This is a genomic window from Kosakonia sp. BYX6, assembly GCF_038449125.1.
GTDB classification, from domain to species: domain Bacteria; phylum Pseudomonadota; class Gammaproteobacteria; order Enterobacterales; family Enterobacteriaceae; genus Kosakonia; species Kosakonia calanthes.
The window spans coordinates 1,944,638-2,057,863 of sequence record NZ_CP151800.1; the positions used below are offsets into that span (position 1 = coordinate 1,944,638).

Consider the following 113,226-nt stretch of genomic DNA (forward strand, 5'->3'; position numbering starts at 1 on the left):
GCGGAAAGTAATGCTGTGGATGGTAAAGCGCGCCATATTCGCCTTCACACGCGCTAATGCGCTGGTTCAGATACGCGAGCAGGGTGGCTTTCGACCTCTCGTCGCCAAGCTGGTCATACAGCGCGGTCAGCGCCTGTTGATGTTCTTCGCACCAGCCAAAAGTGAAATACGCTTTGGTATTCACGCCGACAAAGGCGCAATCGTAGAACAGCATTTCGCTGGCGCTTTGGCGCAAACTCGTGAGCAGCGCCTCATCGGCAAACTGCATGGCGATGATGTAGTTAAACGTTTTGCCTGAGGCCGCCAGCGCCTCAAACGATTCCAGCGCGAAACCGTTAAATTCACTGCCGGGGCGCAGGTAGCTCCCGCCGATGGCGACCTTATCGACGCGCATGTGTTCGCGCTGCATAAATTCCCAGGTCACTTGCGCGGCGTAACCGGCACCGCACAACACAATGGGGTCGCCATTGGTTTGCATACGCGCCACGGTATCAACGAAATGGTTGCGCGTGGCAGAAATCAAATTGACGATTGAGGTCATTGCCGTCTCCGGGGAATGAAAAATAAAAGGTCGCAGGGCGCATCACAGCGTGTTTGCAACGTTTCGCGTTAACAGGGCGACCAAATCGTAGCCATCCCATTGCAGGGTAAAATCGAGCGTTTGCCCAAACGCCACGACGCGATCAATGCCTTTCGGGCGGCGTGCGGCAAGCCAGGCGTCGATCGTCGTTTTCTCAATACCGAACGTCGCGAGCGTTTGGCAGCGCGCATCGCAAAGCGGCGTCATGTCATTGAGCGAGTCGGCAACATACTCCATAAAGAAGCCGCAATTACCGCGTAGCGCCATCACGCCCGGCGTTAACGCTGCCAGTTCGACACGCACCACTAAATTGTCATCGTCAGAGACTTTCTTCACGCCGGGATACTGCGCGGCCAACTGGTACAAACGGGTCAGCTTATTGACCGCCGCCACCGGCTCAAGCGGATAATGGCGAGCGGCGAAGGCCTGAAAGTGCTGCCAGAATTGCTCGCGTGCCGCCTGTGTTTCAACGCCCAGCCAGACCAGCAACGACGGCGACGAGCAGGCGTTTTGGTCGTTTAACAGCGTGTCGTTAAAAAAGGCCTGCGCGAGTTTTCCTTTATCCGCATGCGCCAAATAGCGGTCGGCATCGATAGCGGCAAGGGAGTAACGATCGGCGAAGGCGATATCCAGCGCGCGCGGTTTCAGCGGCGAGCGGCGAATCTGCGCAATTGTCTCATCGCCGCCCCAAATAATGCGTGTATCACACAAGGCAGACAGCGCGTCATTGATCCCTTGCTGGCGATCGTAGCGCAGCAGGCAAATATAAGGCGCCAGCGCCGGGTGTTCGTGCAGCGCGGCGCATAACAGGCGAACGATAATCGGCACTTGCAGATGATCGCGCCCCGGCAGCCGCACAATATTGGCGTTACCGGTGAGCAAACCGCTGAACAGCGAATAGGCAAAGTTGGCGGCGACGTTGCCAGGCGCAATATGCAGCGCCACGCCGCGACCGTAGCGATGGGCTAAATCGCCATAGGCGGCGCGCATCTGGTTCAGCGAGGCGGCACGGCACCAGAAACCGAGGCTGATCACATCCGGCCAGGCTTTGGCTTCGTCGTCGCGCAATGTCAGGCGCGAAAAGGTCTGTAACAACGCCAGCATTTCTGCGGCGAACGGCGGGAACGGCGCCAGATCAGGCATCGCCTGCAACTGCGCTTCATCACCGATGACAAACGTCAGACCGTCAAAATGTTGCTGCATACGTGTCGCTGCACCCTCGTAATTCTGCTTTTTTTAGTCTGCCGATAACGTGGAAATATTTGCCTTTGCGCCCGCACGGGCAGTCATCTTCGCCGAGCAACACGCCTTCATCTTCGGTCAACAGCGAATGGCCCGGATAGGATTCGGGGAGCAGGGAGAGCACCTGAATAATCCCCGGTTTGCCAACGGGCGCGCAGGCGAAATCCGCCGGATCGCGAATGATAATGTCCGAGAAAATCGAGGTGTGCAGATGCCCGTGCTCGCACTGCATCGAGATACAGCCGGTTTGTTCCACCATGCCGTAATAATCATGCACCGCAGGCAAGTTGCAGACATCGTGCAGGCAACGGGCGAACGCCTGCGGGGAAACGGCTTCATTTTGCAGCTTTTTCCAGCCGCCGCCGTGAATCAACAACGCGTTGTCGAGCGCCAGTTTTTTACCGCTGGCGGCCAGCGCTTTATAAAAGTGCTGCCACACCATAAAGGTGAAGCCGAACAGCAAAATGCGTTTTCCCTGGTGCTTTTCGAGGAAGGCTTCAATGACCGGCAGATTCAACGTCATCTGCTCATCCAGCGCCCATGCGCGATCGGCGCCGAACAGCGAAAAACCTAAAATGCCTGCGCCGCGCGCTGAAAATTGCTGCCGGTCTTTCAGCACATCCGGCGAGTCGATCACTAACATTGGCAAACGGCCCGCGCCGGTAAATTGATTAACGATTTTCACCAGCGTTTTTTGCTGATACGCGGCGGTGGCTTTATCGAGAAAAATCCGCGACACCTGCTGCCCGGTGGTGCCGGAAGAGGTCATGGTTTTGACGATCTCATCATCCGCGATGCTTTTTAGCGTCAGCGTTTTAAACAGCGAAACGGGCAGAAAGGGCAGATCTTCCACCGCCTGAATGGATTGCGGTGTGATGTTTTGCGCATCCAGCATATGCCGGTAGTCTGCGCAATGGGCGTAGTGGTGCGCGGTCAGCGCCTTCAGGCGCGCCAACTGAAGCGCACGCTTATCCTCGCGCGCCAGCGAATAGGGGGCAATGCCCAGCATTTCATCAAGCGACAGGGACATACTCTTTCAGCCTGTGATAAAGGGTTTTACCCGCCGGGTTCTTGGGGATCTCACTCAGTGCGATCACGCGAAAGGCCGACGCATGCAATTTGCTGATCCCGGCGGCGTACTGCTTCACGTCGCCGGCGAGGGATTCGTCGGTAATAAAAATACACAGCAGATCGTCGCGGCCATCGCAGGCGACGGCGGTATCCGCAAACGCGGTTTTCAGCAGCGATTCCATCTCATCCAGCCCGACACGGTTGCCGAAGATTTTCAAAAAGCGTTTTTTGCGCCCGACGATACGGTAAAAACCGTCACTGTCGACGGTGGCGATATCGCCGGTGTGTAGCGTGCCGGCGAAGGTGTCGCCGAGCGCCAGATCTTCACCGCACTCGGCGTAACCGAGCGCCACATTTGCCCCGCGATAGATCAATTCACCTTGCGTATCCGGCGTGGTGATCGGGTGGTTATCATCGCCGAGTAGCAAAAATTCCCCGCCGGGGATCGGCTTGCCGATAAAACCATAGCGACTCGCGGCGTGCTCCGGCGCAAGCCAGGCCATGCGCGAGGTGGCTTCGGCGGCACCGTACATCACGATAAAGCGCTTGCCGTTTTGCATCGCGTACTCGGTGTACTCCTGCTGCAACGCGGCGGCGAGTTTACCGCCTGCCTGCGTTAGCGTGCGCAAATCCGGCAGATCCATACGCATGAAGCGCAATTTGCGCAGCATCTCCCAGGTGTAAGGAACGCCCGCGAACGAACTTGCACGCTCGGTGCGCACAAACTCCCACAGTTCGCGCTGCATCACGCTGTACCCGGTCAGTAACAGGCTGGCGCCAGCGTGCAAATGGCTGTTGATGATCGACAAACCATAGACATAGTTGATTGGCAGGCTCACCAGCCCGCGTTCACGCGCATCAATGTCGAGATAGTGCGCAATGCTCTCCGCATTGCTTTGCAGATTGCGTTTGCTGAGGCGCACCAATTTCGGGCTACCGGTTGAGCCAGAGGTGGTCATCAGCAAGGCCAGCTCATCGTGCAGTGGCCACGGCGTTAACCCGGTGGCGTGTAATTGATAACCGCCGTCACCCGACAAAACGCCTGATGGCGCTTCGCTTATCAGGCCTACGGTACCCGGGCCGGAAGTTTGTAGGTCGGATAAGGCGCAGCCGCCATCCGACAAAACGCCTGATGGCGCTTCGCTTATCAGGCCTACGGTACCCGGGCCGGAAGTTTGTAGGTCGGATAAGGCGCAGCCGCCATCCGACAAAACGCCTGATGGCGCTTCGCTTATCAGGTCTACGGTACCCGGGCTGGAAGTTTGTAGGTCGGATAAGGCGCAGCCGCCATCCGACAAAACGCCTGATGGCGCTTCGCTTATCAGGCCTACGGTACCCGGGCCGGAAGTTTGTAGGCCGGATAAGGCGCAGCCGCCATCCGACAAAACGCCTGATGGCGCTTCGCTTATCAGGCCTACGGTACCCGAGTCGGAAGTTTGTAGGCCGGATAAGGCGCAGCCGCCATCCGGCGAAACGGTTGGTGTCGGCTGCCAGATCAGCGAAGGCTTGTAGGTATCGATCAACTGCTGCGCCAGCGTGTTGTCGAGCGCGTTGTCCAACAGCAATGCCACCGCATCGCTTTGCAGGCAGGCGAGATAGCCGACAACGGCTTCGACCTGATTCTGGCAAAAGACAAACACTAATGAACGGGCTGGGATGTGGCTTGCCAGCGCGTCAACGCGGGCGGTCAGTTCGCCATAGCTCAGGCTTGCGCCACGATCATCTTTCAGCGCAAGTTGCGCGGTGTCATGCTGTTGCGTCTGCCAGAAAGTGTTCATTGCAGGGCGTCCATAATGCGGGCGGTCGTTTGTTCTGCCGTCAGGCCGCTCTGTTCTAGCATCCAGCCGTAATCCCCCGCGTGCGGGTAACCTTGCGGAATACCGATGGTTAACTGTTTCGGGCGCTGCGCCTGGCCGCCAACGTATTCGGCAACGGCGCTGCCCAAACCGCCAATCATGCTGTGCTCTTCCATCGTCACCAGCAGCTTTTTCCCTAACTGCGCGGCGATAACGGCTTCATCCAACGGTTTGAGGGTGTGCATATCAATCACCGCCGCGTCGATGCCGCGATCGGCCAGGTGACCCGCGGTGGTGAGCGCAACATGCACCATACTGCCGGTGGCAATAATCGCCACATCGTTGCCGTCGCGAAGCGTAATCGCTTTGCCGGGGATCAGCTCAAAATCTTCTTTATAGACGATCGGCGCGCGCATGCCGCCGGTCAGGCGTAAATAGACCGGGCCATCGTAAGCCAGTGCCGCCTGGGTCATTTTCACCGTTGCCGTGCAGTCCGCCGGGGAAAAAATGGCGATATTGGACACCGAACGCAGCATCGCCAGCTCTTCGATACCGTGGTGCGTGGCGCCAAACATGCCGGTTGCCAGCCCGGAAGCCAGCCCGACCAGCTTGACGTTTTCCTGCATGTAACCGAGGTTCAGGCGCACTTGTTCCGCCGCGCGCAGCGTCAAAAAGTTGGGAAACGAGGTGGCAAACGGCACAAAACCGCTGGCTGCCAGACCGGCGGCCACGCCGACCAGGTTTTGTTCGGCGATGCCGGTATTAATAAAACGATCCGGGTAGGTGGTGCTAAAGCGATCCAATCCTGAGGATTTGCACAGATCGCCGGAGAGAGCGACGATGCGGGCATCGTCATGCGCCAATTCAAGCAATGTCATCCCGAAGGTGCCGCGGGAACCGAGCATCGACCAGGAACGGATAGTGGCGGGCTTGAACTCAATCATGCTGGCCTCCGTTCAGTTCAGCCAGCGCGTCGGTAAGCTGTTGGGCGGAGACCCGGTTACGGTGGAATTCTTTATTATTTTCCATAAACGAGACCCCTTTGCCTTTCACCGTATTGGCGATGATGACCTTCGGTTTGCCGTGATGCGGGGCGCTAAACGCCGCTTGTAAAGCCTCGATGTCGTGACCATCGCAAACGAGGGTTTCCCACTGGCAGGCGCGCCACAGGGCGTCGAGATCCATTTGCATCACGTCCTGGGTAAAGCCGTCGGATTGCAGGCCGTTACGATCGACAATCAGCGTCAGGTTATCCACCTTGTGATGGGCGGCCATAAATGCGCATTCCCAAATGGCGCCTTCGTTGCACTCGCCGTCGCCGACCAGCACATAGGTTTGCCAGCGTTCGCCTTTCAGACGACGGCCAAGCGCCAGCCCGGTAGCGAAAGAAAGCCCTTGCGCCAGGCTGCCGCCGGAAAAATCGATACCGTATTCAGGATGTTTGGTCGGGTGAACCTGCAACACCGAGCCGTTGATTTCAAATTCATTCAACTGCGCTTCGCTGATAATGCCGAACTCGCACAGCGTGGCGTACAGACCGAGCGCTGCGTGGCCTTTGCTCAGAATGAACACGTCACGATCGTGACAGGTGATGTTCTGCGCATCGTACTGCATGACGACGCCATAAAGCGTACTCAGAATGTCGGTCATCGACAGTGCAGGGGAGACGTGCACGCCATCGCTGGGCGCGTGGTGCGCCACGCTGATAATACGGTTACGAATGCGTCGTGCCGCATCCTGAATTTTTTGTGTCATTTGAGACCACCATCCACGCGAATTGTCTGGCCAGTGATGTAGCTTGAGAGATCGCTGGCGAGGAATAACGCCACCTGCGCGATTTCCGCCGGTTCGCCCGCGCGTCGCAGGTCGGCGTTTTTCTTCGCCTCTTCGACCACCTGCGCGGGCATGGTAAGCAGCATTTCCGTTTCGGTTACCCCAGGCGCGATACAGTTGGCGCGAATGCCTTTCTCGCCCAGTTCCGCCGCGATGGATTGCGTCATGGCAATCAGCGCCGCTTTCGACGCGCCATAGGCGGATTTACCTGGGTTGCCATCTTCACCCGCTGTCGAGGCGATATTAATGATGCTGCCACGCTGCTGGCGGGCCATCAGCTTGGAGATGTATTGGGTGAAGAAATAGACAGAGAAGAAGTTCACTTCAAACTGGCTGCGCAACTGCGCTTCGCTGGTCATCTGGAACAGGCTGTTCATGGCGATACCGGCGTTGTTGATGACCGCGTCGATCGGGCGTTTGTCAGCCATGACGCGCTTAACGGCCTCTTTCATCGCCGCCGTATCGGTGATGTCAAAACCGAGCGGCCAGATCTGCACCTGGTGCCGTTCGGCTATTTGCGCCATCTGGCTGACAAAGGCATCATCGGCTTGCCGGGCATGGGCGTAAATGTTCGCGCCGTTTGCCGCGAACACATTAACCATTGCCAGCCCCATGCCACGGCGACAGCCGGTGATTATGACGTTTTTACCTTGCATCAACATAAGGTCATCACACTAGCTTTGCAGCGCAACATCGTATTTTTTCAGGATCTCTTTGCCCTTTTCCCATGACGCGAATTCGATGATGTCATCGGTATCCATCATGATGTCGAAGGCGTCTTCCAGCGAGGCGATCAGCGTCATATGACCAACAGAGTCCCAGGACGGCGTGTCCTGATATTTATAGCCCGCGAGGGTCTCTTCCGGGACTTCGAAGGTTTCGACAAAAATACGGTTGTATGTTTCCAGGTTGGACATCACGTTCTCCAGATAGCAGCAAACTGAGTTTCAGGCATTACCTGAACACTTTTTTATTCTCATTCGGGCGCATCACGCGCGCCGGGTTGCCCAGCGCAATCACCGACGGGCCAATATCGTTAAACACGATGGCGCCCATACTAATAATGGTGTCTTCACCAATGGTGGTGGTTTCGCGGATGGCGGCGTTCAAACCGATATACACACGGGGGCCAATCTGGCAGGTTCCGCCGAGGTTGGCGTAAGCAGAAATCACGCTGTCGTCGCCGATCACACAATCATGGCCGACATTGCAATTGGGTTGCAGATAGACGTTGTTGCCGATGGTGCAATCGCATGAGACATAGGCGCGGTCACACACAATGCAGCCTTCGCCGAAGGTCACATCATCGCTAATGCGCGCCAGAGGGTGAATTAATGTCGCCAGGCGAAAACCGGCGTCGCGCGCTTTTTGCGCCATCATCTGGCGAACAGCGGGTTCACCGACGCCAACTGCGACTTCATATTCATCGGCGGAAAGGTCGTTGAGCGTCACGACCGGGTGGCCCTTTAACTCACGGCCAGGATGGATATCATCGATAAAACAGAAGCCGCTCCAGCGTGACTCGATTGCGTTGATCTGCTTGACCAGCTCATAGACTTCTTTGCCAAGCCCGCCTGCGCCATAGATTGCCAGTTTCATCATATCCTCGAAATGCGGTGTCGCCGGGCATTACAGCCACGCGCGAAGAGAGGTTGCGCTCGCGCGTGTGAAAAAGGCGATAGCCCGGATCAGGGCTTTAATGTAAATGAGCAAGGGGGGGATTCAGGCAGAGAATAACCGTCATTTTGTCTCGCTTATTAACGGATAGAGTAAGTAAAGAAAATCCGCGTTATAGAAAAATTTCAGTTAAGTCAATGAGATTGAGTAGATGTGTTAATAAATGAAGTGCTGCTGCATTAATATTTCAGCAGCAAAAAACGAAAAAGTGCATGGCGTTACCCCCATGGGCTTAGCGCCTTGATTGTTAGGGATTTCCGGGGTTTTTGACGTCTCAAAATCCGCCGATTTTGTTTATTAACGGAAATAAACCCCCATTTCACCCACTATTCATCCGATTAAAACCCCTATAGAAAAGGATAATCACGCCGATAACTCAATTAACGCAGGGCTGTTTATCGTGAATTCACTCTATACCGCTGAAGGTGTAATGGATAAACACTCGCTGTGGCAGCGTTATGTACCTCTTGTGCGTCACGAAGCATTGCGCTTGCAGGTGCGCTTGCCGGCGAGTGTGGAACTGGACGACCTGCTACAGGCGGGCGGCATCGGTCTATTAAATGCAGTAGATCGCTATGACGCTCTGCAAGGAACGGCATTTACGACTTACGCAGTACAGCGTATTCGTGGGGCAATGCTGGACGAATTGCGCAGCCGAGATTGGGTACCGCGCAGCGTTCGGCGAAATGCCCGCGAAGTGGCGCAGGCAATGGGGCAGCTAGAGCAAGAACTGGGGCGTAACGCGACGGAAACAGAAGTGTCGCAGCGTCTTGGGATTCCTGTCGAGGAGTACCGTCAGATGTTGCTCGATACCAATAACAGCCAGCTTTTCTCCTATGACGAATGGCGAGAAGAGCACGGCGACAGTATCGAGCTGGTGACGGACGATCATCAACAGGAAAACCCGTTATTCCAGCTGATGGAAAGTAATTTACGTCACCGGGTGATGGAAGCGATTGAGTCGCTGCCGGAACGTGAACAACTTGTCCTGACGCTTTACTACCAGGAAGAGCTGAATCTCAAAGAGATTGGCGCGGTTCTGGAAGTAGGGGAGTCTCGGGTTAGCCAGCTTCATAGCCAGGCCATTAAGCGCTTACGTACTAAACTGGGTAAGTTATAGGTTGGTGATGTGACTGCATCGCTCCTGGTAAATGCCGTACAACGCATTGACAACCAGGAGTTATCATGACGGTGCAGCAATTAAAAAGACGGCCATTAAGCCGCTACCTGAAAGACTTTAAACACAGCCAGACGCATTGCGCTCACTGCCACAAGCTGCTTGATCGCATTACGTTGGTACGCCGGGGCGAAATCGTGAATAAGATTGCGATTTCGCGTCTGGATATGCTGTTGGATGAAGCGGCCTGGCAACAAGAGCAAAAAGAGTGGGTTGCACTCTGTCGTTTTTGCGGCGATCTGCATTGTAAAGAGCAGAGCGACTTTTTCGATATCATTGGCTTTAAGCAATATCTCTTCGAACAAACCGAGATGAGTCACGGTACGGTGCGCGAATATGTTGTGCGTCTTCGCCGTCTGGGCAACCATCTCAGCGAGTTAAATATCTCCCGTCAATTGCTGGACGAGGGTTTTCTTGATGAAAATCTGGAACCCTGGTTACCTGTGACCAGCACGAATAATTATCGGATTGCTTTACGTAAATACGCGCAGTTTAAGACCCAGACGCGTTTTGCCGGCGTGCAAAAAATCGCCGTCGGCGCGACATCTGATATTTATTAAAAAGAGAGAGATTGGGTGTGCATGTATTGCATTCAATCTCCGAAATCCCCCGGAAAGCCCGCTAACGAGCGGGCTTTTTTACTATCTTGCGGTCGCACTCAATTGCATTACATCGTGCAAGTCCGGCTGGCGCGTCCAGGCGCCGGTGGCAAACACGCTTAGCACGCAGGGCGAACATAAAACGCGTACACAAAATTTAAACCTCGATTAATGATTGCCCGTAAAACGGTCGCCTTATAGCAATGTAATTGCATGGGTTATTGTTTATTGGTTGATTAATTGAGGGTTACTATGAGTGTTCGTCGTTTTTCTTTTATATTGTTTGCCGCTTTGATAGTCCTGTTCCTTGCCAGTTCCGCATCAAATATATGGATGTTAACCAAGTCCAACCGCTCTTTAGAAAATATGAATAACGAGCGTGATGTGATGTTGTTCGTGATTGACCCTATCTACCATTCGCGCACTTTCCGTGTGCGTGCCCGTGAGATTGTCCTCCACGCGCAGCGGGGGAATGATAAGAACTTTTTAGCCGCACTAGAAGGCGCAAATCAGGGATTACAAAAAGCCAGCGCAGCAGAGGAAAACCTCATCAAAGCTAATCACTTTCCCGGTGAGGATGATTATTTATCTGCGTATAAAACGAGCTGGGAACACTATCTTAACGATGGGCTTAAACCGCTTTTAGCCGCGGCTCAGGCGAAAGATTATGCGCGCTTTGATGATCTGGCCAGCGATGTAGTGCCTAAGCTTGACCGGGCGTTTGAGATTGATCTCAATAAGCTGTTAGCGTTTCGAAATGCGTACGCAGATAAACGCACCAAACAGGTGCACGCAGATTTTTATAGCGGCGTTAACACAGCGATAGTGTTCGCGATAGTGTTCGTGCTCATTATCATCGGGGTGTTAATTATTATCAGCCGTCGATTACTCACACCGTTGCACCGTGCACAGAAAGAGTGTGAGCGCATCGCCTCCGGTGATTTAAGCAACCCGATCACCGTAAACGGAAACGACGAAATCAGCGACATGTTGCGCGCGCTGGAAAAAATGCGCGGTTCCCTGATGGGGATCATCCGTAAGGTGAAACATTCCAGTGATAGCGTGTCACACAGCGCGGGTAGTATCGAATCTGGTAACGTTGATCTCTCATCGCGCACAGAACAGCAAGCCGCATCGCTGGGCGAGACTGCCGCCAGCCTTGAGCAAATCACCTCAACGGTTAAAACCACGTCTGATAACTCAAACCAGGCGACCAGGCTTGCGGAGCAAATGCGCGAAGCTGCCATTGATAGTGACGCCACAATGCAACAGGCAGTGAGTACTATGCGTGATATCGAAGCCAGTTCCGTCAAGGTGAGTGAGATCATCTCCGTTATTGAAAGTATTGCGTTTCAGACGAATATCCTCGCGCTTAACGCAGCTGTGGAAGCGGCGCGCGCTGGCGAGCAGGGAAGAGGGTTTGCGGTTGTCGCGAGCGAGGTGCGCAATCTGGCGCAGCGTTGTGGCACGGCTGCAAAAGAGATTGCCGCGTTACTGGAAAAATCAGCGCAGGAAGTCGCCACCGGCGGCGAGCACGTGGCACATGCAGGTGAGAGCCTGAAACAAATCATGAACACGATTAACGGTGTGACTACGCTGATGAGAGAGATCGCCACGGCAACAAATGAACAGAGCGTAGGGATTGAACAGATTAACCAGGCTATTGCGCAGATTGATACGGTAACGCAGCAGAATGCATCACTGGTGCAAGAATCATCAAGCGAGGCGAGAGTACTTAGCGGTGAGTCCGGCGCGCTTTCTGATGCCGTCGCTGTGTTTAAGTTCGCATAAGCTGAAGTGAGTAAGGGAATCGTGATGCAGACCATAAACAGCCGTACAGCTCGTCAGCATTTCAGCGCTACGCTTAACGCGGCAACGGCTGCACCGATTGAGATTACGCGCAGTGGGGGAGTTGAGTCGGTTGTGTGGATCAGTAAGCGAGAATATGAAACGTTGAAACATGCTGCGGGATGGCTGGTGGATACGCCAGTGAAAGAGCCCGCCGCCGTGTGACAGTAAACGCCGATAAGAAACGTCCATAAAAAACCCCAGCCAAAACGCTGGGGTTTTCTTGGTTCAGATTTTTACGTGCATAATAAAACCTATACATTACGTTATCCGGCACCCGGAGGTTTTATGCCATTGCACAATTTGACCCGCTTTCCCCGCCTGGAGTTTATTGGCGCCCCGACGCCACTCGAGTATCTGCCGCGCTTTTCTGACTACCTGGGCCGCGAAATCTATATCAAACGCGATGATGTCACGCCGATGGCGATGGGCGGCAACAAGCTGCGCAAACTGGAGTTTCTGGCCGCTGATGCGCTGCGTGAAGGGGCGGATACACTGGTAACTGCTGGTGCTATTCAGTCAAACCATGTGCGCCAGACGGCGGCAGTGGCGGCGAAACTCGGTTTACATTGCGTAGCGCTGCTGGAAAACCCGATTGGCACAACCGCGGAAAACTACCTCACCAACGGCAACCGCCTGCTGCTGGATTTGTTCAATGCACAGATCGAAATGTGCGATGCGCTACATGACCCGGTGGCACAACTCGACGCGCTGGCCACGCGCATTGAAGCGCAGGGCTTTCGCCCGTATGTCATTCCGGTTGGCGGCTCGAACGCGCTCGGCGCGCTGGGCTATGTCGAAAGCGTGCTGGAGATTTCCCAGCAGTGCGAAGGCGCGGTTTCGCTCTCCTCTGTTGTGGTGGCCTCCGGCAGCGCCGGAACCCATGCCGGGCTGGCGGTCGGTCTTGAACAACTGATGCCAGACGTGGAACTGATTGGTGTCACAGTCTCGCGCAGTGTCGCAGATCAAAAACCGAAAGTGGTCACGCTGCAACAAGCCATCGCGCAAGAACTGGACGTGCCGGCGCAGGCGGATATTTTGCTGTGGGATGACTATTTCGCGCCGGGTTACGGCACGCCGAATGACGAGGGGATGGAAGCAGTGAAACTGTTGGCTCGCCTGGAAGGGATTTTGCTTGACCCGGTCTACACCGGCAAAGCAATGGCTGGCTTGCTTGATGGTATTGAACAAAAGCGTTTCAAAGATAATGGCCCCATCTTGTTTATCCATACAGGCGGCGCGCCAGCACTGTTTGCCTACCATCCGCACGTGTAACTGTTGTTCGGATTCGATTTTGGTTGATGAACGGCACCGGCGCGTATCCGCCAATTTCTGGAAACGTTTCTGTTGCAATAAACACACCGCGATTCAGCAACGCTTATTGCCTGAATCGCGGTAATTTGCCTTAAATCAGGCTGGAGAGGGAATTATTAGCGCACATATTATCGGGCGCTATTTTTCCCTTCTGACAATGTGCCTTAAACGCCTGCCGCTATTTCCTTCCTTTCTTTGTCGTTAAATCCGGCAATTAATCCGACTTATTTCCAAATGTTCCGATATTTTATATTTATAATTAAGTTTTATGTGTTAGGTTATTGTATACAAAATAATGATTATTAAAAGCAGGGGTATTACCGGTCGGTATGCAGGAGAAAGATTTCTTTACCTGGCGGCGTGAAATGATCGCGCGATTCCAGGAGATGACAGCGGCACAGGACGTTTATACGGAGATTCAGCGGCAGACTCAGTTGCTGGAATTTGATTATTTTTCGCTTTGCGTGCGCCATCCGGTTCCTTTTACCCGGCCAAAGCTGAGCGTTGAAACTTCTTATCCGGCAGAGTGGATGCTGCACTACCAGGCAGAGAATTACTTTGCCATCGATCCTGTGCTCAAAGCAGAGAACTTCATTCAGGGGCACTTGCCGTGGAATGACAAGCTCTTTCATGACGCGATGACCTTGTGGGATGCCGCGCGGGATCACGGCTTGCGCAAAGGTATCTCGCAATGCCTGATGCTGCCTAACCACTCGCTGGGCTTTTTGTCCGTTTCACGCACCAGCCTGTTTGGCAAAATGATGGCGGATGATGAAATTGAGTTGCGGCTGCAAACGCTGGTGCAACAAAGTTTGATGGCGCTGACGCGACTGGAAGATCACACCGTGATGACGCCGGAAATGAAATTCAGCAAACGCGAACGCGAAATCCTGAAATGGACGGCGGAAGGGAAAACCTCGGCGGAAATAGCGATGATTTTGTCTATTTCGGAAAATACCGTCAATTTCCACCAGAAGAACATGCAGAAGAAATTCAACGCGCCGAACAAAACGCAGATTGCTTGCTATGCGGCAGCAACGGGAATGATTTGAGAAATAAGCGCGCGGCGCATGCCAAACAAATCCGGCTGACAGAAGACTCTGACAGCCGGATGTTATTTATTGGCGGTAAGCTTGTTTAATTTGCTTAACAGTGACGGAATATACGCTGGCCTGAGCTTCATCTTCCATTTGTGCAATTTGCTTTTCCATTTTGATGATGACGCGGCCCGCGTCCGCCTGGCCCATCGCTTGCAGCATCAGTGTAATCATTGATTTCAGGCAAGAGACTTCCTGCGCCAGTTCCGTTGCATTATCAGCAGTGGAAAAATCAGGTGTGCTCAATTTATTTTCCTCGTTACGGTGTCGCGAACTTACGCGACGATCACTGTCAAAGCGGCGGAGTATACCACAAGGACCGCAAAAAAAAGCAGTGGTTGTTTTTTGATCATTGTGTCCGTTTATTGAATTAAACTCGTACGGCAATAAATCTCGGCACACTTTATTGCACTGAGAATATATGTTTAACCAACGTTTAAGCGGGGTTAATTGTTGTTACATATAGCGCGCAGTAATTTGTACCAGTAAAAAACGGCTTTTTTGGTAACTTTCTGAAAACACGCATTTTTAAAAAACTCGCACCGCATTTAAAAAGCTGACAAAAGTTTCCACTTCATGTACAACTTAATTTCCAAAAGCGAGAACAAAATCCGACTGTAGTTGTTTTTTGACCTTTCATTGTTACGCAAAAAAAAGCTAATATATGCCGAATTAGGTTTTCGCAGCGTTATCCCTATTCCGGAGATACTCCATTGATCAACGTACTACTTGTTGATGACCATGAACTGGTGCGCGCAGGGATACGACGCATTCTCGAAGATATTAAGGGCATAAAAGTCACGGGCGAAGTCAACTGTGGTGAAGACGCTATCAAATGGTGTCGCGCCAATTCCGTTGATGTCGTATTGATGGATATGAACATGCCCGGCATCGGTGGCCTTGAAGCGACGCGTAAAATCGCGCGCGGCACTGCCGACACCAAAGTCATTATGCTTACCGTTCACACTGAAAATCCCCTACCGGCAAAAGTTATGCAGGCCGGAGCCGCGGGATATCTCAGCAAAGGCGCCGCGCCGCAGGATGTGGTGAATGCCATTCGTTCTGTGCATTCTGGCCAGCGCTACATCGCTTCTGATATTGCTCAACAAATGGCGCTTAGCCAAATCGAACCGGAAAAAACGGACTCGCCGTTCGACAGTTTGTCTGAACGTGAATTGCAGATTATGCTGATGATCACTAAAGGCCAGAAGGTCAATGAGATCTCAGAGCAACTGCATCTGAGCCCGAAAACGGTGAACAGCTATCGCTATCGGATGTTCAGTAAATTGAACATTCACGGTGACGTCGAATTGACGCACCTCGCCATTCGCCATGGTTTGTGCAATGCGGAGACGTTAATAAGTCAGTGACTGAAGTTTTTGATTCCAAAGCATTTCTCAAAACGGTAACCAGTAAGCCCGGTGTCTATCGTATGTATGATACCGGCGGTACCGTTATCTATGTCGGTAAAGCGAAAGACCTCAAAAAACGTCTTTCCAGTTACTTTCGCAGCAATCTTGCCTCACGCAAAACCGAAGCGCTGGTCGCACAGATCCAACAGATCGATGTGACGGTGACCCACACCGAAACCGAAGCGTTGCTGCTGGAACACAACTATATCAAGCTGTATCAGCCGCGTTATAACGTGCTGTTGCGCGATGACAAATCTTACCCCTTTATTTTTCTCAGCGGCGATACTCACCCGCGCCTGGCAATGCACCGCGGTGCGAAGCATGCGAAAGGTGAATATTTCGGGCCTTTCCCGAATGGTTACGCGGTGCGTGAAACCCTGGCGCTGTTGCAGAAAATCTTCCCGGTTCGCCAGTGCGAAAACAGCGTTTATCGCAACCGCTCCCGTCCGTGCCTGCAATACCAGATTGGTCGCTGCCTCGGGCCGTGCGTTGCGGGGCTGGTGAGCGAAGAAGAGTATGCGCAGCAAGTTGATTATGTGCGTTTGTTTCTCGCCGGCAAAGACGACCAGGTATTGACGCAGCTTATCGCGCGGATGGAAAAAGCCAGCCAGTCACTGGAGTTTGAAGAAGCCGCGCGCGTTCGCGATCAAATCCAGGCCGTACGTCGAGTAACGGAAAAACAATTCGTGTCAAACACAGGCGACGATCTTGATGTGATCGGCGTGGCGTTTGATGCCGGGATGGCCTGCGTGCATGTGCTGTTTATTCGCCAGGGTAAAGTGCTGGGTAGCCGCAGTTATTTCCCAAAAGTGCCGGGTGGCACAGAGCTTGGCGAAGTCGTGGAAACGTTTGTTGGTCAGTTTTATTTGCAGGGTAGCCAGATGCGCACGCTGCCAGGCGAAATCTTGCTTGATTTCAATCTCAGCGACAAAACGTTGCTCAGCGATTCGTTATCCGAACTGGCAGGGCGTAGAGTAAATGTGCAGACCAAACCGCGCGGCGATCGTGCGCGTTATTTAAAACTGGCGCGCACCAATGCCGCCACGGCGCTCAGCACCAAACTTTCGCAGCAATCCACCGTACATCAACGCCTCGCCGCATTGGCGAGCGTCCTGGAGTTGCCAGAGGTTAAACGGATGGAGTGCTTTGATATCAGCCACACAATGGGCGAGCAAACCGTAGCTTCCTGCGTGGTGTTTGACGCGAATGGCCCGCTGCGCGCCGAATATCGGCGTTACAACATTACCGGCATTACACCGGGTGATGATTACGCGGCGATGAACCAGGTATTGCGCCGTCGGTATGGCAAAGCGATTGAAGAGAATAAAATTCCAGATGTGATCCTCATCGATGGTGGCAAAGGGCAACTGGGTCAGGCGAAAGCGGTTTTTGCCGAGCTGGATGTTCCCTGGGATAAGCACAAACCGCTGTTGTTAGGCGTCGCGAAAGGGGCGGATCGTAAAGCGGGCCTCGAAACGTTGTTTTTCGAACCGGAAGGTGAGGGCTTTAGCCTGCCGCCGGATTCCCCGGCATTGCATGTGATTCAGCATATTCGCGATGAGTCCCACGATCACGCCATTAGCGGGCATCGTAAAAAACGCGCCAAAGTGAAAAATACCAGTTCGCTGGAGACCATCGAAGGTGTAGGCCCAAAACGTCGCCAGATGTTGTTGAAATATATGGGCGGGCTGCAGGGTTTACTCAACGCCAGCATCGAAGAAATATCAAAAGTGCCGGGTATCTCGCAAGGTCTGGCAGAAAAGATCTACTACTCGTTGAAACATTAAGGGCTCTGTAGCAACATAGAGCGAATATTTACGGACAACAGACAGTTAACGCCGCTATGCGATTCAATATTCCTACGTTGCTCACCCTTTTTCGCGTCATCCTGATTCCGTTTTTCGTGCTGGCGTTTTATCTGCCGTTTCAGTGGGCTCCGTTTGTTTGTGCGCTGATCTTCTGCTGCGCGGCGATCACTGACTGGTTTGATGGTTTTCTGGCGCGCCGCTGGAACCAAAGCACGCGTTTTGGTGCGTTTCTCGACCCGGTTGCCGATAAGGTGCTGGTGGGGATTGCGATGGTGCTGGTCGCCGAGCATTACCACAGCTGGTGGGTAACGCTGCCGGCCGCGACGATGATTGCCCGTGAGATTATTATCTCCGCGCTGCGCGAGTGGATGGCCGAAATGGGTAAACGCAGCCGCGTGGCGGTGTCGTGGATTGGTAAAGTCAAAACCACATCGCAAATGGTGGCGCTGGTCTGGCTGCTATGGCGGCCAAATCTGTGGGTTGAGTACGCGGGAATTGCGCTATTCTTCGTGGCCGCCGTGTTAACGCTGTGGTCCATGTTGCAATATTTAAATGCCGCGCGCGGCGATCTGCTTGAACCGTGATCGTTTCGTCGCAATTTTCAGCAAACGATCCGGCTTTTGAAAAATATCGTTGACTCAGTGCGTCAGGTAAGTAGAATGCAACGCATCGGAAGGCAGCATAGCTCGTCAGAAGATAGTAAAATCAAGCGATTACATCAATCTTGATTATGCGGGAATAGCTCAGTTGGTAGAGCACGACCTTGCCAAGGTCGGGGTCGCGAGTTCGAGTCTCGTTTCCCGCTCCAGTTTTATGCATCGGCTTCTATAGCGGATGCGGGCTGAAAAGCCTCAGGAATTCTGGCGCGTTAGCAAAGCGGTTATGTAGCGGATTGCAAATCCGTCTAGTCCGGTTCGACTCCGGAACGCGCCTCCAATTTCCTCCCGAGCCCGGATGGTGGAATCGGTAGACACAAGGGATTTAAAATCCCTCGGCGTTCGCGCTGTGCGGGTTCAAGTCCCGCTCCGGGTACCATGGGAAAAGCAGAATAATCAAAGCAATAAGCAGTGTCGTGAAACCACCGAAAGGTGGTTTTTTTGTGCCGGCAAAACACCTTTCGCCATATTTTTCGTTATTCAATTCAACAAAAAACCGCACGCAAGTTACCTCACGTGCGGTGTGTATTCTTCCTGATTTACCCTACCTCTGGCAGCCATCCTGCAACTATCAGGAACTGAATCGCGATAATCCCAATCCCGCAGACGAAAATCAGGCACAACACCGGTTTGCCGCCGAGTACGCGATAACCGTTTTGCGGATGGTGTTTACGGCTCTGCCACGCCAACATCGATGGCAGCAGCAGCGCCAGCACGGAAAGCGCGACACCGGCATAACCCAGCGCCATCACAAACCCGCGCGGGTAGAACAGCGCGAACGCCAACGGTGGCAGGAAGGTGATCACTCCAGTTTGCAAACGCCCGGCGGCGTTATTACCGCGCTGGAACAGATCGGCGAGGTAATCAAATAGCCCCAGCGAAACGCCAAGAAACGAGGTTGCTAGCGCCAGGTCAGCAAACAGATGCACCGCCAGTTCAACATGCGGCGACGCCACCACTTCACGCAGTGCCTGCAACAAACCATTCAGTCCCGCCTGGCTGGCGAGTAATCCCATAAAGGTCGTTGAATCAATGCTGCCAAGCGTCGCCAGTTGCCAGAAAATGTACGCCACTAAAGGAATTGCACTGCCAGTGATAAATATTCCGCGCAGTTTACGAATGTTGCCGCCCATATAGCTGACAATGCTCGGCACACTGCCATGAAAACCAAATGAGGTGAAAATCACCGGCAGGGCAGAGAGTGCGAGGCCTTTTTCCAACGGCAGGGTCAGCAAGTTGGCCTGATGGATATGCGGCATCAACAACACCAGCATGATCACAAGGAAAAGAATTTTCGCGCTGAACAGGAATCGGTTAAACAGATCGACCAGCGACGTTCCGGCACAGACCACGCCACCGGCAACGATTGTGAACAGCAGAACCCCCGCCACCGGAGTAAGTTGCACGTTAAACCACGCACTGATGCCCGATGCCAGCAATTCGCCTGCGCCGCTGATATACGCAGCAGTCAATGCATACATCAGAAACATCATGCTGAAACCGGTGATCCATTGGCCGTAACGGCCCAAATAGCGCCGCGCGAGCGAGCCGAGACCGGTATCTGCCGGAACATGCTGGTAAACCTCCAGCAACAGCAGGGCGGTGTAACACATCACAGCCCACAGGGCGAAAAGTAATACTAAAGTGGTGGCAAAGCCGACGCCCGCAGCTGCCAGCGGCATTGCCAGCATCCCCGCGCCAATGGTTGTTCCGGCAACAATAAAGACGCTGCCAAGTGTCCGATTTTTCACGTTTTTCCTCTGTCCTGGAACATACTGCATATGCAATTCGCGGCGCAGAGTAAGTGAATTCATTCATTTCGTCAAACGACCGTTACAATCGCTGTATATATAAGTTTACAGCTTCATTTGGCCGGTCATCTGCCCAACAGAATCAGGCAATTTGCCTACTTCATCAGGGGAATATTTTTGCGCGACAATCAGGCGTACCTTAAAAAAGAATTATAAATTATCAAAAAAATGAGGAAGACGATGCCGGGTGCAAACCCCTTCACAGCGAAATGGTCGCGCAACGGAAACCTGCTTTGCCACGGGCACTGGATCATTAGCTGGCAGGGTCAGACCATCATCCTGCCGGAGTCTCGCCAGGAGAAAGACATGGGAACCTGGGCTATCTATTCGATAATCGACCCGGACGATGAAACCTTTGCACAAGGATTACAGGAAGATGAGTGGATTATCGAAAACGTCGAGTGGCTAACGGATTTGTTCTTTGATTACGGTATTGCGCTGGAAACGGAAAATTATCGCTATTTCTACCAGGCGGTGAATAAGCAAGACTGGCGTTGCACAAGTTGTGCGGGATGCATGTAAAAATAAAGCGGTTAAGATTTACCTTAACCGCAATTATATTAATTTTGCGCGTCAAGCGTCGCCAGTTCTTTATCGATGAAATAAAGACCTTCGCCACTTTTACCGGCCAGCGTTAATTTATCAATGACCGATTTGAATAATTTCTCTTCTTCGTGTTGTTCTGCCACATACCATTGTAGGAAATTAAAGGTCGGATAATCTTGTGACATCATGGCGACGTGCGCCAGTTCGTTAATTTTTTGTGTGATCAGTTGTTCGTGTTCGTAAGTGGCGCGGAACAGATCGTCAAGAGAAGTGTATTCCGCAACCGGCGACGCGATGGTATTGATGCGGGGCAGGCTGCCGGTGTCGGCCAGGTAGTCGAACAGGCGCTGCATGTGGGTCATCTCTTCCTGCGCGTGGCGACGCAGGAACGCGGCGGCACCCTCAAAACTGTGGTAACTGCACCAGGCGCTCATTTGCTGATAAAGCAGGGAAGAAAAGAGTTCCAGATTCATTTGTTCATTGAGTTTTTCAATCATCTCTGCTTTTAACATGGTACCGCTCCAGAAATAGAATAAGGGAAAAATCTGCGGCCACTATAATTTGTTATTTAATTATTTGCAAAAGGTAAAATAAAAAACTCATTTATTAAAAAAGAGAATGAGAATAACACGCATTGCCCGCGCACATAATTAAATGAATGAGAATTGTTTTAATTATTAATAGAAGAATAAGCCAGCAACGCTATGCTGGCTTAAAATATTACCAGGCGGACTGGGTTTGATTCACTGCCACACCGCGGCACTGATATTGAATCGTGATTTTGGTATTCATGCAGGCCGTTCCGCTGATCAAGCTACAGGTCTGCACTGGCTGGCCATATGGCACGGCAGTGGCATAGCCCATTTGCTGGCACTGCTTATTTGCCGTACCCTGCGCGGTATATTCGTCATAACGCGCGGTCTGCATCATTGACTGGTTAAAGCTAAGACGCACCAGACCACTGGTGGTATCCACGCTGCTGACTTCCGCTTCCTTGGTGATGGTGCACCCGGCAAGCAGCAGCAACGAGACGGCAACACATATTCTCTTCATGAAATCGCTCTGATTCATTTGGCATGATCTCATCTTATCGCGGTGATTGGGCGCCAATCGGTGGAATAACCCGTTGAATAGCCCCTACTAATCGCGACGGCGATGCTCAGTCGGCGAGATTGTCATAAATCACGCGAAAACGTTCATGATGCTGGCGAAACACCGCGATTAGCCGGGGATCAAAGTGTTTGCCCGCACCGTCGATAATGGTCTGCCGGGTGAGTTCATGGCGAAAGCCCGGCTTGTAAACGCGCTTCTGGCGTAACGCGTCGTACACATCGGGCAGCGCCAAAATGCGGGCTTCCAGTGGGATTTGCTCCCCCTTTAGCCCCTCCGGTTAACCGCTGCCATCCCATTTTCCATGGTGGAAATGGATGATATTTTCCGCCACCTGTCCCAGCCCCAGTCTCTGAATAATGCGCCAGCCTTTAATAGTATGGAGCCTCATCTCACTAAATTCCTCCGGGGTGAGCGGCCCTTGTTTACGCAAGATATGGTCCGGCACGGCAATTTTACCGACATCATGCAGTGACGCGTAATTTTCAATCGATAACTGGAAAGCCGGTGTACCTGGGTCAGCAAATTGTGCAGCGGGTGACCCCTTTGTGCCACGGGCCAATCATGCCGCCGTGCGCCGGGGTTTGTGAAACGTCGAGGATTTCCACCAACCGCACCGGCCACTGGGTTTTGCGCATTTCGGCGTAGTCGTTATCGATATAATGCACCTCGATTTTCGGTACGCAACACCCCGGCATACAACCCGTAGCTGTCTTCATTGAAACGCGTGAGGATTTCCGCGTCGTAAAGCCAGACCGGAATAGCGGTGCGAGGCGGGGGATCGGCGAAAACTGTGAACCTGCTTTTGATTTTTAAAACCATTTTTCACTAAATTTGAAAGTACGTTTGTCAGGTAGTAAGGTTTAAGCAACCTTTGCTATCTGAAGCATGTCCACAGGAGATCGAAAATGAAAATTGCACTGATGATGGAAAACAGCCAGGCGGCGAAAAACGCCATCATCCTGAAAGAGCTGAAAACGGTTGCCGATGAGAAAGATTTCCCGGTGTATAACGTCGGCATGAGCGACGAAAACGACCATCATCTGACTTACATCCACTTAGGGATTATGGCCAGTATTTTGCTCAACGCCAAAGCGGTGGATTTTGTGGTTACCGGCTGCGGCACCGGTCAGGGTGCATTGATGTCGCTGAACATTCATCCGGGCGTGGTGTGCGGCTACTGCATCGATCCGGCGGATGCCTTCCTGTTCGCGCAAATCAATAACGGTAATGCGCTGGCGCTGCCGTTCGCGAAAGGCTTTGGCTGGGGCGCGGAACTGAACGTGCGCTTTATCTTTGAGAAAGCCTTTACTGGCCGTAACGGGGAAGGTTATCCACCGGAACGTAAAGAGCCGCAGGTGCGTAACGCGGGCATTCTGAATCAGGTGAAAGCGGCGGTCGTAAAAGAAAACTATCTTGATACGCTGCGCGCCATTGACCGTGAACTGGTGAAAACCGCCGTTTCCGGTGAGCGTTTCCAGAAGTGCTTCTTTGAAAATTGCCAGAGCAAAGAGATCGAAGCGTTCGTTCGCGAAGTGCTGGCCTGATAGCCATATTGTGCCTGATAGCGCTTCGCTTATCAGACCTACAGACCCGGTGAGCGTTCGCGCCACCGGGCATTTCAACATTAGGTATTTTTCTGCGACACCGCGCTACCGGCATCTTTTGTCAGGCGAAGCGTATCAAACATGCCCACCAGGCAAATCAGCGCGATAAATACAAACGCCAGCCGGAAACTGATCCCTTCAATATTTGTAATGTGCAGCCAACTGCTCACGTGCTCGCCAATGCGAATGCCAATTGCGCCCAGCGTAATCCCCAAACCGACCGCCAGTTGTGTCGCTGTACTAAACAGCGTGTTGGCGTAGCTCATTTGCGGTGACGGCACATCGGAAAAGGCGAGGGTGCTGACACCGGTAAACTGCACCGAACGGAAAACCCCGCCAAGATAAAGAATCACAAAGGTCAGCCAGGCCGGTGTATGCGACGTCAGCAACGCGCAGGCCACCAATGCCAGCACGTTAAGCGCGCCATTAATCAGCAGCAATTTTTTGAAGCCTAGCCAGCGGATCAGCGGCGTGGTGGCGGGTTTGATGCTGAGGTTTCCGGCAAACACCGCCAGCACCAACAGCCCGGCATGAAACGGATCCATGCCAAAACCCACCTGAAACAGCAGCGGCAACAGAAAAGGCACGGCGCTAATCGACGCGCGAAACAGCGAACCGCCGTACATAGTCACGCGAAACGTCGGTACCTGCATGGCATCAAGGCGGATCATCGGCCATTTTGCCCGCAGGAAATGACGCAACGTAAAGACCATTGTCACCGCGCCCAGCGCCAGCAGGCCGAAGGTTAACAGGCCTTGCGGATGCTCCGAACCGAGCGCTTCCATGGCATACACCAGGCTGACCATCGCCACGGCGGTGGAAATAAACCCGGCCAGGTCGAACGGCCGGCGCTCCTCTTCGCGAATATTGGGAATAATGCGTAGCGCCAGCGCAATCGCCAAAATGCCGAGCGGCACATTAATAAAGAAGATCCAGCGCCAGTCGGCATAGTGGGTGATAAAACCGCCGAGCGGCGGGCCGATAATCGGCGCGACCAGCGCTGGCCAGGTGAGCGTGGCGATGGCGGTAATCAACTGATGTTTCGGCGTGGTACGCAGCACAGCAAGGCGACCAACCGGCACCATCAACGCGCCGCCGACGCCTTGCAAAATACGCATCGACACGAACATATCAACGTTGGTGGAAAGCCCGCACAGCACGGACGCGATGGTAAAAATCGCCAGCGCAATTGAGAACACATTGCGTGCGCCGAAGCGGTCGGCAATCCAGCCGCTGGCGGGGATCAATACCGCAAGGGTAATAAGATACGCGCTGATACCGATATTCAACGCCACGGCTTCCACGCCAAAGGTTTTTGCCATATCCGGCAGCGCGGTGGCGATCACCGTGCCGTCGATAAACTCCATAAAGAACGCGCCGGCTACCAGTAACGCAGCGGGAGAAAGACCTCCAGTCTTCCGCGAAAGGGTGCTTTCACTCATTGTGGATCTGCCATTTGCCAAAAAAAGTTGAGAATGCTAAAAAAAATTTTAGCGCCCTAAATGCAGGATTTATAATCGAATTTTTAACAAAGTTACGGCATTTCTGATTTTTGAAACGTGATTTCTATCACAGGTGAGTTGATTTTTGTGACTAAGGTCATATTATGTACGCACTTAGGCTTAACACCTGCATAACAAATCGCCGGAGCAACACATGAAACTGCGTAAAATCCTGAAGCATATGTTTGAAACTTATTGCAAGACTTTCAAAGACGTACCGCCAGGCGCTATGTTCTGATAATAAAAAAACCTGCTGAGGCAGGTTTTTTTATGCCCGCAATTTACCGCCAAAGCGCAAAACTACTCTTGCCCGCCGTTTCCCGCTACTATGGCGCCCTTTACGAAAGGAGCTTCCCATGTCGCAAAACACCCCCGTCGACCAGGAACTGGTATCCGACGTCGTCGCCTGCCAGTTGGTCATCAAACAAATCCTCGATGTGATTGATGTTATCGCGCCCGTTGAAGTGCGTGAAAAAATGGCCAACCAATTAAAAAGCATCGATTTTTCTACTCATCCCGCCGCTGCCGATCCCGTCACGCGCCGCGCCATTCAAAAAGCCATCGCCTTAATTGAACTGAAGTTCACTCCGCAGGGCGAAGCGCACTAACGGATCCTCACCGAAACACAGCGCCCGGTCTGTGACGCAGCGGGGATTTTGAAACGCTGTTTTGATCAACAATACCGCCACTTTAGTCAACCAACCTTAAACACAAGGAGTCGGGAATGAAAAAAGTGGCGATGTTGTTAGCGCCCGGTTTTGAAGAAGCGGAAGCGATTATCACCATTGATATTTTGCGCCGCTTGCAAATCGATGTGGAAACGCTGGCCTGCGCGGAATCGCGCGCGGTGGTGAGTTATCACAATATTCCGATGGTGGCGGACGCCACGCTGGCAGAACGGCAAAACACGCTGTACGACGCGGTGGTGTTGCCCGGCGGGCCGCAGGGCAGCGTCAATCTGGCCGCCAGCGAAGCCGTGGTGCAATTTGTTAAACACCATGACGATGCGGGCAAGTTTATCTGCCCGATTTGCTCGGCTGCCGCGCGCGTGCTGGGCGGGAATGGCCTGCTAAAAGGCCGCCGTTATGTCTGTTCCGGCGATCTCTACGAAACGGTGCGTGATGGCGAATATGTCGATGCGCCTGTGGTGGAAGACGGCAACCTGATCAGCGGCAAAGGCCTCGGGCTGGCCTTCGATTTCGCCTTGACCGTGGCCGCTCGCTTGCAAGGAGACGAAACGGCGGCGCGAGATCACGCCGATCATATCTACTATAGCTGGTGATGTTTTCGCCCGGCTGCGCACCTCAGTCGGGCACAAGGATAAGCTGGCTGATGTTATGGATTATCCTGCTTTTACCCTTCCGATTTGTCCGACAATAGCGGTTAACTTTATGTGAAAAATCGCTGAATTTATGTACGTAATTACTGTAATTCTGCCGTGTGATGCCGCTCTCCTATGGAGAATCAATTTCCCGCTACAACTACTCCCAGCACAGATGTCCATGGGGCGCGTGGACTCTAATGCCTTGTTTTATGTCCTTTTAAATGAACCGATAGTTTGTTTTCCCTACATAAAAGAACGTTAAAGCTGGAGTTTACCATGCACAAATTCACTAAAGCGTTGGCGGCCATCGGTCTGGCTGCCGTTATGTCACAATCCGCTATCGCTGAAACCATGAAGCTCGGGTTCCTGGTCAAGCAACCGGAGGAACCCTGGTTTCAAACTGAATGGAAATTTGCCGACAAGGCCGGCAAAGATTTAGGTTTTGAAGTGATTAAAATCGCCGTTCCCGACGGTGAAAAAACGCTGAACGCCATTGATAGCCTGGCCGCCAGCGGCGCGAAAGGGTTTGTTATCTGTACCCCAGACCCGAAACTCGGCTCGGCGATTGCCGCCAAAGCGCGCGGTTACGACATGAAAGTGATTGCGGTCGATGATCAGTTCGTCAACGCCAAAGGCGAACCGATGACCTCCGTTCCGCTGGTGATGATGGCGGCCAGCGAAATCGGCGCGCGTCAGGGCCAGGAGCTATACAAAGAGATGCAAAAACGCGGCTGGAACGTGAAAGAAACCGGTGTGATGGCGATTACCGCTAACGAACTGGATACCGCGCGTCGCCGTACCACCGGTTCAATGGACGCGCTGAAAAAAGCCGGTTTCCCGGAAAAACAGATTTATCAGGTGCCGACCAAATCTAACGATATCCCCGGCGCATTCGATGCCGGTAACTCCCTGCTGGTTCAGCACCCTGAAGTGAAACACTGGCTGGTGCTCGGCATGAACGATAACACCGTGCTGGGCGGCGTGCGTGCGACAGAAGGTCAGGGCTTTAAAGCTCCGGACGTGATTGGTATTGGTATTAACGGCGTGGACGCGGTGAGCGAGTTGTCCAAAGCGCAAGCGACGGGCTTCTATGGATCGCTGCTGCCAAGCCCGGATGTGCATGGGTATAAAACCAGCGAGCTGCTCTACAACTGGGTGACCAAAGGAACTGAACCGCCGAAATTCACTGCGGTCACCGATGTTGTGCTGATCACTCGCGATAACTTCAAAGAAGAGCTGGCGAAAAAAGGACTGTAATTCTCCAGGTTGCGCTCCCCGGTAACTCGGGGAGCCAGACGTACAATCAACTGCTTTACGGAGACGTTATGCAACAGTCTACCCCTTATCTTTCGTTTCGCGGCATCAGCAAAACCTTCCCCGGTGTGAAGGCGCTCAGCGACATCAGTTTTGATTGTCATGCCGGGCAAGTTCACGCGTTGATGGGCGAAAATGGCGCGGGTAAATCGACACTATTAAAAATCCTCAGCGGTAACTATGCGCCAACCAGCGGCACGCTGGCGATCAAAGGCGAAGAAGTGGCGTTTGCCGACACCACCGCCGCGTTGAACGCGGGCGTGGCCATCATTTACCAGGAGTTGCATCTGGTGCCGGAAATGACCGTCGCCGAGAACATCTATCTGGGGCAGCTGCCGCATAAAAGCGGCATTGTGAACCGCTCATTACTCAATTACGAAGCGGGTTTACAGCTTGAACATCTGGGGTTGGATATCGACCCGCAAACACCGTTGAAGTATCTCTCCATTGGTCAATGGCAGATGGTTGAAATCGCCAAAGCGCTGGCGCGTAACGCCAAAATTATCGCTTTCGATGAACCGACCAGTTCCCTCTCCGCGCGTGAAATCGACAACCTGTTTCGCGTGATCCGCGAGCTGCGCAAAGAAGGGCGCGTCATTCTGTATGTTTCTCATCGTATGGAAGAGATTTTCGCCCTCAGCGATGCGATTACGGTGTTTAAAGATGGTCACTATGTGCGCACCTTTACGGATATGGAACAAGTCAACCATGACCAACTGGTGCAGGCGATGGTCGGGCGTGAATTAGGCGATATCTATGGCTGGCAGCCGCGGGAATATGGCGAGCAGCGTTTGCGGCTGGAACAGGTGAAAGCGCCCGGTGTGCGCACGCCGATTAGCCTGAGCGTGCGCAGCGGTGAAATTGTCGGTCTGTTCGGGCTGGTGGGTGCCGGACGCAGCGAATTGATGAAAGGGCTGTTCGGCGGCACGCAGATCACCGAAGGGCAGGTATTTATCGACGGGGAAGCCGTCTCAATCCAGAAACCGGCGCAGGCGATTCGCGCGGGCATGATGTTATGCCCGGAAGACCGCAAAGCGGAAGGCATTATCCCGGTGCATTCGGTGCAGGAGAACATCAATATCAGTGCGCGGCGCAAATACATTCATGCCGGTTGTCTGATTAACAACAGTTGGGAGAGTGATAACGCGGAGCATCATATTCGTGCGCTCAATATCAAAACCCCGGGCGCCGATCAGCTCATTATGAATCTCTCCGGCGGGAACCAGCAGAAAGCCATTCTCGGGCGCTGGCTGTCGGAAGAGATGAAAGTCATTTTGCTCGACGAGCCGACGCGCGGCATTGATGTCGGGGCGAAGCATGAAATCTACAACGTCATTTACGCGCTGGCCGCCCGCGGTGTTGCGGTGCTGTTTGCCTCAAGCGACTTACCAGAAGTGATTGGCGTGGCCGATCGCATTGTGGTGATGCGTGAAGGGGAGATTGCCGGTGAGTTGCTGCACGGTCAGGGCGATGAACAGCAGGTGCTAAGCCTTGCGATGCCTAAAGTTAGCCAGGCTGTCGCCTGAGTGAGGAGAATACGATGTCATCTTTAACTACGTCCCGCGCGCCAAAGTCGAAGTCGCCGTTCAGCTTCGGGCGCATCTGGGATCAGTTCGGCATGCTGGTGGTGTTCGCCGTGCTGTTCCTCGGCTGCGCGATTTTTGTGCCGAACTTCGCCTCCTTCGTCAATATGAAAGGGCTGGGGTTGGCGATTTCCATGTCCGGCATGGTGGCCTGCGGCATGCTTTTTTGCCTGGCATCAGGGGATTTTGACCTCTCTGTCGCCTCGGTGATTGCCTGCGCCGGTGTCACCACCGCTGTGGTTATTAACCTCAGCGAAAGCTTGTGGATTGGCGTCTTCGCCGGTTTGTTGCTCGGCGTGGTCAGCGGTTTTATTAACGGCTTTGTGATTGCTCGCCTGAAGATCAACGCCCTGATTACCACCCTTGCCACCATGCAAATTGTGCGCGGGCTGGCGTATATCATTTCCGACGGGAAAGCGGTGGGCATTGAAGACGAGCGCTTCTTTACGCTCGGCTATGCCAATTGGTTTGGTTTGCCAGCGCCGATCTGGCTGACGGTCGGCTGCCTGATTATTTTTGGCTTCCTGCTTAACAAAACCACCTTTGGCCGCAATACGCTGGCGATTGGCGGGAATGAAGAAGCCGCGCGGCTGGCGGGTGTGCCGGTGGTCAGAACCAAAATCATCATCTTTGTGCTGTCGGGGTTAGTGTCGGCAGCGGCGGGGATTATTCTCGCTTCGCGTATGACCAGCGGCCAACCGATGACCTCAATTGGCTATGAGCTGATTGTGATTTCCGCCTGTGTGCTCGGCGGCGTATCGCTGAAAGGCGGCATCGGCAAAATCTCTTACGTGGTGGCAGGGATTTTGATTCTTGGCACAGTGGAAAATGCCATGAACCTGTTAAACATCTCACCGTTCTCGCAATATGTGGTGCGCGGTTTGATCCTACTGGCGGCGGTGATTTTTGACCGCTACAAACAAAAAGCCAAACGCACCGTCTAGCGCTATTTACTTGTATTTTAGAGACAACCTTTCAGTTTACTTCCCTTGCTTACCAGCCGCTAACCCGGCTGGTAACGCATTCTTAAAATGGCGAGCGCCGTCACACTGTCTATACTTACATGGCTAATGATAATGAGACGTTAGTGATAAACGGCTCTCATGATAACTGTAAGGAGGAAACCAGGGTGGAAGACGCGTTATCTATACCGCCTCTCTTTTCCGGTAATTTTGCCTTTTTTTTCGATTTGGATGGCACCCTCGCCGACATCAAACCACGCCCGGAAGATGTCTTTGTTCCAGATGATGTGCTGGCGAGACTTTCATTGCTTGCAAAGATGAACAGCGGGGCGCTGGCGTTGATTTCAGGGCGTTCAATTAACGAGCTTGAACAGCTTGTTAAACCTTATCGCTTCCCCCTTGCCGGGGTGCATGGGGCCGAGCGCCGCGATATCAATGGTCAAACCGAGCGAGTCACACTACCGAAAGAGGTGTTAATACCACTGGAGCAGGCGCTCCAGCAGGGGCTGTCGTCTCTTGACGGCGTCAAACTTGAAGCCAAAGGCATGGCGTTTGCTTTGCATTACCGTCAGGCGCCGCAACATGAAGAGGCGGTTTTTGCGCTGGCGAAAAAAATGGTTGAGCACTTCCCGCAACTGGCGATGCAGCCGGGCAAATGCGTGGTTGAACTCAAACCGTCCGGCATTCATAAGGGCGCAGCCATAGAGGCTTTTTTACGTACTCCGCCATTCGCCGGCAGGACACCGGTGTTTCTGGGTGACGATCTGACCGATGAGCATGGTTTTAAAGCCGTCAATAAACTGGGCGGCGTCTCGATAAAAGTCGGCAGCGGCGCGACGCAAGCGCAGTGGCGGCTGGCCGATGTCGGGGATGTTTATCAGTGGCTGGAACGTATAACCGACCATCAACAACAACAAGAAAAGGCGCTAACAAACAGGAGAGATGGCTATGAGTCGCTTAGTCGTAGTATCTAATCGTATTGCACCGCCTGATGATAAAAAGTCCAGCGCTGGCGGGCTGGCTGTAGGGATTCTGGGCGCATTGAAAGCGACCGGTGGGCTATGGTTTGGCTGGAGCGGTGAAATTGGCGATGAGGATAAACCGCTAAAAAAGGTGACAAAGGGCAACATTACCTGGGCCTCTTTTAACCTCAGTGAAGAGCATTACGATCAGTATTATTCGCAGTTTTCCAACGCCGTGTTATGGCCCGCTTTCCACTACCGTCTGGATTTAGTCAAATATCAGCGCGAAGCCTGGGATGGCTATCAGGAAGTCAATGCGTTGCTGGCGGACAAACTGCTGCCGCTGTTGAAAGAGGACGATATTCTGTGGGTCCATGATTATCACTTGTTGCCGTTCGCCAGTGAGCTGCGCCAACGCGGTGTGAACAACCAAATCGGCTTCTTCCTGCATATCCCTTTCCCGACACCGGAGATCTTCAACGCGTTACCGCCACATGCGGAATTGCTGGAACAACTGTGTGATTACGATCTGCTGGGCTTCCAGACGGAAAGTGACCGCCTGGCGTTCCTTGACAGCTTGTCGATGCAAACGCGGCTGACTACGCGTCACGGGAAAGAGCATGTGGCGTGGGGCAAAAGCTTCCGCACCGAGGTCTACCCGATTGGTATCGAGCCGAAAGAGATTGCCCAGCAGGCCGCTGGTCCGTTGCCACCAAAGCTGGCGCAACTGAAGAACGAACTGAAGAATGTGAAGAACATCTTCTCGGTTGAGCGTTTGGATTACTCCAAAGGTTTGCCGGAGCGCTTCCTTGCCTATGAAACCCTGCTGGAGAAGTTCCCGCAGCATCACGGCAAAATCCGTTATACGCAGATTGCGCCGACTTCCCGTGGCGAAGTGCAGGCGTATCAAGACATTCGGCATCAACTGGAGACGGAAGCAGGGCGCATTAACGGTAAATACGGCCAGCTTGGTTGGACGCCGCTTTATTACCTCAACCAGCATTTTGATCGCAAAGTGCTGATGAAAGTGTTCCGTTACGCGGAAGTCGGGTTGGTGACGCCGCTACGCGATGGCATGAACCTGGTGGCGAAAGAGTATGTTGCCGCGCAGGATCCGGCAGACCCTGGCGTATTGGTGTTATCGCAATTCGCCGGTGCGGCCAACGAGTTAACTTCCGCGCTGCTGGTTAACCCTTACGATCGCGATGATGTGGCGGCGGCAATGGATCGCGCTTTGCGCATGCCGCTGGCGGAACGTATTTCCCGTCACGCCGAAATGCTGAAAGTCATCAAAGAAAACGATATTGAACACTGGCAGCAGAGGTTTCTCAGCGATCTAAAGCAGATCACGCCACGTAGCGCGCAGAGTCAGCTACAAAGTAAAGTGGCGACGTTCCCCAAACTAGCCTGATCTAAAAACGCTCCCGCTTCGGTGGGAGCGTTTCGTTTACTCCCGCAACGGTACCAGCAGCACATCCACTTCACTGGCATGCACAATGCTTTTCGCCGAACAGGCGGCACGCGAAAAAAACGTCTGGTTATGATTCCCGCACACCACTAAATCGACCCCTTCATTGCGACAGGTATGCAGGATATGTTCACTCAGTTCGCCGGAAGCAATCAGCGCGCGTTCGATAGGATAATTTGCGTTTTTGATGAGTTCGTCGAGAAACTGCTGCGTCTCTTCCTGCAACACTTCACGTACATTTTCCATCATCGGCGCGGCCAGGTGGTTATACAGCTCTGGGTCTGAAGCCAGGGTAATCAGGCTAATGCGGGCATTAAAAGGGCGGGCAATATCAATGGCTTTCGCCAGTAATTGTTGGCTTTCTGGCGTGACGGCTACAGCGACCAGAAGATGAGCATAATTCATTCCTCACTCCCCGTGGCAATCAAGATTTTCTCACCATTACTCCGTTTGTCGAGCCAGTGCAACCCACGAATATGACAGGTCTGTGAAGGTAATCATAAATATTCATTAATTATTCTTAATAAATGACCTGGTCGCGCTTTAACCGTGTTAATCGAATTTAGAGTCTTAACCTAAATTCAAAGAATTTACGGTTAGATTGTTAAATTATCAATCGTACCGATTAACAAATTTGAAATGGTCACTTTGGTTAATTAATTAGCGATGCTTAAATCTTAATCTATTGTTTTATATGTATTTTTATTTTTGTCTCTGAGTTAGATACGGTTTGTTAAATGTTAACTGATTGGTATCGAACACCTCAGACCAGTTGATGCATTCCCGCTGTGTTTTGCATGAGTATTCGGATAATTGGAATAGAAAAGAGGGTTAATAGAACAAAAAACAATCAACTCACAAGCGGGACTGATAGATTTCTTGTCCATAATCACTTAAATTATGTGACGTGGATCACAAAAATTTCAAATTTTCACACTAGTCAGATTGTATGTGTCAGCACCTACGAGTACAGTTGCGTCGAATTAGGAAAAATCTTAGTTCTTTGTAAGAAATGATTAAGAGCGTAGCAAGGTATTAACATTTGAGCGAAGCGCCTTGCTCGCGAGATCCTAAGTCAGTTATGCATTTGGCCTTTCTTTTTTATACCGGGTTTTTTCCCGGCGACATCACGGGGTGCGGTTCCACCGCATAAGTACAAGTTGGTTATTCGGGATGGGAAAAATGCATACATCCGAGTTGCTGAAACACGTTTATGACATCAATCTGTCGTATTTACTTCTTGCTCAGCGTCTGATCAGCCAGGACAAAGCGTCCGCCATGTTCCGTCTCGGTATTAATGAAGAGATGGCGACTACACTGGGTGAGTTAACCCTGCCACAAATGGTTAAATTAGCTGAAACTAATCAGCTGATCTGCCAGTTCCGTTTTGACAGTCATCAGACTATTACTCGTCTGACCCAAGAATCTCGCGTGGATGATTTGCAGCAAGTCCACACCGGTATTTTACTTTCAACGCGCCTGCTCAACGAATCAACTCAAACCGGCGACGCGGCCAGGAAGAAAAGGGCTTAACCATGAGCGAGAAGAGCATTGTTCAGGAAGCACGCGATATTCAGTTAGCAATGGAACTGATTACGCTGGGTGCGCGTTTACAAATGCTGGAGAGTGAGACGCAGCTTAGCCGTGGTCGTCTTATCAAACTTTATAAAGAGTTGCGTGGTAGCCCACCGCCAAAAGGCATGCTGCCATTCTCCACCGACTGGTTTATGACCTGGGAACAAAATATCCACGCGTCGATGTTCTGTAACGCCTGGCAGTTTTTGTTAAAGACCGGTCTTTGCAGCGGCGTTGACGCAGTCATCAAAGCCTACCGACTTTATCTCGAACAATGCCCTCAAGCTGAGGAAGGACCACTGCTGGCGCTGACTCGCGCCTGGACATTGGTTCGTTTCGTGGAGAGCGGATTGCTGGAGTTGTCACGCTGTAATTGCTGCGGTGGTAATTTTATTACTCATGCGCATCAGCCTGTTGGGAGTTTCGCCTGCAGTTTATGCCAGCCGCCGTCTCGCGCGGTAAAAAGACGTAAACTTTCCGGTGATGCTGCCGATATTATTCCACAACTGCTGGATGAACAGATCGCAAAGGCTGTTTAACCGAACCAGGTGGAAAAACACTCCAGCAGCGGTGCATTTATGCCGCTGCTTTTTTTTTACCTGTTATTCGTTAAACCCCTCCGAAATGTTTATCCCGAGCCTTAGTCATTAGCAGAAGGATGATGTCGTGCTTATCGTTTTAGGTTACCTGGTTGTTCTTGGTGCAGTCTTCGGCGGTTATATTATGACCGGCGGGGAACTTGGCGCACTTTATCAACCGTCTGAACTGCTCATCATCGGTGGCGCGGGGGTAGGTGCATTTATCGTAGGCAACAACGGGAAAGCCATCAGAGGAACGCTGAAAGCGATGCCTTTGCTGTTTCGCCGTTCGAAATATACAAAAAGTATGTATATGGACTTGCTGGCACTGCTCTATCGCCTGATGGCGAAGTCGCGCCAACAAGGGATGTTCTCTTTAGAGCGGGATATTGAAAACCCGAAAGAGAGCGAAATTTTCGCCAGCTATCCGCGCATTTTAGCGGACGCAACGATGCTGGAATTTATTGTCGATTACCTGCGTCTGATCATCAGCGGCAACATGAACACCTTCGAAATCGAAGCACTGATGGATGAAGAGATCGAAACCCACGAAAGTGAAGCGGAAGTCCCGGCTAACGCCCTGTCGGCGGTGGGCGACTCGCTTCCGGCGTTCGGTATCGTCGCGGCAGTCATGGGCGTGGTTCACGCGCTGGCTTCGGCAGATCGTCCGGCCGCTGAACTGGGCGCGTTGATTGCGCACGCCATGGTCGGAACATTCCTCGGCATTTTGTTGGCATACGGTTTTATCTCTCCACTGGCCAGCGTTTTGCGCCAGAAGAGTGCCGAAACCGCCAAAATGATGCAGTGTGTGAAAATCACACTGCTGTCGAACCTGAATGGTTATGCGCCGCCAATCGCCGTCGAATTTGGTCGTAAAACGCTGTACTCCAGCGAGCGTCCGTCGTTTATCGAACTGGATGAACACGTGCGTGCGGTCCGCAATCCTAACCAACAGACGACCACTGAGGACGCATGAAAAACCAGTCCCATCCGATCGTCGTAGTCAGACGAAAAAAACATAAAGGCCATGGCGGCGGCGGACATGGCTCCTGGAAGATTGCCTATGCCGACTTTATGACGGCGATGATGGCGTTCTTCCTGGTGATGTGGCTGATCTCTATCTCCAGCCCAAAAGAGCTTATCCAGATTGCGGAATATTTCCGTACGCCGCTGGCGACCGCGGTCACGGGTGGGCCGAGAATTTCCAATAGCGACAGCCCGATTCCGGGCGGTGGCGATGACTACACACAGCAACACGGCGAAGTGCAAAAACAGCCGAACATTGATGACTTAAAACGACGCATGGAGCAATCGCGCTTAAGTAAATTGCGCGGTGATTTAGACCAGTTAATTGAGGCCGATCCGAAACTGCGCGCGTTACGCCCGCATTTGAAAATCGACCTCGTGCAGGAAGGCTTGCGCATTCAGATTATCGACAGCCAAAACCGGCCGATGTTTAAAACCGGTAGCGCAGAAGTCGAACCTTATATGCGCGATATTTTACGGGCGATTGCCCCGGTGCTGAACGGCATTCCGAACAAAGTGAGCCTCTCCGGCCACACCGATGATTACCCCTACGCCAATGGCGATAAAGGGTACAGCAACTGGGAGCTGTCTGCCGATCGCGCTAACGCGTCGCGCCGCGAGCTGGTTGCCGGTGGGCTTGATGATGGCAAGGTTCTCCGCGTGGTCGGCATGGCAGCGACAATGCGCCTTGCTGACCGAGGACCGAATGATGCAATTAACCGCCGAATTAGTCTTTTGGTGCTCAACAAACAGGCAGAAGCGGCCATTTTGCATGAGAACGCCGAAAGTCAGAGTGCGCCGATAAGCGCGATTACACAGCCAGAGCCTGCACTCGCCCCCGCGCCAGCGGCTCCGGTAGCAGTTCCTACATCGCCACAAGCCAATCCGAGGTGATAGCGTGAGCATGGATATTAGTGATTTTTACCAAACATTTTTTGATGAGGCTGACGAACTGTTGGCCGATATGGAACAACATTTGTTGGATTTGGTGCCGGAAGCGCCAGATTCAGAACAGCTCAACGCCATCTTCCGTGCCGCACACTCCATTAAAGGTGGTGCGGGAACGTTTGGCTTTACCGTCTTGCAGGAAACCACGCATCTGATGGAAAACCTGCTGGATGAAGCCCGGCGCGGCGAAATGCAGCTTAACACCGACATCATCAACCTGTTTTTGGAAACCAAAGATATTATGCAGGAACAGCTCGACGCCTATAAAAGCTCTCAAGAGCCAGATGCTGCCAGCTTTGAATATATCTGCAATGCCCTGCGCCAGCTGGCGCTGGAAGCGAAAGGAGAAGGTGTTCCTGCGGCCACCAGTGGCGCAAAACTCTCCGTTGTAGAAAGTGCTGCGCTGGCCGCTGACACCACTACCGCACCGCAAGCTGAAAGCGACGGAAAATTGCGCATTGTCCTGACGCGTCTGAAAGAGAACGAAGTCGGGCTGCTGGAAGAAGAACTCGGTAACCTCGGTACCCTGAGCGATGTCGTGAAAGGTGCCGATAGCCTGAGCGCGACCCTCGATGGCGGCATCAGCGAAGACGATATTATCGCCGTGCTGTGCTTTGTTATCGAAGCCGACCAGATTGCGTTTGAAAAAGCCGCCGCCCCGGTCGCCGCTGAAGCGGTGGCTGAAGGTGTTGCTGAAGTCGCAGAAGCACCGGTTGAAGCCGCCGTTCCAGCAACAACACCGGCCACTGCGCCGGTGCTGAAAGCCGTGCCAAAAGAACAACCGGCAGGCCGCGAAAAACCGGCGCGCGGCAGCGAATCCACCAGCATCCGTGTGGCGGTCGAAAAAGTGGATCAGTTGATCAATCTGGTGGGCGAACTGGTGATCACCCAGTCGATGCTGGCCCAGCGCTCAAATGAGCTGGATCCGGTAACGCACGGTGATTTGATCACCAGCATGACCCAGTTGCAGCGCAACGCCCGTGACTTGCAAGAGTCGGTCATGTCCATCCGTATGATGCCGATGGAATATGTCTTCAGCCGCTTCCCGCGTCTGGTGCGCGACCTGGCAAGCAAACTCGACAAACAGGTCGAACTGACGCTGCAAGGTAGCTCGACCGAACTGGATAAGAGCCTGATCGAACGCATTATCGACCCGTTAACGCACCTCGTGCGTAACAGCCTCGACCACGGTATTGAAACGCCGCAAAAACGTGTCGAAGCCGGTAAGTCGCCGACTGGTAACCTGATTCTTTCTGCGGAACACCAGGGCGGCAATATCTGCATCGAAGTGACCGACGATGGCGCAGGTCTTAACCGCGAGCGAATCCTTGCGAAAGCCATTTCGCAAGGGATGGCGGTTAACGAAAACATGACCGATGAAGAAGTCGGGATGCTGATTTTCGCGCCGGGCTTCTCGACTGCAGAACAAGTGACGGACGTTTCTGGCCGTGGTGTCGGGATGGACGTCGTAAAACGTAACATCCAGGAAATGGGTGGCCACGTTGAAATCAAATCGAAGCAAGGCACCGGTACGACCATCCGTATCCTGCTGCCGCTGACGCTGGCGATCCTCGACGGCATGTCAGTGAAAGTGAATAACGAAGTCTTTATTCTGCCGCTCAACGCTGTCATGGAATCCTTGCAGCCGCGCGAAGAAGATCTGCACCCGCTGGCCGGCGGCGAGCGCGTACTGGAAGTGCGCGGCGAATACCTGCCGCTGGTGGAACTGTGGAAAGTGTTTGACGTCATGGGCGCGAAAACCGAAGCCACGCAGGGGATTGTCGTTATTCTGCAAAGCGCAGGTCGTCGCTACGCGTTGTTGGTCGACCAACTGATTGGTCAGCACCAGGTGGTAGTGAAAAACCTGGAAAGTAACTATCGCAAAGTGCCGGGGATTTCTGCCGCCACCATCCTCGGTGATGGTAGTGTCGCGCTGATCGTTGATGTATCAGCGTTGCAGGGGTTGAATCGTGAACATCGTATGGCGCACACAGCCGCCTGATTTAGTTAAAAAGGTATAAAACATGACCGGTATGAGTAATGTAGCAAAACTGGCGGGCGAGCCATCAGGTCAGGAATTCCTGGTATTCACGCTGGGCGATGAAGAGTACGGCATCGATATTCTCAAAGTGCAGGAAATTCGTGGCTATGATCAGGTGACCCGCATCGCCAATACCCCAGACTTTATTAAAGGTGTGACCAACTTGCGCGGCGTGATCGTGCCGATTGTCGACCTGCGCGTGAAGTTCAGCCAGGGCGACGTCGAATACAACGAAAACACGGTGGTCATCGTGCTGAACCTCGGTCAGCGCGTGGTCGGTATCGTGGTGGATGGCGTGTCTGACGTGCTGTCGCTGGCGGCGGACCAGATTCGCCCGGCGCCGGAATTCGCTGTCACCCTGTCGACTGAATACCTGACCGGCCTCGGCGCGCTCGGCGACCGTATGCTGATTCTGGTGAACATCGAAAAACTGCTCAACAGCGACGAAATGGCGCTGCTGGACATCGCGGCGACCCACGTAGCGTAATTTAACGGGCGGGTGAAATAATCATCCGCCCATTTATTTCCCACCCGCCAAACCCCGCTTTACCCTTCAGCAACGCTTAAGCACGATTTACCCTTTCTAATATCTTCTTTTTACACATTTAAATATATTGAGATAATTGTCACATTTTCATGCATATATCGTTTGCAATTGCTGACATTTTTTGCAAAAAGTGCACTTAACCTTCTGAATCTATTCATTAAAAATGTTAACGAGCGCGTTACATTTTCGCGCTTCGTCAAAGTGGTTGAACCCTCCGACGTAAACTAAATTTCAGTTATTCCTGCGTTTTTTTACTTTGTTTCTTTTTTTGCGTTTTTCCCGGGTGACTCATTGATTGGGTAATGAATGGCACACGGCATCTTCGGAGGCGACAACATGAACAGAAAACTTCTTTATGTGCTGGCAAGTGGCGCGCTGGTGATGGTTGGGCAGAATGCTCAGGCGGTCACCAGTAGCGGTACCATTGGTGCAACATTAACGCTGACGAATGGTTGTCTGATTAACGGTTCGCCGAGCCAGAACGGGATCAACTTCGGTACGCTGGATTTTGGTACGCACCCGGCGACCTTCTCGCAGCTCACCACGCAGTTAACCGGCGCCAGCGGCGGTAACAGCTTCGGTATTCAATGTACCACCACCGATTACACCGTGCAGATCACCGGTAACACCAACTCCACCGCGCCGGGTACGGTTATCGGCACGCCGGGCACACCGGCGCGTTATTTGGTTAACGCGGCGAACACCACCCAGGGCGTGGCGTACAGCCTCTACAGCGATAGCGGTTTCAGTAACGTTATCGCCAACAACACCAACATTCCTCGCGCCTCCACCACAGGCGGCGTCGACAACTACACACTCTACGGGCGAATCACCGGAGGCGGGAACAGCGTGACCGTCGTACCAGGGACTTACACCGATACGATTAACGTGAGTGTGACGTACTAAACCTCTTCCTATGAGAAAGGGCAGCGTGCGTGTTTCCCTGCGGGGGAACCGGGGAGTTCTGCGCGCAATTTCAGGGCTGATTCTGCTGGGAATGCTGGCGCGACAAGAAGCGCTCGCGGTGACGACGCAAACATTCACCGTGGGCGCAACAATAACGCCGGGGTGCTCAGTGGTGAGCGGCAGTGGCGGGGCGCTCGGTGCGCTCAATTTTGGCACCCGAACGGGTGTACAAAGCGGGCAGGTGACCACCTCTTTTGTCCCCAACGCCTCACTCTCTTTGGGGTGCACGCCGGGCGTGGCGCTCAGTATGAGCATCAACGGCGGGCAGAATTATTCCACCGTGCGCAATATGCAGCGCAGCGGCGGGACTGAGCGTGTGCCGTACCGCATTTACAGCAGCAGTACGCTGGCGGCGAATACGGAAATTGGCGTCAATCAGGCCGTCTCCGTGGCGTATACCGATGGCAATAACATTTCGCTGGCGATTTTTGGCGCGGCGCAACTCACCGGGTTTAGCCCGGCAGGAAACTATACAGATCAACTGACCGTGACATTGTCATGGTGAAAAGGGAGAAGTGCATGAACGTCACCTCGTCTGCCCGCGCGGCAGGCTTATTGCTGGCGGGCGCGCTGACACTGACGGCGGGAAAAGCGCAAGCAGCGGCAACCATCTTACTCTGGCCCATCGACCCCTGGCTCGGCGCGACAACGAATGCCACCGAATTGTGGATTCAAAATCAGGGCGAAACCCCAGCCACCATGCAGGTGCGCATCGTGCGCTGGACCCAAGAGGGCGGCCTTGAGCGTTACCAGCAACAAAACGATGTGGTCGCCAGCCCGCCTATCGTGCGCATCGACAAAGAGGGAAAACAGCTCATTCGCCTGATCAAACAGGTGCACATCCCCACCGGCAAAGAACAGGCCTACCGAATTATTGTCGATGAGATCCCGCAGCCGGAAGACACCGCAAACCCGCAAATCGGCCTGAAACTGCAAATGCGTTACTCCATTCCACTCTTTGCTTACGGGCAGGGCATCCAAACCAACACCGAAGGCGCACACCATGCGGTGGCCGATCCGGCCAAATTGAGCTGGCGGGTGGTGCGTGACGGTGGTCGTCCGGCGCTCGAAGTCCGTAACGACGGCGATGTTCACGTCCGGTTAAGTAAAGTGCGGGTACGCCAGGGCGGCCAGATGCGGCAAATCGCCGATGGCTTACTCGGTTACGTTCTTCCGCACAGCGCGCGCAGCTGGCCATTGCCGGCCAGTGTTACCAATCCATCGGAGCTGAACGCGACGATTAACGCGCGGGAAGGCCAATGGCAGTCGTCCGCGGGCAACTGATCCTGCCGGTGACAATCATGCTGCTGGGAAGTTCGGCCTGGGCGCAGCAAGGCGACGATGGGTTACCGCCGCCGCCGGATGCGCGGGCGATCAACGAACAGGCTGTTTTTCACTTAGGTCTGGTAATCAACCATTACGACACGCAACAAGTCGTGCCGGTGACCCGGCGGCAGAATGATTTTTACATCTCGAACGCGGATCTGCTGCACGCGGGGATCCCCGCGGAGCATCTGCCGCAGGGCGAAGTCAATCTCTCGACCTTGCCAAATGTGCGCGCCGAATACGACAGCGAAGGCCAGCGCTTATTGCTGACGGTGCCCAAAGAGTGGGTGCCGGAACGCGACACCGCCTTTTCCGGCAATGCAAAACGCAGCGAACCGAAATACGGGCAGGGCGCACTGCTCAACTACGACGTCTATACCAGCACCACGGAACATGCGGGCGGGCAGGCGGCGTTATGGCATGAGTTTCGTTACTTCAACGGCAATGGCACGTTCTCTTCCACCGGTTCGCTGCGCAAAACGATCACTGGCGATATGGAGCAGCAAGAGGGCTATGTGCGTTATGACTCCACCCTCACTTTCCTCGATGAAGATGACGCCACGCAATGGGATGTCGGGGATGTGATAACCGACGCGTTAACCTGGAGCAGCAGCGTGCGCGTGGGGGGCTTGCGTTACGGGCGGGATTTCTCGCTGCGCCCGGATCTGGTGACCTGGCCGATTCCGGCGTTTTCCGGTGAAGCGGCGGTTCCCACTTCGGTCGACGTCTTCATTAATGGTTACCGCGCCGGGAACACACAGATTCAGCCCGGCCCCTTCACACTGACCAACATGCCTTATATCAACGGCGCCGGTGACGCGGTGCTGGTCACGACTGATGCGCTCGGGCGGCAGGTCAGTACCACGTTACCTTTCTATGTCGCCAGCGATCTTCTCAAACCGGGTCTCAGCGATGGCGCGATTACGGTCGGTTCGCTGCGGCGAAATTACGGGGTGGACAATTTTGATTACGGGCCGCTGGTAGGAAGCGGCTCGTATCGTTATGGCGTCAACGATTATTTAACTCTGGAAGCCCACGGCGAAGGGGCCGAGTCGCTGGCGCTTGGCGGCGCGGGCGCGGTGGTAAAACTGGGCCGCTTAGGCGTGGTGAACAGCGCGTGGACGCAAAGCCATATGTACGGCGAAGACGGCAACCAGTTCACCTGGGGTTACCAGTACAACACCAGCCTGTTTAGCGTGAACACGCAACATAGCCGCCGCACGGCGGCGTTCGGCAACCTGGCGCTGTATGACCAAATCGGTAATTACAACGATATGCGTCAGGGCGGGGAGCGAACGCCGATTGCCAGCCTGAGCCGCAATACTGACCAATATTCGCTGACTTTTAATATGGGCAATTACGGTAACGTTGGCGCGGCGTGGATCGGCGTGCGCAGCTTCGACAACGACAAAACCGAACTGCTGAACCTCTCCTGGAGCCGCAACCTGTGGGGCAGCAGCAGTATTTACCTCGCCGCCAGCCGCGATAACCAACAAGGCGACTGGACCTTTGCCATGTCATTGCAAATTCCGATCGGCGAAACCGACAGCGCCGCCATCACCATGGAGAAAACGCCGGATGCAGGCAGTACGCAGCGGATCAACTACAACCACGTGATGCCGACAGACGGCGGCTTTAGCTGGAACATGGCGCTGGCACGTCAGGCGGATAATAAAACGTACCAGCAAGGCACACTTGGCTGGCGCAATAATAAAGTCGAATTGCAGGGCGGCGCATATGGTGAGCGCGACATGATGACCTGGTGGGGCGAAGCGCTCGGTTCCGTGGTGCTGATGGACGGCCAGGTGTTTGCTGCCAACCGCATCAACGACGCCTTTGCGGTGATCAGCACCGGCGGGCACGCCAACGTGCCGGTGAATTATGAAAACCAGCCGGTCGGCGTAACCGACGACAATGGTTATCTGCTGGTCAGCGGCGTGTCGGCCTATTACCCGGCCAGTTACAGCATCGACACGCTCAATCTCCCGGCGGATACTCGCCTGAAAGACACCGAACGGAAAATCTCCCTGCGCCGCCACAGTGGTTACCTGGTGGAATTCCCGATGGTGCAGGAGCGCGTCGCCAGCGTGATTTTGCATGACGAAAACGGCGAGGCGATTCCGGTTGCCAGCCTGGTGGATCGCACAGGTAAAGCCACCGCCATCGTTGGCTATGACGGCATCGCCTGGCTGGAAACGCTTGACGATGTTAACCCGCTGCATGTCCGCTTGCCGGAAGGGGGAAGCTGCGATGCGAGTTTCACGGTCGCTCCCAATCCCGAACATAAATTGCAGACCTACGGGCCGCTTACCTGCCGGAGGAATCCATAATGCGTCGGCTTCTCTTTTTCATTTTACTGTTCTGTACCGGCCAGGCCTGGTCGGCGTGCACCGTCAGCACCACCAACGGCGCATTCGGCACCGTCACCTCGTTTGTGCTCAACGCTACCGCGCAGAGCACCACCGCTAACTTGATTTTGCAATGCGATGCGACGCTCAACCTGCTCACCAACGACTCGGCGACGCTGACATTAATTGGCGCATCGGCCACCGCGACCAACCGTGGGGTGATGAAACGCACCGATGACGCGACCGTCGCGGATACCATCCCGATTCGCGTCTGCGGGCAGGCGAACTGTGCCAATAACAGCGAGGCGGTGATCGGCGGTACGGGCTACACCTGGAGTGGCCCGACGCTGCTGGCGCTGCTCGGTTCGAAAACCTATACGTTGCCACTCTATTTTATGACCGTGCCGGGGCAGAATGTCTCTGCCGGGCCGTACCGGGTGACGCTTAACTTCAGCGTCGCTTATAACATCTGTGCTGTTGGTCTGCTGGGGCTGTGTTCCACGGCGCAAGTCGGTACCGCCTCGACCAGCACACAAATAACCGGCACCATCACCAACGACTGCACCACCATCAGCGCGCCGAACGTCAATTTTGGTAGCGCGCCGCTGGTGCGCTCTTTCCCGACCATTTCGCAATCCATCGCCATTACCTGTACCAAAGGCAGCACCTATACGGTCGGTATCAATAACGGTCTTTATGCCAACGGCAGCGTGCGCAATATGGCGAGCGGCAGCAATCGCCTGAGTTATGAGATTTACAAAGCGGGAACCACCAGCCGCTGGGGAAGTGTCGGCGCCGATCGCTGGTCGAGCGGCGTGTCATCGCAAGTCAGTACCGACGGCTTGTTACGTACCTACAATTACACCGCGCAGGTGCTGACGTCGCAGACCACACCGCCGGGAGGAACCTACAGCGATACGTTGACTGTCGATATCACTTTTTAAGCGACAATTTAATTCCCTTTCGCAAATGTAAAGTTCCCTGGCCGGATGCCGATAACACCGTTAATCACTTATGAAGAAGGTGTTGCATGTTGAACCGTATCCGCGTCGTTACTCTGCTTATGAGCGTGCTGGTGGTCTTCGCACTGTTGCAGCTCGTTTCCGGGGGACTTTTTTTCTCGTCGCTTAAGCAAAACCAGCAAAGTTTTGCGGTCTCCAATGACTTGCGCATGCAGCAAACGGAATTGGGTAAAGCCTGGGAGTTGATGCTGCAAACCCGTATCAACCTGAGCCGTTCTTCTGCGCGTATGTTGCTCGACCCGAGCAACCAACAAAGCAGCGCCAAAACCGACTTGCTGAACAGCGCGAAAGCCTCGCTGGCCGATGCGGCGAAACATTACGACGCTTACCGCGCGCTGCCAACGCGCCCGGAAATGGACGCCGCCCGCCAAACGCTGGATGAGAAATACCAGACTTATCACGCCGCGCTCAGCGAACTGGTGCAGTTCCTCGAAAGCGGCAATATCAACAGCTTCATGGCGCAGCCGACGCAGGGCATGCAAAACGCCCTCGGCGACGCAATGGCGAAATACGCCAGCCTGAGCGACAGCCTCTATCGCAACGCCTGGGATCAGAGCGTCAGTGATTACACCTTCGCCAAATGGCAGATGGCGGTGCTCGCATTGGCGCTGGTGATTGTGCTGGCGGGCGTTTGGTACGGCATCCGTCGCATTCTGCTCTCGCCGTTGTCGGCGGTGATCGCCCACATCCGCGAAATCGCCAGCGGCAACCTGACGCACTCGCTGCGCGTTGCTGGCCGCAGTGAAATGACTGAACTGGCGCAGAGCGTGGATCATATGCAAAACGCCTTGATTGAAACCGTCACCAATGTGCGCCAGGGCTCGGATGCGATTTACTCCGGCACCAGCGAAATTGCCGCCGGTAACAACGATCTCTCCTCACGAACTGAAGAACAAGCTTCCGCGCTGGAAGAGACCGCCGCCAGCATGGAAGAGTTGACCGCGACGGTGAAACAGAACGCCGATAACGCCCGTCAGGCGTCGCAACTGGCGCAAAGCGCTTCCGAAACCGCAGAACGCGGCGGCAAAGTGGTCGATGGCGTGGTGAAAACCATGCACGAGATCGCCACCAGTTCGCAGAAAATCGCCGATATTATCAGCGTGATTGATGGTATTGCCTTCCAGACCAATATCCTCGCCCTTAACGCGGCGGTGGAAGCGGCGCGCGCCGGTGAGCAAGGCCGTGGTTTCGCGGTCGTGGCGGGTGAAGTGCGTAACCTCGCCAGCCGCAGTGCCCAGGCGGCAAAAGAAATTAAATCATTAATTGAAGATTCTGTTTCCCGTGTCGATACCGGTTCAGTACTGGTGGAAAGTGCAGGGGAAACCATGTCGGACATCGTCAACGCGGTTACGCGGGTGAACGACATCATGGGTGAGATCGCCTCGGCATCTGATGAACAGAGCCGCGGCATCGATCAGGTTGCGCTGGCCGTCTCCGAAATGGACCGTGTCACGCAGCAAAATGCGTCACTGGTGCAACAATCGGCGGCCGCAGCGGCAGCCTTAGAAGAACAAGCCAGTCGTTTGACGCAGGCGGTATCGGCCTTCCGCCTTTCCTCTGTACCTGGCATGGCGCAGCACGCTATTACACCGGCAGCAGGCCGCGCTCAGACCCCGGCGCGGAGTCGCCAACTTGACACCGGACAAGAAGAGAATTGGGAAACCTTTTAAGCAGTGCTTAACCGCGGACTTTTTCCGCCATTTGGGGCGTTGATGTTAAATCGAATTCGTATCTCAACAACATTATTTTTGATTTTGATTGTGTGTGGCGTTTTGCAGGTTGGCAGTAACGGGTTGTCTTTCTGGGCATTCAGGGAGAGCACCTCCCATTTACAAGAAGTGGAAAAGAGTAACCAGCAGCGCAGCGCGCTGATGGAGATGCGCACCACTTTATTACAGGCCAGCACGGCGCTGAATAAAGCCGGTACGCTGACCGCGCTGAGCTATCCGCCGGATGATATCAAAGCACTGATGACGCAGGCGAAAGCCAGCCTCAAAGCAGCGGCGGAAACAGAAAAAGCTTTTGTCGGCAATGCGGCGATGACGCCGGAAGGCAAAGCTTTACAGGACGGTACGCAGGCCAGTTTTGCCGCCTGGCGCGGCGACCTGGAGCATCAGGCCACCTGGCTTGAGAATAACCAGTTGTCCGATTTTATGACCGCGCCGGTGCAGGAGTCGCAGGCCAAGTTTGATGCCAATTTCAGCGCGTGGGAGAAACACATCAACCACTTTGCTGTTCAGGCGAGAACGGACAGCGAAAGCAACTACCACCGCTCGGCGGTGATTTTCATTGCTGTAGTGATCCTGGCTGCCCTGCTGACCAGCGTGGCGCTGTTCTGGTCACGCAAGATGATTGTGCAACCGCTGGCGATTATCAGCAGTCATTTTGACAGCATCGCCGAAGGCAACCTGGCGCGGCCGATTATGGTCTACGGGCGTAACGAAATTTCGGCGATTTTCGCCAGCCTGAAAAAGATGCAGGACGCGCTGCGCACCACGGTGAGCGATGTTCGCCAGGGCAGCCACGCGATGCATACCGGCATCTCGGAAATTGCCGCCGGTAACACCGACTTGTCGGCGCGCACCGAAGAACAGGCCGCGTCGTTGGCGCAAACCGCCGCCAGCATGGAACAACTGACCGCGACCGTCAGCCAGAACGCCGAAAACGCCGGACAGGCTTCCCAGCTTGCGCAGAGCGCGGCGCAAACGGCGACCAAAGGCGGGCAGCAAACGTCCAGCGTGGCGAGCACCATGCATGAGATTGCGCGCAGTTCGCAGAAAATTGGCGACATCATCAGCGTGATTGATGGCATCGCGTTTCAGACCAATATTCTGGCGCTGAACGCCGCCGTGGAAGCGGCGCGCGCCGGTGAGCAGGGTCGCGGTTTCGCCGTGGTCGCCGGAGAAGTGCGCAACCTGGCGTCACGCAGCGCGCAGGCGGCAAAAGAGATTAAAGACCTGATTGAAGAGTCGGTTTCCCGCGTCGAGCAGGGCTCCCAACTGGTGGATACTGCCGCGCAGACGATGACCGAAATCGTCCGCTCCATCACTCAGGTTAACGACATTATGGGCGAGATCGCCTCCGCGTCAGATGAACAACGCCGCGGTATTGAGCAGGTAGCACAGGCAGTAACTCAGATGGATCAGGTGACACAACAGAATGCGGCGCTGGTAGAAGAGGCCGCATCAGCTACCGACCAACTGGCACACCAGGCGGATAACCTCACCGCGATGGTGGCTGTATTTAAGATTGAAGAGCATGTCGCAGTACCCGAAGTGGCACCGCCCAAAGCCGTGCCTGTTGCATCCTGAACTGAGTTGAGAAGGCGCTATGACATCATCCATGCCCAACGGGCAAACGTCATCCATTTTGCAGCAGATGACACAGCGCCTGGCGCTGTCCGACGCGCACTTTCGTCGGATATGTCAATTGATCTACCAGCGTGCGGGGATTGTCCTCGCGGATCATAAACGTGACATGGTGTACAACCGCCTCGTTCGCCGTTTGCGCACGCTAGGGTTAGATGATTTTGGCCGCTATCTGAGCATGCTGGAAGCGAACCAGAACAGCGCCGAGTGGCAAGCATTTATTAACTCGCTGACCACCAATCTCACCGCCTTTTTCCGTGAAGCGCATCACTTCCCGGTGTTGGCAGAGCATGCGCGTAAGCGCACGGGTGAATACCGGGTCTGGAGCGCGGCGGCGTCCACGGGCGAAGAGCCGTACTCCCTTGCCATTACCCTCGCGGACACGCTGGGTATGGCGCCCGGTCGATGGAAAGTGTTCGCCAGTGACATTGATACCGAAGTGCTGGAAAAAGCGCGCAGTGGCATCTATCGCCAGGACGAGTTGAAAACCCTCTCGCCCCAGCAGATGCAGCGCTACTTTATGCGCGGCACCGGCCCGCACGCCGGGCTGGTGCGCGTACGGCAGGAACTGGCGAACTGCGTCGAGTTCACCACGCTGAACCTGCTGGATAAGCAGTACAACGTGCCGGGGCCGTTCGACGCGATTTTCTGCCGTAACGTTATGATTTATTTTGATAAAACGACGCAACAGGACATTCTGCATCGTTTCGCTCCACTGCTTAAGCCGGACGGTTTACTGTTTGCCGGGCATTCGGAGAACTTCAGCAACCTCGTGCGCGAGTTTAGCCTGCGTGGGCAAACCGTTTATGCGCTGAGTAAGGATAAAGCATGAGTAAAATCAGGGTATTGTCCGTCGATGATTCCGCATTGATGCGCCAGATCATGACAGAAATCATCAATAGCCACAGCGATATGGAGATGGTGGCCACGGCACCGGATCCGCTGGTCGCCCGGGATTTAATCAAAAAATTTAACCCGGATGTCTTAACGCTGGATGTGGAAATGCCGCGCATGGACGGGCTGGATTTCCTCGAAAAACTGATGCGCTTGCGCCCGATGCCAGTGGTGATGGTTTCGTCACTGACCGGAAAAGGGTCGGAGGTAACGCTGCGGGCCCTGGAACTGGGGGCGATTGATTTCGTCACCAAACCGCAGATCGGCATTCGTGAAGGCATGCTGGCTTACAGCGAAATGATTGCCGAGAAAGTGCGCACTGCCTCACGCGCCCGCATTGCGGCACATAAAACCATGGTGGTTCCGGAGACATTGAAAGCCGGGCCGCTACTCAGCTCGGAAAAATTGCTGGTTATCGGGGCGTCAACCGGAGGAACAGAGGCAATTCGGCATGTACTCCAGCCATTGCCGCTTTCAAGCCCGGGTATTCTTATCACGCAGCATATGCCGCCGGGCTTTACCCGCTCATTTGCTGAACGGTTGAATAAGTTATGTCAGATCAGCGTCAAAGAAGCGGAAGATGGTGAGCGCGTATTACCGGGACACGCGTATATTGCGCCCGGTGATCGGCATATGGAGCTGGCGCGCAGTGGCGCAAACTACCAAATTAAGATTCACGATGGCCCGCCGGTAAACCGGCACCGGCCTTCGGTGGACGTGTTGTTTCATTCGGTGGCGAAACATGCGGGCCGCAACGCCGTGGGGGTGATTCTCACGGGGATGGGGAACGATGGCGCGGCAGGAATGTTAGCGATGCACCAGGCGGGCGCCTGGACCATCGCGCAAAATGAAGCAAGTTGTGTGGTGTTCGGCATGCCGCGTGAGGCCATCAATATGGGTGGCGTCAGCGAAGTGGTCGATCTTAGCCAGGTAAGCCAGCAGATGCTGGCGAAAATCAGTGCCGGACAGGCAATACGTATTTGAACCAGGAGTAATTTTTTATGGCGGACAAAGAGCTTAAGTTTTTGGTGGTGGACGATTTCTCCACGATGCGTCGAATCGTGCGCAACCTATTGAAAGAACTGGGGTTCAACAACGTTGAAGAAGCGGAAGACGGCGTTGACGCGCTGAACAAACTGCAAGCGGGTGGTTTTGGTTTCGTTATCTCTGACTGGAACATGCCGAACATGGACGGTCTGGAACTGCTGAAAACCATTCGTGCCGACGGCAACATGGCATCTTTGCCGGTGTTGATGGTAACGGCGGAAGCGAAGAAAGAGAACATCATCGCGGCGGCGCAAGCGGGCGCGAGCGGCTATGTGGTGAAACCGTTCACCGCTGCAACCCTGGAAGAGAAACTCGGTAAGATCTTCGAGAAACTTGGCATGTGAGGACTGGATAAATGATTCAACCTTTAATGAAACCAGCGGATGAACATTCACCCACCGACATTATTGCCCGCATAGGCAGCCTCACGCGTATGCTGCGTGACAGCCTGCGCGAATTGGGTCTGGACCAGGCGATTGCCGAAGCGGCGGAAGCGATTCCGGATGCGCGCGACCGTCTGGACTATGTGGTGCAGATGACGGCACAAGCGGCTGAACGCGCGCTGAACAGCGTGGAAGCCTCTCAACCTCATCAGGATGAGATGGAAAAAGGCGCGAAAGCGCTGACCAAACGCTGGGACGAGTGGTTCGAAAACCCGATTGAACTGGCGGACGCGCGTGAACTGGTGACCGACACCCGTAAATACCTGGGTGAAGTGCCTGGGCATACCAGTTTCACCAACGCCCAACTGCTCGACATCATGATGGCGCAGGATTTCCAGGATCTGACCGGTCAGGTGATCAAGCGCATGATGGACGTGGTGCAGGAAATCGAACGTCAGTTGCTGATGGTGCTGCTGGAAAACATTCCAGAACAGTCAGCGCGTCCGAAACGTGAAAACGAAAGCCTGCTCAATGGCCCACAACTCGACGCGACCAAAGCGGGCGTGGTGGCAAGCCAGGACCAGGTGGACGATTTGCTGGACAGCCTCGGTTTCTAACCAAGCGTTATCAGTGGCTTACAGAAAAGTGGGCAGGGCAGAACCCTCCCGCTTTTTGCCTGCTTTGCGGTTTTAACCGCTTTTTCTCGCAACCTATGCGTGAATCTTCCCTGCGCCAAATGGCGAAAACCCCCTGTTTTTATGCCTTACTCCGCCCATTAGACAGGCTTGACTCTGGCAATATGACGTCACACCTGTAACCCGTGGACGTTGGCCGTGGCCTCTGAAGACAACGACGACAAAACAGAATCGCCCACCGCGCAACGACTGCAAAAAGCGCGCGAAGAAGGGCAGATCCCCCGATCAAAAGAGCTGACATCGTTACTGATTATGTTGGTCGGTATCTGCATCCTGTGGTTTGGCGGCGAGTCGTTTGCCCGTCGTCTGACGATGGTGCTCTCCTCCGGGTTACGCTTCGACCACAAAATCATTAATGACCCGAACCTGATCCTCGGGCAGATCATCATGATGCTGAAAACCGCGCTGATCGGCATGCTGCCGCTGCTGGTGGGCGTGGTGATTATCGCCCTGATCGCGCCGGTGATGCTCGGCGGGCTGGTGTTCAGCACAAAATCCCTGGCGTTTAAGTTTTCCAAACTCAACCCGCTGAGCGGGCTGGGGCGGCTCTTTTCCGCCCAGGTGGGCGCGGAGCTGGTCAAAGCGCTGATGAAAGCCCTGTTCATGGGCAGCGTCGCTGGAATCTATTTGTGGAACCACTGGCCGGACATGATGCGCCTGATGAGCGAATCGCCGGTGATGGCGATGGCGAGCGCGATGAACATTGCCGGCCTGTGCGCGTTGCTGGTGGCGCTGAGCATTATCCCGATGGTCGGCTTTGACGTGTTCTGGCAGATCTACAGCCACCTGAAAAAATTACGCATGTCGCGCCAGGATATTCGCGACGAATTCAAACAGAGCGAAGGCGACCCGCATGTGAAAGGGCGTATTCGCCAGATGCAGCGTGCGGCGGCGCGTCGTCGCATGATGGCCGATGTGCCAAAAGCGGATGTGATTGTTACCAACCCGACGCACTACTCCGTTGCGCTGCAATATGACGAAAACAAAATGAGTGCCCCGAAAGTGGTGGCGAAAGGCGCGGGCATCATTGCGCTGCGTATTCGCGAGCTGGGCACGGAAAACCGTATCCCTATTCTTGAAGCACCGCCGCTGGCGCGTGCTCTGTATCGCCATGCTGAAATTGGTCAGCAGATCCCCGGCCAGCTCTATGCGGCGGTGGCTGAAGTGCTGGCCTGGGTATGGCAGTTGAAGCGCTGGCGTTTGTCAGGCGGACAACGCCCCATTAAACCTGAGAATCTCCCGGTGCCAGAGGCGCTGGACTTTTTGAACGAGAAGGACACTGATGGCTAATCTGGTAGCAATGCTGCGTCTGCCGAGCAATCTGAAATCGACCCAATGGCAAGTGCTCGCCGGGCCAGTGCTGATTTTGCTTATTTTGTCGATGATGGTGCTGCCGCTGCCGGCGTTTGTCCTCGACCTGCTGTTCACCTTTAACATCGCGCTGTCCATTATGGTGCTGTTGGTGGCGATGTTCACCCAGCGCACGCTGGAGTTTGCCGCGTTCCCGACCATTTTGCTGTTCACCACCTTGTTGCGTCTGGCGCTGAACGTCGCGTCCACCCGTATCATCCTGATGGAAGGGCATACCGGTGCGAGTGCGGCGGGTCGCGTGGTGGAAGCCTTCGGTCACTTCCTCGTCGGCGGTAACTTCGCCATCGGTATCGTGGTGTTTATCATCCTCGTGATCATCAACTTTATGGTTATCACCAAGGGTGCGGGGCGTATCGCCGAAGTGGGCGCGCGTTTCGTTCTCGACGGGATGCCGGGTAAACAGATGGCGATCGACGCCGACCTCAACGCCGGGATCATCGGCGAAGATGAAGCGAAACGCCGCCGTTCAGAAGTGACTCAGGAAGCGGATTTCTACGGTTCCATGGACGGTGCGAGTAAGTTCGTCCGTGGTGATGCCGTCGCCGGTATCCTGATTATGGTGATCAACATTATCGGCGGTCTGTTGGTCGGTGTTCTGCAACATGGCCTGTCGATGGGCGATGCGGCGGAAAGTTATACCCTGCTGACCATCGGTGATGGCCTGGTCGCGCAGATCCCGGCGCTGGTTATCTCTACCGCCGCGGGCGTTATCGTGACGCGCGTCAGTACTGACCAGGATGTCGGTCAGCAGATGGTCGGGCAACTGTTCTCCAACCCGCGCGTGATGATGTTGAGCGCCGGTGTGCTGGGTCTGCTGGGGCTCGTGCCGGGCATGCCGAACTTTGTCTTCTTGCTGTTTACCGCCGCATTGCTGGGTCTTGCCTGGTGGCTGCGCGGCAAAGAGACGCAAGCGCCGGTGGAAACAGTACAAATCAAAGCGCCGGAAAACACGCAAGCCGTTGAAGCGACCTGGAACGATGTGCAACTGGAAGATTCCCTCGGCATGGAAGTGGGTTACCGCCTGATCCCGATGGTCGACTTCCAGCAGGACGGCGAATTGCTCGGGCGCATCCGCAGTATTCGTAAGAAGTTCGCACAAGATATGGGCTTCCTGCCACCTGTGGTGCACATCCGCGACAATATGGATTTGCCACCGGCGCGTTACCGCATTCTGATGAAAGGCGTGGAAATTGGCAGCGGCGAGGCCTATCCGGGGCGCTGGCTGGCAATCAACCCAGGCACCGCAGCCGGTTCACTGCCGGGTGAAGCGACCGTCGATCCGGCCTTTGGCCTGGCGGCAATCTGGATTGAAAGCGCCCTGAAAGAGCAGGCGCAGATCCAGGGTTTCACCGTTGTGGAAGCCAGTACCGTGGTTGCCACGCACCTTAACCACTTGATTGGTCAATTCGCGCCGGAACTGTTTGGTCGCCAGGAAGCACAGCAGTTGCTTGACCGCGTCACCCAGGAGATGCCGAAGCTGACCGAAGATCTGGTGCCGGGCGTGGTGACCTTGACCACGCTGCATAAAGTGTTGCAAAACCTGCTGGCAGAACGTGTGCCTATCCGCGATATGCGCACCATTCTGGAATCGCTGGCGGAACACGCGCCGTTGCAAAACGATCCGCATGAACTCACCGCCGTGGTTCGTGTGGCGCTGGGCCGTGCGATTACTCAGCAGTGGTTCCCGGGCAATGATGAAGTGCAGGTGATTGGTCTCGATACGCCGCTGGAGCGTTTGCTGCTGCAAGCTTTGCAGGGCGGTGGCGGTCTGGAGCCTGGCCTGGCCGATCGTTTGCTCGAACAAACGCAAGAAGCGCTGGCTCGCCAGGAGATGCTCGGCGCCCCGCCGGTGTTGCTGGTTAACCACGCGCTGCGTCCGCTGCTGGCCCGCTTCCTGCGCCGCAGCCTGCCGCAATTGGTGGTGTTGTCGAATATGGAAATGTCCGACAACCGCAGTATCCGCATGACGGCAACCATTGGAGGCAAATAATGCGCTCTCTTGCCTTGCTGTTCGCCTTCCCGCTATTGGCGCAGGCTGCCGGAGACGGCACCTGGCAGGCCAGCAGTATTGGCATCACGCTGGCGAATCGCGGTGTGGTGGCCTCATCGCGACCGCTGGGGCCACCGCAGCCGGTCAATGGCCTGATGACCGAGGTGTCGTGGCGCTATGAACTGAACGGCCCGACGCCTGCCGGTTTGTTGGTAAAACTATGTTCGCAAACACGCTGTGTGGCACTGGATGGTCAAAGCGGCACCACGCGCGGTTTTACCAATGTGCCAGCGTTGGAACCGCTGCGTTTTGTCTGGGAAGTCCCCGGCGGTGGCCGTTTATGGCCGACGCTGACGGTACGCAGCAACCAGGTTATCGTCAATTATCGCCAACCCGCCGCGCAAAATTGACCGTTTCGCTGGGAATTAATACAAGCTGTTAGCTGCTTTTTTAAACGCCAATCCCGCCGTCTGTGCGGGATTTTGCTATCTGCGCCTCATTTCTGACCTCTCCTTTTGAAGCAAAAGAAACGCTGTTTTATAAATCAGTGAAGCGAGTATCGACACTCTTTGCGTTTTTGCCAACGGCATAGTTTTGATGGCAGAAACAGAAAGGTTTCCCGTTGCACATCCTCTTACTTTAGCCGTGTAAGAAATTCCTTTGGCTAAGCCGGATCGTCAAAGGTCCCCAATAATGAACAGGGTTGACGGCAATGAAAACACGAAAAATTGGATTGGCTAATTACCTCGCCTACGGCTCGGGCGATTTTCTGGGTGCGGGCACGACTGCGTTAACCGCAGCATGGTTACTCTATTTCTATACGACCTTCTGCGGCCTGACGCCGATTGAAGCCACTTTTATCTTCGCTGCGGCAAGGGTGCTGGATGCAGTGGTCAGCCCGTTAATGGGCTTTTTAACCGATAACTTCGGCTCGACCAAACTGGGTAAACGCTTTGGTCGGCGTAAGTTCTTTATTCTGTTAGGTATTCCTTGCGTGTTCAGCTACTCGATTATGTGGGTAGGGGACATGAGCTTCTGGTATTACCTGCTGACCTATCTGCTGTTTGACGTGGTTTACACCATGATTCTGGTGCCGTATGAAACGCTGGTGCCGGAAATGACCGATGATTTCAAACAGAAAACCAAATTCTCTGGCGCGCGTATTTCGATGGCGCAGATGTCGGCGATTCTCGCCTCTTTCCTGCCGGGCATCCTGCTGACCCACTTCGGAAAGGACAACCCGGTCTCTTTCTTCTATGCCAGCCTGGTGTTCTCGGTGCTGTGCGCATTGATGCTGACGTTTGTCTGGATCTTTACCTGGGAGCGCCCGCGTGAAGAGTGGACAGAAGCCGCGCTGCGTGCGGAAGAGGAGAAAAAGAGTCTGTCGCTTGGGCAGAGTTTGCGCCGCTTGTTCGTTGAACTGAGCTCGACGCTGCGCATTAAAATTTTCCGCCAGCATTTGGGCATGTACCTCGGCGGCTATATCGCCCAGGACGTGTTCAACGCCGTGTTCACGTATTACGTGGTGTTTGTGCTGATGCAGGAAGCATCGCTCGCCTCCAGCCTGCTGGGCACTATGGCTATCTTCCAGTTCATCGCCGTTATCGCCATGATCCCGCTGTGCATCCGCTTCGGGCCTGCGCCGTCTTACCGCATGGTGGTGGTGCTGTTTGGTCTGAGCGCCATGTCATACGCGGTGCTCTATTACGCCGGGCTGAGCGATGTTTACTCCCTGTTGCTGCTGATTTCTGCTGTCGCCGGTTTGGGCCGGGGCGGGATCAACTATGTGCCGTGGAACACCTACACCTACATCGCAGACATTGATGAAGTGGTCACCGGCCAGCGTCGCGAAGGTATCTTCGCCGGGATTATGACGCTGACCCGTAAAGCCTCGCAGGCCGGGGCGGTGATGCTGGTGGGGATCGTGATGCAGGCTTCCGGCTTTGTTTCCGGCCAGAAAACCCAGGTTCCGGAAGTGAGCCACACCATTTTGATGATCATGTGCTTCGGCACGGTGGCGGTGTTGTGCTGCGGCTTCCTGGTTTCCCTGCGCTTTAAGCTGAACCTGAAAACGCACAGCGTGCTGCGCGAAGAGACGGCGAAAATGCGTGAAAGCGGCCATGCAATGCCAGAAAACATCACGCCGCAGGCGCGTGAAACTGTCGAAATGCTGGCGGGCATGCCGTACGAATCCCTGTGGGGGAACAACAATATCGGTTACCTGAATCGTAATAAACCGGCTGCGCCCGCTTTGAAAGACGCGCAACTGAAATCGACTTACAACTGAGGTTAAGAATATGAAGGTTTGGCCTGTCAAACACAGCCCGTTACTGCGTCAGCCAGCGCGCTTTATCGACCGTGATGAATTGAAAGCGTTGATCCGCAAGGTGACGCACAACCTGGTCAATATTCACGATGACAGCGGCGAGTTTTTACTGCGTCTCGACGATGGTCGTGTGATTGACACCAAAGGCTGGGCTGGCTGGGAATGGACGCACGGTGTTGGGCTGTATGGCATGTATCAGTATTACCGCCAGACAGGGGATGAGAGCATCCGCGAGGTGATCGACGCCTGGTTCGCCGACCGCTTTGCGGAAGGCGCAACCACCAAAAATGTCAATACTATGGCGCCGTTCCTGACGCTGGCGTATCGCTACGAAGAGACCGGCAACCCAACGTATTTGCCGTGGCTGGAGAGCTGGGCGGAGTGGGCGATGAACGAAATGCCGCGTACCGATCACGGCGGTATGCAGCACATCACGCTGGCGGAAGAGAACCATCAGCAGATGTGGGACGACACGCTGATGATGACCGTGCTGCCGCTGGCGAAAATCGGCAAGTTGCTCAACAAACCGGAGTATGTGGAAGAGGCGGTGTATCAGTTCCTGCTGCATGTGCAGAACCTGATGGACCGGGAAACCGGGCTGTGGTTCCACGGCTGGAATTACGAGGGGCAGCACAATTTTGCCAATGCCCGCTGGGCACGCGGTAACAGCTGGCTGACGATTGTGATTCCGGATTTCCTGGAGCTGGTGGATCTGCCGGAAACCAACGCGGTGCGCCGTTATCTGGTGCAGGTGTTGAACGCGCAAATTGCCGCGCTGGCAAAATGCCAACATGAGAGTGGGTTGTGGCACACGCTGCTCGACGATCCGAATTCGTACCTGGAAGCGTCGGCCACCGCCGGGTTTGCCTATGGCATGTTGAAAGCGTTGCGTAAGCGTTATATCAGCGCCGATTACAGTGCGGTGGCAGAAAAAGCGGTGAAAGCGATTGTCGGCAATATTTCGCCGGAAGGGGAGTTGTTGCAGGTGTCGTTCGGCACCGGGATGGGCAGCAATCTTGAGTTTTACCGCCAGATCCCATTGACCTCCATGCCGTATGGTCAGGCGATGGCGATGCTCTGTTTGACCGAGTATCTACGCAAATATTTTTGAGTGTGCGAAAAGAGAAAAACCCCGGGAATCCGGGGTTTTTTGTGCGGGGTGGGGGGATTGTGCCGGATGGCGGCTGCGCCTTATCCGGCCTACAAAACCCGCACGTTATACCCGCATGCATTACCCGTAGGCCCGGTAAGGGAAGCGCCATCAGGCGTAAACTTTACATCCGCTCAACCGTTTCAATACCCAGCGTATCGAGGCCCTGTTTCAGCGTTTTCGCGGTCAACAGCGCCAGTTTCAAACGGCTGTGACGCACGTCGTCACTTTCCGCGCTGATGATGGGGCAATGCTCATAGAAGCTGGAGAACAGACCCGCCAGATCGTACAGATAAGCACACATCACATGCGGCGTACCTTCACGCGCGACAACGGACAGCGTCTCTTCAAACTGCAACAGGCGCGCAGCCAGTTGGGATTCACGCTCTTCGTTAATCTGCACCGGGGCATTTTCCAGCACGCTCTCTTCAATGCCCGCTTTGCGGAACACGGAAAGCACGCGGGTATAAGCGTATTGCATATACGGCGCGGTGTTTCCTTCAAACGCCAGCATGTTGTCCCAGTCAAACACGTAGTCGGTGGTACGGTTTTTCGACAAATCGGCATATTTCACCGCGCCGATACCGACCACGTTCGCCAGTTTTTCCAGCTCATCTGCTGGCATATCCGGATTCTTTTCCGCCACCAGACGGCGCGCGCGTTCCAGCGCTTCATCCAGCAGGTCAGACAGCTTCACCGTACCGCCCGCACGGGTTTTGAACGGTTTGCCATCTTTGCCGAGCATCATGCCGAACATGTGGTGTTCCAGCGGCACAGACTCCGGCACATAACCGGCTTTACGCACGATGGTCCATGCTTGCATCAGGTGCTGATGCTGACGGGAGTCGATGTAATAAAGCACGCGATCGGCATGCAGGGTTTCGTAACGGTATTTCGCACAGGCGATATCGGTTGTGGTGTAGAGGTAGCCGCCATCCTTTTTCTGGATGATGACGCCCATCGGTTCGCCTTCTTTATTTTTGTATTCGTCGAGGAACACCACGGTCGCGCCTTCGCTCTCCACCGCCAGACCTTTGGCGCGTAAATCCGCGACAATCCCTGGCAGCATTGGGTTATAAAGGCTTTCACCCATCACGTCTTTGCGGGTGAGGGTCACGTTCAGACGCTCGTAGTTTTTCTGGTTCTGACTCATGGTGATGTCGACCAGCTTGCGCCACATTTCACGGCAATATTCATCGCCGCCCTGCAACTTCACCACGTAACCACGTGCGCGCTCGGCAAACTCGGCATCTTCGTCATAGTGTTTTTTGGCTTCGCGATAGAACGCTTCCAGGTCCGCCAGCGCCATTTCGCCCGCGTTTTCCTGCTGTTTCAGTTCGAGGAAAGCGATCAGCATGCCGAACTGGGTGCCCCAGTCGCCGACGTGGTTAGCGCGAATCACGTTATGGCCGAGGAATTCCAGCGTGCGCACCGAGGCGTCGCCAATGATGGTCGAACGCAGGTGACCAACATGCATCTCTTTCGCTACGTTCGGCGCGGAGTAGTCAACGACGATAGTTTGCGGCTGCGGCTGGGAAATGCCCAGACGATCGGATTTCAGCGCGGTGCTGACGTGTTCGGCGAGGAATTCCGGGGCGAGGAAGATATTGATAAAGCCCGGACCGGCGATCTCAACGTTGTTGGCAATCCCGTCGAGAGAGAGGTGAGACAGAACTTGCTCAGCCAGTTGTCGTGGCGCCATGCCCAGTTTTTTCGCAACTGCCATCACGCCGTTAGCCTGATAGTCGCCAAACTGAACTTTTGCTGACTGACGAACCTGCGCTTCGCAATCTGCTGGCGCGCCTGCCGCAATCATGGCCTGACTAACTTTTTCTGAGAGAAGAGCCTGAATATTCACCGGGATACCTTACATTTAGGGCGCCGCGTAACAGAGGCGGCGTCCGGGTGTTAAATAGAGGCGGGAGTATACTGCAAATGCCCGGTGGCGTCAGCACTGCATAACACGGTAGATTATGCGCTTTGTTATGATTTGCGAGCACTGTTATGAGCCATTGGCAAACTATCGAAGAGTTGCAGGATATCGTGGAAGATCTCCCGCGTTTCGCCAACGATTTGCAGAAATTCACTATCCGTCTCGGATTAAATATCGCACCATTAACCGCCGACCATATTTCGCTGCGTTGCCATCAAAACACCACTGCGGAACGCTGGCGTCGTGGTTTTGAACAGTGCGGTGAATTGTTGTCAGAAAATACCATCAATGGTCGCCCGATTTGCCTGTTCAAGCTGCGCGAGCCAATCTGTGTGGCGCACTGGCAATTTACAGTCATTGAACTGCCGTGGCCGGGGGAAAAGCGCTACCCGCACGAAGGCTGGGAGCATATTGAAATTGTGCTGCCGGGAGAAGTGGAAATGCTGAATGCGCGCGCACTGGCGCTACTGGCGGACGAAGGCCTAAGCCAGCCGGGGATCGCGGTCAAAACCAGTTCGCCAAAAGGCGAGCGCGAACGGCTGCCTAACCCGACACTGGCGGTGACAGACGGTAAGGTCACGGTGAAATTCCACCCGTGGAGCATTGAAGAGATTGTCGCCAGCGAGCAGTGAAACGCAAGGGTGTGAGGGCGCGCAGATCTGCGTTTGTCAGCGCGTGCGATGATGAATAAAGGAGGAACCATGACATTACTGGAAATCTGTTGTTATGGCGTCGAAGACGCAATGATTGCGCAGCGGCACGGAGCCGATCGCATTGAGTTTTGCGCCGCGCCGAAAGAGGGCGGTCTAACTCCGTCATACGGCGCGCTAAAAACGATTCGCCAGCGGGTGACGATTCCGGTACACCCGATTGTGCGCCCGCGCGGTGGGGATTTTTGTTACCGCGAAGATGAATTTACCGCCATGCTCGACGATATTCGTTTGCTGCGCGAACTCGGTTTTCCGGGGATGGTGACAGGCGTGTTGGATGAAGACGGCAATGTCGATACACCCCGCATGCGTGAAATTATGCAGGCCGCAGAGGGGATGGCGGTGACATTTCATCGCGCGTTCGATATGTGCGCGGATCCGCAACAGGCGTTTGATTCTTTGGCTGAATTGGGTATCACGCGCATCCTGACATCCGGTCAACAAGCCTCGGCGGAAAAAGGACTTTCATTAATCAGGGAACTAAATGCCCGGTGCGGTGTTCCAATCATCATGGCTGGCGCAGGTGTGCGCCCCGAGAATCTAGAAACCTTTCTCAATGCTGATGTGAAAGAGGTGCATAGCTCGGCAGGACGCTGGACACCGTCGCCGATGCGTTATCGCAATACAGGATTATCGATGTCAGCCGATGTGAAGGCGGATGAGTATGCCCGCTACGGTGTTGACGGAGATGCAGTGGCGCTGATGAAAGAGATGATTATGGATCACAGCCACTGAAACAGTTTTTACCGCGCATCATGTCGCCCAATATGATGCTTGTTTGTACCAGGCCCCTGCCATTAACAGGGGCCTTTTTTTATCTACGGTTTGCGGGCAATCAGCACCGCGCGCAGCGGAGCCGGGTAGCCCTCCACGGTTTTGCTGTTGTCTGCCGGGTCGAGGAAATCCGCCAGCGATTCGGTCACCATCCACGACGTACGACGTTGCTCGTCGCTCGTGGTGACGCTCATATCCGCAATGCGCACATCGACAAAACCGCATTTTTCCAGCCAGTTTTTCAGCGCCAGCGCAGAAGGAATAAAGTAGACGTTACGCATTTGCGCATAGCGATCGCCCGGCACCAGTACGGCATTCTCATCGCCTTCGATCACCAGCGTTTCCAGCACCAGTTCGCCCTCTTTCACCAATTGATCTTTCAACTGCCACAAATGCTCCAGCGGCGAGCGGCGATGGTAAAGCACGCCCATGGAAAACACGGTGTCAAACGCATTCAGCGCGGGCAGTTGCTCAATGCCCAGCGGCAGCAAATGTGCGCGACGATCGTCGCCTAATAGTTTGCGCACGGCTTCGAACTGGCACAAAAACAGTTGCGTTGGATCGATACCGACCGCAAGCTGCGCGCCTGCGCCAATCATGCGCCACAGGTGATAACCGCTTCCGCAGCCGACATCCAGGATCGTGCGCCCGGTTAAATCTGACAGGTGCGGCAGCACGCGTTCCCATTTCCAGTCGGAACGCCATTCTGTATCAATATCAATCCCGTAAAGCGAAAACGGCCCTTTACGCCACGGCATCAGGTTGCGCAAAAGCGTTTCCATGCCCTTAAGCTGGCCCGCGCTTAAGGGTTCTGCGCTTTGCGCCGTCACGCTGTGCAGTAAATCCAGCGTCGCCGGGGCGAGGGTGGGAAGAAACTCAACCGCGTTATTCCACTGTTTGAACTGGCCGTGCAGGGTTTCGCGCTGCCAGGCCGAAATCTGCGCAGGTAACGTTTCCAGCCAGTGGGCGAGGGTGCCCGTCGCAATTTGCTGATAAAAGCGGCCAAACTCGATCATGCTGCAACCGCCTTCAACGCCACCAGAGAACCAAAGTTAAAGCACTGGAACCACAACTCGCTGTGTTCAAAACCGGCGGTTTTCAGCCGCGCTTTATGGGCTTCGACCGAATCCGTCAGCATGACATTTTCCAGCATGCTGCGTTTTTGGCTGATCTCCAGCTCGCTGTAGCCGTTGGCGCGTTTAAAATCGTGATGCATGTTGAACAACAGCTCGCCGACCGTGTGGTCTTCGAAGCTGAATTTTTCCGACAACACCAGCGCGCCACCGGGGTTCAGCCCCTGGTGAACTTTAGTCAGCAGCTTCAGACGATCGTCTGGCTCAAGGAATTGCAGGGTGAAATTAAGCACCACCATTGAGGCGTTTTTGATTTCAATATCGCGAATATCGCCTTCGATAACCTCAACCGGCGTCGGCGCTTTATAGGCGTCAATATGACGACGGCAGCGTTCAACCATGGCGGGTGAATTGTCGACAGCGATGATTTTGCAGCCGTCATGATGGATATTGCGGCGCACGGAAAGTGTTGCAGCGCCCAGGGAACAGCCGAGATCGTAGACCTGCGTGGCGGGTTGCACAAAGCGCTCCGCCAGCATGCCGATCATTGAAATAATGTTGGAGTAACCCGGAACGGAACGCTGGATCATATCCGGGAAGACTTCAGCTACCCGTTCGTCAAAAGTCCAGTCGCCCAGGCGGGCAATTGGCGCGGAAAAAAGCGTGTCGCGATCAGACATAAATAAATACCCGGGAAAACAAAGGGGCGTATTGTGCGCTAATGCAGGGAGAAAACCAACTCCCAGGGCATATACCACAGATTTGCCAGCACCATCAGCAACAGCGAGCAGAAGGTCGCGCCCATTCCGGAACGACGCCAGCGAATTAGCCGATGATGAAAGCCGTAGTAATGCATCAGACGGCCCGCAATCAACAGTAATCCACAGACATGCACCAGCCAGGTTTGCGCGCCGTCCATCTCCATAAAAAGGAGCAACAGGAGGGCAATGGGAATGTATTCCACCGCGTTGCCGTGAATCCGGATGGCGCTTTGTAATTCACTAAATCCGCCGTCGCCATAGCTCACGCGGTACTGCGAACGCAGACGGATAACATCAAAAGAAAACTTAATCAGTAACAATGCACCCAGCACGGCATAAAGCGCGCTTACCATACAAACTCCCTTTAAGGTTACGGCGATGGCTTACCAATCATAGGTGCTGTACTCAAAAAAGAGAAGATTGTAACGGCAGGGAAGGTGCGGCACCGATCGCGGGCACCACGGCGCGGAGATCTTGCCACAGGGTTTCCACCAGTTCAGGGGCGTGAGCGATATCCGGGGTGTGCAAAAAAAGGTAGGGTGTGGTGGTTTGCTCCCACAGCGGCAATTTGCGTAACCACACATCAAAAAGCTGGCGGTTCTGTTGCATGTCGTCGCTGCCGATAAAGCGCACCATGGGGTTATTGGCCGTGACTAACGCGTGTACCGGCACTTTTGGCTTTTTACGTTGCGCTTCACGTACTGCTTCGCTGTGTGGCCTGGCGCTGTGTACCGGGCGGCTATCAAGGATTACGCGGTTGATCTTGCGGGCATGCAAACCTTGATTGAGGGTTTTCTCTTCTTCGCCTTTAGCAAAAAAACTGGGATGACGAACTTCAACGCCGTAGGTAAAACCTGCAGGCAGCGCATCGAGAAACGCCCACAGAGCGGGCAAATCGCGTGGGCCGAAGGTGGCCGGTAACTGCAACCAATATTGGCCAATCCGGTTGGTGAGCGGCGACATGCGGCTAAAAAATTCGTTCGTCAGATCGGTGCAGTTGCGAAGCGCAGCCTGGTGCGAAATGGTGGCGGGAAACTTAAAACAAAAGCGAAAATCATCGGTGGTTTGTTCATGCCAGCGCGCGACGATCTCCGCTTTCGGTAAGGCGTAAAGCGTGGTGTTGCCTTCGACACAGTTAAAGTGGCGGGCATACTCTTCAAGGCTGGTGATGCCAAGGCGCACCCATTTCGGGTGCGACCATTGCGGCAAGCCGACATACATCATAACGCGCTGAGGATCTCGTCCGTGCTGCGCACTCGGCCAATACGCGGGAAGATGTTTTTCATACTTCCCTGATGCTGCTCCGCGTCAGCCGCGCTGCATGCATCTTCGGCGATCACCAGTGAAAAGCCCATTTCCCAGGCGTTACGGGCGGTGGATTCCACGCCGATATTGGTCGAAATCCCGCACAGCACGATGGTGTCGATACCGCGGCGGCGCAGTTGCAGTTCCAGATCGGTACCGTAAAACGCGCCCCATTGGCGTTTGGTGACTTCAATATCGCTCTCTTTTTTACCCAATGCGTCCGGGTAAACCCACCAGTTGTCCGGCAGCGCGTGACCGCCAGTCGCGGCATCGACGGGCTGTTTCAGCGCCTCGGCAAAATCCGCCGACCAACCGACGCGTACCAGCGCAACCGGCGCGCCATTGGCACGAAACTTCTCGGCAAGTTTGGCGGCGCGTTTCACCACGTCTTGCGCAGTGTGCGGACCACCGGCAAAAGGCAGGATGCCTTCCTGTAAATCGATGACCACCAGCGCGGTTTTGTTCGCGTTGAGTTCCAGCATAATAACTCCAGAAAAAAGAATGACGTCGGTCGTTACCTTACGCGTTCTGCCGCCGTGCAGGGTTTACAATTTTTGTTAAATTTTGTGAGAATGCGCAATAAGCGCGCAGCAAACGTGCGTACAGTCAGTAGCGGGCTTATCGTAGGGCATTATTTCCAGTATAATAGCCCCCTTTTTTCATCCAGTTGTGACATACGAAAATAGCTGCCACCAAAGCGCCTGCACCGCAGGTGACAGGTCGCGCGCAGCTAATTAAGGGATATCTCATGCGTACAGTATATTGCGGGCAGCTCAATCAATCCCATGTGGGACAGCAAGTAACGCTTTGTGGGTGGGTCAACCGCCGTCGTGACCTCGGCAGCCTTATCTTTATTGATATGCGCGATCGTGAAGGCATCGTGCAGGTGTTTTTCGACCCGGACCGTCAGGATGCGTTCCAGCTCGCCTCTGAACTGCGTAATGAGTTCTGCATTCAAATTACCGGTACCGTTCGCGCGCGCGACGGCAAAAACGTCAACAAAGATATGGCTACCGGTGAAGTGGAAGTTTTCGCCACCGAGCTCAACATCATCAACCGCGCGGAAGCGTTGCCGCTCGACTCCAACCACGTCAATACCGAAGAAGCGCGTCTGAAATACCGCTACCTCGATCTGCGTCGCCCGGAAATGGCGCAGCGCCTGAAAACCCGCGCGAAAATCACCAGCTTTGTACGCCGCTTTATGGATGACCACGGTTTTCTTGACATCGAAACGCCGATGCTGACCAAAGCCACACCGGAAGGCGCGCGCGACTATCTCGTGCCGAGCCGCGTGCATAAAGGCAAATTCTATGCGCTGCCGCAGTCTCCACAGCTGTTCAAACAGCTGCTGATGATGTCTGGCTTCGACCGTTACTACCAGATTGTGAAATGCTTCCGCGACGAAGACCTGCGCGCTGACCGCCAGCCGGAATTCACCCAGATCGATGTGGAAACGTCCTTTATGACCGCGCCGCAAGTGCGTGAAGTGATGGAAGCGCTGGTTCGCCAACTATGGCTGGAAATCAAAGGCGTGGATCTGGGCGATTTCCCGATCATGACCTTTGCCGAAGCCGAGCGTCGTTACGGTTCCGATAAGCCGGATTTGCGTAACCCGATGGAACTGGTCGATGTCGCTGATCTGCTGAAAGCCGTCGAATTCAAAGTCTTCTCCGGCCCGGCAAATGATGCCAAAGGCCGCGTTGCCGCACTGCGTGTGCCAGGTGGCGCACAACTCAGCCGTAAACAGATTGACGACTACGGCAAATTTATCGAAATTTACGGCGCGAAAGGCCTGGCATATATCAAGGTCAACGAAGCGGCGAAAGGCCTTGAAGGGATCACCAGCCCGGTCGCGAAATTCCTTAACGCGGACATCGTAAGCGCGATCCTTGAGCGCACTGGCGCGCAAGATGGCGATATGATTTTCTTCGGCGCAGACAACAAAAAAGTGGTTGCCGACGCGCTGGGCGCACTGCGTTTGAAACTGGGCAAAGATCTGAATCTGACCGACGAAGCCAAATGGGCTCCGCTCTGGGTTATCGACTTCCCGATGTTTGAAGACGACGGCGAAGGCGGCCTGACGGCGATGCACCACCCGTTCACTTCTCCGCGCGATATGAGCCCGGCAGAGCTGAAAGTGGCACCGGAAACCGCGATCGCGAACGCCTACGATATGGTTATCAATGGCTATGAAGTTGGCGGCGGTTCTGTCCGTATTCATAGTGGTGAAATGCAGCAGACAGTGTTCGGCATTCTGGGCATCAATGAGCAGGAACAGCGTGAGAAGTTCGGCTTCCTGCTTGATGCGCTGAAATACGGTACGCCGCCGCACGCGGGCCTGGCGTTTGGTCTGGATCGCCTGACCATGCTGCTGACCGGCACCGACAATATCCGTGATGTTATCGCCTTCCCGAAAACCACGGCAGCGGCTTGTCTACTGACTGAAGCGCCGAGCTTCGCCAATCCGGCCTCTTTGACTGAACTGGGTATTGAAGTCATCAAAAAAGAGACGCCGGAGAATAAATAAGATGTCATTTAAGCATCCCGTTTCCGTGCTGGTGGTGATTTATGCCGAGGACACAAAACGGGTGCTGATGTTGCAGCGACGCGACGATGCTGATTTCTGGCAGTCGGTTACCGGCAGCCTTGAAGCAGGGGAAACCGCGTCGCAGGCCGCCGTGCGTGAAGTAAAGGAAGAGGTCAACATCGATGTGGCTCAAGAGTCGCTTCGCTTAGTTGACTGTCAGCGCACGGTGGAGTTTGAAATCTTTAGTCATTTACGTCATCGCTATGCGCCGGGCGTTACGCACAATACCGAATCCTGGTTTTGTTTAGCGCTGCCCCACGAACGCCCGATTGTGTTCACTGAACATCTGGCGTACCGCTGGCTTGATGCGCCCGCTGCGGCCGCATTAACCAAGTCGTGGAGTAACCGGCAGGCGATTGAAGAATTTGTAATTAATGCCGCCTGAACAGGTGGTTTTTCTGGAGAATTTTTATGGCAGGTCACAGTAAATGGGCCAACACCAAACACCGCAAAGCTGCACAGGATGCCAAACGCGGTAAGATCTTCACCAAAATCATTCGCGAGCTGGTGACAGCAGCGCGTCTGGGTGGCGGTGACGCCGCGTCCAACCCGCGTCTGCGCGCGGCGATCGACAAAGCGCTGTCCAACAACATGACCCGCGATACCTTAAACCGTGCTATCGCGCGCGGCGTCGGCGGTGATGATGATGCGAACATGGAAACCATCATTTATGAAGGTTACGGCCCTGGCGGCACAGCTGTGATGGTGGAATGCCTGAGTGACAACCGTAACCGTACCGTTGCCGAAGTGCGTCATGCCTTCAGCAAATGCGGTGGTAACCTGGGTACCGACGGTTCCGTTGCTTACCTGTTCAGCAAAAAAGGCGTTATCTCCTTCGAAGCCGGTGACGAAGACACCATTATGGAAGCGGCGCTGGAAGCCGGTGCGGAAGACGTTGTGACCTACGACGATGGGGCAATCGACGTCTATACCGCGTGGGAAGAGATGGGTGCCGTGCGCGATGCGTTAGAAGCCGCCGGTCTGAAAGCCGACAACGCTGAAGTGTCGATGATCCCGTCTACCAAAGCGGACATGGATGCGGAAACCGCGCCGAAACTGCTGCGTCTGATCGATATGCTGGAAGATTGCGACGATGTGCAGGAGGTTTATCACAATGGTGAGATCTCTGATGAGGTCGCGGCGACTCTGTAATGTCGCTGACTAATCCACCTGTAGCTGGAGACGCATGATGGCGATTATTCTCGGCATCGATCCGGGTTCACGCGTCACCGGCTATGGTGTGATTCGCCAGACGGGACGGCAACTGACCTATCTTGGCAGTGGCTGCATCCGTACCAAAGTGGACGATTTGCCGTCGCGCCTGAAATTGATTTATGCAGGCGTGACGGAAATCATCACCCAGTTCCAACCGGACTTTTTTGCTATCGAACAAGTGTTTATGGCGAAAAACGCCGATTCTGCACTGAAGCTCGGGCAAGCGCGCGGTGTGGCAATCGTCGCGGCCGTCAACCAGGACCTGCCAGTGTTTGAATATGCTGCACGTCAGGTAAAACAGACGGTCGTGGGAATTGGTAGCGCGGAAAAAAGCCAGGTGCAGCACATGGTGCGTAATCTGCTGAAACTGCCCGCTAACCCACAGGCCGACGCCGCCGATGCGTTGGCTATCGCCATCACGCATTGTCATGTTAGCCAAAACGCGTTGCAGGTAAGCAGTTCGCGGCTTAACCTGGCGCGCGGTCGATTACGCTAAAACGCGCCGAAACCCGGCGCTTTTTTTATAACAGTGTACGGATTTTCTCCTCGTCCACCGCGTCTGAAGGGTTATAGACCACCACGGTCAAATCGGGCTGTCCTTCGACCGTAAAACTCGAATACTCCAGTGATAACCTGCCGACAGTGCCATGCAGCAACACTTTTGTGCCTTCCTCCATCGCGCCAATATCATTGCTCTGCCACAGCGATGCAAACTCCGGTGAAGCCGTGCTCAGCTCCTCAACCAGCGGCTGGATCTCTGCCGATGCGCCTGCGCGCGTGGCATCCGCGCGAAAGGCCGCGACCAGAAAACGCGCCAGCCCATGCCAGTCTGTCTGCGCGGTGCGCACTGTAGGGTTCAAGAAAACGCGGCGCATAATATTGCGATCTTGCGCAGGCAGGGCGGCGTAATCCGTCAACACCACCGTAGCAGGCTTATTCCAGGCGAGAACGTCCCATGTCGCGTTGCGCACCATTGCCGGGCTGAGCGGCATGCCATCAAGCACGCGTTGCAGCCTTTGCGTCACGGTGCCCGCCGCGCTGTATTGCACACCTGGCGCACGGCCCAACGCCAGGTGATACACATGCTCTCGCTCGCGCCCGGAGAGACGCAGTGCCTTGCAAATCCGCTCCAGCACTTCTGCCGACGGCATGCCGCCGCGCCCTTGCTCAAGCCAGGTGTACCAGGTTGCGCTGATACAAGCCAGATGCGCCACTTCTTCGCGGCGCAGCCCTGGTGTTCGGCGACGTCCGGTATGAAAGCCCAACGCTTCGGGATCAAGCTGCGCCCGGCGGGATTTCAGGTAAATGCCCAGATCTTTTGGCTGAGTAACACTCTGCATCCTGTTAGTCCTTATACCACTATAAAGTCACTACTTTTTTCCACTACGGATATTTATCAGGATAGCTGCGCGAGTCAACATCAGGAGGCACACGCATGCACGTTTTTCTGACTGGCGCGACCGGATGGGTCGGCGCAAAAGTAGCGGCGGAATTATTGGCCGCAGGGCACCAGGTAAGTGGCCTGGTGCGTAACGCGGATAAAGCACAGGCGCTGCTTGCCGCAGGTGGACAGGTCGTTCACGGAACGCTGGACGATCATCAAGTGCTATTTGATGCAGCCACGCAAGCCGACGCGGTAATCCACACTGCATTTAGTCATGACTTTTCCCGCTTTGCGGAGAGCTGTATTCAGGATCAGCGCGCCATTGAAGTACTGGGCGAAGCGCTGATGGGCAGCCAGCGCCCATTGATAGTTACTGCGGGTTTGGCTCGACTGGCGCAGGGGCGCCTGGCGATCGAAGAGGATAAACCCGGTAGCGGACCGGAATACCTGCGTCGCTCCGAGCAAACGGCGATGAAGCTTGCGCAGCAAGGGGTCCGAACCGCCACGGTACGGCTGGCGGCCACCGTGCACGGGATTGGCGATCACGGTTTTATCCCGATGCTGATCGCGCTGGCGAAACAAACGGGCGTTTCCGCCTGGCCGAAAGAAGGAAATATTCGCTGGGCGGCGGTACACCGGTTGGATGCGGCGAAACTGTACCGGCTGGCGCTCGAAAGCGGTGTTACGCAACCGGTGTACCATGCGGTTGCCGAAGAGGGGATCACGTTGCGCGAGATAGCTGTCGCCATTGGTCAGATGCTCGGCCTGCCCGCAGAACCGCGCGAAGCAGCGCATTTCGGTTGGTTTGCCTCTTTTGCGGCAAGCGACATGTCAGCATCGAGTGAGCAAACCCGAAAAGTACTAGGCTGGCAACCTACGCAGCGGGATTTATTAACCGACCTGCGCGATGGCGCGTATTATGCCAATTCCTGAACCGCGCTCGCGCTTTTAATCAATAATCGGCTGGATATCTATCCAGCCTTTTTTTATGATACAGCATTACATTTTTAGCCCTTAACGCAGGAGCGTCACGTGATAGGCAGACTCAGAGGCATTATTGTAGAAAAACAACCCCCGTTGGTACTGCTGGAAGTCGGAGGCGTGGGTTATGAAGTTCATATGCCAATGACCTGTTTCTATGAGTTGCCGGACGCCGGTAAAGAGGCGATTGTTTTTACTCAGTTTGTGGTGCGTGAAGATGCGCAGCTTCTTTATGGGTTCAACAATAAGCAAGAACGTACGCTGTTTCGCGAACTGATTAAAACCAACGGCGTAGGGCCAAAACTGGCGCTGGCGATTTTATCCGGCATGTCGGCGCAGCAGTTTGTTAACGCCGTTGAACGTGAAGATCCTGCCGCGCTGGTTAAGCTGCCGGGTATCGGTAAGAAAACCGCTGAACGCCTGATCGTTGAAATGAAAGATCGCTTTAAAGGCTTGCACGGCGACCTCTTTACGCCAGCCGCTGATTTGGTGCTGACTTCTCCGGCAAGCCCGGCAACAGATGACGCTGAACAAGAAGCGGTTGCCGCGTTGGTGGCGCTGGGCTATAAACCTCAGGAAGCCAGCCGGATGATCAGCAAAATCGCGCGTCCGGACGTTAACAGTGAAACCCTGATCCGTGAAGCGCTGCGCGCGGCGTTGTGAGGTAGAGGATGATTGAAGCAGACCGTCTGGTGGCACCCGCCAGCATCACTGTGGAAGAAGTCGCGGATCGTGCCATTCGCCCGAAAATGCTCGCCGAATATATCGGTCAGCCGCAGGTTCGTTCACAAATGGAGATCTTTATCCAGGCGGCAAAACTGCGCGGTGACGCGCTGGACCATTTGCTGATCTTCGGCCCGCCAGGTTTAGGGAAAACGACGCTGGCGAATATCGTCGCCAACGAAATGGGCGTTAACCTGCGTACCACCTCCGGCCCGGTGCTGGAAAAAGCGGGCGATCTGGCCGCAATGCTTACCAACCTTGAACCGCACGACGTGCTGTTTATTGATGAAATTCACCGTCTCTCACCGGTTGTGGAAGAGGTGCTCTATCCGGCGATGGAAGATTACCAGCTGGATATCATGATTGGTGAAGGCCCTGCAGCGCGCTCCATCAAAATCGACTTGCCTCCCTTTACCCTGATTGGCGCAACAACCCGCGCCGGTTCATTGACTTCGCCGTTGCGCGATCGTTTTGGCATCGTTCAGCGTCTCGAGTTTTACCAGGTTGCCGACCTGCAACATATTGTTGGCCGTAGCGCGCGCTTTATGGGGCTGGAGATGAGCGAAGAGGGCGCGCTCGAAGTGGCGCGTCGTTCACGCGGTACACCGCGTATCGCCAACCGACTGCTGCGCCGCGTGCGCGATTTTGCCGAAGTGAAGCACGATGGCGATATCACTGCGGATATTGCTGCGCAGGCGCTGGATATGTTGAATGTCGACGCGCAAGGTTTCGACTATATGGATCGCAAGTTGCTGCTGGCGGTGATCGACAAGTTCTTTGGCGGACCGGTAGGGCTGGATAACCTGGCGGCGGCAATTGGTGAAGAGCGGGAAACCATTGAAGATGTGCTGGAGCCTTATCTGATTCAGCAAGGCTTTTTGCAGCGAACGCCGCGCGGGCGCATGGCGACTGTCAGGGCGTGGGATCACTTTGGGATTAAGCCACCGGCGACATCGTAATACATGAATGTGCCGGATGCGGTAAATCCGCGCTCCGGCGCTATTGGGCAACACTCAACTGGCGGTTTTTTTCATCATACTGAAGATAAATAACACCGCTGCACACAGCACCACGGATGGGCCTGCGGGCGTATCGTAAAAGGCCGAAAACGTTAGTCCACCGGTGACGGCAACCATCCCGACACCGACGGCGACTCCCGCCATCTGCTCAGGCGTTCGCGCAAAACGACGCGCTGTCGCGGCCGGAATAATCAGCAGTGAAGTAATGATCAGCGCGCCGACAAACTTCATGGCGACACCAATCGTCAGCGCTGTCACCAGCATCAGCAACAACTTCACGCGTTGCAGTTTGACACCGTCAACAAATGCCAGCTCCGGGCTGATGGTCATCGACAGTAAATTGCGCCATTGCCAGAGCAAAATCCCCAGTACCAGCACCACGCCCAATGCAATAGCGATCAGATCTTCTGGCGTGACGGCCAGTAAATCCCCGAACAGATAGGCCATTAAATCAACGCGGATATTCGACATTAAACTGACCACAACCAGACCAAGCGACAAGGCGCTGTGCGCCATAATCCCCAGCAAGGTATCCACGGCCAGATGCGGGCGTTTTTCCAGCCACACCAGCCCAGCGGCGAGCAGTAACGTGACGGCAATGACCGCGTAAAACGGGTTAATATCCAGCAGCAGACCAAAGGCAACGCCGAGCAAAGAGGCATGCGCCAGCGTATCGCCGAAATAAGACATGCGTCGCCAGACGACAAACGAGCCCAGCGGCCCGGCCGCGCAAGCGAGCATGATCCCGGCAAGCCAGCCGGGCAGTAATAATTCAATCATGAGTGTCCATTACCCTGACGCAGTACAATGCGGCCTTGCAAATCGTGGCGGTGATTGTGGTTATGGCGGTAAATGCCGAGTTGCTCTGCGCCGCGCTGACCAAACATCGAGATAAACTCCGGATGCAGGGAAACCACTTCTGGCGTTCCCGAGCAACAAATATGGTGATTCAGGCAAAGCACCTCATCGGTTTTCGCCATCACCAGATGCAGATCGTGTGAGACCATCAAAACCGCGCAATCCAGCTCTTTACGCAACTGATCGATCAAATTGTAAAGCGCGACCTGACCATTGACGTCCACGCCTTGCGTCGGTTCGTCAAGCACCAGCAACTGCGGGCGATTGAGCAGTGCGCGAGCGAGTAAAACACGCTGTGTTTCACCACCAGAAAGTTTCTGCAGCGGGGCATCCACCAGATGGGCTGCCTGCACGCGTTTCAGCGCCGGAATAATGTCGTCTTTACGCGTGCCAGGACGCAGGCGCATAAAACGCCCGACGGTCAATGGCAGTGTGGCGTCGAGATGCAATTTTTGTGGCACATAGCCGATGCGCAGGGTTTTGTCGCGCTTGATAATCCCAGAGTCGGGTGCTACAAGCCCAAGCACCACGCGCACCAGGGTTGATTTGCCCGCACCATTTGGGCCGAGCAGCGTCAGAATTTTACCGGGACGCAAATTCAAAGAAATGTCAGACAGGACGCGCCGTTGGCCGAACGCGACGGTGACATTTTCGAGCGTTACAAGATTCGTCATAGCATTTAAGGGGTTGCACAAGTTGTAGAATGTTATAATATCACATTCCACATACTCATTACGATGAATAGTCGCATTATGTTACATAAAAATACGCTTCTTTGCGCAGCGGTTTCGGCTGCGCTTCTCGCGGGTGTAGCACAAACCGCTAACGCCGCCGTCGTCACCTCGTTAAAGCCACTGGGTTTTATCGCTTCAGCCATCGCAGATGGCGTAACAACCACCGAAGTATTACTTCCAGATGGTGCATCAGAGCATGATTATTCACTGCGTCCATCAGATGTAAAACGCTTACAGAACGCGGACTTACTCTTTTGGGTTGGCCCGGAGATGGAAGCCTTCATGGCGCGCTCCGCCCAGCAAGTGCCAGCACAAAAACAAGTGGTGATGGCGCAGCTTGACGGGGTGAAAACGCTGCTGATGAAAGGGACGGAAGAAGACGAGCATGAACACGGCGACGATCATCATCATGATGAAAAAGGTGATGAACATCACCATCACGGCGAATACAACATGCATCTGTGGCTTTCCCCTGAGATTGCGCGGCTCTCGGCGGTTGCAATCCACGATAAATTAGTGGAAGTTATGCCGCAAAGTCGAGCGAGGCTTGACGCCAACCTGCAGGCATTTGAGGCATCATTAGCCCGGGCCGATAAGCAAGTCGGTAACGAGCTGGCACCGCTGAAAGGGAAGGGGTATTTCGTTTTTCACGACGCCTATGGCTACTTTGAAAAACACTACGGTCTGACACCGCTGGGTCATTTTACCGTCAACCCTGAAATTCAGCCTGGTGCGCAGCGTTTACATGAAATCCGAACACAGTTGGTTGAGCAAAAAGCAACCTGCGTTTTTGCTGAGCCACAGTTCAGGCCAGCGGTCGTTGAAGCTGTTGCCCGAGGGACATCCGTTCGAATGGGAACGTTGGATCCACTCGGCATCGGTATCAAGTTAGGTACAGAGAGCTACCCACAGTTCCTTGCCCAACTCTCAAACCAGTATGCGAGCTGCCTGAAAGGAGAATAACGAGGAAGTGAATACGTGCAACAGATAGCCCGCTCTGTCGCCCTGGCATTTAATAATCTGCCCCGACCCCATCGCGTTATGCTGGGGTCGCTTACGGTTCTTACTCTCACTGTCGCCGTCTGGCGGCCTTATGTTTATCATCCCGAGTCCACGGCCCCGATTGTCAAAGCCATCGAACTGCCGAAAAACGAAATTCGTTCGCTTCTTCCCGAAGCCAGTGAGCCTATTGATCAGGCGACGTCTGACGATGTCGATGATATTCCGCAAGATGAGCTGGACGAGAAAACAGCCAATGAAGCCGGCGTTCACGAATATGTGGTGTCCACCGGTGACACGCTCAGCAGCATTCTCAATCAGTACGGCATTGACATGGGCAATATCAGCCAACTTGCCGCTGCGGATAAAGAGCTACGTAACCTGAAAATTGGTCAACAGCTCTCCTGGACGCTGACCGCAGATGGCGATCTGCAACGCTTGACCTGGGAGATGTCGCGCCGCGAAACCCGCACTTATGACCGCATAGATAGCGGCTTCAAAATGAGTAGCGAGATGCAGCAGGGCGACTGGGTGAACGCGGTGTTGAAAGGCACGGTGGGCGGCAGTTTCGTCTCCAGCGCCAAAGACGCCGGTTTAAGCAGCAGCGAAGTGAGTGCAGTGATTAAAGCCATGCAGTGGCAAATGGACTTCCGCAAACTGAAAAAAGGCGATGAATTCTCCGTGCTGATGTCCCGTGAAATGCTGGAAGGCAAGCAGGAACAAAGCCAATTGGTGGGCGTACGCTTGCGTTCTGATGGCAAAGATTACTATGCGTTTCGCGCGGAAGACGGAAAATTCTACGATCGTAACGGTACCGGGCTGGCAAAAGGCTTTATGCGTTTCCCAACCTCGAAACAGTTCCGCGTCTCCTCGAACTTTGATCCGCGCCGTCTGAACCCGGTCACCGGGCGCGTCGCGCCGCATAAAGGTGTCGATTTCGCACTGCCGCAAGGCACGCCTGTGATGGCAGTGGGTGATGGTGAAGTGGTGGTCGCAAAACGTAGCGGTGCGGCAGGAAACTATATCGCCATCCGCCACGGTCGCACTTACACCACGCGCTATATGCACCTGCGTAAGTTGCTGGTTAAACCTGGGCAGAAAGTGAAGCGTGGCGATCGCATTGCGCTTTCCGGTAACACCGGGCGTTCTACCGGCCCGCACCTGCACTATGAAGTGTGGATTAACCAACAGGCCGTGAACCCGTTAACCGCGAAACTGCCAAGAACCGAAGGGTTGAGCGGTTCGGATCGTAAGGATTACCTGGCGCAGGTTAAAGACGTCTTACCGCAATTGCGCCTGGACTGATTCGCTTAACAAATGCGCGTCTAAAGCCGATGCCGTCTCAGCATCGGCTTTTTCTTTTGTGCGAAAGATGAGGCATCGCTACACTATCCCATTATCTTTTTTGATGAGTTCTCTGGCCTGCGGAAGATGCATGGAAACGAAAAAAAATAACATTGAGTACATTCCGGAATTTGAACGCGAGTTTCGCCATCCGCGCAACTGGGGTGCCTGGCTTGGCGTGCTGGCTTTTGCGGGCGCCGCGCTGATCCCGCCGTCTCTTCGCGATCCGCTGCTTGGCAAACTGGGCCGCCTGGCGGGAAGAATGGGCAAAAGCGCACGTCGTCGTGCGCAGATCAATCTGTTTTACTGCTTCCCGGAAAAAAGCGAGGCGGAACGGGAAGCCATCATTGATGAAATGTTTGCTACTGCGCCGCAGGCCATGGTGTTGATGGCCGAGTTGGCACTTCGTGGCCCGGAAAAGGTGTTGCCGCGTATCGAGTGGCAGGGCAAAGAGATTATCGATGAGATGCACAGCAACGATGAGAAAGTGATTTTTCTCGTTCCGCATGGCTGGGGCGTGGATATTCCGGCGATGCTAATGGCGTCGCAGGGGCAGAAAATGGCGGCGATGTTCCATAATCAGGGCAATAAAGTGTTCGATTATGTCTGGAACACCGTTCGCCGCCGCTATGGCGGCCGTCTGCATGCGCGTAATGATGGCATCAAACCGTTTATTCAGTCGGTGCGTCAGGGGTACTGGGGTTACTACCTGCCGGACCAGGATCACGGGCTGGAGCACAGCGAGTTCGTCGATTTTTTTGCGACTTACAAAGCCACGCTACCGGCCATCGGTCGCCTGATGAAAGTATGTCGGGCGCGCGTGGTGCCGCTGTTTCCGGTGTATGACGCCAAATCGCATCGGTTGATTATTCAGGTACGGCCGCCAATGGATGATTTGCTGGCGGCAGATGACAACACCATCGCCCGGCGCATGAACGAAGAAGTCGAAGTGTTTGTCGGCCCGCATCCTGAGCAATACACCTGGATCCTCAAGCTGCTTAAAACGCGCAAACCGGGTGAGACAGAGCCTTACAAGCGCAAAGAGCTTTACGCGAAGAAATAAGCCACAAAAAAAGGCCTCTCAATGAGAGGCCTTTGCATTTCAGTAGCGCGCTTATTCGACGGTCAGAATACGCGTGGTATTAGTGGTGCCAATGGTACTCATCACGTCCCCCTGGGTCACGATCACCAGATCGCCAGACAACAGATAACCTTTATCACGCAGCAGGTTCACCGCATCGTTCGCGGCGGCAACACCTTCGTTCACGCTGTCGAAGTAAACCGGCGTAACGCCACGGTAGAGCGCAGTCAGGTTCAGCGTGCGTTCATGGCGGGATAGCGCAAAAATTGGCAAACCAGAGCTGATACGTGAAGTCATCAGCGCGGTGCGGCCAGATTCTGTCATAGAGATGATAGCGGTTACACCTTTGAGGTGATTTGCTGCATACATGGCTGACATCGCAATCGCTTCTTCCACGTTATCGAACTGAATGTCGAGGCGGTGTTTGGATACGTTAATGCTTGGGATTTTTTCTGCGCCCAGGCAGACACGCGCCATGGCGGCAACGGTTTCAGAAGGGTACTGACCGGCAGCGGTTTCCGCTGAGAGCATGACTGCATCGGTACCGTCGAGCACGGCGTTCGCAACGTCCATCACTTCTGCACGGGTTGGCATCGGGTTGGTGATCATCGATTCCATCATCTGCGTTGCGGTGATCACCGCGCGGTTCAGTTGACGGGCACGGCGGATCAGCGCTTTCTGGATGCCGACCAGTTCCGGGTCGCCGATTTCCACACCCAAGTCGCCACGCGCGACCATCACTACGTCGGAAGCGAGGATAACATCGTCCATCGCATCCTGATTGCAAACCGCTTCAGCACGTTCCACTTTTGCGACGATTTTCGCATCGCAGCCAGCATCACGCGCAAGACGACGAGCATAGTTGAGATCTTCGCCGCAGCGCGGGAAGGAGACCGCCAGGTAATCAACACCGATCAGCGCAGCGGTCACGATATCCGCCTTGTCTTTTTCGGTCAGCGCTTCAGCCGAAAGGCCGCCGCCGAGCTTGTTGATGCCTTTGTTGTTGGACAGCGGGCCGCCAACGGTGACTTCTGTGAACACTTTCATGCCCTGAACTTCCAGCACTTTCAACTGAACGCGACCGTCGTCGAGCAGTAGAATATCGCCAGGCACTACGTCAGCAGGCAGACCTTTATAGTCGATGCCAACTTTCTCTTTGTCGCCTTCGCCTTTACCCAGGTTGGCGTCGAGCAGGAATTTATCACCGATGTTCAGGAAGACTTTGCCTTCCTTAAAGGTGGAAACGCGAATTTTCGGTCCTTGTAAATCGCCAAGGATAGCAACATGACGTCCCAGTTTTGCCGCAATCTCACGCACCTTATCCGCACGTAATTTATGATCTTCCGGTGTTCCGTGTGAGAAGTTCATGCGCACCACGTTGGCACCCGCAGCGATAACTTTTTCGAGGTTGTTATCGCGGTCTGTGGCTGGGCCTAAGGTGGTGACGATTTTGGTTCTGCGAAGCCTTCTGGACATGTAATACTCCGTTGACTGAAACAACTAGGTGTTGCGTGAACATGAATCCGGTTGTAAATGCACCGCTGAAGAGCGATGCAACTGACCGAATAGCGTAAGATGTTACCGTTTTTTTTATTAGCTATTACTATTGATGGTTATCGTCTTTGATAAGCAGTTCCTTATCAAAGCGCGATTCTTTCAGTGCTTCTTTGACTCGCTTCAAGTTATCCCTGAATTTTGCTCCCCGCCGTAAGGTAAAGCCGGTTGCCAGCACATCGATAACGGTCAGTTGCGCAAGACGGGACACCATCGGCATATAGATGTCGGTATCTTCCGGGACATCCAGAGTGATAGCAAGTGTTGCCTCGCGCGCCAGCGGCGTACCCGCAGACGTGAGCGCAATGACCATCGCATCGTTTTCACGTGCCAGTTGTGCCAGTTCGACCAAATTTTTGGTTCTCCCGGTATGGGAAATCAGCACAACGACGTCATCATCGCTACAATTCATACAGCTCATGCGTTGCAGCACAATGTCATCGGAATAGACCACCGGAACATTAAAGCGAAAAAACTTATTCATCGCGTCGTGCGCCACCGCAGCCGAAGAGCCGAGGCCGAAGAAGGCGATTTTTTTCGCCTGCGTCAGCAGGTCCACCGCGCGGTTAACCGCAGCCATATCCAGCGACTGGCGCACATGATCAAGGCTTGCCATTGCGGACTCGAAGATTTTGCCGGTGTAGGCTTCAACGCTGTCATCTTCATCGACATTTCGATTAACATAGGGCGTGCCATTGGCGAGACTTTGCGCCAAATGAAGTTTGAAATCGGGGAAGCCACGGGTATCAAGGCTGCGGCAGAAACGGTTTACCGTCGGCTCGCTGACGTCGGCTTCCTGGGCAAGCGTGGCAATACTTGAATGGATTGCCTGGTCCGGCGCGGCAAGGATCACTTCCGCGACTTTACGTTCGGATTTACTAAGGTGTTCCAGCCGAGACTGGATTTTTTCCAGCATATTCATGGGTGATAAAGCGCTCATGGTAAAACGATTACACCAATAGTGAGAATCGTAACGCGATTTAACTTGATATTACCCCTGCACGATACAGAAAGGTAAGTCATGACAAGAAATGTTGTTGTTTTTTTTCATAACATGATCAAAGTCGGGTTTTAACCGCTAAGCCTCGGGCAAACATCCAGCTTTATCAGGGCGAAAACCCAGTTTTTTCGTCACAACTAAATAACGCACATCCTGAGAAGGCTTAACGGTTTCGGGAATTACGTAAAAGCGGTACAGTGCACCGTAATAAAATTACAACTGTAGCTTGGTAAGAAGCTGCAAGATAGCCAACTGAGGAGAATGACATGGCGGTAATACAAACAGCCCAGGCATGTGACCTGGTCATTTTCGGCGCGAAAGGCGATCTCGCACGCCGGAAATTGCTGCCTTCCCTGTACCAGCTGGAAAAAGCGGGTCAAATTCATGCGGATACGCGGATTCTTGGGGTCGGGCGCGCCGACTGGGATAAAGAGGCTTATACCAAAATCGTGCGCGAAGCGCTCGAAACCTTTATGAAGGAAAAGATCGACGAAGGTCTGTGGGATAAGCTGAGCAGTCGCCTGGATTTCTGCAATCTGGACGTTAACGACACCTCCGCATTTAAACGCCTCGGCGAAATGCTGGATCAGAAAAACCGCACTACCATCAACTACTTCGCCATGCCGCCGAGCACTTTTGGCGCCATCTGTAAAGGGCTTGGCGCGGCGAAACTCAACGCCAAACCGGCTCGTGTGGTGATGGAAAAACCGCTGGGCACTTCGCTTGCTACCTCGCGCGAAATTAATGACCAGGTGGGCGAGTTTTTCGAAGAGTGCCAGGTTTACCGCATCGATCACTATTTAGGTAAAGAGACCGTTCTCAACCTGCTGGCGCTGCGCTTTGCCAACTCCCTGTTCGTCAATAACTGGGACAACCGCACTATCGATCATGTGGAAATCACCGTTGCTGAAGAGGTGGGCATCGAAGGACGCTGGGGTTATTTCGACCAGGCCGGGCAGATGCGCGATATGATTCAAAACCATCTGCTGCAAATTCTTTGCATGATTGCCATGTCGCCGCCGTCCGATCTGAGCGCCGACAGTATTCGTGATGCAAAAGTAAAAGTACTGAAATCACTTCGCCGTATTGATCGCTCTAATGTGCGTGAAAAAACGGTGCGCGGTCAGTACACCGCCGGTTTTGCCCAGGGCAAAAAAGTGCCGGGTTATCTGGAAGAAGAGGGCGCGAACAAGTCCAGCAATACCGAAACGTTCGTGGCGATTCGCGTGGATATTGATGACTGGCGCTGGGCGGGGGTTCCTTTCTACCTGCGTACAGGCAAACGTCTGCCGGCCAAATGCTCTGAAGTGGTTGTCTACTTCAAGAACCCGGAACTGAACCTGTTTAAAGAGTCCTGGCAGGAGCTGCCGCAGAACAAGCTGACTATTCGTCTGCAGCCGGATGAAGGCGTGGATATTCAGATTCTCAACAAAGTGCCGGGTCTGGATCATAAACACAACCTGCAAACTACCAAGCTTGATCTGAGCTATTCCGAAACCTTCAACGAGACGCATCTGGCCGACGCTTACGAGCGCCTGTTGCTGGAAACCATGCGCGGCATTCAGGCGCTGTTTGTGCGTCGCGATGAAGTGGAAGAAGCGTGGAAATGGGTGGACTCCATTACCGAAGCCTGGGCGGCGGATAACGATGCGCCGAAGCCTTATCAGGCCGGCACCTGGGGCCCGGTTGCGTCGGTGGCAATGATCACCCGCGATGGCCGCTCCTGGAACGAATTCGAGTAATTACGGTTACGTTATTTTACCGGTAACATGATCTAACACAGATATCCGCACAATTTTTCATCTTTCAGGTCCCGACTGGATTCACCAGCGGGGCTTTTTTTATTACACTGGCTGAAGCGATTTTGCCTTTGGGGCGCGGCGCTCTGGTGTTTTCAACTTGTTACGCAAAACGAAAAACACTGTCAACGCGGTTTCCCCGAACAGATAAATTTCAGGAGCCTCTATGAACTCAACAATGTTACGCGTAACAAATCGCATTATTGAACGTTCGCGCGAAACCCGCTCAGCCTACCTGGCGCGCATTGAACAAGCGAAAAGCGACACAGTACGCCGCTCAACCCTGGCTTGTGGGAACCTGGCGCACGGATTTGCCGCGTGCCAGCCCAATGATAAAGCTTCGCTCAAAAGCATGTTGCGCAACAACATTGCCATCATCACCTCCTACAACGACATGCTTTCCGCACACCAACCTTATGAGGTTTATCCGGACATCATTCGCAAAGCCCTGCATTCGGTGAACGCAGTCGGCCAGGTTGCGGGCGGCGTTCCGGCAATGTGTGATGGCGTAACGCAGGGGCAGGATGGCATGGAACTTTCGCTGCTGAGCCGCGAAGTGATCGCCATGTCAGCGGCGGTCGGGTTATCCCATAACATGTTTGATGGCGCGTTATATCTCGGCGTCTGCGACAAAATTGTCCCGGGTTTAGCGATGGCAGCCCTGTCATTCGGCCATTTACCGGCGCTGTTTGTGCCGTCAGGTCCGATGTCCAGCGGCCTGGCAAACAAAGAAAAAGTGCGCATCCGCCAGCTTTATGCAGAAGGGAAAGTCGATCGCATGGCGCTGCTGGAATCCGAAGCCGCGTCTTACCACGCGCCGGGAACCTGTACCTTCTACGGCACCGCGAACACCAATCAGATGGTGATTGAGTTTATGGGTATGCAGTTGCCGGGTTCCTCTTTTGTTCACCCGGACGCACCGCTGCGTAAAGCGCTGACGGAAGCCGCAGCCCGCCAGGTCACGCGTTTGACCGGCAACGGCAATGAATGGATGCCGCTTGGCAAAATGATCGATGAAAAAGTGGTGGTGAACGGTATCGTTTCCCTGCTGGCGACCGGTGGTTCCACCAACCACACCATGCATCTGGTAGCAATGGCGCGCGCCGCAGGCATCATCATCAACTGGGATGATTTCTCTGAACTCTCTGAAGTGGTACCGCTGCTGGCGCGCCTCTACCCGAATGGCCCGGCGGACATTAACCACTTCCAGGCAGCCGGTGGTGTTCCGGTATTGCTGCGTGAACTGCTGAAAGGCGGTCTGCTGCATGAAGATGTGAACACTGTGGCGGGCTTTGGTCTGACGCGTTATACCAACGAACCGTGGCTGAACAATGGCGAGTTGGACTGGCGTGAAGGCGCAGCCGCGTCGCTGGATGAAGACATTATCGCCACCATTGAGAAACCATTCTCCAAACATGGTGGTACTAAAGTACTCAGCGGCAACCTTGGTCGCGCGGTGATGAAAACGTCCGCTGTGCCGGTAGAAAACCAGGTGATTGAAGCGCCAGCAGTGATTTTCGAAAGCCAGCATGACGTTTTACCGGCCTTTGAGGCGGGTCTGTTGGATCGCGATTGCGTGGTTGTTGTGCGTCATCAAGGGCCAAAAGCGAACGGTATGCCAGAATTACATAAACTCATGCCGCCACTTGGTGTATTATTGGACCGCCGTTTCAAAATTGCATTAGTTACCGATGGACGGCTGTCAGGTGCCTCAGGTAAAGTGCCGTCGGCGATTCACGTTACACCAGAGGCTTATGATGGTGGGTTGCTGGCGAAAGTGAGTGATGGCGATATTATCCGGGTTAACGGGCAGACAGGCGAGTTAACGCTGCTGGTTGATGACAACGAACTTGCCGCGCGTCAGCCGCATATTCCTGACCTGAGCGCGATGCGCGTAGGCACAGGGCGCGAAATGTTCGGCGCGCTGCGGGAAAAACTTTCCGGTGCGGAACAGGGCGCAACCTGTATCACTTTTTAAGACGATAAGATTTAGTTCTGGCGAGAGAAAAACACTGATGAAAAACTGGAAAACGAGTGCAGAAGCAATCCTGAAAACGGGTCCGGTAGTGCCGGTGATCGTAGTGAACAAACTGGAGCACGCCGTACCGATGGCGAAAGCGCTGGTTGCAGGTGGTGTTCGCGTTCTGGAAGTGACTCTGCGTACGGCTTGTGCCATTGACGCTATCCGCGCTATCGCGAAAGAAGTGCCGGATGCCATCATCGGCGCGGGTACCGTGTTGAACCCGCAGCAGCTGGCGGAAGTGACCGCTGCTGGCGCGCAGTTCGCAATCAGCCCTGGCCTGACCGAGCCGTTGCTGAAAGCCGCGACCGAAGGCTCTATCCCGCTGATCCCGGGTATTAGCACGGTTTCTGAACTAATGCTGGGTATGGATTACGGCCTGAAAGAGTTCAAATTCTTCCCGGCTGAAGCGAATGGTGGCACCAAAGCGCTGCAGGCTATCGCGGGTCCGTTCTCTCAGGTTCGTTTCTGCCCGACTGGCGGTATCTCTCCGGCTAACTACCGCGATTACCTGGCGCTGAAAAGCGTGCTGTGTATCGGCGGTTCCTGGCTGGTACCGGCCGATGCGCTGGAAGCAGGGGATTACGATCGCATCACCAAACTGGCGCGCGAAGCAGTCGAAGGCGCAAAACAGTAATGGGTCAGGCGGGTGCATGACCCGCCTGATGATAAGATGCCCGGTAGCGTTAAGCTGACCGGGTTTTTTTTATCCGTTGACTTTCACTGCCGATGCTGCGGCAACTGCGCGTTCTACTGCGCTTTCGACATCATCCGCCACGGCCAGCGCAACGCCCATGCGTCGGGTTCCGTCGATTTCGGGTTTGCCGAACAGACGCAGTTGCACGCCCGCGCCCACGGCATTTTGCACATTATCGAACGTGACATTCTGGCTGCTCAGGCGCGGCAGGATCACCGCCGACGCGGACGGGCCGTACTGGCGAATAGCGCCAATCGGCAGCCCGAGAAACGCGCGAACATGCAGCGCGAATTCGGAGAGATCCTGAGAAATCAGCGTGACCATGCCCGTATCATGAGGGCGTGGTGAGACTTCACTGAAAATCACTTCGTCGCCACAAATAAACAGTTCAACGCCAAACAGGCCATGGCCGCCCAGCGCCAGTACCACTTTGCGGGCAATCTCCTGCGCACGTTCAAGCGCCACGTCGGACATCTGCTGCGGCTGCCAGGATTCGCGATAATCGCCATCTTCCTGGCGATGACCAACCGGTGCGCAAAAATGAACGCCATCGACGGCGCTGATGGTCAGCAACGTAATCTCAAAATCGAAATTAACCACGCCTTCAACGATAACGCGCCCGGCACCCGCGCGCCCGCCTTGCTGTGCATAGTCCCAGGCTTTTGTCAGCTGGTCGGCGCTTTTGATAAAACTTTGTCCTTTGCCGGAGGAACTCATCACCGGTTTTACAATGCAAGGCAAATCGATTTCAGACACTGCGCTGCGAAATGCCGCCTCGCTGTCGGCAAAACGATAGCTGGAGGTCGGTAATTGCAACTCTTCGGCAGCCAGGCGGCGAATCCCTTCGCGGTTCATGGTCAGTTTGGTCGCGCGAGCGCAGGGAACAACATTCTGGCCCTGGGCTTCCAGCTCAATCAGCATATCGGTGGCGATTGCTTCGATTTCCGGCACGATAAAATGCGGTTTTTCCAGCGCGACCAGCGTCTTTAACGCTTCACCATCGAGCATATTAATGACATGCGAACGGTGCGCCACATGCATGGCCGGCGCGTCGGCATAGCGGTCAACCGCAATCACTTCAATACCCAGGCGCTGGCATTCAATCGCCACTTCTTTACCCAGTTCACCGGAGCCTAATAACATCACACGCGTGGCTGCAGGGCGCAGCGCTGTTCCTAAAAGAGTCATAGCATCGTACCATTGGAAAAAAACTGGGCGCAGTATAAACGAAAACGTTTGCGTCTGTCTTTTTTCACTTGCGGTGGTTTTTTCATCGCGCTAGCATGCTGTATAAATACACAGTAAAATGAGGCTGCATCATGGCGGTAGAAATTAAATACGTAGTCATTCGAGAAGGTGAGGAAAAAATGTCTTTTGCCAGCAAAAAGGAAGCTGATGCTTACGATAAAATGCTCGATCTGGCTGAAGTGCTGGGCGACTGGCTGGGTACTGGCCCGGTAGAACTGGAAGATGACGCGCGCGATCGTATGGCGCTGTGGTTGGCCGAGCAAAAAGACGCGCTCAACGGCATCCTGAAATCAGGCAAGCTGCCTGATGCTGAAAGTGAAGAAGCTGCTTCACCTGCCGAAGCGGATGAGGAACAACCGTCCGATGCGGTGGATATCAAAAGCGCAGCGAAGCGCGCGAAAGTCGCCTGATCTTGCACCGCCAGCAATTTGTACCATGCTTTGAATGGGCACGAACCAGGAGATAAGCATGAAAATAGCAGGGTTTTTTACCGGTCTGCTTTTGCTGGCAGGCAGCATGGCGGCGTATGCCGCAACGGACCAGGCCGCAGCAGATAAAGTCGTGAAGTTTCCCTCTTGTGAGGGGCTTGACGCTGCGGGTATTACCGCCAGCGTCAAGCGCGATTATTTGCAAAACCGCATCGTTCGTTGGGCTGACGATCAAAAGAAAATCGGTCAGGCCGATCCGGTGGTTTGGGTCAGCCCGAAAGATATTACTGGCAAGAATGATAAATGGACGGTGCCTCTGACTGTGCGCGGTAAGAGTGCCGATATCCATTACCGTGTCATGGTTGACTGCAAAGCGGGAAAAGCAGAGTACCAACCGCAAGCGCAGTGACACAATTTTCCCTTCCTTTCCAGACATAGACATTTCCTGACACCCCTCTCGCTTACTCTTGGCACACCTACATCTGTAAGCGAGAGGGCATTATGAATTGGTTGAATCAATTACAATCGCTACTTGGTCAAAAGAGCGCATCCACGACGGCAGTACCCTCCAACGGGCAAGGGCTGAATAATCTGCTTGTGCCAGGTGCTCTGGGCGGTTTAGCCGGGCTGCTGGTCGCCAGCAAATCATCGCGCAAACTGCTGACAAAATATGGCACTGGCGCATTGTTGGTGGGCGGTGGAGCCGTTGCGGGAACCGTGCTGTGGAATAAATACAAAGACCGTATTCGCGAAGCGCACAAAGGCGAGCCGCAATTTGGTCAGCACCATTCGCCGCTAGATGTGCGTACCGAGCGCCTGATCCTGGCGCTGGTTTTCGCCGCCAAAAGCGACGGTCATATTGATGAAAAAGAACAGGCTGCCATTGAACAACAGTTGCGCGAAGCGGGTGTTGAAAGTCAGGGCAGGGAACTGGTCGCGAAAGCCATTGAGCAGCCACTTGATCCGGCGCGGCTGGCGCAGGGTATTCAGAATGAAGAAGAGGCGCTGGAAGTCTACTTCCTCAGTTGTGCCGCAATCGACATTGATCATTTTATGGAGCGCAGCTATTTGAATGCGCTCGGGGATGCGCTCAATATCCCGCAAGACGTCCGTGACGGCATCGAACAGGATCTCAAACAGCAAAAACTGACGCTTCCCCCCTGAGCATTACGACGTTTCGCTTGCAACGTGCGCGGGTTTTGCCAACCTTATAGGTATGTAAAACCAAAAAAAGAATGGTGCTATGTTGCCGAAAGTAAAACAAATCCCATACGCCATGACGATGCATGGCGATACGCGTATCGACAATTATTTCTGGTTGCGGGACGACTCGCGCTCGCAGCCAGAAGTGCTTGATTATCTTCATCAGGAAAATGACTACGGGCGCGAAGTGATGGCGTCCCAGCAAGCGCTGCAAGACGACCTGTTGCAGGAAATCATTTCCCGCATTCCGCAGCGAGAAATCTCCGCGCCCTACATCAAAAATGGCTATCGTTACCGGCATATTTACGAACCCGGTAACGAATACGCCATCTATCAGCGCCAATCCGTACTCAGTTCAGAATGGGATGAATGGTCAGTCTTACTTGATGCCAACCAGCGAGCGTCGCATAGCGAGTTCTACACTTTAGGCGGCCTCGAAATCTCACCTGACAACACCATTATGGCGATCGCGGAAGATTTCCTTTCGCGTCGGCAATATGGTCTGCGTTTTCGCAATCTCGACACAGGCAATTGGTATCCGGAAGTCCTTGATAACATTTCGCCGGAATTCGTCTGGGTCAATGATTCCGAAACGATCTACTACGTGCGTAAACACGCGACCACGCTGCTGCCGTTTCAGGTCTGGCGTCACACCGTCGGCACACCTGCACAGCAGGATGAACTGGTCTATGAAGAGAATGACGACACCTTCTATGTCGGGTTAAGCAAAACGACCTCGCAGCACTACATCACCATTCATCTCGCCAGCGCGACAACCAGCGAAGTATTGCTGTTGGATGCGGAGCTGCCAGATGCTCAGCCGCTGTGTTTTCTGCCACGGCGCAAAGACCACGAATATAGCCTCGATCACTTCCAGCACACCTTCTATTTGCGTTCCAATCGTGATGGCAAAAACTTCGGTTTGTATCGCACCAAAGTGCGTGATGAGCGGCGTTGGGAAGTGCTGATCCCGGCGCGTGAGCAGATCATGCTGGAGGGTTTTACGCTGTTTACCGACTGGCTGGTGGTGGAGGAGCGGCAACGTGGGCTGACCAGCTTGCGGCAAATCAACCGTAAAACCCGCGAAGTGATTGGTATCGCGTTTGACGATCCCGCTTATGTGACCTGGCTTGCCTATAACCCCGAGCCAGAAACCTCGCGCTTGCGCTACGGTTACTCCTCGATGACCACCCCGGATACGTTGTTCGAGCTGGATATGGACACCGGTGAACGGCGAGTGCTGAAGCAAATTGAAGTGGCGGGTTTTGACGCCAGCGAGTATCGCAGCGAGCACTTATGGATTCGCGCGCGGGATGGCGTTGAAGTGCCCGTCTCGCTGGTTTACAACCAAAAACATTTCCGCCAGGGGGAGAATCCGCTGCTGGTGTATGGCTACGGTTCATACGGTGCCAGCATGGATGCGGATTTCAGCAGTAGCCGCTTGAGTTTACTGGATCGCGGTTTTGTCTGCGCCATCGCCCATATTCGTGGCGGCGGCGAGCTGGGACATGGGTGGTACGAAGACGGCAAATTCCTCAACAAGAAAAATACCTTTAACGACTTTATTGATGTCACCGATTGCTTGCTGGCACAGGGATATGGCTCGCCGCTGTTCTGCTATGCAATGGGCGGAAGTGCAGGTGGTTTATTGATGGGATCCGTCATCAACTCGCGGCCTTCATTATTCCACGGTGTGATTGCGCAGGTTCCGTTTGTCGATGTGGTCACCACCATGCTCGACGAATCCATCCCGTTAACCACTGGCGAATTTGAAGAGTGGGGCAACCCGCAAGACGAAACCTACTATCACTACATCAAAAGTTACAGTCCTTACGACAATATCGAAGCGCATGCCTATCCGCATATGCTGGTGACGACCGGCTTGCATGATTCCCAGGTGCAATACTGGGAACCGGCGAAATGGGTCGCGAAACTACGCGAGTATAAAACCGATGATAATCTGCTGTTGTTGTGCACGGACATGGATTCCGGGCACGGGGGAAAATCCGGGCGCTTCAAATCGTACGAAGGCGTAGCGCTGGAGTATGCGTTTTTAATTGCGCTGGCACAGGGGACGTTACCGGGGCAGGGGTAATTATCCCTCGCCCAGATAGTGTTTCAGCGTTAAGCGTAGTTCCGGGCTCATGCTATCAAGGTTATTGAATAACCAACGCAGGTAGCCCGGATCGCGATCGGCAATTTCCGAGACCGGTTTGCCGCGATATTTGCCAAAGGTAAACGTGGTCAGCAGCGCCGGGCGGCCCGTCACGGTCGCCATTTGATCCGGCGTCCAGCCCGACACTTGCATAATGTCGATCAGCAATGCCGCAGTGATATAGCAATCATAAAGTGCGCGGTGATGATGCAAACCCGACGGCGTTTGCACGCTGAGCTTGCGGGATTTGTACAGCGCCATATTGCTGTATTTGATGCCCGGCCATAAACGGCGCGCCAGTTTCATCGTGCAAATCCATTCGCCGGGCATTTCAGGCAGCACGCGGCGGTCAAAACTGGCGTTGTGCGCCACATACCACTCGCTGCCGTAATAAAGCGGTACAACCTCTTCAATCCACGGCTGATCCGCGACCATCGCTTCCGTAATATGGTGTATCGCCATCGCCTGCTGGCTAATCGGCCTGTCTGGGCGCACCAGATGGCTCATCGGATTAACGATCTTCCCGTCGATAACATCGACCGAGGCTATCTCTACGATGCCGCCTTGCAGATCGCAGGTCTCGGTATCGATAACACGTAACATGGCTGGCTCCATTATTTCGCTTTAGGCTCGTAAGGCAGGCGAGAGAGCGACACGGAGGCCAGACGATGCGCAATCAGGCGTTCGCGAAACCAGTCGCGTAAATGCGCGGGTTGCTCGCGCTCAACGGCTTCGGCAATAACGGGCATGTTATAACGCTCTTTAAAAGCGACCCCTGCGGCGGCAAGATCGACATTGACCTTGTCCATCTCTTGTTGTTCGAGCTGCGCAAGATTAGTAATCATGATTTTCTCCTGAGTTCACGCGGCAAAAGTTACTAAGGCTGTCGCAGAAAGACAAGTGCGCCGACGATGATACTCGACGTGCTTATTGTACAGGTTTATCCTTTGCAATATATGTATAACAAAATGGAATGAATTCTATGTTCACCGCTTCTCATCGCCACTGGCAAGCTGTGGCGCTGGTCGCCAGCATGTTCGCGACCCCAACCGTGCTGGCGCACGCTCATCTGAAAGGCCAGTATCCGGCAGCCGATGCGTCTGTCGCTGCCGCGCCGCAAGCCCTGACGCTGAATTTTTCTGAAGGCATTGAACCTCAGTTCAGCGGCGTAACGCTGGCTAACGCGCAGCAGCAAATTATCAAGACCGGGCCGGTCAAGCGCAATGAGAAAGACAAAACCCAGATGATTGTGCCGCTGGAACAGCCGCTGACGTCGGGGAATTATACCGTTGACTGGCATGTTGTTTCTGTCGACGGACACAAAACCCGCGGCCAATATGCGTTTTCCGTGAAGTGACCGATGCTGGCGGCGGCGTTTGTCGGGCTGCGGTTTATTCATTTCGCAACCCTGATGCTTATCTTTGGCTGCGCACTGTTTAGTGCGTGGCTCGCGCCGCGTGAATTGCGGCGTTTATTAACCCAACGCTTCCACATCTTGCAGCGGTACTGCCTATGGCTTTGCGCTGCCAGCGCCATCATGATGTACGCCGTGCAGGGTGGCATGATGGCGGATGGTTGGCCGGATGTCTGGCGGCCGGTGGTCTGGATGGCGGTGGTCGGTACGCAATCCGGTACGATACTGGCCTGGCAAATCATCATCGCGCTATTGACGCTTATCGCCGCGCTACTGCAACCGATGCAGCAAAAGCGCCTTGTGCTGCTGGTGGCGATTCAGTTTCTGCTCGCGGCTGGCCTCGGGCATGCTGCGATGCGCTATGGCGTGATGGGCGTTGTGCAGCGCGGTAACCACGCACTGCATCTGCTGTGCGCGGCGATGTGGTTGGGCGGCTTGCTGCCCGTGCTGTTTTGCATGCAACTGGCGAGCGGGCAGTGGCGGCAACCTGCGATTGCGGCCATGATGCGCTTTTCGCGTTATGGTCATTTGGCGGTGGCAGGCGTGCTCCTTACCGGCATGATCAATACGTTGCTGATACAGGGGCTGGTTTGGCCCTGGCATAGCGGTTGGGGACGCATGCTGTTGCTGAAATGTGCGCTTGTGGCGCTGATGGTGGCAATTGCCCTCGTGAATCGGTATGTTCTGGTGCCACGCTTGAGCCTGGATAACGAAGCTGCGCAGCAACGCTTTATCTCGCTGACGCGGGCGGAAGTAGGATTGGGCGCGTTGGTGCTGGCTGCGGTAAGTCTGTTTGCAACCTGGGAACCTTTTTGATTGAACCTGGCGGAAAGAATGAAGAAAAGTTTATTGGTACTGTTGATGCTGACGTGTTCCGGTGCGGCGCTGGCCGCACCGCAGGTGATTACCGTTAGCCGTTTTGAAATGGGTAAAGATAAATGGGCGTTTAACCGTGAAGAGGTGATGCTCACCTGCCGGCCAGGCAACGCATTGTACGCTATCAATCCGAGCACGCTGGTACAATACCCGCTCAATGATATCGCCGAGAAGCAGGTTGCCAACGGCAAAAGCAGCGGTCAGCCCATTAGCATTATCCAGATTGATGACCCCGCCAAACCCGGCGAGAAAATGAGCCTTGCGCCGTTTATCGCCCGCGCCGAATCTCTGTGTTAATTTCTGCACTCAACTGTCTGATTTAAAATAGAAAAACCGCAAGCCTGCTTCAACAAGTCTTGCGGTTTTTACATTTCTAAGCGTGACGATAACCGGATTTTTCTGACCACTTTTGTCGTGGACTGGAAAAGCTGGTGCCGTCATCTATTCTTAAAGTGCAAGGCGACTTAGCCTGCATTAATGCCAACTTTTAGCGCACGGCTCTCTCCCAAGAGCCATTTCCCTGGACCGAATACAGGAATCGTATTCGGTCTTTTTTTATCTTGTTGGAATACAAGGTATTTTCCATTTCATCCCTAAAAATTCCTAAAAACCTCATTTCCGGTTCAAACCATAACATATTCAGCACCGCGTCCGTCCAGGTATTTTTTTGCCAAATAGATGTTTTTATGACCTGGAAACGCAGAGCGAAACCCTTTCCATGAACACCTTCATAGCGTTATCGGCAAGCTGAGCTATATCCGATATTGCGCCAGCCGATCAGCAACTCAGCCTACACTCAGCAAGCAGGGTAAAACTTATTTTATTGAGGAGGTTCGACATGTCCGAAGTCATCCCTTTTCCTGTAAATATTCCTGAGCGCGATCTGGACGATCTGCGTGCCCGTCTTGACCTTACCCGACTTCCCGAACGGGAAACCGTGCCGGATGCCAGCCAAGGACTTGAGCTGGAGAAGCTAAAAACGTTGCTCGATGCCTGGAAACAGCATGATTGGCGTCATGTGGAAAAGCGCTGGAATGCCATCCCCCATTACCGCTTACACATTGATGGTCTGGACATTGCGTTCTGGCATGTACGCTCCCCGGAGCCGACCGCGATCCCCCTTTTACTGACACATGGCTGGCCAGGTTCGGCACTCGAGTTTGAGCAAATAATAGGACCGCTGACTGACCCCGTCGCACATGGCGGGTCGGCAGAGGACGCATTCCACGTTGTTATTCCTTCCTTACCCGGTTTCGGCTTTAGCGAGCGGCCCTGTGAATCTGGTTGGAACCCAGGCCGCACAGCGCAAGCCTGGGCCGAACTGATGTCAACGCTGGGTTATGAGCGATTTGGTGCGCATGGGGGCGACTGGGGAGCGTTTATTAGCATCGAATTAGCGCGTAGATTTCCGCAGCGGGTTTTGGGTCTGCATCTGACCATGCCGCTGGCGTCGCCTTTGCCAGAAGATCTCGCCGCGCCGGACGCTGCGGAAAAGAAAAAGCTCGAAAAGCGTAACCTGTTTCTCGTGGATGTCGGTGGTTTTGCGATGATCCAGGGAACACGCCCTCAAACGCTGGGCTATTCCTTACAGGACTCGCCGGCCGGCCTGGCGGCCTGGCTCAGTGAAAAAATGATCGCTTTCTCCGACACGCGCCCGGAAGTGGGCGGCGGGGTCAGTCTGGCGCAGCAGGTGGATAATATTGCGTTGTACTGGTTCACGGCGACGGGTGCCTCAACAGCGCGCTGGTATTGGGAAGCCAGGCGTTGGACGCCGCGCAGTGCAGAAGAGGAGAATGCGCAAACCGTTAGCGTACCGACCGCCTGCACGTTATTCCCGGCTGAGCCCTATCCGATTGCCCGCAAGTGGGCAGAGCGCCGCTTTATCAACCTGATAGCGTGGAACGAAATGGATCGCGGCGGGCACTACCCCGGCTGGGAACAGCCCGAGCTTCTGATATCCGAACTCAGAAACGCATTCCGCCATGCCCGAGAGTGTGTTGAAAGGACGTAGAGACTCGCCACGATGGATTTCAGCCTTGCTTTTAGGTGTTTTCTATACTGAAAGCACGGAGGGCAAAAATGTATCAACGTATTGAAGGTACCGACTGGCGACATATCTGGATTGTTGGCGATCTGCATGGCTGCCACCAGCGCTTAATGCAGGCACTGCGCGAGCGCCATTTTGACCCGTATCAGGATTTGCTGATTTGCGTCGGCGATTTGATTGACCGTGGCCCGGACAGCTTGCACTGCCTGGCGTTGCTCACCAAACCGTGGTTTAAAACCGTGCGTGGCAACCATGAACAGATGGCGATTGATGCCTTGCGTTATGGCGATATGGCAATGTGGCAACTCAACGGTGGCAGTTGGTTTAGTGCGCTGAGCGAAGCGCAGCAACAACAGGCGCTTGAGGCGCTGCACCGCTGCGCGGAATTGCCTTACATTCTGGAGCTACGTGTAAATGGCGTGGTCAACGTTATCGCGCATGCGGATTACCCGGCAACGGAATATCAGTGGGAAAAAGACGTGGATAGCGAGTCGGTGCTGTGGCGGCGCGATCGGCTCAATCAACTGTTAACAGGGAAGGGTGAGAAAATTGCTGGCGCCGACCATTTCTGGTTCGGCCATACTCCGCTGAAAGAACGCTTCGATGCGCATAATCAGCACTATATTGACACTGGTGCGGTGTTTGGTGGTGAGTTGACGCTGGTGCAAGTGCAGTGATTAAAAATCGCTGAACTCACTGGCTGGGTGCCAGAAGCCATCAATAAAATCTTCCACGGGAAAACAGCCGCCGTGACGCATACGCTGATCGTCCATGGCAGTCAGGCACTGTTGCTCGGTATTGAAAACATCAACGACGATGTCATCACATCCACCGTCCAGGTAGCAAACGAATAAGACCAGCGCGAACATTCCATCCTCGGTTCTGTACAACGTAACGATAAGTGTAGGGGATGAATGAAGGCAGGGGAAATCAGGGAGATAAATAACCCGTCTTACGGACGGGTTCCTTTTGGATTAGGCAAGGCGCATAACCCAGGTATCAGACTTCTGATCATAATGTTCGCGATAAAGCACCGAGTGTTCGCCGTTGAGGATCGCTGGAATGCTGGTTTCCGCGTCCCAGGCATCAAGTTGCATACATAAATCCGGGTCAGAACTGCAGGGAATACGTAACGTTCGTTCGCCCTGGTTATCTCCCTGCAACTCGGCATCATCGATTTCGAATGCGCCGATGCGCACGCTGGTTTTCGTCATAATGCTCTCCGTTGATCGTCAATAAATGTGGTAAGACCAGTAAAGCCACCCACATTTCAGCCTGGTACAACATAGAGCAGCTTTCCAGTCAAAAAATGCTGTTTTTTTGCGCGCCTTCACGCATTGCCGGCAAAGAGACGTCCGTCGCGCACCAGTTCGCGCGGATAACTGTTTTTCAAACGCGACCCCACTTTTTTGGCAAGGCCCAGTGGTTGCCCCTGAAACGTCACAATCACGTCATCCCGCTGTGGCAGGGTCTGCGGGTAAATATCCCGGCCGCGATACCACTCTTCGGCTTCCGATAACGTCAGCGCGAAAGCCAGCGGATTTTCATGGCCCGCCAGTGCAATCACCGCTTCGTGTTGCCAGCGATAACCTTTGTTATGCGTCTCGGCCAGACGAATGCCAATACGGGAAAAACGGACTTTTCCGATGAGTCCCTCAATGCCAGCGGGGAATAGCCAAATCTCTTTATCGCGCTGCCACACGTGCAGTTCGTTGCCCCAACGTAACCCTACGTCGCCCGCTGCCTTTTCCAGCAACGCGGTATCGCGCGGTTTCATCGGGGAGAAAGGGAAATTGCCGACTTTGTAAGTTGGGGCTGGCAGCGGATCGACAGCCGCGGCTTTACGCAGGCGGGCAACGAAGAAACCTTCGCAGTCATAAATCTGCGGGAAGACATGTAAAAAACCCTCGGCGGTCAGTGCGCGATCGGCATCAGTAAACAATTCGCCAAGCGGCAAGAATTCGACCGCATCCGGGTATTGCTGTTGCAGCCAATGGCAAATTGCTTCGTTTTCGTCACGGTTAAGCGTACAGGTGGAGTAGACCAGTACACCGCCGGGACGCAGGGCGTGAAACGCGCTGTCGATCAGTTCGCGCTGAGTGGCGGCGATTTCCAGATTACTGGCAATGGACCAGTTTTTGAGCGCATCCGCATCTTTACGCACTACGCCTTCACCAGAGCAGGGCGCGTCCAGCAAAATGGCGTCGAACATCTCCGGCAGCGCCGCGCCAAATACGCGCCCGTCGAAATGGGTCAGCGCCACGTTATGGATGCCGCTGCGGCTGATATTGGCGTGCAGTACTTTGACGCGGCTGGCGGAAAACTCATTGGCGAGGATGGCGCCCTGGTTGCCCATGCGTGCGGCGATCTGCGTGGTTTTCGAACCGGGTGCGGCAGCAACATCCATGACCCGCTGCGGCATTTCGCCGTCGGCGAACAGCGCCGCGACCGGCAACATCGAACTGGCTTCCTGAATATAAAACAGCCCGCTCAGGTGCTCGGCGGTGCTGCCCAGCGGCAGGCTTTCCTCGTCATCACGCTCAATCCAGAAACCTTCCGCACACCACGGCACCGGCGTGAGCTGCCAGCCATACGGCGCAGCAAGCGTTAGAAAATCGTCGACAGCGATTTTTAAGGTATTCACGCGGATACTGCGACGCAGCGGACGCTGGCAGGCAGCGATAAAGGCGTCAAAGGAGAGATGCTCAGGCATGGCCAGGCGCATCTGGGCCAGGAATTCATCAGGAAGGTAAACAGCGTTTTGAGCCACGGGGCGCACCACAAGGAATAAAACAGGCGCGCAGTGTAGCATAAAGGCTCCGGCGCAGGCACGCCGGAGCCGGAGGGGTTAACGTGGCAGAGCGGTGCCCCACTGACGCCACTCTTTCGGTTCGCTTTCCAGCAGCAAGAAATGTTTACCCGGTTGCGCTTTCGGCGCCAGCGGGGTTTCCGGCGGCGTGGCGAAGGCGATACCGCCGCGAATAAACTGGTTAAAGGTCCCGGTTTTCACCACGCCGCCGGTCAGGCCGAAGTCCAGCGTATAACCAGAAGCCAGCCAGAACACCGAGTTATTACGTACCAGATGCTGGTAACGCTTGCTGATGCGCATGGCGACCATCACGCGATCCGAGAGCGAACCGAGCGCCAGCCCGGTCACGGTGCCCACTTCAATGCCACGGAACAGCACCGGAGTACCGATATTCATCGAACCGACTTCCGGCGCTTCCAGCACAATATTCAACCCATCGAGATAGCGTGAATCGGTGATCGTCGCTTCAGTGATTTCAAAATCGCGCCGCACATCGCCGTGGCCGGGTTCGACATTGATATAGGGCTGCAAAATCGTATCGAGGTGCTCGACGCCCGCAGCAGAGATTTGCGGGGTGATCACCGAGAAACGTGTGCCGGCGCGGGCAAAGTTCTTCACATATTCCGGGTAGAGAACGGCACTGGCCTGCACTTCGTTTTTATCCGTGAGCAGGTGAAGTTCCTGCAACTGGCCAATATCGATGCCGAGATAGCGAATCGGCATGCCCGCAGCCAGCTTACCCGCGTCGAACGCGTGCAGCGTTATCTGGCCGCCAACTGCGCGTGCTGCGGTTTCAGAGGCGTAAAGCACGCGTTTATCACCTTTGCGCACACGTCCGCTGGCACCGCTGAGATTATCAAAGCTGATCGCACCTTTGATGGCGCGTGAGAGAGGGGAGGCCTGCACGGTCAAACCGCTGCCGTTGAGTTGCACCTTCGCGCCGCCTTCCGCCCAGAACACGCTGTTGTTCGTCAGCAAGTTGCGATATTCCGGCTTGATGTGCAGATCGATATCAAACGCGTTGGCGCGCGGACGCACGGTGATCACCTGGCCCACTTCAAACTTGCGATACAACACCACGGAGCCTGCCTGCACATCCGGCAGCGTATCCGCGGTCAGTGTTAACGTGGTGGTTGGCAGATCGCTCAGGCTGTTTTCCAGCGCTTTATCGACATTGGCGAACAGCGGGTAACTTTTCTTCATGTCGCCTTTGTTGCCGGGAAGAATGCGGATCCCGCCGCTGATCCACTCGTTCGCGCTGGCGGCAAGAAACTCCACGCCGTCGAGACCCACTTTGACGTCGATTCGGCTATTCACCACGAATTTGCTGTCGCCATGCACCAGATCGCGGTACTGCGGATCGATGGCGACAGCAAAAGAGATGCCCTCGCTGGTGAGATTACGCTCCAGCACCTGGCCAATCTGCACGCCATGCAGCACCAAAGGTTGCCCGGCTTCAATACCGTAGCTTTCTGGTGCGGTCAGCGTGAGCGTGATAACACCCGGCTCTTGCAGCAGGTTTTTATCGGCTGGTAGCACGACAAACTGGTCGCGCGGTTTACCTTCGCCGGGGAGTAACTCTAGCGTGCTGCCGGTAAGCAGCGAACTGAGATTCGTGTTACTCAGCGAGATTTTTGGATTGCGCATTTCAATGCGCGTAGTGTCGCGCAGCAGATTAACGACGCTCGGATCGACGGTCATTTCACCAGTGACTGTACCGCCAGGGTTGAGGTTGATTTTGGTTAACTCGCCGACTTCCAGTCCCTGGTACATGAGCGGCGTTGAACCCGCTTTCAGCCCCTGACCACCGGGTAAATCGAGTTTAACCAGCACGCCGCGCTGGCTGTGGGCCAAATCTTCGTACAGGCCGAATTCATCATCCTGGGCTGCCGGTTGTGAGTTGTCTGGCGAATCGAAGGCAATTGCGCCATTCACCAGCGCAGCCAGGCTTTCAAGTTCCACTTTCGCGCCGCTTAAGCCAACATCGGCTTTTACGCCGGAAACGTTCCAGAATCGGCTGCCTTTTTTCACCAGATTGGTAAAACGGCGTTCGATCAGTACATCAACAGTGACACCCTGTTTATTGGCATTGATTGAGTAGTCATAAACGCGACCAACGGGGATTTTGCGGAAATAGACCAGCGAGCCGCTGTTGAGTGCACCCAAATCGGGCGCGTGCAGATGAATCATCAGTTCGCCGTTATTTAGCCGATACTTTGGCTGAGTATCCAGCGCGGCAAAGTGCTCTTGCGGATCGCCTTTGCCCGGCATCATGCCGATGTAGTTACCGCCTACCAGTGCATCGAGGCCGGAAACTCCGGCCAGCGAAGCTTTCGGTGTGACCAGCCAAAACTGGGTTTCGCTGCGTAGCGCATCTTTCATATTGGCTTTGATGCTGGCGCGAACTTCGATTTTCTTCAGATCCTTACTCAGGCGAATGTCCTGCACGGTGCCGACTTCCACCCCCTGATAGCGAATAGGCGTACGCCCGGCGACTATTCCGTCGGCGGACATAAAATCGATAGTAATGGTGTTGGCACGATCTTCGTAGCTGCTCCAGACAAGCCAGCCCGCGATAAACAAAGCGATAACCGGCAACAGCCAAAACGGCGAAATGCGTCGTTTCATTTTTATGCGCGCTTCAGTCGGCGAAGCGGGGTTTTCCTGACTCATGTGCATCCCAAAGTAAGCGGCTGTCCAGCCATTCCACAGCAAGAATAGTCAATATTACCGCCGAGCCGAAGTAAAACGCAGCGGGTCCCATGGTAAAAGCGAGGAGTTGGTCGCGATTAATCAGTGACATCGTCAACGAAATGACAAAAAGATCGAGCATCGACCAACGCCCGATCCAGGTCACTAAGCGCAAGAGAAGGATGCGAGCGCGTAACCCCTGTGTAAATTTGAAATGAATGCTGAAAAGCAATGTAAACAGCACGATAACTTTAGTAAAAGGCACCAGGATACTGGCGATAAAAACGACGCCCGCCACGGCGACATTGCTGTTCGCCAGCGACATAATGCCCGACATGATGGTGTCTTCTTGCCGCGCGCCGTTGACATAAATAATCGAGATCGGCATCAAATTCGCCGGAAAGAGAAGAATCATTGATGCGATAAGCGCCGCCCAACATTTTTGCAGGCTGTGTTTGCGGCGATGCGTCAGCGGAATATGGCAACGCGGACAGCGTCCGCGTGGATCCGCGAAACCGGTGAAATGGCAACCCAGGCAGACTTGCAACTGCGGATCCGGGCGCTTAGCTGGACGCTGCGGATAAAAGCGCTCCCACAATTGCTCAACGTTCAAATGGATGAGCGTCATTACACTCAAAATAACCAGCGCGCCAAATGCAAAAAGGCCAATGCCGGGCTGGAGAAAGGCGTAATCCTGCACTTTGATCGAGGCGACACCGATACCCACCAGATAAATATCGAGCATGACCCACTCTTTTAACTTCTCCAGCATCAATAACACGGGCCGCAAATTCATGCCGAGAATGTTTCCGAGCCACAGATAGGCAATCGCGGTGACCAACACCAGTGGCGCACCAACGGTACAAAACAGCACCATCGCACCAGTTAACGGCGAGCCTTGCGCCGTCATTTGCCAGATCCCTTGTAATAGATTGGCATCAATGCGTACGCCCAAAAGATAGAGATGCAACAACGGTTCGCCCCATGCGAAGGGCATCAGCAACAACATGGTGACGGCCATGGCACCCAGGCGAGTTAATGACCAGTCGCGCCCGTCGCGGATTTTGGCATCGCAACATGGACAAAATGCACTTTGGTGCGATTTCATCACCGGTAACGCAAAAAGCGTATCGCATTGCGGGCAGCGCTGATAATGTGCGCGAGGCAAGGCTTCGCCAACGCGATGGATCGCAATTTTTTTCGTAAGCGAAATTTGTTGTATCTTCAGTGCCATTGCATGCGTCAGAAAAGGTTTGAATGAATCTATCTTAACTCATGAATGGAACATCTTGAGCAACAACGCATTTAATGCTTATTTTAATAGGCTAAGCAGTTTTTCTCAGTAAGACACCAAAATGGTTGGATAATGAACAAAACAGAATTTTACGCGGATCTGAATCGCGATTTTCAGGCGTTGATGGCAGGTGAAACCAGTTTTTTAGCGACGCTGGCCAATACCAGCGCGCTGCTGTTTGAACGTTTGGATGGGGTGAACTGGGCAGGCTTTTATTTACTGGAAGGCAACACGCTGGTGTTGGGGCCGTTTCAGGGAAAAATTGCCTGTGTGCGTATTCCGGTGGGACGCGGCGTCTGTGGCACGGCTGTTGCGCAAAATCGCGTACAACGCGTGGAAGATGTGCACCAATTCGACGGGCATATTGCCTGCGATGCGGCCAGTAACTCTGAAATCGTACTGCCGGTGACCGTTAATAATCAGATTATTGGCGTGTTGGATATCGACAGCGTCGAATTTTCTCGTTTCACCGCTGAGGATGAACAGGGGTTATGCGAGCTGGTGTCGCAACTGGAAAATATCCTTGCAGCGACCGATTACAAAAAAATCTTTGCGCCCGTCGAAGGATAATCAACGGATAACGTAGCATTTACCGATAGCGTCATTATAATGACGCCTGTTCATGCCTGCGCTTGTTGGCAACGTCCGTTGTAATCAGGAAATTTCATGGAAAATCAACCTAAGTTGAATAGCAGTAAAGAAGTTATCGCTTTTTTGGCCGAACGTTTCCCTCACTGTTTCAGTGCTGAAGGCGAAGCACGCCCCCTGAAAATCGGTATTTTTCAGGATCTAGTCGAGCGTGTTGAGGGTGAGATGAATCTCAGCAAAACCCAACTTCGTTCCGCTTTACGTCTTTATACTTCCAGCTGGCGCTACCTTTACGGTATCAAAGCTGGCGCGGCTCGTGTCGATCTCGACGGTAACGCCTGTGGCGTTCTGGACGAGCAACATGTAGAGCACGCCCGCAAACAGCTGGAAGAAGCCAAAGCGCGTGTTCAGGCGCAACGCGCTGAACAGCAAGCTAAAAAACGAGAAGCTGCCGCTGCTGCCGGTCAGGAAGACGCACCGTGTCGTGAGCGTAAAGCCCGCCCGGCTCCGCGCCGTAAAGAAGGGGCTGAGCGTAAACCTCGCACTGATAAACCGGCCGCGAAACAGCAGCGCGCACCACAGCAGGAAGAACGTCATACGCCAGTTTCAGATTTATCTGTACTGAGCGTTGGACAGAACCTGAAGGTGAAAGCGGGAAACAATGCGATGAGCGCGACAGTGCTGGAAATCACTAAAGACGGCGTTCGCGTACAGCTTAGCTCGGGTATGTCGATGATTGTACGCGCAGAACATTTATTGTTCTGAAACGGAGGCCTGGCCTGGCATGAACACTTTGTTTAAGCGCACCGCGTTGGCTGGTCTGTTATTCGTAACAGGCCATGCCCTGGCTGTGGAAGATATTACCCGTGCCGATCAAATTCCGGTTTTGAAGGAAGAGACCCAGCACGCGACGGTGAGCGAACGCGTAACCTCGCGCTTCACCCGCTCTCATTATCGTCAGTTCGATTTGGATCAAGCCTTTTCGGCGAAGATCTTTACCCGCTATCTCAATCTGCTTGATTACAGCCACAATGTGTTACTGGCCAGTGATGTTGAGCAATTTTCACAGAAGAAAGGCCAGATTGGCGATGAGTTGCGCAGCGGTAAACTGGACGTATTTTACGACCTGTATAACCAGGCACAGCAGCGTCGCTTTGAGCGTTATCAGTACGCACTAAAAGTGCTGGAACGCCCGATGGATTTCTCCGGTAACGACACGTTTAATTTGGATCGCAGCAAAGCGCCCTGGCCGAAAGATGAAGCCGAGCTGAATGCGCTGTGGGACAGTAAAGTTAAATATGACGAGCTGAGCCTCAAACTCACCGGCAAAGACGAGAAAGAGATCCGTGAAACGCTCTCCCGGCGTTACAAGTTTGCAATTCGTCGCCTGGCGCAGACCAACAGCGAAGATGTGTTCTCCCTGGCGATGACCTCGTTCGCACGAGAAATCGATCCGCACACGAACTACCTTTCTCCGCGTAACACCGAACAATTTAACACTGAGATGAGTCTCTCACTCGAAGGGATTGGCGCGGTGCTGCAAGGGGATGACGACTACACCGTGATTAACTCCATGGTGGCGGGCGGTCCGGCGGCGAAGAGTAAAGCCATTAGTGTTGGCGATCGTATCGTTGGCGTGGGTCAGACCGGGCAAAATATGGTCGACGTGATCGGCTGGCGTCTCGATGACGTGGTAGCACTGATTAAAGGACCGAAAGGCAGTAAAGTGCGCCTCGAAATCCTGCCGGCAGGCAAGGGTACGAAAACGCGTATCGTCACTTTGACGCGCGAGCGTATACGCCTGGAAGATCGTGCGGTCAAAATGTCCGTGAAGACCGTCGGCAAAGAGAAAGTCGGCGTGCTGGATATTCCTGGCTTCTATGTCGGGCTGACTGATGACGTTAAAGTTCAGTTGCAGAAGCTGGAAAAACAGAATGTCAGCAGCGTGGTGATTGACCTGCGTACTAACGGTGGCGGAGCACTGACGGAAGCGGTATCGCTTTCTGGCCTGTTTATTCCGTCGGGTCCGGTGGTGCAAGTCCGTGATAACAACGGCAAAGTGCGCGAAGACAGTGACACTGATGGCGTGGTGTATTACAAAGGCCCGCTGGTGGTGCTGGTGGATCGCTTTAGCGCCTCGGCGTCGGAAATCTTCGCTGCCGCGATGCAGGACTATGGCCGCGCGCTGATTGTCGGTGAACCGACCTTCGGTAAAGGCACTGTGCAGCAGTATCGCTCGCTTAACCGTATCTACGATCAGATGCTGCGCCCGGAATGGCCAGCGCTGGGTTCGGTGCAATACACCATCCAGAAATTTTATCGAGTGAACGGCGGCAGTACGCAACGTAAAGGTGTAACGCCGGACATCATCATGCCAACCGGTACGCAGGTTACGGAAACGGGTGAAAAATTCGAAGACAACGCCTTGCCGTGGGATAGCATTAACGCTGCTACCTTTGTGCGATCCGGCGATTTGAAACCGTTTGGTGCGGAGCTGCTCAAAAAACATGATGAGCGCATCGCCAAAGATCCCGAGTTCCAGTACATCGTCAAAGATATTGCGCGTTTCGAGGCGCTGAAAGATAAGCGTAACGTGGTGTCGCTGAATCTGGCGCAGCGCGAGAAAGAGAATGCGGAAGATGACGCTATTCGTCTCTCGCGTCTCAACGACCGCTTCAAACGCGAAGGCAAGCCATTGCTGAAAAAACTAGACGATCTGCCGAAGGATTATCAGGAGCCTGATCCGTATCTTGATGAAACGGTTCACATTGCAACTGACCTGGCACATCTGCAAAAAGATCAACCAGCGGAACAACCCGCTCCCGCGAAGTGATAACAACAGGCACAAGAAATTGTGCCTGTTTTTTTAACAACTCTACATTGGCGTAAGCGTTGCGCTACAAAATGTAAAGTTGTGTTTTTCTCGTGACTTACGCCATATTCTTGCTTGAAAATAGCCCGCATGCCCATACGATGTGGGTAAGCGCATTGTGCGTTTTGTTAAGTCGAGGTTAAAAGAAAATTATGATGCGAATCGCGCTCTTCCTGTTGACTAACCTGGCTGTCATGTTGGTGTTCGGCCTGGTACTTAGCCTGACGGGCATTCAGTCGAGCAGCGTTCAGGGTTTGATGATTATGGCGCTGCTGTTTGGTTTTGGCGGCTCGTTCATTTCGCTGTTGATGTCGAAGTGGATGGCGCTGAAATCGGTAGGTGGCGAAGTGATCGAGCAGCCGCGTAATGATATGGAACGCTGGCTGATGGAAACTGTGGCTCAGCAATCCCGCCAGGCGGGTATCGCAATGCCGCAAGTGGCGATTTACCATGCGCCGGATATCAACGCGTTTGCAACCGGTGCGCGCCGTGATGCTTCGCTGGTGGCTGTGAGCACCGGTTTGCTGCAAAACATGAGCCGCGATGAAGCCGAAGCGGTTATCGCTCATGAAATCAGCCACATTGCTAATGGCGACATGGTGACCATGACCCTGATTCAGGGCATCGTTAACACCTTCGTTATCTTTATTTCGCGCATTATTGCGCAGGTCGCCGCAGGTTTCCTGGGTGGCAATCGGGATGAGGGCGAAGAGAGCAACGGCAACCCGCTGATCTACTTTGCTGTCGCAACCGTACTGGAACTGGTGTTTGGTATTTTGGCCAGCATTATTACGATGTGGTTCTCACGGCATCGTGAATTCCACGCCGACGCCGGTTCGGCAAAACTGGTGGGTCGTGAGAAGATGATTGCTGCGCTACAGCGTCTGAAAACCAGCTACGAGCCGCAGGAAGCCAGCAGCATGATGGCGTTCTGCATTAACGGGAAGTCGAAGTCGCTGAGCGAAATGTTTATGACACACCCGCCGCTGGATAAACGTATCGAAGCGTTGCGTACCGGTGAATTCCTGAAGTAATTTCCGCAAAGAAAACAGAAAGCGCGTCAATTGACGCGCTTTTATTACTGTGCTCGTGGCTGCGTGATGCGCAGACTACTAATGATAGCGGCAAGCGTTGCCAACGTTCCCGCTAGCAGTAATGAAATGTGCGTGCCGTTGTTTTCAAAGAGATTGAACATCAATGCTACCAGCGCTGCGCCTGAGCTTTGGCCTAATAAACGCGCGGTGCCCAGCATCCCGCTTGCGCCACCGCTACGCTGGCGCGGGGCGGCAGTAATGATGGTGTGATTATTGGGTGACTGGAATAAACCAAAACCCGCGCCGCAGAGTGCCATCCGCCAGATGATATCGATATCCGCTGGTGCCGCCGGTAGCAGTGCCAGAGCGAATAATCCACCCGCCAGCATGACCAAACCAAGCGCCCCTAACAATCCTGCATGCGCGCGCTCAATCAAATACCCGGCGAGAGGTGCCATCACCATTGTTGCCAGCGGCCAGGGTGTCAGCAAAAGCCCCGTTTCAACTTCGCTGCGCCCGAGCACGGTTTGCATAAAGAAGGGCAGGGATACCAGGGCCAACATTTGCGCGCAGAACGAGCAGATTGATGTACCTATGGAGAGGGAAAAAAGTGGAATACGCAGCAAATCGACCGGTAATAATGGCACTGGCAAACGTAACTGCCTGCGCACAAAAAACCAACCGATCACCAGCAACGCAACGACTTCAGCCACAATAAGCTCGGTGGATTGACCTTGGGCAAAGCTGCTTAATGCGGTGATTAGCAGACCAAATGTCAATGCGTTCATCACCGCACTTGGCAGATCGAATTTCGGCATTGTGCTGCGCGCCGCATTCGGCGGTAAAAATTTTATCGCCAACAGTAGGGCGATGATCCCTAGCGGCACGTTAATCAAAAATAACCACTGCCAGGAGGCAACCGACAGGATTGCCGCGGCAATCGTTGGCCCCGCAGCTGAAGAAACTGCCACGACGAAAGAGTTAATCCCCATGCCGCGCCCCAAACTGCGATGCGGGTAGATCAGGCGAATCAACGCGGTATTCACACTCATTAGCGCGGCGCCACCAAAACCTTGTGCTACACGCGCAAGTGTCAATGTAAGCAACGAGTCCGACAACGCGCAAAGCAATGAAGTGATAGTGAAGAGAACCAGCCCGCATTGATAGACGCGGCGGTAACCAAACATATCTCCCAGAAAAGAGAGCGTAAGCAATGAGACGACAATGGCAATTTGGTAGGCGTTAACAATCCAAATGGAGCCAGCCGGTGAAGCATCGAGGTCGCGCGCAATTGTTGGCAGCGCGACGTTGGCGATGGCACCATCAAGGACAGCCATGGCAATACCAATAACAATGGTCAAAATTGCGCCGTAGCGCAGCGGTACGGGCAAGCCGTCTAAAGAAGATTTATCCATGGAGTATTCAGGGTTAATATAACAGCGTCATTTGTATAATGATTCTACCACCGCTATTCCGGCTTTATGTCGCAGATTTGTAACGAAGTTGACAAACGCGCATTGCGGCAGCGGGATGACGAATTTATAATAAAAACCGATTCTGAATTTTATAAAACACAGGCGATGAGGTGATTAATGGCAATCGCAGATTTGGATAAGCAGCCAGATTCTGTCTCTTCAGTATTGAAGGTCTTTGGCATTCTGCAGGCGCTCGGTGAAGAGCGTGAAATCGGCATCACCGAGCTGTCGCAGCGTGTCATGATGTCAAAAAGCACCGTTTATCGCTTTTTGCAAACAATGAAATCTTTGGGTTACGTTGCGCAGGAAGGGGAGTCTGAAAAATATTCCCTGACGTTAAAGTTGTTTGAATTGGGCGCGCGCGCGTTGCAAAACGTTGATTTGATCCGCAGTGCGGATATCCAGATGCGTGAACTTTCTCGCCTGACGAAAGAGACCATCCACCTGGGTGCGCTAGATGAAGACAGCATTGTTTACATCCACAAAATCGATTCGATGTATAACCTGCGCATGTATTCACGCATCGGTCGTCGCAACCCGCTTTACAGCACGGCTATCGGCAAAGTACTTCTTGCCTGGCGCGACCGTGAAGAAGTGAAACAGATCCTTGAGGGCGTTGAATACAAGCGCAGTACGGATCGCACGATCACCAGCACAGAAGATCTGCTGCCGATGCTGGATGTGGTTCGTGAACAGGGTTATGGCGAAGATAATGAAGAACAGGAAGAAGGCTTACGCTGCATTGGCGTTCCGGTTTTCGACCGTTTCGGCGTGGTCATTGCGGGTCTCAGCATCTCCTTCCCGACGCTGCGTTTCTCCGAAGAGCGTCTTCATGAATACGTGGCAATGCTGCACCAGGCGGCGCGTAAAATTTCCGAACAGATGGGTTATAACAATTATCCATTCTGATACAAAAAAGCCGCTGAATAAGCGGCTTTTTTGTTTGTAAGGGTTAGCCGTTATCGATAACGGTGTCGCTTTTACGCAGCAGCGGGCAGTTCGCCAGGCCAAAGAAACCATTGCTGGAATTAACATATTGTGCGGTACTGGTGCCACGCGCTGTAGCATAATTGCACTGTAAACCAAGGCCTGCTGCATTTTCGTTGCTGTTTATTAGCACGCCATAACCGCTCAGCAAGAGCCCAATCCACAGTAGCGCCAGAATAATTACGCTTCTAATGAGTGTACGCATTTTCGCTCCTTGCATATCGGTAAACTACCGCTTTAAGGCTACCGTGTCTTTCTGATGAAACAAGCCGAGCATTCCTAAAAATACCCAAAAGAGATACAGTTAGTCGCGGTTTAAGGAAGCCATGTTAACCTGGTTACACCTTGTAATGTATCGGAGAGTGGAGTGAGAAAATATAGATGGCTGATCCTGATTGCCGTGTTGGTAGGCTGCCTGCTGCTCTGGACTCAAATGCTTAACGTGATGTGTGATCAGGATGTACAATTCTTTAGCGGCATCTGCGTCATCAACAAATTCATCCCCTGGTAATGGCATTTCTGCAGTGAGTGATTTCCTTCCTTGGCGCCAGTGGTAAAATGCCGCGTCAACATTGAGGTGGTGAAATGAACGAAGTTTTAAATTCGGGCGCGGTCAATCTTGCGTCTATGCTGGTTTCTTTGGTGGTTCTGGTCGTCGGTTTAGTCGTGTGGTTCTTCGTTAATCGTTCCAGTTCGCGAACGAATGAGCAGATTGAGTTGCTTGAAGCACTGTTAGATCAGCAAAAACGGCAGAACGCGTTGTTGCGCCGACTTTGTGAATCCAATGAGCCAGAAAAAGAAAATGCCCCTGAACCTGTGAAGAGCAAAAGTAATGGTGACGATGAGGAGTTCATCCGCCTGGTGGCTGAGCGTTAAAAGCCTGGAGGGCAGAGATGGTCTGGAAAAACCCCTGGTATAATCCTGCAATATCTCATCACTCTCCTGGTGGTTTTACTAACGTGACGCCGGTTACCCACCAGCCCGGAGACAAAAAGCGCTGGCACGATGAGCGCAAAGCCGCCGGGCTTCCGCGACCGCCATCAAATGGCTACACCGGATTTATTGAACAGTGGTGGCAAAAGGCCGAAATCGCAGGCGACAGCGATGGTCTTTGGTGGTTAGGCCACTCCAGTATCCTCCTTCGTTTGCAGGGGAAATACCTGCTCACAGATCCTGTTTTTTCTCGCCGTGCTTCCCCGCTACGTTTTGCAGGGCCACAGCGTCGTACTCCGCCAGCGCTGGCGATTGCCGATATTCCGCAACTTGATGCGGTGCTGATCTCCCATAATCATTACGATCATCTGGACGCATGGACGTTACGCGCACTGTTGCGCCGCTTTCCTGAGGTGCATTTTTTTGCACCGCTGGGTTTGGGAAAGTGGATTCGTCGACAGGGCGCTCGCCACGTGAGCGAGCTTGATTGGTGGAAAAATACCTCTTTCGCCGGGATGAGTTTTACCGCCGTGCCCGCTCAGCACTGGAGTATGCGGACATTATGGGATCGCAACCGTTCTTTATGGTGCGGATGGGTTGTTGAATCGGCCGGGCTGCGGTTCTGGTTTCCCGGCGATACCGGATATATGCCAGAACTGCTCGCTATTCCAGAACGGTTGGGCGCGTTGGATGTTGTGGCGCTGCCTGTGGGAGCATATGCACCGCGCTGGTTCATGGCGATAAACCATATGGATCCGCAAAGTGCAGTGACGCTTTGGCAGCAGTTGGGTACGCCGCTGGCTTTTCCAATCCATTGGGGTGTATTTGAATTGGCGGATGAATCCCTTGATGAACCGGTTAAAGAATTGCAGTACGCATTAAGCGAAGCGGCAGATGAGAGTGATAACTTCAGGATCCTGAAAATCGGTCAGTATTTATCCCTGCGTTAATTCAGCGGCATAGCTCACAAATTGTAGCCGTATTAAAACTGTGCTGTTTTATTTTTATCGAAACGTTTTTACTGCCTTTTTATGATGCATTGTCATCATAATTTCATTATTTTGGTGCAGTACTTTGCTTATTTGCACAACAACTATCCATAGTAAACATCGGCAATAGTTTCTCCTCTGTGCATAATTGTTTAAGAATCTTCCTGGTCGTGCAAAAAAGCATAACTATGCGCAAATTGTTCTTAAGATATATGCGAAAGGTATCGACGGTTTGGCGGCGGCGGAGTTGCGCGGAACTTATTGAACTATAGTGATAAACAGGTTATTTTCAGCGCCAAAACGCTTGTACGTAACGGCTGCTATAGCGTTCATTGCAATGAATAAATGAACAAAAGATGTCTCAATATCTTTGGAATTTGTGCGACGGATCCAGACATGTTTAAAAATGGCTTGCCATAGTTTACGTATTATGTGATAAAACGTTTTGGGTCAATCGAGGTACAGTTCTGTTTATGTGTGGCATTTTCAGTAAAGAAGTCCTGAGTAAACACGTTGCGTTGAATACAGCTTCTCTGCCGAACCTTATATTAGTGCCTCAAGCAGTAATGTCTCAGTTTTCTCAGTCAATGCCTGCGGGCGAAGTATATACATTAAGGAATTTTGCAAATGGCAAAGATTAAAGGTCAAGTTAAGTGGTTCAACGAGTCTAAAGGTTTTGGTTTCATTACTCCGGCTGATGGCAGCAAAGATGTATTCGTACACTTCTCTGCAATCCAGGGTAACGGTTTCAAAACTCTGGCCGAAGGCCAGAACGTTGAGTTTGAAATTCAGGACGGTCAGAAAGGCCCGGCTGCAGTTAACGTAACTGCTATCTGATTTCGACACCTCTGAGCTTGAAGCGCGTTTAGCGTATCAATGTCAATTATAAAGCCTCGCCTTCGTGCGGGGCTTTTTAATTTCCTCGATATAACAAATGGCGGTACACTTTCGCCCTTTGAGAAATCCTCCGGAGTGTTTATGCCTTTCAGTTGCCCACTTTGCCACGCGCCATTAAGCCGTCGCGAGAAGTCTTTCGTCTGTCCGCAACGGCATCAGTTTGATCTCGCGAAAGAGGGCTATGTGAATTTGCTGCCGGTTCAGCATAAGCGTTCACGTGATCCGGGTGACAGTGCAGAGATGATGAATGCGCGTCGCGCTTTCCTCGATGCCGGTCATTATCAGCCTTTGCGAGACATGATTACTGACATTTTGCAGGTCCGGTTATCAACGCAAGCAACTGCTGTGCTGGATATCGGCTGTGGGGAAGGGTATTACACGCAGGCGTTTGCAGACATTGCGCAGCAACATGGCGCGCAGACACTGGGGCTGGATGTCTCGAAAGCCGCGATCCGCGCAGCGGCTAAGCGTTATCCTCAAGTCATGTTTTGCGTGGCGTCCAGCCATCGCTTACCATTTGAGGACTGTAGTATTGATGGGCTTATACGAATTTATGCGCCCTGCAAAGCGGAAGAACTTGTCCGTGTAGTGAAACCAGAAGGTGTGGTGATCACTGTTGCGCCTGGGCCACGACACCTGATGGAGTTAAAGGGGCTTATCTATGATGATGTGCAGCTGCATCCTGAAAACAGCGGTGAGATAGCTGGATTCAATGTCGAGGAAAAACAATCCCTGGCGTATGAGATGGCATTAAGCGGCCCAGAAGCCATTGCTTTATTGCAAATGACGCCATTTGCCTGGCGGGCAAAACCGGAAGTGTGGGAAAAGCTTACGGCAACAGATGAGTTCCGTTGCCAGACGGATTTCAGCATTCACTGCTTACAGCGGGAAAGTTAACCGACGAAGTGGCTATAGAGGATTTGCATACCGATACTAATCAGCACAACACCGCCGAGGATCTCGGCGCGTTTTCCAAGCATTGGGCCGATAAAACGGCCTACCATCATTCCCAGCGTTGACATAATCAGCGTCGCGCAACCAATAGCCAGCGCGGTTGCGACGATATTAACTTGCAGGAAGGCAAGACCAACACCAACGGCCATTGCATCAAGGCTGGTGGCAATTGCGGTGGTAACCAATAACCAGAATCCATGACGATGTGGTGTTTCTTCATCATCGGCATCATTACCACGAATGCCTTCAAGCACCATTCGGCCGCCAAGAAAGACCAGCAGAACAAAGGCAATCCAGTGATTCCACTCCAGTACAAACTGCGTTGCCAACATACCCAATCCCCAGCCAATGAGCGGGGTCAGCGTTTCTATCACGCCAAAAATAAGGCCGGTGCGCAGTGCTTCAGAGAATTTAGGTTTATGGAGTGTTGCCCCTTTGCCGATGGAAGCAGCGAAAGCATCCATTGACATGCCAAAGGCGAGAAGAATTGTTGCAGATAAGTTCATGAGTGCGTCCTGACCGGGGGTTCCATATAACACACCACTGCCCCCAGTAAACAGCAGTCGGTGTGTCAATGGTCTCGCCTGACTGAAACAGATTCAGTCCGTACGTGCCACGTTTTGCAACGAGTATGTTGACACGTACATTTCCGGGTAGGTGGAAATCGGCTACTCCCCAACGACCGACGCACCTTAGCATATTTTGAGAATATAAAACAACAACAGAAAAATATAAGGTATTTTACCAATTGATAACGATTTGCATTTAGATTTAACGGTAAAGATAACGTTAATAAATATAAGTACATTTCTTTGCGAAATATAGCTATGGCTATATTTGCGCCTGTTTTTTGTGCGGAATAATATAGTTAAGTCTATGATTTAAACTATTGAGTTTTAATCATAATTTTATAAATCTTTTCCAGATCGTCGATATTTCGCACACGAATCAGTAAGCGCCGTTGTTCTAATTGCATTACCAGCACACCATCTTCCGATAAATTCATCTCTTTTATACGGGTATATTCAATCCAGACATTGGCGAAGAAAAAACCTTGTTGTTTAAAGATTATCTTCGGTGCGCGGATCCAAAAAAGATAAATACCGAGTAATGCCAATGCAGATAATAACCACATCGTTAATGCTGAACCGCCATTCGCCGTATTGTTATAAATAAGGATGACCAGCAGACCAACAAAGATAGCGCCATCGGTACGGCTTCTGCGCAGCAGGGGAACCGACAATAATGTCTCGCCATTGCGGCGGGGCATGATGAACTCATCATAGAGAGCAAAAGCCAACAGGGCGGCAACAACCACAACCAAAACAATGTCCGCAACCGTCATTTTTCCTCCTTAAATAAAAAACCGGGGGCATGCCCCCGGTTATGAGATCACAGATTACAGGCCCAACAAGCCGATGGCGTAGCCGACAATCCCGATGACGAAGAACCCAACAATGATCCACAGCGGGTTCACTTTCTTACGCAGCAGCCACATACAGGCGAAGGTTAACAGCAGAGGAACCAGACCCGGCATCAGCTGGTCGAGAATGGTCTGCACTGTGGTCACCGTCGTTTTACCGGTCTGGTCGGTGATTTCCGACACCACCAGCGGAATATTAACGTGCGTCCACTTGTTTACCAGTGCCCCCATGACAAACAGGCCGAGGATTGACGCCCCCTCAGTCAGTTTCTGCAGGAAGCCACCGCCCATATCTTTAACGATGTCGATACCTTTACGGTAACCGTACGCCACACCGTAATAGCGTGTCGCCAGACGAACAATGTTAAAGAGGAAGAAGAACAGCAACGGTCCGAGCAGGCTTCCGCTCATCGCGATCCCGGCGCCCAGAGCGGCGAAAACCGGACGTACGGTTCCCC

Annotated in this window: 116 protein-coding genes, 3 tRNA genes, 2 pseudogenes and 1 riboswitch (2 of these 122 only partly in view); of the genes and pseudogenes, 79 read left to right on the plus strand and 42 right to left on the minus strand. The window is 53.8% G+C overall.

What is annotated here, in order from left to right:
• The 9 genes in view from AAEY27_RS09110 to AAEY27_RS09150 are tightly spaced (at most 42 nt apart) and all read right to left on the minus strand, a layout consistent with a single transcriptional unit that may run on beyond the window.
• A protein-coding gene (locus AAEY27_RS09110) for an FkbM family methyltransferase (RefSeq protein ID WP_342324801.1) crosses the window boundary here: on the minus strand, positions 1 to 541 show its 5' portion. It extends 584 nt beyond the left edge of the window; only the first 541 of its 1,125 coding nucleotides appear in the window; it begins with the start codon at positions 539 to 541; the stop codon falls past the left edge of the window.
• A 42-nt stretch (positions 542 to 583) separates the two neighbouring features.
• Complete coding sequence (locus AAEY27_RS09115) at positions 584 to 1,783, minus strand: acyl-CoA reductase (protein ID WP_342324803.1); 1,200 nt, start codon at positions 1,781 to 1,783, stop codon at positions 584 to 586.
• Positions 1,767 to 2,852: an acyl-protein synthetase gene (locus AAEY27_RS09120; protein WP_342324805.1), complete on the minus strand. Its 1,086-nt coding sequence runs from the start codon at positions 2,850 to 2,852 to the stop codon at positions 1,767 to 1,769. Before AAEY27_RS09120 ends, AAEY27_RS09115 begins: the two co-directional genes overlap by 17 nt.
• A complete protein-coding gene (locus AAEY27_RS09125; RefSeq protein ID WP_342324807.1) occupies positions 2,836 to 4,671 on the minus strand; it encodes an AMP-binding protein in 1,836 nt (611 codons plus the stop codon). Before AAEY27_RS09125 ends, AAEY27_RS09120 begins: the two co-directional genes overlap by 17 nt.
• Positions 4,668 to 5,633 (minus strand): transketolase family protein, encoded by a 966-nt coding sequence (locus tag AAEY27_RS09130; protein WP_342324808.1) that lies wholly within the window; start codon positions 5,631 to 5,633, stop codon positions 4,668 to 4,670. Before AAEY27_RS09130 ends, AAEY27_RS09125 begins: the two co-directional genes overlap by 4 nt.
• A complete protein-coding gene (locus AAEY27_RS09135; protein ID WP_342324810.1) occupies positions 5,626 to 6,444 on the minus strand; it encodes a transketolase in 819 nt (272 codons plus the stop codon). Before AAEY27_RS09135 ends, AAEY27_RS09130 begins: the two co-directional genes overlap by 8 nt.
• A complete protein-coding gene (locus AAEY27_RS09140) occupies positions 6,441 to 7,184 on the minus strand; it encodes an SDR family NAD(P)-dependent oxidoreductase (protein ID WP_342324812.1) in 744 nt (247 codons plus the stop codon). The genes AAEY27_RS09135 and AAEY27_RS09140 overlap by 4 nt, the downstream gene beginning before the upstream one ends.
• 12 nt (positions 7,185 to 7,196) lie before the next feature.
• Positions 7,197 to 7,439, minus strand: a complete 243-nt coding sequence (locus tag AAEY27_RS09145) for an acyl carrier protein (RefSeq protein ID WP_342324814.1) — start codon at positions 7,437 to 7,439, stop codon at positions 7,197 to 7,199.
• 37 nt (positions 7,440 to 7,476) lie between these two features.
• Complete coding sequence (locus tag AAEY27_RS09150; protein ID WP_342324815.1) at positions 7,477 to 8,124, minus strand: acetyltransferase; 648 nt, start codon at positions 8,122 to 8,124, stop codon at positions 7,477 to 7,479.
• Positions 8,125 to 8,599: 475 nt separating this feature from the next.
• Here AAEY27_RS09150 and AAEY27_RS09155 point away from each other — a divergent pair, with 475 nt between their 5' ends.
• The 6 genes from AAEY27_RS09155 to sdiA all read left to right on the plus strand — a co-directional run bounded on the left by AAEY27_RS09155 (position 8,600) and on the right by sdiA (position 14,189).
• Entirely contained in the window at positions 8,600 to 9,319 is a 720-nt protein-coding gene (locus AAEY27_RS09155) for an RNA polymerase sigma factor FliA (RefSeq protein ID WP_007371523.1), read from the plus strand.
• Between the two features lie 65 nt (positions 9,320 to 9,384).
• Positions 9,385 to 9,936, plus strand: a complete 552-nt coding sequence (fliZ, locus tag AAEY27_RS09160; protein ID WP_342324817.1) for a flagella biosynthesis regulatory protein FliZ — start codon at positions 9,385 to 9,387, stop codon at positions 9,934 to 9,936.
• Between the two features lie 291 nt (positions 9,937 to 10,227).
• The gene (locus AAEY27_RS09165; RefSeq protein WP_342324819.1) at positions 10,228 to 11,766 is read left to right on the plus strand and encodes a methyl-accepting chemotaxis protein; all 1,539 of its coding nucleotides are present in this window, start codon (positions 10,228 to 10,230) and stop codon (positions 11,764 to 11,766) included.
• Positions 11,767 to 11,790: 24 nt separating this feature from the next.
• Positions 11,791 to 11,988, plus strand: a complete 198-nt coding sequence (locus AAEY27_RS09170) for a type II toxin-antitoxin system prevent-host-death family antitoxin (protein WP_342324820.1) — start codon at positions 11,791 to 11,793, stop codon at positions 11,986 to 11,988.
• 123 nt (positions 11,989 to 12,111) lie between these two features.
• Entirely contained in the window at positions 12,112 to 13,098 is a 987-nt protein-coding gene (dcyD, locus tag AAEY27_RS09175) for a D-cysteine desulfhydrase (protein WP_342324822.1), read from the plus strand.
• A gap of 368 nt (positions 13,099 to 13,466) precedes the next feature.
• A complete protein-coding gene (sdiA, locus tag AAEY27_RS09180; protein ID WP_342324824.1) occupies positions 13,467 to 14,189 on the plus strand; it encodes a transcriptional regulator SdiA in 723 nt (240 codons plus the stop codon).
• Between the two features lie 66 nt (positions 14,190 to 14,255).
• Here sdiA and AAEY27_RS09185 read toward each other — a convergent pair whose 3' ends face one another.
• Positions 14,256 to 14,480 (minus strand): DUF2594 family protein, encoded by a 225-nt coding sequence (locus tag AAEY27_RS09185; RefSeq protein WP_342324826.1) that lies wholly within the window; start codon positions 14,478 to 14,480, stop codon positions 14,256 to 14,258.
• Between the two features lie 29 nt (positions 14,481 to 14,509).
• Positions 14,510 to 14,587: a hypothetical protein gene (locus tag AAEY27_RS22415; protein ID WP_425294675.1), complete on the minus strand. Its 78-nt coding sequence runs from the start codon at positions 14,585 to 14,587 to the stop codon at positions 14,510 to 14,512.
• 360 nt (positions 14,588 to 14,947) lie between these two features.
• On the opposite strand from AAEY27_RS22415, the gene uvrY reads away from it, so the two are divergent.
• The 6 genes from uvrY to AAEY27_RS09215 all read left to right on the plus strand — a co-directional run bounded on the left by uvrY (position 14,948) and on the right by AAEY27_RS09215 (position 18,489).
• Positions 14,948 to 15,604: a UvrY/SirA/GacA family response regulator transcription factor gene (gene uvrY / locus AAEY27_RS09190; protein WP_342324828.1), complete on the plus strand. Its 657-nt coding sequence runs from the start codon at positions 14,948 to 14,950 to the stop codon at positions 15,602 to 15,604.
• On the plus strand, positions 15,601 to 17,433 hold the full coding sequence (gene uvrC / locus AAEY27_RS09195; protein ID WP_342324830.1) for an excinuclease ABC subunit UvrC: 1,833 nt from the start codon (positions 15,601 to 15,603) through the stop codon (positions 17,431 to 17,433). Before uvrY ends, uvrC begins: the two co-directional genes overlap by 4 nt.
• A gap of 56 nt (positions 17,434 to 17,489) precedes the next feature.
• Positions 17,490 to 18,038 carry a CDP-diacylglycerol--glycerol-3-phosphate 3-phosphatidyltransferase gene (gene pgsA / locus AAEY27_RS09200; protein ID WP_342324832.1) on the plus strand — a complete coding sequence of 183 codons (549 nt, stop codon included), beginning with the start codon at positions 17,490 to 17,492 and terminating at the stop codon, positions 18,036 to 18,038.
• A 148-nt stretch (positions 18,039 to 18,186) separates the two neighbouring features.
• Positions 18,187 to 18,262 (plus strand) — tRNA-Gly (locus AAEY27_RS09205).
• A 54-nt stretch (positions 18,263 to 18,316) separates the two neighbouring features.
• Positions 18,317 to 18,390 (plus strand) — tRNA-Cys (locus tag AAEY27_RS09210).
• A gap of 12 nt (positions 18,391 to 18,402) precedes the next feature.
• A tRNA-Leu gene (locus AAEY27_RS09215) sits at positions 18,403 to 18,489 on the plus strand.
• 160 nt (positions 18,490 to 18,649) lie between these two features.
• Here the strand turns inward: AAEY27_RS09215 and tyrP are convergent.
• Entirely contained in the window at positions 18,650 to 19,861 is a 1,212-nt protein-coding gene (gene tyrP, locus AAEY27_RS09220) for a tyrosine transporter TyrP (protein ID WP_342324834.1), read from the minus strand.
• A gap of 240 nt (positions 19,862 to 20,101) precedes the next feature.
• Here tyrP and AAEY27_RS09225 point away from each other — a divergent pair, with 240 nt between their 5' ends.
• Positions 20,102 to 20,443 (plus strand): hypothetical protein, encoded by a 342-nt coding sequence (locus AAEY27_RS09225; protein WP_342324836.1) that lies wholly within the window; start codon positions 20,102 to 20,104, stop codon positions 20,441 to 20,443.
• A 38-nt stretch (positions 20,444 to 20,481) separates the two neighbouring features.
• Here the strand turns inward: AAEY27_RS09225 and ftnA are convergent, their stop codons facing one another.
• From ftnA to AAEY27_RS09245, 4 genes and pseudogenes are all read right to left on the minus strand, one after another.
• Entirely contained in the window at positions 20,482 to 20,979 is a 498-nt protein-coding gene (ftnA, locus tag AAEY27_RS09230; protein WP_342324837.1) for a non-heme ferritin, read from the minus strand.
• Between the two features lie 208 nt (positions 20,980 to 21,187).
• Positions 21,188 to 21,520 (minus strand): YecR family lipoprotein, encoded by a 333-nt coding sequence (gene yecR, locus AAEY27_RS09235; RefSeq protein WP_342324839.1) that lies wholly within the window; start codon positions 21,518 to 21,520, stop codon positions 21,188 to 21,190.
• A gap of 106 nt (positions 21,521 to 21,626) precedes the next feature.
• A pseudogene (locus tag AAEY27_RS09240) lies at positions 21,627 to 22,025 on the minus strand (HD-GYP domain-containing protein).
• A 70-nt stretch (positions 22,026 to 22,095) separates the two neighbouring features.
• Positions 22,096 to 22,296 (minus strand): hypothetical protein, encoded by a 201-nt coding sequence (locus tag AAEY27_RS09245; RefSeq protein WP_342324840.1) that lies wholly within the window; start codon positions 22,294 to 22,296, stop codon positions 22,096 to 22,098.
• Between the two features lie 189 nt (positions 22,297 to 22,485).
• Between AAEY27_RS09245 and AAEY27_RS09250 the strand changes: the two genes are divergently transcribed.
• Positions 22,486 to 23,124: an RpiB/LacA/LacB family sugar-phosphate isomerase gene (locus tag AAEY27_RS09250; protein ID WP_342324841.1), complete on the plus strand. Its 639-nt coding sequence runs from the start codon at positions 22,486 to 22,488 to the stop codon at positions 23,122 to 23,124.
• A gap of 80 nt (positions 23,125 to 23,204) precedes the next feature.
• Here AAEY27_RS09250 and AAEY27_RS09255 read toward each other — a convergent pair whose 3' ends face one another.
• On the minus strand, positions 23,205 to 24,626 hold the full coding sequence (locus tag AAEY27_RS09255; RefSeq protein WP_342324843.1) for an MFS transporter: 1,422 nt from the start codon (positions 24,624 to 24,626) through the stop codon (positions 23,205 to 23,207).
• 214 nt (positions 24,627 to 24,840) lie between these two features.
• On the opposite strand from AAEY27_RS09255, the gene azuC reads away from it, so the two are divergent.
• From azuC to otsA, 8 genes are all read left to right on the plus strand, one after another.
• Entirely contained in the window at positions 24,841 to 24,924 is an 84-nt protein-coding gene (azuC, locus tag AAEY27_RS09260) for a stress response protein AzuC (RefSeq protein ID WP_017458329.1), read from the plus strand.
• A gap of 118 nt (positions 24,925 to 25,042) precedes the next feature.
• Positions 25,043 to 25,294 carry a DUF2766 family protein gene (locus tag AAEY27_RS09265; RefSeq protein ID WP_342324844.1) on the plus strand — a complete coding sequence of 84 codons (252 nt, stop codon included), beginning with the start codon at positions 25,043 to 25,045 and terminating at the stop codon, positions 25,292 to 25,294.
• Positions 25,295 to 25,410: 116 nt separating this feature from the next.
• Positions 25,411 to 25,968 carry a DJ-1 family glyoxalase III gene (locus tag AAEY27_RS09270; RefSeq protein ID WP_342324846.1) on the plus strand — a complete coding sequence of 186 codons (558 nt, stop codon included), beginning with the start codon at positions 25,411 to 25,413 and terminating at the stop codon, positions 25,966 to 25,968.
• Between the two features lie 318 nt (positions 25,969 to 26,286).
• Positions 26,287 to 27,267: an arabinose ABC transporter substrate-binding protein gene (locus AAEY27_RS09275; RefSeq protein WP_342324848.1), complete on the plus strand. Its 981-nt coding sequence runs from the start codon at positions 26,287 to 26,289 to the stop codon at positions 27,265 to 27,267.
• Between the two features lie 68 nt (positions 27,268 to 27,335).
• Positions 27,336 to 28,850, plus strand: coding sequence for an L-arabinose ABC transporter ATP-binding protein AraG (gene araG, locus AAEY27_RS09280; RefSeq protein ID WP_342324849.1), 1,515 nt, complete (start codon positions 27,336 to 27,338; stop codon positions 28,848 to 28,850).
• Positions 28,851 to 28,864: 14 nt separating this feature from the next.
• Entirely contained in the window at positions 28,865 to 29,851 is a 987-nt protein-coding gene (gene araH, locus AAEY27_RS09285; RefSeq protein WP_342324850.1) for an L-arabinose ABC transporter permease AraH, read from the plus strand.
• A 185-nt stretch (positions 29,852 to 30,036) separates the two neighbouring features.
• On the plus strand, positions 30,037 to 30,843 hold the full coding sequence (gene otsB, locus AAEY27_RS09290; RefSeq protein ID WP_342324851.1) for a trehalose-phosphatase: 807 nt from the start codon (positions 30,037 to 30,039) through the stop codon (positions 30,841 to 30,843).
• Positions 30,818 to 32,242: an alpha,alpha-trehalose-phosphate synthase gene (gene otsA, locus AAEY27_RS09295; RefSeq protein ID WP_342324853.1), complete on the plus strand. Its 1,425-nt coding sequence runs from the start codon at positions 30,818 to 30,820 to the stop codon at positions 32,240 to 32,242. The genes otsB and otsA overlap by 26 nt, the downstream gene beginning before the upstream one ends.
• A 36-nt stretch (positions 32,243 to 32,278) precedes the next feature.
• Here the strand turns inward: otsA and uspC are convergent, their stop codons facing one another.
• Complete coding sequence (gene uspC, locus AAEY27_RS09300; RefSeq protein ID WP_342324854.1) at positions 32,279 to 32,704, minus strand: universal stress protein UspC; 426 nt, start codon at positions 32,702 to 32,704, stop codon at positions 32,279 to 32,281.
• A 777-nt stretch (positions 32,705 to 33,481) separates the two neighbouring features.
• Here uspC and flhD point away from each other — a divergent pair.
• From flhD to AAEY27_RS09410, 22 genes are all read left to right on the plus strand, one after another.
• Positions 33,482 to 33,832: a flagellar transcriptional regulator FlhD gene (flhD, locus tag AAEY27_RS09305; protein ID WP_342324856.1), complete on the plus strand. Its 351-nt coding sequence runs from the start codon at positions 33,482 to 33,484 to the stop codon at positions 33,830 to 33,832.
• 2 nt (positions 33,833 to 33,834) lie between these two features.
• Positions 33,835 to 34,413, plus strand: a complete 579-nt coding sequence (gene flhC, locus AAEY27_RS09310) for a flagellar transcriptional regulator FlhC (RefSeq protein ID WP_342324858.1) — start codon at positions 33,835 to 33,837, stop codon at positions 34,411 to 34,413.
• 127 nt (positions 34,414 to 34,540) lie between these two features.
• Entirely contained in the window at positions 34,541 to 35,428 is an 888-nt protein-coding gene (motA, locus tag AAEY27_RS09315) for a flagellar motor stator protein MotA (RefSeq protein WP_342324860.1), read from the plus strand.
• A complete protein-coding gene (motB, locus tag AAEY27_RS09320) occupies positions 35,425 to 36,372 on the plus strand; it encodes a flagellar motor protein MotB (RefSeq protein WP_342324862.1) in 948 nt (315 codons plus the stop codon). The genes motA and motB overlap by 4 nt, the downstream gene beginning before the upstream one ends.
• 4 nt (positions 36,373 to 36,376) lie before the next feature.
• The gene (gene cheA, locus AAEY27_RS09325; protein WP_342324864.1) at positions 36,377 to 38,428 is read left to right on the plus strand and encodes a chemotaxis protein CheA; all 2,052 of its coding nucleotides are present in this window, start codon (positions 36,377 to 36,379) and stop codon (positions 38,426 to 38,428) included.
• A gap of 22 nt (positions 38,429 to 38,450) precedes the next feature.
• Positions 38,451 to 38,954, plus strand: coding sequence for a chemotaxis protein CheW (gene cheW / locus AAEY27_RS09330; protein WP_342324866.1), 504 nt, complete (start codon positions 38,451 to 38,453; stop codon positions 38,952 to 38,954).
• Positions 38,955 to 39,350: 396 nt separating this feature from the next.
• Positions 39,351 to 39,920, plus strand: a complete 570-nt coding sequence (locus tag AAEY27_RS09335) for a Csu type fimbrial protein (RefSeq protein ID WP_342324868.1) — start codon at positions 39,351 to 39,353, stop codon at positions 39,918 to 39,920.
• A gap of 25 nt (positions 39,921 to 39,945) precedes the next feature.
• Positions 39,946 to 40,485 carry a Csu type fimbrial protein gene (locus AAEY27_RS09340; RefSeq protein ID WP_425294660.1) on the plus strand — a complete coding sequence of 180 codons (540 nt, stop codon included), beginning with the start codon at positions 39,946 to 39,948 and terminating at the stop codon, positions 40,483 to 40,485.
• A 14-nt stretch (positions 40,486 to 40,499) separates the two neighbouring features.
• Positions 40,500 to 41,264, plus strand: a complete 765-nt coding sequence (locus tag AAEY27_RS09345) for a fimbrial biogenesis chaperone (protein ID WP_342324870.1) — start codon at positions 40,500 to 40,502, stop codon at positions 41,262 to 41,264.
• The gene (locus tag AAEY27_RS09350) at positions 41,240 to 43,636 is read left to right on the plus strand and encodes a fimbria/pilus outer membrane usher protein (protein ID WP_342324872.1); all 2,397 of its coding nucleotides are present in this window, start codon (positions 41,240 to 41,242) and stop codon (positions 43,634 to 43,636) included. The genes AAEY27_RS09345 and AAEY27_RS09350 overlap by 25 nt, the downstream gene beginning before the upstream one ends.
• On the plus strand, positions 43,636 to 44,598 hold the full coding sequence (locus tag AAEY27_RS09355; protein ID WP_342324874.1) for a Csu type fimbrial protein: 963 nt from the start codon (positions 43,636 to 43,638) through the stop codon (positions 44,596 to 44,598). Before AAEY27_RS09350 ends, AAEY27_RS09355 begins: the two co-directional genes overlap by 1 nt.
• An 86-nt stretch (positions 44,599 to 44,684) precedes the next feature.
• On the plus strand, positions 44,685 to 46,346 hold the full coding sequence (tar, locus tag AAEY27_RS09360; protein ID WP_342324876.1) for a methyl-accepting chemotaxis protein II: 1,662 nt from the start codon (positions 44,685 to 44,687) through the stop codon (positions 46,344 to 46,346).
• Between the two features lie 42 nt (positions 46,347 to 46,388).
• On the plus strand, positions 46,389 to 47,987 hold the full coding sequence (tap, locus tag AAEY27_RS09365; RefSeq protein ID WP_342324878.1) for a methyl-accepting chemotaxis protein IV: 1,599 nt from the start codon (positions 46,389 to 46,391) through the stop codon (positions 47,985 to 47,987).
• A 19-nt stretch (positions 47,988 to 48,006) separates the two neighbouring features.
• Entirely contained in the window at positions 48,007 to 48,876 is an 870-nt protein-coding gene (gene cheR, locus AAEY27_RS09370) for a protein-glutamate O-methyltransferase CheR (RefSeq protein ID WP_342324880.1), read from the plus strand.
• Positions 48,873 to 49,922: a protein-glutamate methylesterase/protein-glutamine glutaminase gene (locus tag AAEY27_RS09375; protein ID WP_342324881.1), complete on the plus strand. Its 1,050-nt coding sequence runs from the start codon at positions 48,873 to 48,875 to the stop codon at positions 49,920 to 49,922. The genes cheR and AAEY27_RS09375 overlap by 4 nt, the downstream gene beginning before the upstream one ends.
• Before the next feature lie 17 nt (positions 49,923 to 49,939).
• Positions 49,940 to 50,329 (plus strand): chemotaxis response regulator CheY, encoded by a 390-nt coding sequence (gene cheY, locus AAEY27_RS09380; protein ID WP_342324882.1) that lies wholly within the window; start codon positions 49,940 to 49,942, stop codon positions 50,327 to 50,329.
• Between the two features lie 11 nt (positions 50,330 to 50,340).
• Positions 50,341 to 50,985, plus strand: coding sequence for a protein phosphatase CheZ (gene cheZ, locus AAEY27_RS09385; RefSeq protein WP_342324884.1), 645 nt, complete (start codon positions 50,341 to 50,343; stop codon positions 50,983 to 50,985).
• 216 nt (positions 50,986 to 51,201) lie between these two features.
• On the plus strand, positions 51,202 to 52,353 hold the full coding sequence (flhB, locus tag AAEY27_RS09390) for a flagellar biosynthesis protein FlhB (RefSeq protein WP_342324885.1): 1,152 nt from the start codon (positions 51,202 to 51,204) through the stop codon (positions 52,351 to 52,353).
• The gene (flhA, locus tag AAEY27_RS09395; RefSeq protein WP_342324887.1) at positions 52,346 to 54,424 is read left to right on the plus strand and encodes a flagellar biosynthesis protein FlhA; all 2,079 of its coding nucleotides are present in this window, start codon (positions 52,346 to 52,348) and stop codon (positions 54,422 to 54,424) included. Before flhB ends, flhA begins: the two co-directional genes overlap by 8 nt.
• Complete coding sequence (gene flhE, locus AAEY27_RS09400; protein WP_342324888.1) at positions 54,424 to 54,834, plus strand: flagellar protein FlhE; 411 nt, start codon at positions 54,424 to 54,426, stop codon at positions 54,832 to 54,834. The genes flhA and flhE overlap by 1 nt, the downstream gene beginning before the upstream one ends.
• 302 nt (positions 54,835 to 55,136) lie before the next feature.
• Complete coding sequence (locus AAEY27_RS09405) at positions 55,137 to 56,711, plus strand: MFS transporter (protein WP_342324889.1); 1,575 nt, start codon at positions 55,137 to 55,139, stop codon at positions 56,709 to 56,711.
• Between the two features lie 10 nt (positions 56,712 to 56,721).
• The gene (locus AAEY27_RS09410; RefSeq protein ID WP_342324890.1) at positions 56,722 to 57,861 is read left to right on the plus strand and encodes a glycoside hydrolase family 88/105 protein; all 1,140 of its coding nucleotides are present in this window, start codon (positions 56,722 to 56,724) and stop codon (positions 57,859 to 57,861) included.
• Between the two features lie 163 nt (positions 57,862 to 58,024).
• Here AAEY27_RS09410 and argS read toward each other — a convergent pair whose 3' ends face one another.
• Positions 58,025 to 59,758, minus strand: a complete 1,734-nt coding sequence (gene argS, locus AAEY27_RS09415) for an arginine--tRNA ligase (protein ID WP_342324891.1) — start codon at positions 59,756 to 59,758, stop codon at positions 58,025 to 58,027.
• Between the two features lie 146 nt (positions 59,759 to 59,904).
• Between argS and AAEY27_RS09420 the strand changes: the two genes are divergently transcribed.
• Positions 59,905 to 60,465, plus strand: a complete 561-nt coding sequence (locus AAEY27_RS09420) for a VOC family protein (RefSeq protein WP_342324893.1) — start codon at positions 59,905 to 59,907, stop codon at positions 60,463 to 60,465.
• Between the two features lie 69 nt (positions 60,466 to 60,534).
• The gene (gene cutC, locus AAEY27_RS09425) at positions 60,535 to 61,278 is read left to right on the plus strand and encodes a copper homeostasis protein CutC (protein WP_342324895.1); all 744 of its coding nucleotides are present in this window, start codon (positions 60,535 to 60,537) and stop codon (positions 61,276 to 61,278) included.
• An 83-nt stretch (positions 61,279 to 61,361) separates the two neighbouring features.
• Here cutC and cmoB read toward each other — a convergent pair whose 3' ends face one another.
• Genes cmoB through AAEY27_RS09450 form a run of 5 tightly spaced genes read right to left on the minus strand, consistent with a single transcriptional unit; the run spans position 61,362 to position 64,938 of the window.
• Complete coding sequence (gene cmoB, locus AAEY27_RS09430) at positions 61,362 to 62,333, minus strand: tRNA 5-methoxyuridine(34)/uridine 5-oxyacetic acid(34) synthase CmoB (protein ID WP_342324897.1); 972 nt, start codon at positions 62,331 to 62,333, stop codon at positions 61,362 to 61,364.
• Positions 62,330 to 63,070 (minus strand): carboxy-S-adenosyl-L-methionine synthase CmoA, encoded by a 741-nt coding sequence (gene cmoA, locus AAEY27_RS09435; RefSeq protein ID WP_342324898.1) that lies wholly within the window; start codon positions 63,068 to 63,070, stop codon positions 62,330 to 62,332. Before cmoA ends, cmoB begins: the two co-directional genes overlap by 4 nt.
• A 38-nt stretch (positions 63,071 to 63,108) precedes the next feature.
• Positions 63,109 to 63,504, minus strand: a complete 396-nt coding sequence (locus tag AAEY27_RS09440; RefSeq protein ID WP_342324900.1) for an MAPEG family protein — start codon at positions 63,502 to 63,504, stop codon at positions 63,109 to 63,111.
• A gap of 52 nt (positions 63,505 to 63,556) precedes the next feature.
• Positions 63,557 to 64,375, minus strand: coding sequence for a DUF72 domain-containing protein (locus AAEY27_RS09445; protein WP_342324902.1), 819 nt, complete (start codon positions 64,373 to 64,375; stop codon positions 63,557 to 63,559).
• Positions 64,372 to 64,938 (minus strand): hydrolase, encoded by a 567-nt coding sequence (locus AAEY27_RS09450; protein WP_342324903.1) that lies wholly within the window; start codon positions 64,936 to 64,938, stop codon positions 64,372 to 64,374. Before AAEY27_RS09450 ends, AAEY27_RS09445 begins: the two co-directional genes overlap by 4 nt.
• Positions 64,939 to 65,204: 266 nt before the next feature.
• Here AAEY27_RS09450 and aspS point away from each other — a divergent pair, with 266 nt between their 5' ends.
• The 4 genes from aspS to ruvC are packed head-to-tail and all read left to right on the plus strand — an operon-like array spanning position 65,205 to position 68,754.
• Complete coding sequence (gene aspS, locus AAEY27_RS09455) at positions 65,205 to 66,983, plus strand: aspartate--tRNA ligase (protein WP_342324904.1); 1,779 nt, start codon at positions 65,205 to 65,207, stop codon at positions 66,981 to 66,983.
• 1 nt (position 66,984) lies between these two features.
• Positions 66,985 to 67,428 carry a dihydroneopterin triphosphate diphosphatase gene (gene nudB / locus AAEY27_RS09460; protein WP_342324906.1) on the plus strand — a complete coding sequence of 148 codons (444 nt, stop codon included), beginning with the start codon at positions 66,985 to 66,987 and terminating at the stop codon, positions 67,426 to 67,428.
• Positions 67,429 to 67,454: 26 nt separating this feature from the next.
• A complete protein-coding gene (locus tag AAEY27_RS09465) occupies positions 67,455 to 68,195 on the plus strand; it encodes a YebC/PmpR family DNA-binding transcriptional regulator (protein ID WP_342324908.1) in 741 nt (246 codons plus the stop codon).
• Positions 68,196 to 68,232: 37 nt separating this feature from the next.
• Positions 68,233 to 68,754 (plus strand): crossover junction endodeoxyribonuclease RuvC, encoded by a 522-nt coding sequence (ruvC, locus tag AAEY27_RS09470; RefSeq protein WP_342325525.1) that lies wholly within the window; start codon positions 68,233 to 68,235, stop codon positions 68,752 to 68,754.
• A 25-nt stretch (positions 68,755 to 68,779) separates the two neighbouring features.
• Here the strand turns inward: ruvC and AAEY27_RS09475 are convergent, their stop codons facing one another.
• A complete protein-coding gene (locus tag AAEY27_RS09475; RefSeq protein ID WP_342324910.1) occupies positions 68,780 to 69,598 on the minus strand; it encodes a helix-turn-helix transcriptional regulator in 819 nt (272 codons plus the stop codon).
• Between the two features lie 95 nt (positions 69,599 to 69,693).
• Between AAEY27_RS09475 and AAEY27_RS09480 the strand changes: the two genes are divergently transcribed.
• From AAEY27_RS09480 to ruvB, 3 genes are all read left to right on the plus strand, one after another.
• Entirely contained in the window at positions 69,694 to 70,575 is an 882-nt protein-coding gene (locus tag AAEY27_RS09480) for an SDR family oxidoreductase (RefSeq protein WP_342324912.1), read from the plus strand.
• A 99-nt stretch (positions 70,576 to 70,674) separates the two neighbouring features.
• Positions 70,675 to 71,286 carry a Holliday junction branch migration protein RuvA gene (ruvA, locus tag AAEY27_RS09485; protein WP_342324913.1) on the plus strand — a complete coding sequence of 204 codons (612 nt, stop codon included), beginning with the start codon at positions 70,675 to 70,677 and terminating at the stop codon, positions 71,284 to 71,286.
• 8 nt (positions 71,287 to 71,294) lie between these two features.
• Positions 71,295 to 72,305, plus strand: a complete 1,011-nt coding sequence (gene ruvB, locus AAEY27_RS09490) for a Holliday junction branch migration DNA helicase RuvB (RefSeq protein WP_342324915.1) — start codon at positions 71,295 to 71,297, stop codon at positions 72,303 to 72,305.
• A gap of 54 nt (positions 72,306 to 72,359) precedes the next feature.
• Here the strand turns inward: ruvB and znuB are convergent, their stop codons facing one another.
• Positions 72,360 to 73,145, minus strand: a complete 786-nt coding sequence (gene znuB / locus AAEY27_RS09495; protein WP_342324917.1) for a zinc ABC transporter permease subunit ZnuB — start codon at positions 73,143 to 73,145, stop codon at positions 72,360 to 72,362.
• The gene (gene znuC / locus AAEY27_RS09500; protein WP_342324919.1) at positions 73,142 to 73,897 is read right to left on the minus strand and encodes a zinc ABC transporter ATP-binding protein ZnuC; all 756 of its coding nucleotides are present in this window, start codon (positions 73,895 to 73,897) and stop codon (positions 73,142 to 73,144) included. The genes znuB and znuC overlap by 4 nt, the downstream gene beginning before the upstream one ends.
• Before the next feature lie 78 nt (positions 73,898 to 73,975).
• Between znuC and znuA the strand changes: the two genes are divergently transcribed.
• The 3 genes from znuA (at position 73,976) to lpxM (ending at position 77,363) form a co-directional block, all read left to right on the plus strand.
• Positions 73,976 to 74,920, plus strand: a complete 945-nt coding sequence (gene znuA / locus AAEY27_RS09505; protein ID WP_342324920.1) for a zinc ABC transporter substrate-binding protein ZnuA — start codon at positions 73,976 to 73,978, stop codon at positions 74,918 to 74,920.
• A gap of 15 nt (positions 74,921 to 74,935) precedes the next feature.
• A complete protein-coding gene (gene mepM, locus AAEY27_RS09510) occupies positions 74,936 to 76,261 on the plus strand; it encodes a murein DD-endopeptidase MepM (protein ID WP_342324921.1) in 1,326 nt (441 codons plus the stop codon).
• A 130-nt stretch (positions 76,262 to 76,391) separates the two neighbouring features.
• Positions 76,392 to 77,363, plus strand: a complete 972-nt coding sequence (gene lpxM / locus AAEY27_RS09515) for a lauroyl-Kdo(2)-lipid IV(A) myristoyltransferase (protein WP_342324923.1) — start codon at positions 76,392 to 76,394, stop codon at positions 77,361 to 77,363.
• 51 nt (positions 77,364 to 77,414) lie between these two features.
• On the opposite strand, the gene pyk is transcribed toward lpxM, so the two are convergent.
• Both pyk and AAEY27_RS09525 read right to left on the minus strand, forming a co-directional pair.
• On the minus strand, positions 77,415 to 78,857 hold the full coding sequence (gene pyk / locus AAEY27_RS09520; protein WP_342324924.1) for a pyruvate kinase: 1,443 nt from the start codon (positions 78,855 to 78,857) through the stop codon (positions 77,415 to 77,417).
• 127 nt (positions 78,858 to 78,984) lie between these two features.
• Positions 78,985 to 79,857: a MurR/RpiR family transcriptional regulator gene (locus tag AAEY27_RS09525; protein ID WP_342324925.1), complete on the minus strand. Its 873-nt coding sequence runs from the start codon at positions 79,855 to 79,857 to the stop codon at positions 78,985 to 78,987.
• Between the two features lie 344 nt (positions 79,858 to 80,201).
• Here AAEY27_RS09525 and zwf point away from each other — a divergent pair, with 344 nt between their 5' ends.
• The 3 genes from zwf (at position 80,202) to kdgA (ending at position 84,391) form a co-directional block, all read left to right on the plus strand.
• On the plus strand, positions 80,202 to 81,677 hold the full coding sequence (gene zwf / locus AAEY27_RS09530) for a glucose-6-phosphate dehydrogenase (RefSeq protein WP_342324926.1): 1,476 nt from the start codon (positions 80,202 to 80,204) through the stop codon (positions 81,675 to 81,677).
• 223 nt (positions 81,678 to 81,900) lie between these two features.
• Entirely contained in the window at positions 81,901 to 83,712 is a 1,812-nt protein-coding gene (gene edd / locus AAEY27_RS09535; protein WP_342324927.1) for a phosphogluconate dehydratase, read from the plus strand.
• Between the two features lie 37 nt (positions 83,713 to 83,749).
• Complete coding sequence (gene kdgA / locus AAEY27_RS09540; protein ID WP_342324929.1) at positions 83,750 to 84,391, plus strand: bifunctional 4-hydroxy-2-oxoglutarate aldolase/2-dehydro-3-deoxy-phosphogluconate aldolase; 642 nt, start codon at positions 83,750 to 83,752, stop codon at positions 84,389 to 84,391.
• 69 nt (positions 84,392 to 84,460) lie between these two features.
• Here the strand turns inward: kdgA and purT are convergent, their stop codons facing one another.
• Positions 84,461 to 85,639 carry a formate-dependent phosphoribosylglycinamide formyltransferase gene (gene purT / locus AAEY27_RS09545; RefSeq protein ID WP_342324930.1) on the minus strand — a complete coding sequence of 393 codons (1,179 nt, stop codon included), beginning with the start codon at positions 85,637 to 85,639 and terminating at the stop codon, positions 84,461 to 84,463.
• A 131-nt stretch (positions 85,640 to 85,770) separates the two neighbouring features.
• On the opposite strand from purT, the gene AAEY27_RS09550 reads away from it, so the two are divergent.
• From AAEY27_RS09550 to ptrB, 4 genes are all read left to right on the plus strand, one after another.
• The gene (locus AAEY27_RS09550; protein ID WP_342324931.1) at positions 85,771 to 86,109 is read left to right on the plus strand and encodes a YebG family protein; all 339 of its coding nucleotides are present in this window, start codon (positions 85,771 to 85,773) and stop codon (positions 86,107 to 86,109) included.
• A gap of 58 nt (positions 86,110 to 86,167) precedes the next feature.
• Positions 86,168 to 86,536, plus strand: coding sequence for a protein YebF (yebF, locus tag AAEY27_RS09555; RefSeq protein WP_342324932.1), 369 nt, complete (start codon positions 86,168 to 86,170; stop codon positions 86,534 to 86,536).
• Between the two features lie 89 nt (positions 86,537 to 86,625).
• A complete protein-coding gene (locus AAEY27_RS09560; RefSeq protein ID WP_342325527.1) occupies positions 86,626 to 87,291 on the plus strand; it encodes a tellurite resistance TerB family protein in 666 nt (221 codons plus the stop codon).
• 79 nt (positions 87,292 to 87,370) lie between these two features.
• Positions 87,371 to 89,425 carry an oligopeptidase B gene (gene ptrB / locus AAEY27_RS09565; protein ID WP_342324933.1) on the plus strand — a complete coding sequence of 685 codons (2,055 nt, stop codon included), beginning with the start codon at positions 87,371 to 87,373 and terminating at the stop codon, positions 89,423 to 89,425.
• On the opposite strand, the gene exoX is transcribed toward ptrB, so the two are convergent.
• Both exoX and AAEY27_RS09575 read right to left on the minus strand, forming a co-directional pair.
• A complete protein-coding gene (gene exoX / locus AAEY27_RS09570) occupies positions 89,426 to 90,088 on the minus strand; it encodes an exodeoxyribonuclease X (RefSeq protein ID WP_342324934.1) in 663 nt (220 codons plus the stop codon).
• 11 nt (positions 90,089 to 90,099) lie between these two features.
• Entirely contained in the window at positions 90,100 to 90,330 is a 231-nt protein-coding gene (locus AAEY27_RS09575; protein ID WP_342324935.1) for a DNA polymerase III subunit theta, read from the minus strand.
• A 137-nt stretch (positions 90,331 to 90,467) separates the two neighbouring features.
• On the opposite strand from AAEY27_RS09575, the gene yobA reads away from it, so the two are divergent.
• The 5 genes from yobA (at position 90,468) to pphA (ending at position 94,499) form a co-directional block, all read left to right on the plus strand.
• Positions 90,468 to 90,842: a CopC domain-containing protein YobA gene (yobA, locus tag AAEY27_RS09580; protein ID WP_342324936.1), complete on the plus strand. Its 375-nt coding sequence runs from the start codon at positions 90,468 to 90,470 to the stop codon at positions 90,840 to 90,842.
• 3 nt (positions 90,843 to 90,845) lie between these two features.
• Positions 90,846 to 91,715: a copper homeostasis membrane protein CopD gene (gene copD / locus AAEY27_RS09585; protein ID WP_342324937.1), complete on the plus strand. Its 870-nt coding sequence runs from the start codon at positions 90,846 to 90,848 to the stop codon at positions 91,713 to 91,715.
• A gap of 18 nt (positions 91,716 to 91,733) precedes the next feature.
• A complete protein-coding gene (locus AAEY27_RS09590) occupies positions 91,734 to 92,072 on the plus strand; it encodes a YebY family protein (protein ID WP_342324939.1) in 339 nt (112 codons plus the stop codon).
• A 541-nt stretch (positions 92,073 to 92,613) separates the two neighbouring features.
• A complete protein-coding gene (locus tag AAEY27_RS09595) occupies positions 92,614 to 93,786 on the plus strand; it encodes an epoxide hydrolase family protein (RefSeq protein ID WP_342324940.1) in 1,173 nt (390 codons plus the stop codon).
• 68 nt (positions 93,787 to 93,854) lie between these two features.
• Positions 93,855 to 94,499: a protein-serine/threonine phosphatase gene (gene pphA, locus AAEY27_RS09600; protein ID WP_342324942.1), complete on the plus strand. Its 645-nt coding sequence runs from the start codon at positions 93,855 to 93,857 to the stop codon at positions 94,497 to 94,499.
• On the opposite strand, the gene AAEY27_RS09605 is transcribed toward pphA, so the two are convergent.
• The 5 genes from AAEY27_RS09605 to yebS all read right to left on the minus strand — a co-directional run bounded on the left by AAEY27_RS09605 (position 94,500) and on the right by yebS (position 100,556).
• The gene (locus tag AAEY27_RS09605) at positions 94,500 to 94,691 is read right to left on the minus strand and encodes a YebW family protein (RefSeq protein WP_342324944.1); all 192 of its coding nucleotides are present in this window, start codon (positions 94,689 to 94,691) and stop codon (positions 94,500 to 94,502) included.
• 105 nt (positions 94,692 to 94,796) lie between these two features.
• Entirely contained in the window at positions 94,797 to 95,036 is a 240-nt protein-coding gene (locus AAEY27_RS09610) for a YebV family protein (protein ID WP_342324945.1), read from the minus strand.
• A gap of 116 nt (positions 95,037 to 95,152) precedes the next feature.
• Entirely contained in the window at positions 95,153 to 96,634 is a 1,482-nt protein-coding gene (gene rsmF / locus AAEY27_RS09615) for a 16S rRNA (cytosine(1407)-C(5))-methyltransferase RsmF (protein WP_342324946.1), read from the minus strand.
• Between the two features lie 36 nt (positions 96,635 to 96,670).
• Complete coding sequence (locus AAEY27_RS09620; RefSeq protein WP_342324947.1) at positions 96,671 to 99,304, minus strand: PqiB family protein; 2,634 nt, start codon at positions 99,302 to 99,304, stop codon at positions 96,671 to 96,673.
• Positions 99,273 to 100,556: a membrane integrity lipid transport subunit YebS gene (yebS, locus tag AAEY27_RS09625; protein ID WP_342324949.1), complete on the minus strand. Its 1,284-nt coding sequence runs from the start codon at positions 100,554 to 100,556 to the stop codon at positions 99,273 to 99,275. Before yebS ends, AAEY27_RS09620 begins: the two co-directional genes overlap by 32 nt.
• Before the next feature lie 132 nt (positions 100,557 to 100,688).
• On the opposite strand from yebS, the gene AAEY27_RS09630 reads away from it, so the two are divergent.
• From AAEY27_RS09630 to htpX, 4 genes are all read left to right on the plus strand, one after another.
• Entirely contained in the window at positions 100,689 to 101,186 is a 498-nt protein-coding gene (locus tag AAEY27_RS09630) for a GAF domain-containing protein (RefSeq protein WP_342324950.1), read from the plus strand.
• A 96-nt stretch (positions 101,187 to 101,282) separates the two neighbouring features.
• Positions 101,283 to 101,969, plus strand: a complete 687-nt coding sequence (gene proQ, locus AAEY27_RS09635; protein ID WP_342324952.1) for an RNA chaperone ProQ — start codon at positions 101,283 to 101,285, stop codon at positions 101,967 to 101,969.
• A 19-nt stretch (positions 101,970 to 101,988) separates the two neighbouring features.
• Complete coding sequence (prc, locus tag AAEY27_RS09640) at positions 101,989 to 104,037, plus strand: carboxy terminal-processing peptidase (RefSeq protein ID WP_342324954.1); 2,049 nt, start codon at positions 101,989 to 101,991, stop codon at positions 104,035 to 104,037.
• A 191-nt stretch (positions 104,038 to 104,228) separates the two neighbouring features.
• Positions 104,229 to 105,110, plus strand: a complete 882-nt coding sequence (htpX, locus tag AAEY27_RS09645) for a protease HtpX (RefSeq protein WP_342324956.1) — start codon at positions 104,229 to 104,231, stop codon at positions 105,108 to 105,110.
• A 44-nt stretch (positions 105,111 to 105,154) separates the two neighbouring features.
• Here htpX and AAEY27_RS09650 read toward each other — a convergent pair whose 3' ends face one another.
• The gene (locus tag AAEY27_RS09650; RefSeq protein WP_342324958.1) at positions 105,155 to 106,525 is read right to left on the minus strand and encodes an MFS transporter; all 1,371 of its coding nucleotides are present in this window, start codon (positions 106,523 to 106,525) and stop codon (positions 105,155 to 105,157) included.
• 177 nt (positions 106,526 to 106,702) lie between these two features.
• On the opposite strand from AAEY27_RS09650, the gene kdgR reads away from it, so the two are divergent.
• Positions 106,703 to 107,494 (plus strand): DNA-binding transcriptional regulator KdgR, encoded by a 792-nt coding sequence (gene kdgR / locus AAEY27_RS09655; protein WP_342324959.1) that lies wholly within the window; start codon positions 106,703 to 106,705, stop codon positions 107,492 to 107,494.
• A gap of 43 nt (positions 107,495 to 107,537) precedes the next feature.
• Here the strand turns inward: kdgR and AAEY27_RS09660 are convergent, their stop codons facing one another.
• Entirely contained in the window at positions 107,538 to 107,777 is a 240-nt protein-coding gene (locus tag AAEY27_RS09660) for a YobH family protein (RefSeq protein WP_342324960.1), read from the minus strand.
• Between the two features lie 162 nt (positions 107,778 to 107,939).
• Between AAEY27_RS09660 and mgrB the strand changes: the two genes are divergently transcribed.
• The 6 genes and pseudogenes from mgrB to rlmA all read left to right on the plus strand — a co-directional run bounded on the left by mgrB (position 107,940) and on the right by rlmA (position 111,288).
• Complete coding sequence (gene mgrB / locus AAEY27_RS09665) at positions 107,940 to 108,083, plus strand: PhoP/PhoQ regulator MgrB (protein ID WP_342324961.1); 144 nt, start codon at positions 107,940 to 107,942, stop codon at positions 108,081 to 108,083.
• 74 nt (positions 108,084 to 108,157) lie between these two features.
• A complete protein-coding gene (locus tag AAEY27_RS09670) occupies positions 108,158 to 108,448 on the plus strand; it encodes a YebO family protein (protein ID WP_342324963.1) in 291 nt (96 codons plus the stop codon).
• Between the two features lie 17 nt (positions 108,449 to 108,465).
• A complete protein-coding gene (locus AAEY27_RS09675; protein ID WP_342324965.1) occupies positions 108,466 to 109,455 on the plus strand; it encodes an MBL fold metallo-hydrolase in 990 nt (329 codons plus the stop codon).
• 512 nt (positions 109,456 to 109,967) lie between these two features.
• Positions 109,968 to 110,109: pseudogene (locus AAEY27_RS09680) on the plus strand (DUF2627 domain-containing protein).
• 12 nt (positions 110,110 to 110,121) lie between these two features.
• Positions 110,122 to 110,331 (plus strand): transcription antiterminator/RNA stability regulator CspE, encoded by a 210-nt coding sequence (gene cspE / locus AAEY27_RS09685; protein WP_001062678.1) that lies wholly within the window; start codon positions 110,122 to 110,124, stop codon positions 110,329 to 110,331.
• 141 nt (positions 110,332 to 110,472) lie between these two features.
• Complete coding sequence (gene rlmA / locus AAEY27_RS09690) at positions 110,473 to 111,288, plus strand: 23S rRNA (guanine(745)-N(1))-methyltransferase (protein ID WP_342325529.1); 816 nt, start codon at positions 110,473 to 110,475, stop codon at positions 111,286 to 111,288.
• Here rlmA and mntP read toward each other — a convergent pair.
• The 3 genes from mntP to AAEY27_RS09705 all read right to left on the minus strand — a co-directional run.
• A complete protein-coding gene (mntP, locus tag AAEY27_RS09695) occupies positions 111,285 to 111,851 on the minus strand; it encodes a manganese efflux pump MntP (RefSeq protein ID WP_342324966.1) in 567 nt (188 codons plus the stop codon). The genes rlmA and mntP overlap by 4 nt on opposite strands.
• Positions 111,852 to 111,857: 6 nt before the next feature.
• Positions 111,858 to 112,034, minus strand: a riboswitch (yybP-ykoY riboswitch).
• Positions 112,035 to 112,231: 197 nt separating this feature from the next.
• Positions 112,232 to 112,690 carry a DUF986 family protein gene (locus AAEY27_RS09700; RefSeq protein WP_342324967.1) on the minus strand — a complete coding sequence of 153 codons (459 nt, stop codon included), beginning with the start codon at positions 112,688 to 112,690 and terminating at the stop codon, positions 112,232 to 112,234.
• 54 nt (positions 112,691 to 112,744) lie between these two features.
• On the minus strand, positions 112,745 to 113,226 hold the 3' portion of the coding sequence (locus tag AAEY27_RS09705; protein ID WP_342324969.1) for a PTS mannose transporter subunit IID. Its footprint extends 370 nt past the window's final position; 482 of the gene's 852 nt are visible here — the last part of the coding sequence; its start codon lies off the right edge, out of view — the gene reads right to left on this strand; the stop codon is at positions 112,745 to 112,747.

Excerpts from the sequence above, each read along its gene's own strand:
- znuA (WP_342324920.1), top strand. The coding sequence starts at position 73,976 with ATGTTACATAAAAATACGCTTCTTTGCGCAGCGGTTTCGGCTGCGCTT.
- flhE (WP_342324888.1), top strand. The coding sequence starts at position 54,424 with ATGCGCTCTCTTGCCTTGCTGTTCGCCTTCCCGCTATTGGCGCAGGCT.
- cheW (WP_342324866.1), top strand. The coding sequence starts at position 38,451 with ATGACCGGTATGAGTAATGTAGCAAAACTGGCGGGCGAGCCATCAGGT.
- AAEY27_RS09275 (WP_342324848.1), top strand. The coding sequence starts at position 26,287 with ATGCACAAATTCACTAAAGCGTTGGCGGCCATCGGTCTGGCTGCCGTT.
- AAEY27_RS09375 (WP_342324881.1), top strand. The coding sequence starts at position 48,873 with ATGAGTAAAATCAGGGTATTGTCCGTCGATGATTCCGCATTGATGCGC.
- lpxM (WP_342324923.1), top strand. The coding sequence starts at position 76,392 with ATGGAAACGAAAAAAAATAACATTGAGTACATTCCGGAATTTGAACGC.
- rsmF (WP_342324946.1), bottom strand. The coding sequence starts at position 96,634 with ATGCTACACTGCGCGCCTGTTTTATTCCTTGTGGTGCGCCCCGTGGCT.
- otsA (WP_342324853.1), top strand. The coding sequence starts at position 30,818 with ATGAGTCGCTTAGTCGTAGTATCTAATCGTATTGCACCGCCTGATGAT.
- AAEY27_RS09700 (WP_342324967.1), bottom strand. The coding sequence starts at position 112,690 with ATGACGGTTGCGGACATTGTTTTGGTTGTGGTTGTTGCCGCCCTGTTG.
- AAEY27_RS09135 (WP_342324810.1), bottom strand. The coding sequence starts at position 6,444 with ATGACACAAAAAATTCAGGATGCGGCACGACGCATTCGTAACCGTATT.
- yebS (WP_342324949.1), bottom strand. The coding sequence starts at position 100,556 with ATGGCACTGAAGATACAACAAATTTCGCTTACGAAAAAAATTGCGATC.
- motB (WP_342324862.1), top strand. The coding sequence starts at position 35,425 with ATGAAAAACCAGTCCCATCCGATCGTCGTAGTCAGACGAAAAAAACAT.
- AAEY27_RS09440 (WP_342324900.1), bottom strand. The coding sequence starts at position 63,504 with ATGGTAAGCGCGCTTTATGCCGTGCTGGGTGCATTGTTACTGATTAAG.
- znuC (WP_342324919.1), bottom strand. The coding sequence starts at position 73,897 with ATGACGAATCTTGTAACGCTCGAAAATGTCACCGTCGCGTTCGGCCAA.
- proQ (WP_342324952.1), top strand. The coding sequence starts at position 101,283 with ATGGAAAATCAACCTAAGTTGAATAGCAGTAAAGAAGTTATCGCTTTT.
- cheZ (WP_342324884.1), top strand. The coding sequence starts at position 50,341 with ATGATTCAACCTTTAATGAAACCAGCGGATGAACATTCACCCACCGAC.
- ruvB (WP_342324915.1), top strand. The coding sequence starts at position 71,295 with ATGATTGAAGCAGACCGTCTGGTGGCACCCGCCAGCATCACTGTGGAA.
- copD (WP_342324937.1), top strand. The coding sequence starts at position 90,846 with ATGCTGGCGGCGGCGTTTGTCGGGCTGCGGTTTATTCATTTCGCAACC.
- prc (WP_342324954.1), top strand. The coding sequence starts at position 101,989 with ATGAACACTTTGTTTAAGCGCACCGCGTTGGCTGGTCTGTTATTCGTA.
- AAEY27_RS09445 (WP_342324902.1), bottom strand. The coding sequence starts at position 64,375 with ATGATGTATGTCGGCTTGCCGCAATGGTCGCACCCGAAATGGGTGCGC.
- yecR (WP_342324839.1), bottom strand. The coding sequence starts at position 21,520 with ATGAAGAGAATATGTGTTGCCGTCTCGTTGCTGCTGCTTGCCGGGTGC.
- AAEY27_RS09605 (WP_342324944.1), bottom strand. The coding sequence starts at position 94,691 with ATGTTCGCGCTGGTCTTATTCGTTTGCTACCTGGACGGTGGATGTGAT.
- flhA (WP_342324887.1), top strand. The coding sequence starts at position 52,346 with ATGGCTAATCTGGTAGCAATGCTGCGTCTGCCGAGCAATCTGAAATCG.
- AAEY27_RS09115 (WP_342324803.1), bottom strand. The coding sequence starts at position 1,783 with ATGCAGCAACATTTTGACGGTCTGACGTTTGTCATCGGTGATGAAGCG.
- dcyD (WP_342324822.1), top strand. The coding sequence starts at position 12,112 with ATGCCATTGCACAATTTGACCCGCTTTCCCCGCCTGGAGTTTATTGGC.
- AAEY27_RS09575 (WP_342324935.1), bottom strand. The coding sequence starts at position 90,330 with ATGATTACTAATCTTGCGCAGCTCGAACAACAAGAGATGGACAAGGTC.
- AAEY27_RS09145 (WP_342324814.1), bottom strand. The coding sequence starts at position 7,439 with ATGTCCAACCTGGAAACATACAACCGTATTTTTGTCGAAACCTTCGAA.
- AAEY27_RS09465 (WP_342324908.1), top strand. The coding sequence starts at position 67,455 with ATGGCAGGTCACAGTAAATGGGCCAACACCAAACACCGCAAAGCTGCA.
- sdiA (WP_342324824.1), top strand. The coding sequence starts at position 13,467 with ATGCAGGAGAAAGATTTCTTTACCTGGCGGCGTGAAATGATCGCGCGA.
- AAEY27_RS09405 (WP_342324889.1), top strand. The coding sequence starts at position 55,137 with ATGAAAACACGAAAAATTGGATTGGCTAATTACCTCGCCTACGGCTCG.
- cheY (WP_342324882.1), top strand. The coding sequence starts at position 49,940 with ATGGCGGACAAAGAGCTTAAGTTTTTGGTGGTGGACGATTTCTCCACG.
- araH (WP_342324850.1), top strand. The coding sequence starts at position 28,865 with ATGTCATCTTTAACTACGTCCCGCGCGCCAAAGTCGAAGTCGCCGTTC.
- AAEY27_RS09420 (WP_342324893.1), top strand. The coding sequence starts at position 59,905 with ATGAGCCATTGGCAAACTATCGAAGAGTTGCAGGATATCGTGGAAGAT.
- AAEY27_RS09130 (WP_342324808.1), bottom strand. The coding sequence starts at position 5,633 with ATGATTGAGTTCAAGCCCGCCACTATCCGTTCCTGGTCGATGCTCGGT.
- AAEY27_RS09630 (WP_342324950.1), top strand. The coding sequence starts at position 100,689 with ATGAACAAAACAGAATTTTACGCGGATCTGAATCGCGATTTTCAGGCG.
- AAEY27_RS09475 (WP_342324910.1), bottom strand. The coding sequence starts at position 69,598 with ATGCAGAGTGTTACTCAGCCAAAAGATCTGGGCATTTACCTGAAATCC.
- AAEY27_RS09595 (WP_342324940.1), top strand. The coding sequence starts at position 92,614 with ATGTCCGAAGTCATCCCTTTTCCTGTAAATATTCCTGAGCGCGATCTG.
- AAEY27_RS09140 (WP_342324812.1), bottom strand. The coding sequence starts at position 7,184 with ATGTTGATGCAAGGTAAAAACGTCATAATCACCGGCTGTCGCCGTGGC.
- pphA (WP_342324942.1), top strand. The coding sequence starts at position 93,855 with ATGTATCAACGTATTGAAGGTACCGACTGGCGACATATCTGGATTGTT.
- cheR (WP_342324880.1), top strand. The coding sequence starts at position 48,007 with ATGACATCATCCATGCCCAACGGGCAAACGTCATCCATTTTGCAGCAG.
- nudB (WP_342324906.1), top strand. The coding sequence starts at position 66,985 with ATGTCATTTAAGCATCCCGTTTCCGTGCTGGTGGTGATTTATGCCGAG.
- ptrB (WP_342324933.1), top strand. The coding sequence starts at position 87,371 with ATGTTGCCGAAAGTAAAACAAATCCCATACGCCATGACGATGCATGGC.
- aspS (WP_342324904.1), top strand. The coding sequence starts at position 65,205 with ATGCGTACAGTATATTGCGGGCAGCTCAATCAATCCCATGTGGGACAG.
- exoX (WP_342324934.1), bottom strand. The coding sequence starts at position 90,088 with ATGTTACGTGTTATCGATACCGAGACCTGCGATCTGCAAGGCGGCATC.
- AAEY27_RS09480 (WP_342324912.1), top strand. The coding sequence starts at position 69,694 with ATGCACGTTTTTCTGACTGGCGCGACCGGATGGGTCGGCGCAAAAGTA.
- AAEY27_RS09550 (WP_342324931.1), top strand. The coding sequence starts at position 85,771 with ATGGCGGTAGAAATTAAATACGTAGTCATTCGAGAAGGTGAGGAAAAA.
- uspC (WP_342324854.1), bottom strand. The coding sequence starts at position 32,704 with ATGAATTATGCTCATCTTCTGGTCGCTGTAGCCGTCACGCCAGAAAGC.
- AAEY27_RS09450 (WP_342324903.1), bottom strand. The coding sequence starts at position 64,938 with ATGCTGGAACTCAACGCGAACAAAACCGCGCTGGTGGTCATCGATTTA.
- AAEY27_RS09270 (WP_342324846.1), top strand. The coding sequence starts at position 25,411 with ATGAAAAAAGTGGCGATGTTGTTAGCGCCCGGTTTTGAAGAAGCGGAA.
- cspE (WP_001062678.1), top strand. The coding sequence starts at position 110,122 with ATGGCAAAGATTAAAGGTCAAGTTAAGTGGTTCAACGAGTCTAAAGGT.
- flhD (WP_342324856.1), top strand. The coding sequence starts at position 33,482 with ATGCATACATCCGAGTTGCTGAAACACGTTTATGACATCAATCTGTCG.
- AAEY27_RS09620 (WP_342324947.1), bottom strand. The coding sequence starts at position 99,304 with ATGAGTCAGGAAAACCCCGCTTCGCCGACTGAAGCGCGCATAAAAATG.
- ruvC (WP_342325525.1), top strand. The coding sequence starts at position 68,233 with ATGGCGATTATTCTCGGCATCGATCCGGGTTCACGCGTCACCGGCTAT.
- cutC (WP_342324895.1), top strand. The coding sequence starts at position 60,535 with ATGACATTACTGGAAATCTGTTGTTATGGCGTCGAAGACGCAATGATT.
- yebF (WP_342324932.1), top strand. The coding sequence starts at position 86,168 with ATGAAAATAGCAGGGTTTTTTACCGGTCTGCTTTTGCTGGCAGGCAGC.
- purT (WP_342324930.1), bottom strand. The coding sequence starts at position 85,639 with ATGACTCTTTTAGGAACAGCGCTGCGCCCTGCAGCCACGCGTGTGATG.
- AAEY27_RS09670 (WP_342324963.1), top strand. The coding sequence starts at position 108,158 with ATGAACGAAGTTTTAAATTCGGGCGCGGTCAATCTTGCGTCTATGCTG.
- cmoB (WP_342324897.1), bottom strand. The coding sequence starts at position 62,333 with ATGATCGAGTTTGGCCGCTTTTATCAGCAAATTGCGACGGGCACCCTC.
- rlmA (WP_342325529.1), top strand. The coding sequence starts at position 110,473 with ATGCCTTTCAGTTGCCCACTTTGCCACGCGCCATTAAGCCGTCGCGAG.
- AAEY27_RS09650 (WP_342324958.1), bottom strand. The coding sequence starts at position 106,525 with ATGGATAAATCTTCTTTAGACGGCTTGCCCGTACCGCTGCGCTACGGC.
- AAEY27_RS22415 (WP_425294675.1), bottom strand. The coding sequence starts at position 14,587 with ATGATCAAAAAACAACCACTGCTTTTTTTTGCGGTCCTTGTGGTATAC.
- fliZ (WP_342324817.1), top strand. The coding sequence starts at position 9,385 with ATGACGGTGCAGCAATTAAAAAGACGGCCATTAAGCCGCTACCTGAAA.
- htpX (WP_342324956.1), top strand. The coding sequence starts at position 104,229 with ATGATGCGAATCGCGCTCTTCCTGTTGACTAACCTGGCTGTCATGTTG.
- AAEY27_RS09410 (WP_342324890.1), top strand. The coding sequence starts at position 56,722 with ATGAAGGTTTGGCCTGTCAAACACAGCCCGTTACTGCGTCAGCCAGCG.
- kdgA (WP_342324929.1), top strand. The coding sequence starts at position 83,750 with ATGAAAAACTGGAAAACGAGTGCAGAAGCAATCCTGAAAACGGGTCCG.
- AAEY27_RS09120 (WP_342324805.1), bottom strand. The coding sequence starts at position 2,852 with ATGTCCCTGTCGCTTGATGAAATGCTGGGCATTGCCCCCTATTCGCTG.
- ftnA (WP_342324837.1), bottom strand. The coding sequence starts at position 20,979 with ATGTTAAAAGCAGAGATGATTGAAAAACTCAATGAACAAATGAATCTG.
- zwf (WP_342324926.1), top strand. The coding sequence starts at position 80,202 with ATGGCGGTAATACAAACAGCCCAGGCATGTGACCTGGTCATTTTCGGC.
- araG (WP_342324849.1), top strand. The coding sequence starts at position 27,336 with ATGCAACAGTCTACCCCTTATCTTTCGTTTCGCGGCATCAGCAAAACC.
- AAEY27_RS09125 (WP_342324807.1), bottom strand. The coding sequence starts at position 4,671 with ATGAACACTTTCTGGCAGACGCAACAGCATGACACCGCGCAACTTGCG.
- kdgR (WP_342324959.1), top strand. The coding sequence starts at position 106,703 with ATGGCAATCGCAGATTTGGATAAGCAGCCAGATTCTGTCTCTTCAGTA.
- AAEY27_RS09265 (WP_342324844.1), top strand. The coding sequence starts at position 25,043 with ATGTCGCAAAACACCCCCGTCGACCAGGAACTGGTATCCGACGTCGTC.
- AAEY27_RS09165 (WP_342324819.1), top strand. The coding sequence starts at position 10,228 with ATGAGTGTTCGTCGTTTTTCTTTTATATTGTTTGCCGCTTTGATAGTC.
- tap (WP_342324878.1), top strand. The coding sequence starts at position 46,389 with ATGTTAAATCGAATTCGTATCTCAACAACATTATTTTTGATTTTGATT.
- pgsA (WP_342324832.1), top strand. The coding sequence starts at position 17,490 with ATGCGATTCAATATTCCTACGTTGCTCACCCTTTTTCGCGTCATCCTG.
- AAEY27_RS09660 (WP_342324960.1), bottom strand. The coding sequence starts at position 107,777 with ATGCGTACACTCATTAGAAGCGTAATTATTCTGGCGCTACTGTGGATT.
- AAEY27_RS09610 (WP_342324945.1), bottom strand. The coding sequence starts at position 95,036 with ATGACGAAAACCAGCGTGCGCATCGGCGCATTCGAAATCGATGATGCC.
- AAEY27_RS09525 (WP_342324925.1), bottom strand. The coding sequence starts at position 79,857 with ATGAATATGCTGGAAAAAATCCAGTCTCGGCTGGAACACCTTAGTAAA.
- AAEY27_RS09345 (WP_342324870.1), top strand. The coding sequence starts at position 40,500 with ATGAACGTCACCTCGTCTGCCCGCGCGGCAGGCTTATTGCTGGCGGGC.
- AAEY27_RS09335 (WP_342324868.1), top strand. The coding sequence starts at position 39,351 with ATGAACAGAAAACTTCTTTATGTGCTGGCAAGTGGCGCGCTGGTGATG.
- cmoA (WP_342324898.1), bottom strand. The coding sequence starts at position 63,070 with ATGTCTGATCGCGACACGCTTTTTTCCGCGCCAATTGCCCGCCTGGGC.
- azuC (WP_017458329.1), top strand. The coding sequence starts at position 24,841 with ATGAAACTGCGTAAAATCCTGAAGCATATGTTTGAAACTTATTGCAAG.
- tar (WP_342324876.1), top strand. The coding sequence starts at position 44,685 with ATGTTGAACCGTATCCGCGTCGTTACTCTGCTTATGAGCGTGCTGGTG.
- edd (WP_342324927.1), top strand. The coding sequence starts at position 81,901 with ATGAACTCAACAATGTTACGCGTAACAAATCGCATTATTGAACGTTCG.
- AAEY27_RS09675 (WP_342324965.1), top strand. The coding sequence starts at position 108,466 with ATGGTCTGGAAAAACCCCTGGTATAATCCTGCAATATCTCATCACTCT.
- AAEY27_RS09355 (WP_342324874.1), top strand. The coding sequence starts at position 43,636 with ATGCGTCGGCTTCTCTTTTTCATTTTACTGTTCTGTACCGGCCAGGCC.
- mntP (WP_342324966.1), bottom strand. The coding sequence starts at position 111,851 with ATGAACTTATCTGCAACAATTCTTCTCGCCTTTGGCATGTCAATGGAT.
- AAEY27_RS09590 (WP_342324939.1), top strand. The coding sequence starts at position 91,734 with ATGAAGAAAAGTTTATTGGTACTGTTGATGCTGACGTGTTCCGGTGCG.
- AAEY27_RS09245 (WP_342324840.1), bottom strand. The coding sequence starts at position 22,296 with ATGAAGACAGCTACGGGTTGTATGCCGGGGTGTTGCGTACCGAAAATC.
- AAEY27_RS09225 (WP_342324836.1), top strand. The coding sequence starts at position 20,102 with ATGCCGGGTGCAAACCCCTTCACAGCGAAATGGTCGCGCAACGGAAAC.
- AAEY27_RS09150 (WP_342324815.1), bottom strand. The coding sequence starts at position 8,124 with ATGATGAAACTGGCAATCTATGGCGCAGGCGGGCTTGGCAAAGAAGTC.
- pyk (WP_342324924.1), bottom strand. The coding sequence starts at position 78,857 with ATGTCCAGAAGGCTTCGCAGAACCAAAATCGTCACCACCTTAGGCCCA.
- znuB (WP_342324917.1), bottom strand. The coding sequence starts at position 73,145 with ATGATTGAATTATTACTGCCCGGCTGGCTTGCCGGGATCATGCTCGCT.
- AAEY27_RS09250 (WP_342324841.1), top strand. The coding sequence starts at position 22,486 with ATGAAAATTGCACTGATGATGGAAAACAGCCAGGCGGCGAAAAACGCC.
- flhC (WP_342324858.1), top strand. The coding sequence starts at position 33,835 with ATGAGCGAGAAGAGCATTGTTCAGGAAGCACGCGATATTCAGTTAGCA.
- AAEY27_RS09170 (WP_342324820.1), top strand. The coding sequence starts at position 11,791 with ATGCAGACCATAAACAGCCGTACAGCTCGTCAGCATTTCAGCGCTACG.
- AAEY27_RS09255 (WP_342324843.1), bottom strand. The coding sequence starts at position 24,626 with ATGAGTGAAAGCACCCTTTCGCGGAAGACTGGAGGTCTTTCTCCCGCT.
- AAEY27_RS09350 (WP_342324872.1), top strand. The coding sequence starts at position 41,240 with ATGGCAGTCGTCCGCGGGCAACTGATCCTGCCGGTGACAATCATGCTG.
- yobA (WP_342324936.1), top strand. The coding sequence starts at position 90,468 with ATGTTCACCGCTTCTCATCGCCACTGGCAAGCTGTGGCGCTGGTCGCC.